The organism is Xanthomonas sp. F4 (assembly GCF_011761895.1).
In genome coordinates this window covers 55,864-171,206 of the sequence record NZ_JAASQX010000003.1, presented here as the reverse complement: position 1 = coordinate 171,206, position 115,343 = coordinate 55,864, and the positions used below count along the sequence as shown (strand labels likewise).

88 protein-coding genes and 1 other RNA gene (2 of these 89 only partly in view) are annotated in these 115,343 nt (G+C 70.2%); 41 read left to right on the top strand and 48 right to left on the bottom strand.

The features are described 5' to 3' along the window. The 5 genes from FHR66_RS13045 to def all read right to left on the bottom strand — a co-directional run. Positions 1–345, bottom strand: partial view of a glycosyltransferase gene (locus FHR66_RS13045; RefSeq protein WP_160965958.1) — the start only. The gene continues 690 nt to the left of window position 1, outside the view; the window shows 345 of its 1,035 coding nt (coding positions 1–345); its start codon is at positions 343–345; its stop codon lies beyond the left edge, outside the window. A gap of 76 nt (positions 346–421) precedes the next feature. Further along, positions 422–2,137, bottom strand: a complete 1,716-nt coding sequence (locus FHR66_RS13040) for an ArnT family glycosyltransferase (RefSeq protein ID WP_160965956.1) — start codon at positions 2,135–2,137, stop codon at positions 422–424. Between the two features lie 25 nt (positions 2,138–2,162). Then, positions 2,163–3,482 (bottom strand): 16S rRNA (cytosine(967)-C(5))-methyltransferase RsmB, encoded by a 1,320-nt coding sequence (gene rsmB / locus FHR66_RS13035; protein WP_160965954.1) that lies wholly within the window; start codon positions 3,480–3,482, stop codon positions 2,163–2,165. Between the two features lie 168 nt (positions 3,483–3,650). Then, positions 3,651–4,574 (bottom strand): methionyl-tRNA formyltransferase, encoded by a 924-nt coding sequence (fmt, locus tag FHR66_RS13030; RefSeq protein ID WP_160965952.1) that lies wholly within the window; start codon positions 4,572–4,574, stop codon positions 3,651–3,653. A 109-nt stretch (positions 4,575–4,683) separates the two neighbouring features. Further along, on the bottom strand, positions 4,684–5,196 hold the full coding sequence (gene def / locus FHR66_RS13025) for a peptide deformylase (protein ID WP_160965950.1): 513 nt from the start codon (positions 5,194–5,196) through the stop codon (positions 4,684–4,686). 138 nt (positions 5,197–5,334) lie between these two features. On the opposite strand from def, the gene FHR66_RS13020 reads away from it, so the two are divergent. The 9 genes from FHR66_RS13020 (at position 5,335) to FHR66_RS12980 (ending at position 15,421) form a co-directional block, all read left to right on the top strand. Continuing rightward, positions 5,335–6,471 (top strand): LysM peptidoglycan-binding domain-containing protein, encoded by a 1,137-nt coding sequence (locus FHR66_RS13020; protein ID WP_160965948.1) that lies wholly within the window; start codon positions 5,335–5,337, stop codon positions 6,469–6,471. A gap of 81 nt (positions 6,472–6,552) precedes the next feature. After that, the gene (gene dprA / locus FHR66_RS13015; protein ID WP_160965946.1) at positions 6,553–7,707 is read left to right on the top strand and encodes a DNA-processing protein DprA; all 1,155 of its coding nucleotides are present in this window, start codon (positions 6,553–6,555) and stop codon (positions 7,705–7,707) included. A gap of 43 nt (positions 7,708–7,750) precedes the next feature. Beyond that, entirely contained in the window at positions 7,751–8,224 is a 474-nt protein-coding gene (locus tag FHR66_RS13010; protein WP_010340686.1) for a DUF494 family protein, read from the top strand. Between the two features lie 21 nt (positions 8,225–8,245). Then, on the top strand, positions 8,246–8,968 hold the full coding sequence (locus FHR66_RS13005; RefSeq protein ID WP_160965944.1) for a pilin: 723 nt from the start codon (positions 8,246–8,248) through the stop codon (positions 8,966–8,968). A 39-nt stretch (positions 8,969–9,007) separates the two neighbouring features. Then, entirely contained in the window at positions 9,008–9,949 is a 942-nt protein-coding gene (locus tag FHR66_RS13000; RefSeq protein ID WP_167087856.1) for an RDD family protein, read from the top strand. 238 nt (positions 9,950–10,187) lie between these two features. Further along, positions 10,188–12,671, top strand: a complete 2,484-nt coding sequence (locus FHR66_RS12995; RefSeq protein ID WP_160965940.1) for a DNA topoisomerase I — start codon at positions 10,188–10,190, stop codon at positions 12,669–12,671. A gap of 289 nt (positions 12,672–12,960) precedes the next feature. Further along, on the top strand, positions 12,961–13,521 hold the full coding sequence (locus FHR66_RS12990) for a Sua5/YciO/YrdC/YwlC family protein (protein ID WP_160965938.1): 561 nt from the start codon (positions 12,961–12,963) through the stop codon (positions 13,519–13,521). A gap of 482 nt (positions 13,522–14,003) precedes the next feature. Continuing rightward, positions 14,004–14,759, top strand: a complete 756-nt coding sequence (locus FHR66_RS12985; protein WP_160965937.1) for a DUF4124 domain-containing protein — start codon at positions 14,004–14,006, stop codon at positions 14,757–14,759. Beyond that, complete coding sequence (locus FHR66_RS12980) at positions 14,759–15,421, top strand: DUF4124 domain-containing protein (RefSeq protein ID WP_160965936.1); 663 nt, start codon at positions 14,759–14,761, stop codon at positions 15,419–15,421. The genes FHR66_RS12985 and FHR66_RS12980 overlap by 1 nt, the downstream gene beginning before the upstream one ends. 606 nt (positions 15,422–16,027) lie before the next feature. Here the strand turns inward: FHR66_RS12980 and FHR66_RS12970 are convergent. Then, entirely contained in the window at positions 16,028–16,801 is a 774-nt protein-coding gene (locus tag FHR66_RS12970) for an SDR family oxidoreductase (protein ID WP_160965935.1), read from the bottom strand. A gap of 66 nt (positions 16,802–16,867) precedes the next feature. Here FHR66_RS12970 and FHR66_RS12965 point away from each other — a divergent pair, with 66 nt between their 5' ends. Then, positions 16,868–17,095, top strand: a complete 228-nt coding sequence (locus FHR66_RS12965) for a hypothetical protein (RefSeq protein WP_237475266.1) — start codon at positions 16,868–16,870, stop codon at positions 17,093–17,095. Between the two features lie 82 nt (positions 17,096–17,177). Here FHR66_RS12965 and sppA read toward each other — a convergent pair whose 3' ends face one another. The 3 genes from sppA to FHR66_RS21105 form a co-directional block, all read right to left on the bottom strand. Next, entirely contained in the window at positions 17,178–19,076 is a 1,899-nt protein-coding gene (gene sppA / locus FHR66_RS12960) for a signal peptide peptidase SppA (RefSeq protein ID WP_160965934.1), read from the bottom strand. Between the two features lie 76 nt (positions 19,077–19,152). After that, positions 19,153–20,523 (bottom strand): MATE family efflux transporter, encoded by a 1,371-nt coding sequence (locus FHR66_RS12955; protein ID WP_160965933.1) that lies wholly within the window; start codon positions 20,521–20,523, stop codon positions 19,153–19,155. A 162-nt stretch (positions 20,524–20,685) separates the two neighbouring features. Next, positions 20,686–22,149, bottom strand: coding sequence for a hypothetical protein (locus tag FHR66_RS21105; RefSeq protein ID WP_237475265.1), 1,464 nt, complete (start codon positions 22,147–22,149; stop codon positions 20,686–20,688). A 430-nt stretch (positions 22,150–22,579) separates the two neighbouring features. Between FHR66_RS21105 and FHR66_RS12945 the strand changes: the two genes are divergently transcribed. Further along, complete coding sequence (locus FHR66_RS12945; RefSeq protein ID WP_167087854.1) at positions 22,580–24,769, top strand: primosomal protein N'; 2,190 nt, start codon at positions 22,580–22,582, stop codon at positions 24,767–24,769. 119 nt (positions 24,770–24,888) lie between these two features. Here the strand turns inward: FHR66_RS12945 and FHR66_RS12940 are convergent, their stop codons facing one another. Then, entirely contained in the window at positions 24,889–26,625 is a 1,737-nt protein-coding gene (locus tag FHR66_RS12940) for a VanW family protein (protein WP_202394599.1), read from the bottom strand. 192 nt (positions 26,626–26,817) lie between these two features. Here FHR66_RS12940 and FHR66_RS12935 point away from each other — a divergent pair, with 192 nt between their 5' ends. Then, positions 26,818–28,122 carry an NAD(P)/FAD-dependent oxidoreductase gene (locus FHR66_RS12935; protein ID WP_160965931.1) on the top strand — a complete coding sequence of 435 codons (1,305 nt, stop codon included), beginning with the start codon at positions 26,818–26,820 and terminating at the stop codon, positions 28,120–28,122. Between the two features lie 58 nt (positions 28,123–28,180). Beyond that, the gene (locus tag FHR66_RS12930; RefSeq protein ID WP_160957604.1) at positions 28,181–28,798 is read left to right on the top strand and encodes a trimeric intracellular cation channel family protein; all 618 of its coding nucleotides are present in this window, start codon (positions 28,181–28,183) and stop codon (positions 28,796–28,798) included. Positions 28,799–28,929: 131 nt separating this feature from the next. Here FHR66_RS12930 and rpoH read toward each other — a convergent pair whose 3' ends face one another. The 6 genes from rpoH to rhlB all read right to left on the bottom strand — a co-directional run bounded on the left by rpoH (position 28,930) and on the right by rhlB (position 35,101). Next, positions 28,930–29,808: an RNA polymerase sigma factor RpoH gene (rpoH, locus tag FHR66_RS12925; protein WP_160965929.1), complete on the bottom strand. Its 879-nt coding sequence runs from the start codon at positions 29,806–29,808 to the stop codon at positions 28,930–28,932. 218 nt (positions 29,809–30,026) lie between these two features. Then, positions 30,027–30,758, bottom strand: a complete 732-nt coding sequence (gene ung, locus FHR66_RS12920; protein ID WP_160965927.1) for a uracil-DNA glycosylase — start codon at positions 30,756–30,758, stop codon at positions 30,027–30,029. Positions 30,759–30,786: 28 nt separating this feature from the next. After that, positions 30,787–31,629, bottom strand: a complete 843-nt coding sequence (locus FHR66_RS12915) for a response regulator (protein WP_160965925.1) — start codon at positions 31,627–31,629, stop codon at positions 30,787–30,789. Positions 31,630–31,636: 7 nt separating this feature from the next. After that, complete coding sequence (ftsX, locus tag FHR66_RS12910) at positions 31,637–32,581, bottom strand: permease-like cell division protein FtsX (protein ID WP_160965923.1); 945 nt, start codon at positions 32,579–32,581, stop codon at positions 31,637–31,639. Continuing rightward, a complete protein-coding gene (ftsE, locus tag FHR66_RS12905) occupies positions 32,578–33,264 on the bottom strand; it encodes a cell division ATP-binding protein FtsE (RefSeq protein ID WP_160945586.1) in 687 nt (228 codons plus the stop codon). The genes ftsX and ftsE overlap by 4 nt, the downstream gene beginning before the upstream one ends. Before the next feature lie 73 nt (positions 33,265–33,337). Further along, positions 33,338–35,101 carry an ATP-dependent RNA helicase RhlB gene (gene rhlB, locus FHR66_RS12900; protein ID WP_167087852.1) on the bottom strand — a complete coding sequence of 588 codons (1,764 nt, stop codon included), beginning with the start codon at positions 35,099–35,101 and terminating at the stop codon, positions 33,338–33,340. Positions 35,102–35,302: 201 nt separating this feature from the next. On the opposite strand from rhlB, the gene trxA reads away from it, so the two are divergent. The 3 genes from trxA to FHR66_RS12885 all read left to right on the top strand — a co-directional run bounded on the left by trxA (position 35,303) and on the right by FHR66_RS12885 (position 38,589). After that, on the top strand, positions 35,303–35,644 hold the full coding sequence (gene trxA / locus FHR66_RS12895) for a thioredoxin TrxA (protein ID WP_010341563.1): 342 nt from the start codon (positions 35,303–35,305) through the stop codon (positions 35,642–35,644). A 240-nt stretch (positions 35,645–35,884) separates the two neighbouring features. After that, positions 35,885–37,660, top strand: coding sequence for a transcription termination factor Rho (rho, locus tag FHR66_RS12890; protein ID WP_160965919.1), 1,776 nt, complete (start codon positions 35,885–35,887; stop codon positions 37,658–37,660). Between the two features lie 128 nt (positions 37,661–37,788). After that, complete coding sequence (locus tag FHR66_RS12885) at positions 37,789–38,589, top strand: COG4705 family protein (RefSeq protein ID WP_160965917.1); 801 nt, start codon at positions 37,789–37,791, stop codon at positions 38,587–38,589. Between the two features lie 67 nt (positions 38,590–38,656). Here FHR66_RS12885 and FHR66_RS12880 read toward each other — a convergent pair whose 3' ends face one another. Together FHR66_RS12880 and aceK are read right to left on the bottom strand one after the other, a co-directional pair. Continuing rightward, positions 38,657–39,559, bottom strand: a complete 903-nt coding sequence (locus tag FHR66_RS12880) for an energy transducer TonB (RefSeq protein ID WP_237475264.1) — start codon at positions 39,557–39,559, stop codon at positions 38,657–38,659. A 60-nt stretch (positions 39,560–39,619) separates the two neighbouring features. Beyond that, positions 39,620–41,368 (bottom strand): bifunctional isocitrate dehydrogenase kinase/phosphatase, encoded by a 1,749-nt coding sequence (gene aceK, locus FHR66_RS12875; RefSeq protein WP_160965915.1) that lies wholly within the window; start codon positions 41,366–41,368, stop codon positions 39,620–39,622. Between the two features lie 214 nt (positions 41,369–41,582). Here aceK and FHR66_RS12870 point away from each other — a divergent pair, with 214 nt between their 5' ends. Next, on the top strand, positions 41,583–43,970 hold the full coding sequence (locus FHR66_RS12870; RefSeq protein ID WP_167087850.1) for a TonB-dependent receptor plug domain-containing protein: 2,388 nt from the start codon (positions 41,583–41,585) through the stop codon (positions 43,968–43,970). Further along, positions 43,945–45,279 carry an aminotransferase class V-fold PLP-dependent enzyme gene (locus FHR66_RS12865; protein WP_160965911.1) on the top strand — a complete coding sequence of 445 codons (1,335 nt, stop codon included), beginning with the start codon at positions 43,945–43,947 and terminating at the stop codon, positions 45,277–45,279. Before FHR66_RS12870 ends, FHR66_RS12865 begins: the two co-directional genes overlap by 26 nt. Before the next feature lie 72 nt (positions 45,280–45,351). On the opposite strand, the gene FHR66_RS12860 is transcribed toward FHR66_RS12865, so the two are convergent. The 5 genes from FHR66_RS12860 to FHR66_RS12840 all read right to left on the bottom strand — a co-directional run bounded on the left by FHR66_RS12860 (position 45,352) and on the right by FHR66_RS12840 (position 51,780). Then, positions 45,352–47,583 carry an NADP-dependent isocitrate dehydrogenase gene (locus tag FHR66_RS12860; protein WP_160965909.1) on the bottom strand — a complete coding sequence of 744 codons (2,232 nt, stop codon included), beginning with the start codon at positions 47,581–47,583 and terminating at the stop codon, positions 45,352–45,354. Positions 47,584–48,084: 501 nt separating this feature from the next. Continuing rightward, on the bottom strand, positions 48,085–48,609 hold the full coding sequence (locus FHR66_RS12855) for a hypothetical protein (RefSeq protein ID WP_160965907.1): 525 nt from the start codon (positions 48,607–48,609) through the stop codon (positions 48,085–48,087). A 48-nt stretch (positions 48,610–48,657) separates the two neighbouring features. Further along, positions 48,658–48,951, bottom strand: coding sequence for a LysM peptidoglycan-binding domain-containing protein (locus FHR66_RS12850; protein WP_160965905.1), 294 nt, complete (start codon positions 48,949–48,951; stop codon positions 48,658–48,660). A gap of 255 nt (positions 48,952–49,206) precedes the next feature. Further along, positions 49,207–50,025, bottom strand: a complete 819-nt coding sequence (gene queF, locus FHR66_RS12845) for an NADPH-dependent 7-cyano-7-deazaguanine reductase QueF (protein ID WP_160965903.1) — start codon at positions 50,023–50,025, stop codon at positions 49,207–49,209. A gap of 450 nt (positions 50,026–50,475) precedes the next feature. Continuing rightward, positions 50,476–51,780: a M20 family metallopeptidase gene (locus tag FHR66_RS12840; protein WP_160969315.1), complete on the bottom strand. Its 1,305-nt coding sequence runs from the start codon at positions 51,778–51,780 to the stop codon at positions 50,476–50,478. Between the two features lie 286 nt (positions 51,781–52,066). Here FHR66_RS12840 and FHR66_RS12835 point away from each other — a divergent pair, with 286 nt between their 5' ends. From FHR66_RS12835 to FHR66_RS12825, 3 genes are all read left to right on the top strand, one after another. After that, positions 52,067–53,311: an efflux RND transporter periplasmic adaptor subunit gene (locus tag FHR66_RS12835; protein WP_160969317.1), complete on the top strand. Its 1,245-nt coding sequence runs from the start codon at positions 52,067–52,069 to the stop codon at positions 53,309–53,311. A 191-nt stretch (positions 53,312–53,502) separates the two neighbouring features. Beyond that, positions 53,503–56,736: an efflux RND transporter permease subunit gene (locus FHR66_RS12830; RefSeq protein ID WP_160969319.1), complete on the top strand. Its 3,234-nt coding sequence runs from the start codon at positions 53,503–53,505 to the stop codon at positions 56,734–56,736. Between the two features lie 148 nt (positions 56,737–56,884). Beyond that, positions 56,885–60,004: an efflux RND transporter permease subunit gene (locus FHR66_RS12825; protein ID WP_160969321.1), complete on the top strand. Its 3,120-nt coding sequence runs from the start codon at positions 56,885–56,887 to the stop codon at positions 60,002–60,004. Between the two features lie 124 nt (positions 60,005–60,128). On the opposite strand, the gene FHR66_RS12820 is transcribed toward FHR66_RS12825, so the two are convergent. Further along, a complete protein-coding gene (locus FHR66_RS12820; RefSeq protein WP_237475413.1) occupies positions 60,129–60,803 on the bottom strand; it encodes a lectin in 675 nt (224 codons plus the stop codon). Between the two features lie 221 nt (positions 60,804–61,024). On the opposite strand from FHR66_RS12820, the gene FHR66_RS12815 reads away from it, so the two are divergent. Continuing rightward, entirely contained in the window at positions 61,025–61,531 is a 507-nt protein-coding gene (locus tag FHR66_RS12815) for a hypothetical protein (RefSeq protein ID WP_167087848.1), read from the top strand. Between the two features lie 78 nt (positions 61,532–61,609). On the opposite strand, the gene hmgA is transcribed toward FHR66_RS12815, so the two are convergent. The 3 genes from hmgA to hppD all read right to left on the bottom strand — a co-directional run bounded on the left by hmgA (position 61,610) and on the right by hppD (position 64,596). Further along, positions 61,610–62,908 carry a homogentisate 1,2-dioxygenase gene (hmgA, locus tag FHR66_RS12810; protein ID WP_160969325.1) on the bottom strand — a complete coding sequence of 433 codons (1,299 nt, stop codon included), beginning with the start codon at positions 62,906–62,908 and terminating at the stop codon, positions 61,610–61,612. A gap of 18 nt (positions 62,909–62,926) precedes the next feature. Then, complete coding sequence (locus FHR66_RS12805; protein WP_160969327.1) at positions 62,927–63,319, bottom strand: endonuclease domain-containing protein; 393 nt, start codon at positions 63,317–63,319, stop codon at positions 62,927–62,929. 164 nt (positions 63,320–63,483) lie between these two features. Continuing rightward, positions 63,484–64,596 (bottom strand): 4-hydroxyphenylpyruvate dioxygenase, encoded by a 1,113-nt coding sequence (gene hppD / locus FHR66_RS12800; RefSeq protein ID WP_456361759.1) that lies wholly within the window; start codon positions 64,594–64,596, stop codon positions 63,484–63,486. 136 nt (positions 64,597–64,732) lie between these two features. On the opposite strand from hppD, the gene FHR66_RS12795 reads away from it, so the two are divergent. Beyond that, the gene (locus FHR66_RS12795; protein ID WP_160969329.1) at positions 64,733–65,215 is read left to right on the top strand and encodes a MarR family winged helix-turn-helix transcriptional regulator; all 483 of its coding nucleotides are present in this window, start codon (positions 64,733–64,735) and stop codon (positions 65,213–65,215) included. Between the two features lie 128 nt (positions 65,216–65,343). On the opposite strand, the gene FHR66_RS12790 is transcribed toward FHR66_RS12795, so the two are convergent. The 3 genes from FHR66_RS12790 to FHR66_RS12780 form a co-directional block, all read right to left on the bottom strand. Then, positions 65,344–65,946: a thioredoxin family protein gene (locus FHR66_RS12790; protein WP_160969331.1), complete on the bottom strand. Its 603-nt coding sequence runs from the start codon at positions 65,944–65,946 to the stop codon at positions 65,344–65,346. 10 nt (positions 65,947–65,956) lie between these two features. Further along, entirely contained in the window at positions 65,957–67,480 is a 1,524-nt protein-coding gene (locus FHR66_RS12785) for a peptide MFS transporter (protein ID WP_160969333.1), read from the bottom strand. A 291-nt stretch (positions 67,481–67,771) separates the two neighbouring features. Beyond that, positions 67,772–68,683 (bottom strand): tryptophan 2,3-dioxygenase, encoded by a 912-nt coding sequence (locus tag FHR66_RS12780; RefSeq protein ID WP_160969335.1) that lies wholly within the window; start codon positions 68,681–68,683, stop codon positions 67,772–67,774. Positions 68,684–68,873: 190 nt separating this feature from the next. Between FHR66_RS12780 and FHR66_RS12775 the strand changes: the two genes are divergently transcribed. The 9 genes from FHR66_RS12775 to FHR66_RS12735 all read left to right on the top strand — a co-directional run bounded on the left by FHR66_RS12775 (position 68,874) and on the right by FHR66_RS12735 (position 83,530). Beyond that, positions 68,874–68,949: non-coding RNA, sX9 sRNA (locus tag FHR66_RS12775), on the top strand. 42 nt (positions 68,950–68,991) lie between these two features. Then, complete coding sequence (locus FHR66_RS12770; protein ID WP_160969337.1) at positions 68,992–72,573, top strand: lamin tail domain-containing protein; 3,582 nt, start codon at positions 68,992–68,994, stop codon at positions 72,571–72,573. A gap of 463 nt (positions 72,574–73,036) precedes the next feature. Continuing rightward, entirely contained in the window at positions 73,037–74,125 is a 1,089-nt protein-coding gene (gene pdhA / locus FHR66_RS12765; protein ID WP_160969339.1) for a pyruvate dehydrogenase (acetyl-transferring) E1 component subunit alpha, read from the top strand. Then, the gene (locus tag FHR66_RS12760) at positions 74,118–75,197 is read left to right on the top strand and encodes an alpha-ketoacid dehydrogenase subunit beta (RefSeq protein WP_043094489.1); all 1,080 of its coding nucleotides are present in this window, start codon (positions 74,118–74,120) and stop codon (positions 75,195–75,197) included. Before pdhA ends, FHR66_RS12760 begins: the two co-directional genes overlap by 8 nt. Position 75,198: 1 nt before the next feature. Continuing rightward, positions 75,199–75,549, top strand: coding sequence for an SH3 domain-containing protein (locus FHR66_RS12755; RefSeq protein ID WP_160969341.1), 351 nt, complete (start codon positions 75,199–75,201; stop codon positions 75,547–75,549). Further along, entirely contained in the window at positions 75,546–76,985 is a 1,440-nt protein-coding gene (locus FHR66_RS12750; RefSeq protein WP_160969343.1) for a dihydrolipoamide acetyltransferase family protein, read from the top strand. The genes FHR66_RS12755 and FHR66_RS12750 overlap by 4 nt, the downstream gene beginning before the upstream one ends. Positions 76,986–77,910: 925 nt before the next feature. Beyond that, a complete protein-coding gene (locus FHR66_RS12745) occupies positions 77,911–79,482 on the top strand; it encodes a M4 family metallopeptidase (RefSeq protein WP_160969345.1) in 1,572 nt (523 codons plus the stop codon). Positions 79,483–80,198: 716 nt separating this feature from the next. Continuing rightward, positions 80,199–82,163: a DUF4034 domain-containing protein gene (locus tag FHR66_RS12740; protein ID WP_160969347.1), complete on the top strand. Its 1,965-nt coding sequence runs from the start codon at positions 80,199–80,201 to the stop codon at positions 82,161–82,163. 80 nt (positions 82,164–82,243) lie between these two features. Next, on the top strand, positions 82,244–83,530 hold the full coding sequence (locus FHR66_RS12735; RefSeq protein WP_160969349.1) for a DEAD/DEAH box helicase: 1,287 nt from the start codon (positions 82,244–82,246) through the stop codon (positions 83,528–83,530). Between the two features lie 45 nt (positions 83,531–83,575). Here FHR66_RS12735 and FHR66_RS12730 read toward each other — a convergent pair whose 3' ends face one another. Then, complete coding sequence (locus FHR66_RS12730) at positions 83,576–83,905, bottom strand: DUF6172 family protein (RefSeq protein ID WP_160969351.1); 330 nt, start codon at positions 83,903–83,905, stop codon at positions 83,576–83,578. Between the two features lie 161 nt (positions 83,906–84,066). Here FHR66_RS12730 and FHR66_RS12725 point away from each other — a divergent pair, with 161 nt between their 5' ends. Continuing rightward, positions 84,067–84,828, top strand: coding sequence for an SDR family NAD(P)-dependent oxidoreductase (locus FHR66_RS12725; RefSeq protein ID WP_160969353.1), 762 nt, complete (start codon positions 84,067–84,069; stop codon positions 84,826–84,828). 212 nt (positions 84,829–85,040) lie between these two features. Here the strand turns inward: FHR66_RS12725 and FHR66_RS12720 are convergent, their stop codons facing one another. Continuing rightward, a complete protein-coding gene (locus FHR66_RS12720; RefSeq protein ID WP_160969355.1) occupies positions 85,041–85,673 on the bottom strand; it encodes a Rossmann-fold NAD(P)-binding domain-containing protein in 633 nt (210 codons plus the stop codon). Between the two features lie 669 nt (positions 85,674–86,342). Here FHR66_RS12720 and FHR66_RS12715 point away from each other — a divergent pair. Both FHR66_RS12715 and FHR66_RS12710 read left to right on the top strand, forming a co-directional pair. Further along, complete coding sequence (locus FHR66_RS12715) at positions 86,343–87,269, top strand: carbohydrate kinase family protein (protein ID WP_160969357.1); 927 nt, start codon at positions 86,343–86,345, stop codon at positions 87,267–87,269. 91 nt (positions 87,270–87,360) lie between these two features. After that, positions 87,361–87,861, top strand: a complete 501-nt coding sequence (locus FHR66_RS12710; protein WP_160969359.1) for an MgtC/SapB family protein — start codon at positions 87,361–87,363, stop codon at positions 87,859–87,861. Here the strand turns inward: FHR66_RS12710 and FHR66_RS12705 are convergent. Next, complete coding sequence (locus FHR66_RS12705) at positions 87,822–88,448, bottom strand: ParB-like protein (RefSeq protein WP_160969361.1); 627 nt, start codon at positions 88,446–88,448, stop codon at positions 87,822–87,824. The two genes, FHR66_RS12710 and FHR66_RS12705, sit on opposite strands and share 40 nt — an antisense overlap. Before the next feature lie 477 nt (positions 88,449–88,925). On the opposite strand from FHR66_RS12705, the gene FHR66_RS12700 reads away from it, so the two are divergent. Further along, positions 88,926–90,542: a GGDEF domain-containing protein gene (locus FHR66_RS12700; RefSeq protein ID WP_167087846.1), complete on the top strand. Its 1,617-nt coding sequence runs from the start codon at positions 88,926–88,928 to the stop codon at positions 90,540–90,542. 95 nt (positions 90,543–90,637) lie between these two features. On the opposite strand, the gene FHR66_RS12695 is transcribed toward FHR66_RS12700, so the two are convergent. Further along, positions 90,638–91,540 (bottom strand): DUF808 domain-containing protein, encoded by a 903-nt coding sequence (locus tag FHR66_RS12695; RefSeq protein ID WP_160969365.1) that lies wholly within the window; start codon positions 91,538–91,540, stop codon positions 90,638–90,640. 129 nt (positions 91,541–91,669) lie between these two features. After that, positions 91,670–92,416 (bottom strand): DUF808 family protein, encoded by a 747-nt coding sequence (locus tag FHR66_RS12690; protein WP_160969367.1) that lies wholly within the window; start codon positions 92,414–92,416, stop codon positions 91,670–91,672. A 122-nt stretch (positions 92,417–92,538) separates the two neighbouring features. On the opposite strand from FHR66_RS12690, the gene FHR66_RS12685 reads away from it, so the two are divergent. Then, the gene (locus FHR66_RS12685) at positions 92,539–94,164 is read left to right on the top strand and encodes a dihydroxyacetone kinase subunit DhaK (RefSeq protein ID WP_160969369.1); all 1,626 of its coding nucleotides are present in this window, start codon (positions 92,539–92,541) and stop codon (positions 94,162–94,164) included. Between the two features lie 366 nt (positions 94,165–94,530). Here FHR66_RS12685 and FHR66_RS12680 read toward each other — a convergent pair whose 3' ends face one another. Together FHR66_RS12680 and FHR66_RS12675 are read right to left on the bottom strand one after the other, a co-directional pair. Further along, positions 94,531–95,679 carry an XAC2610-related protein gene (locus tag FHR66_RS12680; protein WP_160969371.1) on the bottom strand — a complete coding sequence of 383 codons (1,149 nt, stop codon included), beginning with the start codon at positions 95,677–95,679 and terminating at the stop codon, positions 94,531–94,533. An 85-nt stretch (positions 95,680–95,764) separates the two neighbouring features. Next, complete coding sequence (locus FHR66_RS12675; protein WP_167087844.1) at positions 95,765–95,905, bottom strand: hypothetical protein; 141 nt, start codon at positions 95,903–95,905, stop codon at positions 95,765–95,767. A gap of 423 nt (positions 95,906–96,328) precedes the next feature. On the opposite strand from FHR66_RS12675, the gene FHR66_RS12670 reads away from it, so the two are divergent. Further along, positions 96,329–98,020: an ABC1 kinase family protein gene (locus FHR66_RS12670; protein WP_167087842.1), complete on the top strand. Its 1,692-nt coding sequence runs from the start codon at positions 96,329–96,331 to the stop codon at positions 98,018–98,020. A 119-nt stretch (positions 98,021–98,139) separates the two neighbouring features. Here the strand turns inward: FHR66_RS12670 and FHR66_RS12665 are convergent, their stop codons facing one another. The 6 genes from FHR66_RS12665 to FHR66_RS12640 form a co-directional block, all read right to left on the bottom strand. Further along, positions 98,140–100,566 carry a DUF3772 domain-containing protein gene (locus tag FHR66_RS12665; RefSeq protein ID WP_456361758.1) on the bottom strand — a complete coding sequence of 809 codons (2,427 nt, stop codon included), beginning with the start codon at positions 100,564–100,566 and terminating at the stop codon, positions 98,140–98,142. Between the two features lie 285 nt (positions 100,567–100,851). Beyond that, a complete protein-coding gene (locus tag FHR66_RS12660) occupies positions 100,852–101,874 on the bottom strand; it encodes an NAD(P)H-quinone oxidoreductase (RefSeq protein ID WP_160969375.1) in 1,023 nt (340 codons plus the stop codon). Between the two features lie 206 nt (positions 101,875–102,080). Beyond that, positions 102,081–103,391 carry a histidine-type phosphatase gene (locus FHR66_RS12655; protein ID WP_160969377.1) on the bottom strand — a complete coding sequence of 437 codons (1,311 nt, stop codon included), beginning with the start codon at positions 103,389–103,391 and terminating at the stop codon, positions 102,081–102,083. 8 nt (positions 103,392–103,399) lie between these two features. Further along, the gene (locus tag FHR66_RS12650; protein WP_160969379.1) at positions 103,400–105,904 is read right to left on the bottom strand and encodes a TonB-dependent receptor domain-containing protein; all 2,505 of its coding nucleotides are present in this window, start codon (positions 105,902–105,904) and stop codon (positions 103,400–103,402) included. A gap of 113 nt (positions 105,905–106,017) precedes the next feature. Beyond that, on the bottom strand, positions 106,018–107,100 hold the full coding sequence (locus FHR66_RS12645; RefSeq protein WP_160969381.1) for a FecR family protein: 1,083 nt from the start codon (positions 107,098–107,100) through the stop codon (positions 106,018–106,020). Continuing rightward, complete coding sequence (locus tag FHR66_RS12640; protein ID WP_184447340.1) at positions 107,093–107,608, bottom strand: RNA polymerase sigma factor; 516 nt, start codon at positions 107,606–107,608, stop codon at positions 107,093–107,095. Before FHR66_RS12640 ends, FHR66_RS12645 begins: the two co-directional genes overlap by 8 nt. Before the next feature lie 352 nt (positions 107,609–107,960). Here FHR66_RS12640 and FHR66_RS12635 point away from each other — a divergent pair, with 352 nt between their 5' ends. Next, positions 107,961–109,031: a pirin family protein gene (locus FHR66_RS12635; RefSeq protein ID WP_160969383.1), complete on the top strand. Its 1,071-nt coding sequence runs from the start codon at positions 107,961–107,963 to the stop codon at positions 109,029–109,031. A 173-nt stretch (positions 109,032–109,204) separates the two neighbouring features. Here the strand turns inward: FHR66_RS12635 and FHR66_RS12630 are convergent, their stop codons facing one another. The 4 genes from FHR66_RS12630 to FHR66_RS12615 all read right to left on the bottom strand — a co-directional run bounded on the left by FHR66_RS12630 (position 109,205) and on the right by FHR66_RS12615 (position 112,528). Next, complete coding sequence (locus FHR66_RS12630; RefSeq protein WP_208417146.1) at positions 109,205–109,807, bottom strand: hypothetical protein; 603 nt, start codon at positions 109,805–109,807, stop codon at positions 109,205–109,207. Between the two features lie 232 nt (positions 109,808–110,039). After that, positions 110,040–110,255 carry a hypothetical protein gene (locus FHR66_RS12625; protein ID WP_026143700.1) on the bottom strand — a complete coding sequence of 72 codons (216 nt, stop codon included), beginning with the start codon at positions 110,253–110,255 and terminating at the stop codon, positions 110,040–110,042. Positions 110,256–110,258: 3 nt separating this feature from the next. Continuing rightward, positions 110,259–110,819, bottom strand: a complete 561-nt coding sequence (locus FHR66_RS12620; RefSeq protein ID WP_202394959.1) for a peroxiredoxin family protein — start codon at positions 110,817–110,819, stop codon at positions 110,259–110,261. Positions 110,820–111,775: 956 nt separating this feature from the next. Then, entirely contained in the window at positions 111,776–112,528 is a 753-nt protein-coding gene (locus FHR66_RS12615; protein ID WP_160970209.1) for an IclR family transcriptional regulator, read from the bottom strand. A gap of 209 nt (positions 112,529–112,737) precedes the next feature. Here FHR66_RS12615 and fucP point away from each other — a divergent pair, with 209 nt between their 5' ends. After that, positions 112,738–114,045, top strand: a complete 1,308-nt coding sequence (gene fucP / locus FHR66_RS12610; RefSeq protein ID WP_160970208.1) for an L-fucose:H+ symporter permease — start codon at positions 112,738–112,740, stop codon at positions 114,043–114,045. Positions 114,046–114,048: 3 nt separating this feature from the next. Then, a complete protein-coding gene (locus tag FHR66_RS12605) occupies positions 114,049–114,423 on the top strand; it encodes an L-rhamnose mutarotase (protein WP_160970207.1) in 375 nt (124 codons plus the stop codon). A 197-nt stretch (positions 114,424–114,620) separates the two neighbouring features. Here FHR66_RS12605 and FHR66_RS12600 read toward each other — a convergent pair whose 3' ends face one another. Next, on the bottom strand, positions 114,621–115,343 hold the 3' portion of the coding sequence (locus FHR66_RS12600; RefSeq protein ID WP_160970206.1) for an L-fuconate dehydratase. Its footprint extends 597 nt past the window's final position; the window shows 723 of its 1,320 coding nt (coding positions 598–1,320); its start codon lies beyond the right edge, outside the window; it ends in the stop codon at positions 114,621–114,623.

Here is a 115,343-nt window from a genome sequence, read left to right as displayed (position 1 = left end):
GGCCTGGCGGGTCTTGCACAGCACCTGCGCGAAGCGCGGCAGGCAGCGCAGCCACTTGTGCCGGAACCATTCCGGGTTGGGGATCAAGGCATTGCGCAGGCCACTGCCCAGGCAGCGCGGATACACCCGTTCCAGGAAGATCTGCAGGTCGGCGCGCCCGAACAGCAGGCTGCGCAGGAACAGGCGCAGTTCGCGCAGGCGGTTGGCGATGCGCACGGTGCCGAAACCCAACACCTCGACGCGGTAGCGGCCGGTTTCCCGCAGCAGGTCGGCGACCACCTGCAGGTCGCGGCTGAGGCCGCCGCCATTGTCGCGGCTGATGACCCGGATCAGGCGTGGCGGCACGCGTGCCCCCCGGCCCGCGCGGCACGCTGGCCTTCAGCGGCACCCGCGCCACGCAGCCGCAACGCGCGGGCGCGGCTCATTCGAGGCGATCCTTGTCCTGCTCGCGCAGGCGATCGAAGTCTTCCTGCGTGGCCACGCAACGGCCATGCACGGCATTGGCCGGGACCAGCCACCAGTTGCGTCGGTTGGATACGCCGGCCAGGACACTGGCGTGACGGTCGACGCAGCCCAGCATCGCCGCCTCCTGCACCAGCAGCCAGCGCCGCTGCGGCGCTTGCGCCTGCCAGGCGATGCCACGGCGCAGTTGCTCTTCCCACGGCACCACGAAACCGAAGGTCGTCGCGGGGCGGTCGGCCATCAGCAGGTTCTGCTCCTTCCAGGCGACCAGGCCGAGTTCGGCATCCGGGCCGATGCGGCGCCCGACCGACTCCATCACCCCGCGCGCGGAACTGGACATGTTGATCAATGGGTACACCAGCAAGCCGGCCATCGCCCAGACCATGGTCAGGGTCGAGACCGTCGCCAGTTCCGGGCGGCGCCGCGCGAACATGGCCAGGCTGGCCACGCCCCACAGGCCGATCGCCAGCAGGACCCAGGCCAGCACCTGCACCGTGGCCAGGTCGATGCCGCGGTCTTCCATCATCCGCACGCGGAAGCCATGCCCCAGCAAGATCGCCGTACCGACGCCGCCGAGCGCCAGCGTCAGCAGCGCGGTGAACGCCAGCAGCAGGCGCTTGACCCCGGTCTTGCGCAACAGCCCGGGGATCAGCGGCCCCATCGCCAGGCACAGCATCGGCAGCGCCGGCAGCACGTAGACATCGCGCTTGCCGGTCGGGATCGAGAAGAACAGCACCACCAGCGCCCACCAGGCCAGCGGCAGCAGATAGCGCGCATCGCGCCGGCGCAGGCGCCGCGCCCAGGCGGGGATCGCCCACGGCAGCGCCAGCAGCACCGGCAGCCACATGCTCGGCATCACCCCGAAGAAGTACAGCGGCCCGTGCGCGTGGTCCCAGGACTTGGCGTAGCGCCCGGCGGTCTGCCGGAACAGGATGTCGTTGAGGTAGGCGTGGTACTCGGGCGCGTTGCTCGACAGCGCGGTGACCACCATCGGCACCAGCCAGATCGACACCGCCGCCAGGAACGCCAGCGGCCCCAGCCAGAAGCGCGCATCGCGCAGGCCGACCCGCACACCGCGCCAGTGCGCCAGCGACGCCGCCGCGGCCGGCAGCAGCATCAGCAGCGCCAGCACGCCCACGCCCTTGGTGATGGTGCCCAGCCCGGCGGCGAACCAGCCCAGCCCCCACAGCCGCCAGTCCGGCCCGCGCAACAAGTGGCGTAGCAGCGCGTAGTTGGCCAGGGTGATGAAGAACACCACCAGCGGGTCGATCTGCGCCTTCTTCGCCTGGTAGGTGAAGTGGAAGGCGAACAGCAACGCATAGGCCGCGTACATGCCGACGCGACGCGTCCACAGGCGCCGGCCGAGGTCGTAGACGCAGGCCAGCGTACCCAGCCCGGCCAGCAGCGACGGCAGCAGGAACGCCACCCGCCAGTTGCCGAACAGCGTGTAGAAGCTGGCCTGCAGCCACATCAGCATCGGCGGCTTGTCCGAGTACAGCTCGGTGCCGCGGTGCGGGAACAGCCAGTTGCCACTCTCCACCATCTGCTTGGCGACCAGCGCGAAGCGCGGTTCGTCGGCCGGGTGCGGATCGCGCAGGCCCAGGCCGGCGCCGAGCACCAGCACGGCCAGGATGGCCAACAACCAGAACTCTCGGGAGGCGCGGGTCTTCAGCATGGGAAGCGATGATACCGGGGCCGGTTCACGCCGTCTTGCGGAACCGCGCGTAGTAGAAGCCATCGCAGTCCTGCTCGCTGGGGAAGCGCTGGCGGCCGCCACCGGAGGCATGCCCGCAGGCCACGCCCGGGTCCTCCAGCGCCGCGCCGGGTTGCCGCGCCAGCAATGCCTGCACCTGCCGCGCATTCTCGTCCTGCAGCAGCGAACAGGTGGCGTAGACCAGCACCCCGCCCGGCCGCAGCACCTGCCAGGCGGCGTCGAGCAGGCGCGCCTGCAGCGCCTGCAGCGCGATCACGTCCTCGCGTCGGCGATGCAGCAGCACGTCCGGCTGGCGGCGCACGATGCCGGTGGCCGAACACGGCGCGTCGAGCAGCACCGCGTCGAACGGCTCGCCATCCCACCAGTCCTGCGGCTGCGCCGCGTCGGCGACCTGCAGGTGCGCCTGCGCACCGGCACCGGTGCGCGCGAAGGTCTCGCCGACCCGCGCCAGGCGGCGCGCATCCACATCCAGCGCGGTCAGGCGCAGACCGGGATCGCGTTCGAGCAGGTGCGCGGACTTGCCGCCGGGCGCCGCGCAGGCGTCGAGCACGCGCGCGCCCGGCGTCGGCGCCAGCACGTCGGCGACCTGCTGCGCCGCGCCGTCCTGCACCGAGACGCGCCCGTCGGCAAAGCCCGGCAGGGCGCTCACCGCCATCGGCGTGTCCAGGCGGATGGCATCGGCCAGCAGCGGCGACGCCTGTGCGGCGATGCCGGCCGCGGCCAATTCCTGCAGATAGGCGTCGCGGGTGCCGCGTTGGCGGTTGACCCGCAGCCACAGCGGCGCCTGCTGCTGGCTGGCGGCGAAGATCGCCTCGGCCTGCTGCGGCCAGTCGGCGTGCAACGCGTCGCGCAGCCACAGCGGCCAGCCCGCGTCGGCGGCCACCGCCGGCAGCCCGTCGCGCAGCGCGCGCCGCAGCAGCGCGTTGACTAAGCCGGCCTGGCGTGGCCGATCCAGCGCGCGCGTCGCCTCCACCGTCGCCGACAGCGCCGCGTGCGGCGCCAGGCCCAGCGCATCGAGCTGGGCGAAGCCGGCCAGCAGCAGCCCGCGCAGTTCGGCGTCGCGCTGCGGCAACTGCTTCTGCAGCCACATCCGCAGCGCCGCCTCGTAGGCCGGGCGGCGGCGCAGCACGGCAAAGCAGATCGCCTCCACCAGCGCGCGGTCGCGCGAATCCGGCAGGGTCGGCAATGCCGCGGCCAGTTCGGCCTTGAGCGAGCGGCCGCGGTCGATCACCGCCGTCAGCACGCGGGCGGCGACCACCCGCGGGGCCACGCCCGGCGGCCACGCAGCGATGGGCGTCATGGTCATCGGCAGACGCTCCAGGACGCGTCATCCGTTCGCGCGCATGCCGCTTCGTGGTTGCGCGCGGGGATGACGGAGATGCGCGAAGCGGTGGCCCGCCCACACCTCAGCGAGGACGCGGCCAAGGCAGCGCCCGCCTGGCCCAACGCGGCGTACGCAGGCATGGCCGACGCCTCAGGCCAGGACCGGCAGGTCGCGGCGTGCGTTGAGGTAGTCGGCGGCGGTGATCGCCTTGCCGCCGTCGCGCTGCAGCACGCGCAGGCGCAGCGCGCCCTGGCCGCAGGCGATGTCGATGCCCTGCTTGGACGCGGTCAGCACCGTGCCCGGCGGTTGCCCGTGCGCCAGGTCCAGCGCGATCGCGCCGCGCACCCGCACCCGCTCGCCGGCCAGCATCGCCTCGGCGACCGGCCACGGATCGAAGGCGCGCACCTGCCGCGCCAGCTGCGCCGCCGGTTGCTGCCAGTCCAGCCGCGCCTGCGCCTTGTCCAGCTTGTGTGCATAAGTGACGCCGTCCTGCGGCTGCGGCTGCGCCACCGGGCGCAGGCCGGCGCGCAGCAGGCCCAGGCCGTCGGCCAACACCTGCGCGCCGAGCGCGGCCAGGCGGTCGTGTAACTGACCGCCGGTCTCGTCGGCACCGATCGGGGTGCGCTGCGACAGCAGCACCGGGCCGGTGTCCAGCCCCGCTTCCATCTGCATCAGGCATACCCCGGTCTCGCTGTCGCCGGCCTCGATCGCGCGCTGGATCGGCGCGGCACCGCGCCAGCGCGGCAGCAGCGAGGCATGCACGTTCCAGCAGCCATGGGTCGGAATCGCCAGCACCGCCTTGGGCAGGATCAGCCCATAGGCCACCACCACGATCAGGTCCGGCTGCAGCGCGCGCAGCGCCTGCAGCGTCTCCGGCGCGCGCAGCGTCTGCGGCTGCAGCACCGGGATGCCGCGCGCCACGGCTTCAAGCTTGACCGGCGACGGGGTCAGCCCGCGGCCGCGCCCGGCGGGCCGGTCCGGCTGGGTGTAGACCGCGACCACTTCATGGCGCTGCGCAGCCGCGCGCAACGACGGCACGGCGAAGTCCGGCGTACCGGCGAAGACGAGTTTCATGGAGGCAGGGAACCGGGAATGGAGAATAGGGAATGGCAAAGCGCGAACCCGGAAAGGTCACGGGGACCGCGCTTACGATTCCCGTTTCTCCATTCCCGAATCCCGGCTTTCAGGCCACGTGCTTGCGCGCCTTGGCCAGCTTCTTGCGCACCATTTCGCGCTTGAGCGGGGACAGGTAGTCGACGAACAGCTTGCCGTCGAGGTGGTCCATCTCGTGCTGCACGCACACCGCCAGCAGGCCGTCGGTGCTCAGTTCCTGCGGCTGGCCCTGGCGGTCCAGGTAGCGCACGGTGATGGCGTCGGCGCGGGTCACGTCGGCGTAGATGCCGGGGACCGACAGGCAGCCTTCCTGGTACACCTGTTCGCCGTCGCGCTGCACGATCTGCGGATTGATGAACACCTGCGGGTCGTTCTTTTCCTCGCTGACGTCGATGACCATGAAGCGCTTGTGCACGTCCACCTGGCTGGCCGCCAGGCCGATGCCAGGCGCGTCGTACATGGTCTCGAACATGTCGTCGAGCAGGCGTTGGAAGGCTGCGGAGGTGACCTCGGCGGCGTCGACCGGCACCGCCTTGGTACGCAGGCGCGGATCGGGGAATTCGAGAATGGGGAGCAGGGCCATAGCGGTACCCAAGATGGGGGCGCCGGACGATTCGGCAAGACCTGCGGATTCTACCCGTTTCTGCGCCCGACGCTTGCGCCCGCACCAGGGTTCTGCACTATAGTGCGCGAACCTGTTGGGGAATCAGGCTCCGCGCTCATGTTCAATCGACTCCGTACGGTCGTCGCCGTGGCGATGCTCACCGTGGCGACCTACGCTGCTTCCGCCAGCATGGCTGCCGAACACCCCGACACCTACGTGGTGCGCAAGGGCGATACGCTGTGGGACATCGCCGGGCGCTTCCTCGGCAAGCCCTGGCTGTGGCCGGAGATCTGGCAGGCCAATCCGCAGGTGCACAACCCGCACCTGATCTACCCCGGCGACGTGCTCAGCCTGGCCTACCTGGACCGGGTGGCGCACGCCGAGGTCAAGCCGGGCCCGCGCCAGGACGCGCCGATCGACGCGATCCCGCTGGCGCAGGTGGAGCCGTTCCTGAAGAACCTGCGCGTGGTCGACCGCATCGACAACCTGCCGTACGTGGTCGGCACCGAAGACAACCGGCTGCGCGCCACCGACGGGCAACTGGTCTACGCGGTCGGCCTCGGCCAGGCCCAGACGGGGCAGCGCTACGCCGTGGTCCGCCCGACCGTGCGCTACCTGCTGCCCAAGCTCAGCGACGACCTCGACGCCGAAGGCCGCAGCATCCCCGGCAGCGGCAACCTGTGGCAGACCTTCGTGCCGCCGGACAAGCGCCGCGAGTCTCTCGGCTACGAACTGGCCCAGGTCAACATCGGCACCGTCGCCCGCGTGTCCGCCGACGGCCGCCAGGCCACCGGCCTGCTGCTGCAGGACAACGCCCGCGAAGTGCGTGCCGGCGACCGCCTGATCCCGGTCGAGGCGCAGCCCTACGACCTGCAGTTCGTGCCGCATCCGCCGTCCGAGCAGGCGATGGCAGCCGGCCTGCGGGTGCTGGCGGTGGCCGACGCCTTCAGTGCGGCCGGCCCGCGCGACGTGATCGCCATCTCCGGCGGCCGCCGCGAAGGCATCGACAACGGCACCGTGGTGTCGCTGTGGCGCCATGGCACCCGGGTCAACGACCGCGTGCGCCACCCCAACACCTCGCGCGCGGACGACGGCTTCACCGGCGGTAGCGGTTCCACCGTGGCGCTGCCGGACGAGTACGCCGCACACGCGATGGTGTTCCGCACCTTCGACAAGGTCAGCTACGCGCTGGTGATGGACGGCATCAAGCCGACCCGGATCGGCTACGACGTCAAGCACCCGGACGCACGCTGACCCATCGCCGAGGCATCCCCCTACAGCGATTGCAGACGGCGCCCGAGGGCGCCGTCTGCGTGTGCGGCCTAGGCTGGGCGCATGTCCAGTCCGGCCACCGCCCCCGTCCACACACCCACCGATCCGGCGCTGCTGCGCCTGTCGCTGGCCGGCGGCGCCAGCGCCCCACGCCGGCGGCTGCTGGAACAGCACGGCAGCCCGGCCGCGGCGCTGGCCGCCGGTCCTGCCGGCTGGCATGCCGCCGGCCTGGATACAGCGCAGATCGCCGCCCTGCAGCGGCCCGACCGCACCGCGCTGGAAACCGCCGAGCGCTGGCTGGCGCAGCCAGGTCGGCACCTGCTCGGCTGCCACGATGCCGACTACCCCGCCCTGCTGCGGCGTACGCCCAACCCGCCACTGGCGCTGTATGTGGACGGCGACCCCTCGGTGCTGTGGCACCCGGCCGTGGCCGTGGTCGGCAGCCGTGCGCCCAGCGCCGGCGGCCGCGACAACGCCTATGGCTTCGCCCTGGCCCTGGCCGCGGCCGGTTTCGCGGTGACCAGCGGCATGGCCAGCGGCGTGGATGCCGCCGCGCACCGGGCAGCGCTGTCGCGCGCGGACGGGCTGACCGTGGCGGTGGTCGGCACCGGTCCCGACCTGGCCTACCCGCGCCAGCACGCCGCCCTGCGCAGCCAGATCGCCGAACGCGGCGCGGTGGTCAGCGAGCATCCGCCCGGCACGCCGGCGCGGGCGGGCCATTTCCCGGCACGCAACCGGATCATCGCCGGGCTGAGCCTGGCGACCCTGGTGATCGAGGCCGCCACCCGCTCCGGCGCGCTGATCACCGCGCGGCTGGCCGCCGAGGCCGGGCGCGAGGTGTTCGCCCTGCCCGGCTCGATCCACAACCCGCTGGCGCGCGGCTGCCATCGGCTGATCCGCGACGGCGCCGGGCTGGTGGAAAGCGCCGACGAAATACTGGCAGGCGTTGCGGCCCTGGCCGCCGAACTCGCCGACGCCTTGCGCGGGCGCCTGAACGCCCCCACACAGGGAACCAGCATCGCGCGCGCCGCCGCACCGGCCTTTCCCCATCCCGACTACCAGCGCTTGTGGCAGGCGCTGGGCCACGACCCCATCTGTATGGATTCAGTGATCGCACGCAGCGGATTGACGGCCGCAGCGGCGTCCTCCATGCTGCTGGCCATGGAACTGGATGGCTACGTGGCGGTCGAACGCGGTCGTTACACCCGCAAACCCTAGTTTCTTCACCTCCACAGCGTCTCGCGACGCAGGCCGAGGGGCAATGAAAGAGAGCATTCTGGATGTCCTGCTGTACCTGTTCGAACACTATTTCAGCGAAGACGCGGATCCGGTCCGCGACCGCGACTCCCTCCAGAATGGCCTGATACAGGCCGGTTTCAGCCCCACCGAGATCAGCAAGGCGTTCGACTGGCTCGACGCCCTGGCCGACCAGCGCCCGGCCGTGGCGCAGCCGCGCATCGATGGCCCGATCCGCATCTACCACGGTCCGGAGCTGGACAAGCTCGACGTGGAATGCCGTGGCTTCCTGCTGTTCCTGGAGCAACACGGCATCCTCGACAGCGACCAGCGCGAACTGGTGCTGGACCGGGCCATGGCCCTGGACCAGGACGAGCTGGACCTGGACGACCTGAAGTGGGTCGTGCTGATGGTGCTGTTCAACCAGCCCGGTGCCGAGGCGGCGTACGCGTGGATGGAAACGCAGATGTTCGTCGACGAGCCGGAGCCGGTTCACTGAGCCGCTGACGGTCGCGCACGGATGCACGAAGACACCCCCTCCCCGACGCTCTGGTACTACGTCGATGCCGCACGCGAGCGGCACGGCCCGCTGCCGGCGCCCGCCTTGCTGGAACGCCTACACGACGGTCGCCTGCAGCGCGAGACCCTGGTCTGGCGCGAAGGCCTGCCGGAGTGGCGGCCACTGCACGCGGTCGCCGCCGAGTTGGGCCTGCCCGACGCGCCCGCTCCGCCCCCCTTGCCGCCGCCGCTCCAGGCAGCCGCTCCCGCGGGCCCGGCTGCCGTCGCTGCGCCACGCAGCGGCCCGTCCGGCTGCGCGATCATGGTCATCGTCGGCGCGGTCGGCGGCGTGCTGCTGGTCGCGTTCCTGGGCATCGCCGCCGCGATCGCCCTGCCCGCCTACCAGGACTATCTGGCCCGCGCGAAGGTCGCGCAGGCGCTTGGCGACCTGGCGCCGCTGAAGGACCAGATCGCCGCGTTCGCCGCGCAGGAGCACCGCTGCGCGGTGAACGGCGACACCGGCTTCGGCACCCCGCAGAGCTATGCCGGTACGTCCATCGCGCAGGTGCGGATCGGCCGCTTCGACAACGGCCACTGCGGCCTGGAAGCCACGCTGCGCCTGCCCGAGCACAAGCGCCTGGATGGCAAAGCGCTGTGGCTGGACTACGATGAGCGCACGTCCGCCTGGAACTGCAGTTCCGATCTGGACGACCGCGACCTGCCGGTCCACTGCCGCGGCGGCTGACCGGCGCACCGTTTTCGACTGGAATTCCCGGGGAAAAGAATGACTGAGTGGTACTACGCCGATGCGGCGCAGCAGCGCCATGGGCCGCTCGCGGCCGCCGACCTGCAACAGCGCTTCCAACGCGGCGAGATCGGGCTGTCCACCCTGGTCTGGCGCGAAGGCCTGAGCGAATGGCGCACCCTGGCCGAGTTCGTCGACGAACTCGGCCTGACCCAGGCGCCAGCCCCGGCCCCTGCGCCGGTCCTCTCGGAGGCCGGCGCAGAAGTGCCGCCGCCCGCCCCGACCCCGGCCGTGCCCGACGCCTGGACCGCCCCCGCCGCGGCGACATCGCCCTACGCAGCGCCCAGCGCCGTGCTCGACGGCGGTGTGCGGGTGGTCGGCGGCGGCGAGGTGGTGCAGGCCGGTTTCTGGAAGCGCGTGGCCGCCTACCTGATCGACGCGTTCCTGGTCGGCATCGTCGCCAACGTGATCCAGTTCGTGGTGATGTTGGGCTTCTTCGGGATCAGCGGCTTCGGCAAGCAGCCCGACTTCGCCACCGCGGCCGGCATCGTCATGCTGCTCCTGCTGTACCTGCTGCCGATGGCGATCTCGGCGCTGTACTACGGCCTGTTCCACGCCTCCACCAAGCAGGCCACGCTGGGCAAGATGGCGGTCGGCATCAAGGTGGTGCGCACCGACGGCAGTCGCATCACCGTGGCTCGCGGCGTCGGCCGCTATTTCGGCTTCATGCTGAGCAGCCTGACCCTGGGCATCGGCCTGCTGATGGCCGCCTTCACCGAGCGCAAGCAGGCCCTGCACGACATGCTCTGCGACACCCTCGTGGTGGACAAGTGGGCCTACACCGACCACCCGGAATGGCAGCAGCGCAAGCTGGGCACGGTCACCGTGGTCATCCTGTCGCTGTTCGGCCTGCTGATGGCGGGCGTGGTGCTGCTGGTGGCGCTGGCGATCGGCATGGCCGCCAAGGGCGGCTGGCACTGAGTCCGGCAGGCCCCGGGAGCCGCGCTGCCGCCTGCACGGCGGCCCGGCCGGCCCGCACCGGCTTGACAGTGGGCGCCGGACATGCCCACTAATAAATAAGCGCCGTAGCTGAACGCCCGGGGGTTCCGCCCCGGGCGTCGGCTTCTCTGCCAGACCGCAACGCTTCACTAACCGGAGCAATTGCGCCACCCTACCGCCCCCAGGGCGTCCGCCCACGCCCATCGAAGCCCAACCCGCCATGTCCAAGCACCTGCTCATCGTCGAATCGCCCGCCAAGGCCAAGACGATCAACAAATACCTCGGCAAGGATTTCCACGTCCTGGCCTCGTATGGGCACGTGCGCGACCTGATCCCGAAGGAAGGCGCGGTGGATCCGGACGACGGCTTCGCGATGCGCTACGCGCTGATCGACAAGAACGAGAAGCACGTGGAGGCCATCGCCAAGGCGGCCAAGGCGGCCGAAGACATCTACCTGGCGACCGACCCGGACCGCGAGGGCGAGGCGATCAGCTGGCACATCGCCGAGATCCTGCAGGAGCGCGGGCTGCTCAAGGGCAAGCCGCTGCACCGGGTGGTGTTCACCGAGATCACCCCGCGCGCGATCAAGGAAGCGATGGCGCAGCCGCGGCAGATCGCCGGCGATCTGGTCGATGCGCAGCAGGCGCGCCGCGCGCTGGACTACCTGGTCGGCTTCAACCTGTCGCCGGTGCTGTGGCGCAAGGTGCAGCGGGGTCTGTCCGCCGGCCGCGTGCAGTCGCCGGCGCTGCGCATGATCGTCGAGCGCGAGGAGGAGATCGAAGCCTTCATCGCCCGCGAGTACTGGTCCATCGCCGCCGACTGCGCGCATCCCTCGCAGCACTTCAACGCCAAGCTGATCAAGCTCGACGGGCAGAAGTTCGAGCAGTTCACGATCACCGACGGCGACACCGCCGAGTCCGCGCGCCTGCGCATCCAGCAGGCCGCGCAGGGCGCGCTGCACGTCACCGACGTGGCCAGCAAGGAGCGCAAGCGCCGCCCGGCGCCGCCGTTCACCACCTCCACCCTGCAGCAGGAAGCCTCGCGCAAGCTCGGCTTCACCACCCGCAAGACCATGCAGGTCGCGCAGAAGCTGTACGAAGGCGTGGCGATCGGCGACGAAGGCACGGTCGGCCTGATCTCGTACATGCGTACCGACTCGGTCAACCTGTCGCAGGACGCGCTGGCCGAGATCCGCGACGTGATCGCCCGCGACTACGGCATCGCCTCGCTGCCGGACCAGCCCAACGCCTACCAGACCAAGTCCAAGAACGCGCAGGAAGCGCACGAAGCGGTGCGCCCGACCTCGGCGCTGCGCACCCCGTCGCAGGTGGCGCGCTTCCTGACCGACGACGAGCGCAAGCTGTACGAGCTGATCTGGAAGCGTGCGGTGGCCTGCCAGATGATCCCGGCCACGCTCAACACCGTCAGCGTCGACCTGTCGGCCGGCAGCGAACACGTGTTCCGCGCCAGCGGCACCACCGTGGTCGTCGCCGGTTTCCTGGCCGTGTACGAGGAAGGCAAGGACAACAAGAGCGCCGAGGACGAGGACGAGGGCCGCAAGCTGCCGGCGATGAAGCCCGGCGACCGCGTGCCGCTGGAACGCATCCTGGCCGAGCAGCACTTCACCCAGCCGCCGCCGCGCTTCACCGAAGCGGCGCTGGTGAAGGCGCTGGAAGAGTACGGCATCGGCCGTCCCTCGACCTACGCCTCGATCATCCAGACCCTGCTGTTCCGCAAGTACGTGGAGATGGAAGGCCGCAGCTTCCGCCCGTCCGACGTCGGCCGCGCGGTATCCAAGTTCCTGTCCAGCCACTTCACCCAGTACGTGGACTACGACTTCACCGCCAAGCTCGAGGACGAGCTCGACGCGGTCTCGCGTGGCGAGGAAGAATGGATCCCGCTGATGTCGCGCTTCTGGGAGCCGTTCAAGGAACTGGTCGAAGACAAGAAGGAATCGGTCGATCGCGCCGAAGCCAGTGGCGCGCGCGAGCTCGGCACCGACCCCAAGACCGGTAAGCCGGTGAGCGTGCGCCTGGGCCGCTTCGGGCCGTACGCGGCGATCGGCAGCACCGCCGAGGACGCCGAGGACAAGCCCAAGTTCGCCTCGCTGCGTCCGGGCCAGAGCATGCACACCATCACCCTGGAGGAGGCGCTGGAGCTGTTCCTGATGCCGCGCAGCCTCGGCCAGGACAAGGGCGAGGAGGTCAGCGTCGGCATCGGCCGCTTCGGCCCGTTCGCCAAGCGCGGCAGCGTCTACGCCTCGCTGAAGAAGGAAGACGATCCCTACACCATCGATCTGGCCCGTGCGGTGTTCCTGATCGAGGAGAAGGAAGAGATCGCGCGCAACCGCATCATCAAGGAGTTCCCCGGCAGCGACATTCAGGTGCTCAACGGCCGCTTCGGCCCGTACATCAGCGACGGTAAGCTCAACGGCAAGATTCCCAAGGATCGCGAGCCGGCCTCGCTGAGCCTGGACGAAGTGCAGAAGCTGCTGGAGGAAACCGGCAAGCCGGTGCGCAAGGGCTTCGGCGCCAAGAAGGCCGCCGCCAAGAAGGAAGCTGCGCCGAAGAAGAGCGCAGCGAAAAAGGCCGCCGCCGACACTGCAGCCAAGCCGGCAGCGAAGAAGGCAGTCAAGAAAGCCGCGAAAACCGCCAAGAAAGCGGTGAAGAAGGCAGCGAAGAAGACCGTGGTCAAGGGCGGCTGAGCCGCTCTGCGGATGGCCCGCCCAGGGCGGCCCGATGCGCCCCTCGGATAGTACGAGCGCGGTCTCCGAGCCGCCTTCTCGCGGTGCCCAAGGCGTCTCTCAGCGCCTGAAGAACCGCGACACCGCGGTTTTTCCGTGGGGGGCTTCAGCCCCGACGCGTTATAGGTAAGGCGTCGGGGCTGAAGCCCCTCCCACAGAAAAGCGGCGAGCCGGAGACTTGCGAAAATCCCGAGTCCCGCCCAGCCGACCCTCATTGTCCTTAGACGACGACGTGCCGCATGATGCGCGCATGACCGACCTGTCCCTGAGCCATGCCGTCGCCGTCCTGCGCAAGGGCGGCGTGATCGCCTATCCCACCGAAGCCGTGTGGGGCCTGGGCTGCGATCCGCACGACGAGACCGCCGTGACCCGCCTGCTGCGGATCAAGCAGCGGCCCGTGGACAAGGGCTTGATCGTGGTCGCTGCCGAACTGGATCCGCTGCGCCCGCTGCTCGACCTCTCGGCCTTGCCGGCGGACCGGCTGGCCGCGGTGCTGGCCAGCTGGCCGGGACCGCACACCTGGATCCTGCCCGCCGCCGCGCACGCACCGCCCTGGATCACGGGCGCGCACCAGGGCATCGCCGTGCGGATCAGCGCGCATCCGTTGGTGGCCGCCCTGTGCCGCGCCTGGGGCGGCGCCCTGGTGTCGACCAGCGCCAACCGCGGCGGCGAGCCGCCGGCGCGGCAGCGCAGCGAGCTGGATCCGCTGGTGCTGACCGATATCGACGGCCTGATCGATGGCGAGACCGGCGGCCTGGCCCAGCCCACCCCCATCCGCGACGCCGCCAGCGGCGAGATCCTGCGCGCCTGAGGCGCTGGCCTCCGGCGCGGGACGCCGCCGTCCCCTGCATTGACGCCTTGCGGCAATGGCGCGTTCGATCGACCTGAGCGCTTCGCGCACCCGGACCCTCACCCCAACCCCTCTCCCGGTGGGAGAGGGGCTTCGGCTTTTCCCTTCTCCCTCGGGACCATGGCCCCCCTTCTCGGGGGAAGGTGCCCCGCAGGGGCGGATGAGGGTACGGGCGCAGCCTCGGATAGAAAGCTCAGCGTGGCGCTTCGCGCCCGCACCCTCACCCCAACCCCTCTCCCGGCGGGAGAGGGGCTTTGGCTTCTCCCTTCTCCCCTCGGGACCATGGCCCCGTCTCGGGGGAAGGTGCCCCACGGAGCGGATGAGGGTACGGGCGCAGCCTCGGATAGACAGATCAACGCGTCGGCACTTCGCGACGCCATGAGTCCCGAATCCCAACACCCACCACCCTTTCCCTGGCCGCCCAAGGCGCGCAAGATGCGCGCATGCGCCTCCTTCTCCGCCCGTTGCTGCTGCTGAGCCTGTCGCCCTGGATCGGCGCCGGCTGGGCGCAACAGACGCAGACGATCAGCAGCGATGGCAGCAACACGTCGGTGCGTATCTACCGCTGCATCGCCGCCTCCGGCGCGGTCAGCCTGCAAAACGCCCCCTGCGAGAACGCGCGCCAGCAGCAGGTGCTGGACATGCAGCGGCCGCGCGACCCGCCGCCGCGGCCGACCACCACCATCAGCACCGATCCGGCACGCGCGGAGGCCTCCCCGGCGCCGCTGCCGCAGCGCGAACTCCGCATCGTCACCGTGCAGCCGCCGCAGCCGATGTACGAGTGCGTGACCCCGGAAGGCGCGCGTTACACCAGCGACGACAACGCCGGCAATCCGCGCTGGGTGCCACTGTGGGCCTATGGCTACGCCGAAGGCCCGTACGCGCGGCCGTCCGGGCGTGGCCCCGATGGCCGTCCGCCCGGCCCGCCGGGACCGCCTCCGCACGGTGGCCCGCGCCCGCCCGGACCACCGCCGCCGGGGGTGGCCGCCGGCGCCGGCGTGATCGTGCCGGCCGGCAGCACGATGATTCGCGACACCTGCACGGCACTGCCCGAGCAGGAAGTCTGCGCACGCCTGAGCGACCGCCGCTGGGAACTGATCCGTCGCTACAACAGCGCGCTGCAGAGCGAGCGCCGTGCGATGGAAACCGAACAGCGCGGCATCGATGCGCGCCTGGCGCGCGACTGCGGCGGCAGCTGATGCGCCGCGCCCTCTGCCTCGCCGTGGCGCTGAGCTGCGCCGGCGCCGCGTACGCCGAACCGGTGGTGTTCTATCGCTGCACCGACGCGCAGGACAACCTGACCATCCAGAACGCACCCTGCCCCAAGGGCATGCGCCAGCAGAAGAAGGTCATGCAAGGCGTCAGCAGCGCCGCACTGCCGAGCACGCTCGCCGCCAAGCCTGCTTCATCGTCGCCTCCGAGCACCAAGAGTGCCGCCACGCCTGCGGACGCATCGGCCCCGGCCGACACCACGGCTGCTGTACCGCCACCGCCACCAATGCTGCCACCGCCGCCGCTGTACACCTGCACCACGCGCGAGCAGCAGTCCTACATCGGCGAGGTCGCCGAACCGCCGCCGCGTTGCGTCCCACTGAGCACGACCGACCTGGACGGCGGCCCCAACCAAGCCGGTGGCAGCGCCTGCGAAGTGCTGCGCGACCAGTGCCAGCCACTGCCCACCGAGCAGCTGTGCGAGGCCTGGAAGAGTTACGTGGCCGAAGCCGAAACGCACTGGCGCTTCGCCGTGCCCGATCATGCCGAGGCGCTGCACACGGAGTTCGAACGTCGCCAGCACCTGCTCGAGGGCAGCAACTGCGGTGCGCCGGATCAGCCTGGGCCGGAGCGGACGACCTCGCCCTGACGCGGTTCAGTCGCATCCGCCGCGGATGGGCGCGGCGCTCGCCGCCATGGCCGGTCCACCACCATGAGCGCGCACATCTTTGTGGGAGGGACTTCAGTCCCGACGACGCATCGCGGGACGTACCGCGCAGCGCCTTTCGCCTGGTGCCCCGCGCGCGACCGCCATGCAGCGACTGAACCGCTAGAACCCGTAGCGCAAGAAGCCACCGTCCACCGCGATGCATTCACCGGTGCTGTAGCTGGCCACCGGCAGGCACGAAAACCGTTCCACCACGGAGAGCGTGCACGCTTGTGGGAGGGACTTCAGTCCCGACGACGTATCGCCCGAACGAACTGCGCAGCGCCTTTCGCCTCGCGCCCTGCACGCGCGCAACCGCCATGCAGCCGCTGAACCGCTAGAACCCGTAGCGCAAGAAGCCACCGTCCACCGCGATGCACTCACCGGCGCTGTAGCTGGCCGCCGGCAGGCAAAGAACCGGTCCACCACGGTGAGCGCACACACCTTGTGGGAGGGACTTCAGTCACGACGACGTATCGCCCGAACGAACTGCGCAGCGCCTTTCGCCTGGCACACCGCGCACGCAGCCGCCATGCAGCGACTGAACCGCTAGAACCCGTAGCGCAAGAAGCCGCCGTCCACCGCGATGCATTCGCCGGTGATGTAGCTGGCCGCCGGCAGGCACAGGAAGCCGACCGCCGCCGCCACTTCCTCCGGTTCGCCGATGCGGCGCATCGGCGTGCGCTCGATCACCTGATCGTAGTAGTCCGGGTCCGACAGCGGACCGGAGGTACGGCGGGTGCGGATGTACCACGGCGCCACCGCATTGACCCGGATACCGTCCTCGGCCCATTCGGCGGCGAGGTTGCGGGTGAGCTGGTGCAGCGCCGCCTTGGTCATGCCGTAGGGCGCGCCGCTGCGCACATGGGTCAGCCCGGACACGCTGCCGACGTTGACGATCGCCGAGGCCGCATGCTGCGCCAGCAGCGGGTGCGCGTAACGCGACAGTTCGAACGCGGAGAACAGGTTGGTCTCGAAGATGCCGCGCCACTCGTCCTCTGTGTAGTCCACCGCGGCCTTGCTGACGTTGCCGCCGGCGTTGTTGATCAGCAGGTGCAGGCCGTCGGCATGGTCCTCGACCCAGTCCAGGATCTCGCGGCGGTCCTCGTCGTCGGCGACGTCGGCGGCCAGTGCCAGGATCTCGCGCTCGGGAAAGGCCTCGCGCAACTCGTCGCGCGCCGCTTCCAGCGCATCGAGGTCGCGCGCCACCAGCAGCAGGTCGGCGCCGAACCCGAGCAGTTCGCGTGCGATCGCCAGGCCGATGCCGGCGCTGGCGCCAGTGATCAGCGCGGTCTGTCCGTCCAGCCGCCAACGATGCTGCATGCGCGTGCCTGTGTGCTCACATGGGAGGCGTAGGATGATACCTCCACCCTCGAGGAGGTCGCCGCCATGTCCGCACCACTGCGCAGGATGACGTTGGCATTGCCGCTGCTCGCAGTGCTGGCCGCATGCAAGCCGACGCCGCCGCAACCGCCCGATGCACCGCCACCGCCGAAGGCCAGCGCGTTGCGCACCGCCATCGCCCAGCCGCTGGACCGCGCCAAGCAGACCCAGGCCACGCTCGACCGCGCCGCGGCGGCGCAGAACGCCGCGCTCGACGCCGCCACGGCGCAATGAAAAACGCCGGCCACTGGGGCCGGCGTTGCAGGGATCAGGCGACGCGCCCGCGAGGGCGCGCCGCCATCGGCTCAGTGCCGGCTCACAGACCGCAGAAGCAGTAGGCCAGCGCCTTCACCGGCGCGCCCGGACGGGTGTCGGCCGCGTCCTTGACGAAGCGCAGCTGGGTGTCCAGCTCCGGCATGCTGCGCGCCAGCAGGGCATGGCCCAGCGCCGAGTCGCTCAGCATCCACACGCCCAGGCGGCTGCCGGCGAAACCGCCGACGAACTGCGCGAACGGCGTGGCCGGCTTCTCCACATAGCGCACCCGGTACTTGTCCGGGCCGCCCAGCTTGGCGCGCGCAGCGGCATCGGCCACCGCGTCCTTGAAGCCGCCGAACGCGTCCACCAGCCCGCGCTCCTTGGCCTGCGCACCACTCCACACGCGGCCACGCGCGACCTGGTCGATGGCCTCGACCGACTTGCCGCGCGCCTGCGCGACCTTGCCGGTGAAGTCGGCATAGCCCTTGTTGATCACCGACTGGATCAGTTGGCCCACTGCCGGATCCATCGGCCGGGTCACGTCGAACGCGCCGGCGAAGCGGGTGGTGCCCACGCCGTCGGTATGCACGCCGATCTTGTCCAGGGTGCGGGTGATGTTGGGGATCATGCCGAAGATGCCGATCGAGCCGGTGATCGTCGACGGGTCGGCGTAGATGCGATCGGCGTTCATGCTGATCCAGTAGCCGCCGGACGCGGCCAGGTCGCCCATCGACACCACCACCGGCTTGCCGGCGGCCTTCAGCGCCACCACCTCGCGGCGGATCTGCTCGGAGGCGAACACTTCGCCGCCGGGCGAATCCACCCGCAGCACCACCGCCTTGACCTCGTCATCGTCGCGCGCCTGGCGCAGCAGCGCCGCGGTCGACTCGCCGCCGATGCGGCCGGCCGGCTGTTCGCCGCCGCTGATCTCGCCCGCGGCGACCACCACCGCCACCTGCGGCCGCGAATCCACCGGCGAGCGGCGCAAGTCCAACTGCTGCAGGTAGCCGTCCAGGTCGACGTTGCGGTAGCCGGTGTCGGCATCGTCGTCGGCCACGCCGCGCTTGGTCAGCAATTGCTCGACGTCCTCGCGGGTCTTCAGGCCGTCCACCAGCTTCTGCTGCAAGGCGAACTTGGCCAGGTCGCCACCGGCGGCGGCCACGCCCTCGGGCATGGTGTCGATGCCGGCGGTGATCTGCTCGGCGCTGAGCTTGCGCGCCTTGGCGATGTCGGCCACGTAGCGCTGCCACACGTCGTTCATCCAGAACAGGTCGGCTTCCTTGGACGCCGGCGAGGCCGCGTCGAGCACATAGGGCTCGGCGGCGGACTTGTACTCGCCGACCTTGAACAGGTGCACGTCCACGCCGAGCTTGTCCTGCAGGCCCTCGCGGAAGTACTGGCGGTAGCGGCCCAGGCCTTCCAGGGTCATCGAGCCCATCGGGTCCAGGTAGACCTCGTTGGCCTGCGCGGCCAGCAGGTACTGCCACTGGTTCAGATTGTCGCTGTAGGCAACGATCTGCTTGCCGGAGCTGCGCAGGTCCTGCAGCGCGCGCTCCACCTCGCGCATCGAGGCGAAGCCGCTGGGCTGCAGCTTGTCCAGACGCAGCGCCACGCGCTCGATCTTCGGATCGGTCTTGGCCGCCTCGATCGCGCGCACCAGGTCGCGCAACTGGATCTCCTGCGCGCCCTTGTCGTTCATCGCCTTGGCCAGCGCGCGGCTGACCGGGTCGGCGCTGAACTGCTCGACCAGCTTGCCTTCCGGCGCGATCAGCAGCGTGGTGCGGTCGCGCAGCGTCTTGGCGCCGTCGCCGCGCGCCATGGCGAACACCATCACCAGCAGGATCAGCAACAGGAAGCCGAAGAACACCAGGTTGAGGATCAACCGGCGGGTGAAGTTCATCACATCCCACAGGCCGACGAAGAAGTTGGCGACGGGGCTGCGACGCACAGGTTGGTTCATGGAAAACTCCGAAGGGAAGGCGTCTTGCGCCTGCGCAGCATACCGGCTGCGTCAGGCGCCGCACATGCGTCTGAAGTCAGGGGGTCGCCGACGCGGCCAGCAACCGCGCGCTGCTCCAGCGGAAGCGCGCGCCCATCATCACCGCGGCCGCGGTCAGGCCCAGGATCAGGCCGATCCACATGCCCTGCGGTCCCCAGCCCAGCCACAGGCCGAGGCCGGCGCCCAGCGGCATGCCCAGGCCCCAGTAGGAGCACAGGGCCAACAGCATCGGCACGCGGGTATCCTTGAGGCCGCGCAGCGCGCCGGCCGACAGCACCTGCAGGCCATCGGGGAACTGGAACGTGGCCGCATACAGCAGCAGCGTGGAAGCCAGCGCCGCCACCGCCAGGTCGCTGGTGTAGACACCGACGATGGCGTCGTGGCCGAACAGCAGCACCAGCGCCGACAACGCCTGGGTGCCGAGCACGATCGCATAGCCGGCCCAGGCCGCACCGCGCACGCCGACCGCGTCGCCGGCACCGGCGGCGCGGCCGACCCGCACCGTGGTCGCCTCGGCCACGCCCATCGGCACCATGAAGCACAGCTGCGCGACGTTGATCGCGATCTGATGCGCGGCCGCCGGCACCTCGCCGAGCCGCGCGATCAGCAATGCGGTGACGATGAACAGGCCGCCTTCCATCAGGATGGTCACGCCGATCGGCAAGCCGGTCTTCAGCAGCCCGACGATCGCGTGCAGGTCCGGCGCCTCGAACTGCGCGAACAGGCGCAACGGCGCAAAGCGCTTGGAACGCGCCAGGTAGATCGCGAAGCACAGCGCCTGCGCCCACATCATGATCGCCGAAGCCATGCCCAGGCCGCCGGCGCCGTGCTCGCGCAGGCCCCACAGGCCGAAGGTCAGCGAATAGCCGAGCGGCGCCAGCAGCAGCAGGCCGCCGAAGCCGAGCAGCATGGTCGGCAGGGTCCAGTGCATGCCTTCGCTGAGGTAGCGCATGCAGAAGTACAGCACCAGCGCCGGCACGCCCCAGCGGATCGCAAGCAGGAAGTCGCGCGCGCCGGGCACGATCTCCGGGGCGATGCCCAGTTGCGGCAGCGCCATCGGCATCACGCTCAGGAACGCGAACATCAGCAGGCCCAGGCCCAGCGACAGCCACAGCGCCTGGCGGAACAGCGGGCCGATCTGCGCATGGCGCCTGGCTCCGTCGAGCTGCGACACCGAGGCGGTCAGGGCGATCAGGGTGCCGATCGGGATCATCATCGGCAGCCACAGCAGGGCCGTGCCGACCGTCACCGAGGCCAGTGTGCGGGTGCCGTGGTGGCCGGCGATCACATTGTCGACGAAGCTGATCAGGCCGGTGGAGACGTGCCCCAGGACCAGCGGCAGGGCGAGCTGCGCGGTGCTGCGCAGTTCGCGGCCCCGGACCGTGGCCGGGGTGGAAGACGAAAACATTGCAAGACTCTGGCGATCTCGCCACTGCGGCCGCGCAGACAGCGCCGGACACCGGGTGGCGGAGGCCGCGCATTCTACCCGCTGCGGCGGATCACTGCAGAAGAGCCGGGACCCGGGGCCCGGGACCGGGGACCCGGAAAGCCCAAGCGCCGAACCCGCGGCTCAGCGCGCGGCGCGCTGCTTCAACCAGGCCCCGCGGCTGTCGGTGCCCTGCGCCAGCAGGTCGCGGCGCAAGGCCGCGCGGTCCTGCGGCGGGGTGCGTTGCGACAGCAGCGCCAGATGCTCGCGCTGGTCCGCCGGCAGGCTGCGCAGCAGCCCCAGCAGCGCCTGCCGCTGCGCCGCGGGCACGTAGCCCAGCAGCGGCTGCAGCGCCCAGAACTCGGCGCCCAGTTCCGGCCCGAGCAACCAGCCGTGGCGCTCCAGCGCGTCCATCTCGGCAAACTGCGCGTGCAAGCTGTGCTGCTGCTCGATCGGCAGGCCGGCGAAGGCCGTGGCGACCTGACGCAGGCGCGCCTGCGCCGCCGCCGGCAGCGCGTCCCAGGCAGCCTGGCGCGCGCGTAACTGCGCCGGGGTCAGCGCCGGTGGCGTGTTCGCCGCTGCGGCGGGCGCGATGGCCGGGGCCATGGCAGCGGCCGGCGGGTTTTCGGCGGCCTCGGCCAGCTCGGCGGCGCTGGGGGCGCTGCGCTCGATCCGCGGCGGTGGCGCGCCGGCCGCGTACCACGCGTAGAAATCCAGGTCGTAGATCGCCGGCTCCGGCAGCGGCGCCGGCGGTTCGGCCGGCAGCGGCGGCGCGCTGGCGGTGTCCGATTCCGGCGGCAGCACTTCCACCTGCACCGGGCCGGTATCGCCCAGCGCCAGGCTCGCGTCGCTGCCACCGGCCGCGGTGGCGGCACGGGAACGGTGCCACGGCAGGCGGTCCCAGAACACGGTACCGACCAGGGCCAGGACCACGACGGCGATCACCGCTCCGGCCAGGCGCGTGCGCAGGGCCGAGCGCGCCCCGCGGCGGCGCGGACGTGCGGCGGCAGCAGCAGGGGCAGCGGCCTTGGCCGGAGTCGGTGCCGGCGAAGCGATGCTGCCGGCGATCGCCGCATCGCGCAGTTGCGCCAGGGCCTGCAGCCGTGTCGGCGGCAGGTCGCGCAGGCACTGTTGCGCCGCATCGGCCAGCGCACGCCAGCCCGCCGCATCCGGACGCCCACCGGCGTCGCGCGGGCAGGCCCGCGCCAGCGCCTGCTGGTAGTCCTCGGTGGACAACTGCAGCACCTGCGCGGCGAGCGGCTCGTCCAGCCCGGCAACGATGCGCAGCAGCAGCGCCAGGCGGTCGGCCGGCTGCAGGGTACGCAGATGCGCCAACGGCGCCGGCCAGGCGCCCTCGGCGGCATCGGCCTGGCGCAGGGTCGGCACCGCGCCGAGCAGCTTCCAGAATCGCAGCGGCCAGTCGGCCATCGGTAGCGCCGCGGCGTGGCTGCGGAACGCCCGCATCGCCGCCGCCAGGGCCGGCGTGCCGCGTTCGGGCCGGCCGCTCTGCAGGTCGGCCAGGACCGCGGCGCGGCGTTCGATCCCGCGCAGGAACGCGGCCAGGGCGGGCGGTGCGGCCACGCCGTCGGAAGGGGACGTGGCGGTCATCGGAACTCCATCATCGGCGCGATGATAGCGAGACAGCCGCCACACCGCGCGCTTGACAGCTGCGCCCCGATCGGCTCATCCACGGCCACGGCGGCGGCAGGTTGTGCACAGCGCCAGGATTGGCCTGGGACAGGTCTTGTCAAGCCCCCCGGCAAACCATGTTGCATTCGTGTTTCACGGCCAACTTGTTGTTTTATAAAGAACAAATGCGATTGGCGCTTTTTTGTCCAACTCGTTGCAGAGGCTTGTGAGTCCGTCTTCACGGCGTGGAGCATGCCGGTCATGCACAGCTTTATCCACAGCACGTGTGGATAAATTCGATTCTCCAAGCGGGGCAGCTATTTACGACCGGTTTATCAGTTTGCGGGCAGCAATCGCACGCAACTCCTGGCGCCCGGGACGCGCTTGCGGCGACCGCTAGACTAGGTGGATGCCCTCCCCCGCCGCCACGCTCCGCGTCGCCCTGCCCGTGCCGCTGCCGCAGCTGTTCGACTACCTGCCACCGCCCGGCGGCACGGTCGCCGACGGCGATGTCGGCCGCCGCGTGCAGGTGCCGTTCGGCAACCGCGAACTGAGCGGCGTGGTAGCGGCGATCGGCCAGGTCGAGGACACGGAGGGCCTGCGCGCGGCACTGGCCTGGCTGGACCCGGCGCCGCTGCTGCACGGCGAACTGGCCGAGTCGCTGCGCTGGCTGGCGCGCTACAGCCACGCGCCACTGGGCGAGGTGCTGGCCACGGCGCTGCCGGTACCGCTGCGCCGCGGCGAACCGCTGCCCGACACCCACGCCTGGGCCTGGCGCCTGACCGAGGCCGGCGCCAGCCACCGTGCCCGCCCCGGCACCCGCCCGCACCGCTTCGCCGCGCTGCTGGCGGACGGCGCCATGGACGAGGACCGGCTGGACCAGGCGATGGACGACTGGCGCAGCGCCGCGCGGGCGCTGGCCAGGCGCGGCCACGCCGAACGCATCGCCGTGCCGGCCAGCATGGCGGCGCCGCAACCGCAGCCCGGGCCGGTGCCCAACGCCGAACAGCAGGCCGCCATCGACGCGGTGGTCGCCGCCGCCGGGTTCGCCCCGTTCCTGCTCGACGGCGTCACCGGCAGCGGCAAGACTGAGGTCTACCTGCAGGCCATCGCCGCCTGCCTGGCGCGCGGCCGCCAGGCGCTGGTGCTGGTGCCGGAGATCGGCCTGACCCCGCAGACCCTGGCCCGCTTCCGCGCCCGCCTGGGGGTGCCGGTGCATGCGCTGCATTCCGGCCTCAACGACAACGAACGCGCCCGCGTCTGGGCAGCCGCGTGGCGCGGCGAGGCGCAGGTGGTGGTCGGCACCCGCTCGGCGGTGTTCGTGCCGCTGCCGCAGGCCGGGCTGATCGTGGTCGACGAGGAACACGACGGCAGCTACAAGCAGCAGGACGGCATCCGCTACCACGCCCGCGATTTCGCCCTGGTCCGCGGCAAGGCGCTGGACGTGCCGGTACTGCTGGGCAGCGCCACGCCGTCGCTGGAGAGCCTGCACAACGCCGCCGGCGGCCGCTACGCGCACCTGCGCCTGACCCGCCGCGCCGGCGACGCCAAACCGCCGACGGTGCGCGTGCTCGACGTGCGCAAGCGCCCGCTGCAGGACGGGCTGTCGCCGGAGGTGCTGGCCGGCATCGGCACGGCACTGGCCGAGGGCGGCCAGGTGCTGGTGTTCAAGAACCGCCGCGGCTATGCGCCGGTGCTGCTGTGCCACGACTGCGGCTGGACCGCGCCGTGCCAGCGCTGCAGCACCCCGCTGCACGCCACGCCGATGACCGTGCACGCCGGCGGCCGGCGCCTGCAATGCCACCACTGCGGCGCGCGCCAGCCAGCGCCGCTGGCCTGCCCGGACTGCGGCAGCCTGGCCCTGCAGCCGCAGGGCATCGGCACCGAACGCCTCGAAGAACGCCTGGTGCAGGCGTTCCCGGACGTCCCGGTGCTGCGCATCGACCGCGGCACCACCCAGCGCCGCGATGCGCTGGAGACGCAGCTGGCCACGCTCGGCAGCGCCCCCGGCATCCTGGTCGGCACGCAGATCCTGGCCAAGGGCCACGACCTGCCGCAGCTGAGCCGGGTGGTGGTGGTGGGCATCGACGAAGGCCTGTTCTCTGCCGATTTCCGCGCCAGCGAGAAGCTGGCGCAGCAGTTGATCCAGGTCGCCGGGCGCGCCGGCCGCGCCGCGCGCCCGGGCGAGGTCTGGCTGCAGACCCACCACCCCGCGCATCCGTTGCTGCAGACCCTGGTGCACGGCGGCTACCACGCCTTCGCCGCCGCGGAGCTCGAGCAACGCGAGGCCGCGGGTTTCCCGCCGTTCGCGCACCTGGCGCTGCTGCGCGCCGAGGCCATGCAGGTCGAACACGCCAACGCCTTCCTCGCCGCGGTGCGCGCGCTGCTGCCGGTGCAGGACGAGGTGCAGCGCTTCGGCCCGATGCCGGCGCCGATGCCGCGCCGTGCCGGTTTCCAGCGTACCCAGTTGCTGCTCTCGGCGAGCACGCGGCGCGCACTGCACGCATTGCTGGACGCGGCGGTGCCGGCGATCCACGCGCTGCCGCAGGCACGGCGCGTGCGCTGGTCGCTGGATGTGGATCCGCAGGATCTGTACTGAGGCGGCGACGCGTCCTGCAAGACACCACTAGAGCAACGACGCGTCGCCGAGCGATTGATGTGACCGTCGTGCATGGCAGACCCTGGCCTGCAGGCGCCCGCAACGCCCTCGGGTTTCGCTCAACCCGCCAGGCCCAAGGCGTCGACCACCTGCGCACGCAGCGCGGCGCTGTCGCCTGCTTCCACGCAACGCCACGCGCCGTCGTCCGCGGACAGGCCGCAGGCGGCGGTGGCGATCACCGGCTTGCCCAGCGCCATGGCCAGCAACAGGCCGCGCGGCTGCTGTTCGATCCAGGCCGGCAGCAACACCAGCGTGGCCGCGCGTACGCCCTCGGCCATCGAGGCGACCCGCTGCACCGCAATGCCGTTCCAGAAATCCGGCGTCTCCTGCGCGCCGGGCGGCAGCAGCAACAGCACCGGCAAGCCACGCACCGCCTCGCGCAGTTCGTAGGCGCCCTTGCGCGCCAGCGCCGAGGCCGCCAGCAGCACCCGCGGTACGGTGTCCGCGTTGACGGCCGCGTGCTCCGCCGCGGCCGCCGTTAGCGCCGGCCGTCGCCATTCCAGCGCGAGACCGCGGCTGCCGGCCAGCGCCAGCAGTGCGCGGTGCGGCGTGATCCAGTGCCGCGCCTGTGCCAGTGCCGCACGCTCGGCCTCGACCAGCGCCGGATCGGCGCGGAAATCGCGCAGGGTGGGACTGTGCGGATGCCGCTGCGCGGCCACGTCCAGGCGCGCCTGCAGCAGGTGCATCGGCAAGGCGGTCATGCACACGTCCCAGCGCCGCCCCTGCAACTCGCCGGCCATCCACAGCTCCGGCAGCAGACTCTGCGGGACCACCAGATCGACGTCGCGCGCTGCCAACCGGCGCCGCAGCGCCTGCAGACGGATGCGCTGCGCACGCAGGCGCGCCTGCGGCAACGGCATGCCGCGCCACAACCACCAGCGCCGCGCCAGCGCCGCGTGCAAGGTCGCGACGCTGGTACGCGGCAGCGCCAGCACCCGGTCGCCGGGCTGCTGCCGGCGTCGGCGGTCCTCGGCGAACTCCGGCCAGTCTTCGTCGACCAGCCACGTGCTGCGGTGCAGGCCGTCGGGGACCGCCGGCGAGTGGCGATGGCAGGCGCTGCGGCCGCAGCGGGTGCAGTCGTTGGCGGCGTCGATGCCGGCCGGCGCGGTGCGTCGCTGCAGCGGCGGCAACGGCAACGCTGCCGGCATCGCGGCACCGCCGCGGATGCGCACGTGCAACGCCTCGCCGTCCAGCCATACCTCCAGCCGCCACGGCGCGGCGGCGCGCAGGCGCAGGTCCACGTAGTTCCAGAACACCACCGCATCACGATCCCGCTCGGCCAAGGATCCGGCAATCACCTGGGTGTGGCGGTGCCGCTCGACGATCTCCAGGCCCTGCCGCAGCGCGGCGTCGTAGATCGCATTGGACAACTGGCACAGGCCGCCGCCGATCGACGGCACCAGGCAGCCCTCGCGCAGTTCGCGGCCGGCGACGAAGCCGCGGCGGCGGGTGGCGCGGCCGAGCTGGCGCCAGAAGCTGAAGGTCGCACCGGCCGGTACCTCCACGCCATGCAACGCACGCGCGGCCAGCCGCAGGTTGTGGATCTTGCCGGCCACCAGTTGCGGCGCGGTCTCCTCGCTGGCGGGCCACAGCGCGGTGACCGATTCGGCGGAGGTGCCATCGGCGATCGCCAAGCCGCCATCGCGGCGATGCTTGCGTGGTCCGTCGCGCAGATCGCGCAGCGCGCGGCGTCCTTGCAGCGCGCGGGTCTTGGCCCAGAACAACAGGCTGCGCCAGCGCGACGGCAACGGCGCCTGCGGCGACACCGACACACGCGATTTCACTGTCGCTGACATGACCGTGCGTCCTCCGTGTCGCTGACCGCGCTTTGCATCGCGCTACTATACGAGCATGCAGGTCCGGCCCTCGACGATCGCGCAGCGCCCCACTGGCCGCGCGCGTTTCCGCGGATCGGTGCGCCACGCGCGCTTACGACCGCCACGCCGACATCGGACACCTCCGCTCCCCTCCCCCTCCTGGAGTCCTGCATGGACGACACACGCGTGCCGCACCTGATCGTGGTCGGCGGTGGCTTCGCCGGCTTGTGGGCCACCCGCGCCCTGGCCAAGACGCCGCTGCGCATCACCCTGATCGACCGCCGCAACCATCACCTGTTCCAGCCGCTGTTGTACCAGGTCGCCACCGCCGGCCTGTCGGCGCCGGACATCGCCGCGCCGCTGCGGCAGATCCTGCGCCACCAGGACAATGTCGAAGTACGACTGGGCGAAGTCGTCCACATCGACAAGCTGGCGCGGCAGGTGCGCCTGGCCGACGGCCAGGCGCTGGACTACGACTACGTGCTGGTCGCCACCGGCGCCACCCACGCCTATTTCGGCCACGACGACTGGGCGGCGCATGCGCCGGGCCTGAAGACCCTGGACGACGCGCTGCAGTTGCGCCGGCACCTGCTGCTGGCGTTCGAGCGTGCCGAAGCGGAAACCGACCCCGCCGCGCGCGCGGCCTGGCTGAGCTTCGCCATCGTCGGCGGCGGCCCCACCGGCGTCGAGCTGGCCGGCACCCTGGCCGAGATCGCCCGGCACACGCTCAAACACGAGTTCCGCCGCATCGACCCGGCCGAGGCACGGGTGCGGCTGATCGAGGCCGGGCCGCGGGTGCTGTCCTCGTTCCCCGAACACCTGTCGGCCAAGGCGCAGAAGCAGTTGGAAAAGCTCGGCGTGGAAGTGCTGACCGGGGTGCCGGTCGCCGAGATCGACGCCCATGGCTATCGTCTCGGCAGCACCTTCGTGCCGGCGCGCACCGTGGTCTGGGCCGCCGGCGTGGCCGCCTCGCCGCTGGCGAAGACACTGCAGACGCCGCTGGATCGCAGCGGCCGCGTGCAGGTGCAGCCGGACCTGAGCGTGCCCGGCCATCCGGAACTGTTCGTCGCCGGCGACCTGGCCGCGGTGCAGCAGGCCGACGGCCGTCCGGTTCCCGGCGTGGCACCGGCGGCCAAGCAGATGGGCCGGCACGTCGCCGACACCCTGCGCCGACGGCTGCGCGGCGACACCGCCAGCGTGCCGTTCCGCTATGCCGACTACGGCAACCTGGCCACCATCGGGCGCATGGCCGCGATCGTGCACCTGGGCCGGCTGCAGCTCTCCGGCGTGCTGGCCTGGTGGTTCTGGCTGGCCGCGCACGTGTTCTTCCTGATCGGCTTCCGCAACCGCGTGGTGGTGCTGCTCAACTGGGCCTGGGCGTACTGGAGCTACCAGCGCGCCGCGCGGATCATCCTCGGCGATCCGCCGGCAGCGGAGGAAACGCAGGCGCAGGCCGCGCCGCCCGCGGACAGGTGACACTGCACGGTCGGGCTGCGATCCTAGCCGGCCTTTTTGCTGCAGCGCAGTGCCCGTCTTGGCGACCTTCCTGTTCCTGCTCGACCTGCTGGGCACCTTCGTGTTCGCGATCAGCGGCGCCACCGTCGGCGTGCGCCATCGCCTGGACCTGTTCGGCGTACTGGTGCTGTCGTGCGCGGCCGCGGTCTCCGGCGGCATCGCCCGCGACGTGCTGATCGGCGCCACCCCGCCGGCAGCGCTGGCCGACGTGCGCTACCTCGGCGTCGCCTGCCTGGCCGGGTTGCTGGCCTTCTACCGTCACCACACGGTCGAGCGCCTGCGCAATCCGGTGCAGATCTTCGACGCGATGGGCCTGGCGCTGTTCGCGGTGTACGGCACCAGCAAGGCATTGGCGTTCGGCCTGGGCCCGCTCAGCGCGCCACTGCTGGGCATGCTCAGCGGCATCGGCGGCGGCATCGTCCGCGACCTGCTGGTGGCGCGTACGCCGGTGGTGCTGCAGGCCGAGCTGTACGCGGTGGCGGCCCTGCTCGGCGGCGGCGTGGTCGCCGCCGCGCAAGTGCTGCACCTCCCGCAGCCCTGGGGCCTGGCGGTGGGCGCGGTGCTGTGCTTCGGCCTGCGCTTCATGGCGATCCGCTACGGCTGGCACCTGCCGGTGGCGCGTCCGCCGGAGTCCTAGCCCAGCGTCACGCGCGCGCAGTTGCGCTTGCGCACTCGGCAGTCGCCGCTCCACGGTGCCGCCCAGAGACAAAAGAAAAGGCCCGGCAGTGCCGGGCCTTTCGTGCGTTGCTACTGACCGCCGCAGGCGACTCAGGCGACGAACAGCGCCTTCATCTTCTTCAGCGCATTCGCCTCGATCTGGCGGATGCGCTCGGCCGACACGCCGTACTCGTCGGCCAGCTCCTGCAGGGTGATCTTGCTGTCGGCATCCAGCCAGCGGCGCTTGATGATGTCGCGCGAACGCGCATCCAGTTCCGCCAGGCCTTCGCGTAGCAGCTGCAGCTGGTTGTCCTCGCTGTCGGCGCGTTCGTAGGCCTGCGAGGGATCTTCCTCGTTGGCCATCAGATACGCAGCCGGCGACGGCGGCGCGTGGTCGTCGTCCTCGTCGGACGGCGCATCGAAGCCGATATCGCGACCGGACAGGCGCGACTCCATCTCCATCACCTCGCGCTCGGACACGTTGAGGTCCTTGGCCACGGCGGTGACCTCGGCCGCGTTCATCCAGCCCAGGCGGGTCTTGGACTTGCGCAGGTTGAAGAACAGCTTGCGCTGCGCCTTGGTCGTGGCGACCTTGACGATGCGCCAGTTCTTCAGGATGTACTCGTGCATCTCGGCGCGGATCCAGTGCACCGCGAAGCTGACCAGGCGCACGCCCATCTCCGGGTCGAAACGCTTGACCGCCTTCATCAGGCCGATGTTGCCTTCCTGGATCAGGTCGCCCAGCGGCAGGCCGTAGCCGTTGTAGCCGCGGGCCACGTGCACCACGAAGCGCAGGTGGGAATGGACCAGTTCGCGGGCCGCGTCCAGGTCTTCCTGGTCGCGATACCGCACCGCCAGTGCGTGTTCCTCGTCGGACGTCAGCACCGGGATCTGGTGCACGGCGCCGATATAGGCATCCAGCGAACCGAGCGGACTGGGGATCGGGAGGTTGTTGGCAACCAATGCGTTGGAAGTAAGAGTCTGGCTCATAGGGCTCATCTTAGCAGTCTACTAATTGGACTGCTGGGTACAGTAAAAAGTTCCTGTGTTCTGTTTATGCAACATATGAATCAGGAATGACACTGCATCACAAGCCGGTGAAACAATCGGGACGCATCGTCATCCCGTTCTCTGACCGCCAAAGTAGCAGCCGGTTCGCGAAAATGGCGTCCACGCCAGGCGACAGCGGCGTGCCGTCCAACCGGGGTTCAGGCGCCGCGCAGCGCCGCCTCCAGCTCCGCGCGCGGCGGCAGGCTCCAGTCGATCGGGGTCGCGCCGCGCCGCCGCAGGTACTCGTTGGCAGCGGAGAAATGCTTGCAGCCGAGGAAGCCGCGGTGCGCCGAGAGCGGCGAGGGGTGCGGGGCCTTGAGCACACGGTGGCGGCGGGTGTCGATGACCTTGCCCTTGGCCTGGGCGTAGCTGCCCCAGAGCAGGAACACCAGGCCCTCGCGCTCGCGGTTGAGGGTTTCCACGACGTGGTCGGTGAAGCCCTCCCAGCCCTTGCCCTGGTGCGCGCCGGCACGGCCTTCCTCCACCGTCAGCACCGCGTTGAGCAGCAGTACGCCGCGCTGCGCCCACGGCAGCAGACAGCCGTGGTCGGGCCGGCGGATGCCGAGGTCGTCCTCGATCTCCTTGTAGATGTTCAGCAGCGACGGCGGCACCGGCACCCCCGGCAGCACCGAGAAGCACAGCCCGTGCGCCTGGCCGTAGCCGTGGTACGGGTCCTGGCCGAGGATCACCACTTCCACCCGCTCGAACGGGGTCGCATCGAAGGCGGCGAAGATCTGCCGCCCCGGCGGGAACACCCGCGCGCCGGCGGCCTTGCGCTGGCGCAGGAACGCGGCCAGTTCGCGCATCTCCGGGCGCAGCAGCCAGTCGCCGACCTGCGCCTTCCAGGACGGCTCCAGCTGGATCCGGCTTTCGTCTTCGTTGTTGCTCATCGTTTCCAGGCTCGGGACATCACATCGGTCAGAAGGTCACCGCGATCTCGTCGAGCCGGGCCAGGCGCAACTGGAACAGCACCTTGGTGACCAGCAGGCGCTCTTCGATCGGTTTCTGCACCAGGTCGTTGGCGCCGGCGCGCAGCAGCTCGGACTGGGTGTGCGGATTGCTGTCGCCGGTCATCACCAGCACCGGCATGCGCCGCTTGCCGTAGGCGAAGTCGACGCGGATGCGCTGGACCACGTCGCGGCCGTTGAGCTCGCCCTTCAATGTGACGTCGGTCAGCACCAGGTCGATACGGCGGGTGGTGCGGCCCAGCGACTCGGCGGTGAGCAGGGCGAACGCGTCCTCGGCGCTGAGCACGTGCACCACGTGCAGGTGCTGGCGTTCGAGCATGCGCTTGGTCGCCTCGGCCACCACCCGGCTGTCCTCGACGTAGAGGACGGTGGCGCCGGCCACCGGCTGCGGCTGCACGTAGCCGCGGATGAAGGTGGCCAGCGCCTCGTGGCCAAGCGCCTTGTCGAAGTAGTCGGTGACGTACTCGGTGAAGCGGCGTTCGACCAGATGCTGCTGGGCGTCGCCGGAGACCACGATCACCGGCACGTAGGCCTGCCCGGCGGCTTCGCGCACGCTGCGCGCCAGGGTCAGGCCGTCGCCGTCGGGCAGCCCCAGCGAGGTGGTGACCAGATCGACCGGACCGGCCTCCAGCGCGGCGCGCGCCTCGGCGATGCTGGCGCAGCCGACCACGGTCACGTCGGGCAGTTCGCGGTGCAGCACGTCGGCGATCAGCTTGCGCACCAGCTTGGAGCCATCGACCACCATCACCCGGGGGGCGGCGCTGATCAGATGCTTGAGCTCGTGCCCGGCCATGTGCGCCTCAGGTGTCGGTGGGCCGCGTCTGGCGCAGGAAGTGGCCGGTCACCAGCCAGGCGCCGAGCCAGCCCAGCAGCAGGGTGCCGAGCAGGACGAAGCCGGCATGCAGTGCGTCCAGCCCATGCAGCACGAAATGGCTGCCGTAGCTGTCGGCCAGCGCCGCCAGCGGCTGGCCCAGCGCCATCCCCGAGGCGGCGAGCAGGCCCAGCGCCAGCACCCCGGCGCCGAAACCGTACCAGGCGCCCAGGTACAGGAACGGGCGGCGGATGAAGCCGTCGCTGGCGCCGAGCAGCTGCAGCACGCCGATCTCCTCGCGCCGCGACTGGATGTCCAGGCGCACGGTGTTGCCGACCACCAGCACCGCACCGGCGCCGAGCAGCAGCGACAGCACCTGCACCAGGCGTTCGCCGAAATGCAGCCAGCCGTCCAGGCGCTTGCGCCACAGCGCGTCGTGCTGGACCAGATCGGCCTGCGGCAGCGCGGTCAGCGCGGTCGCCAGCGGCGTGTCGTCGGCCGCGGCCGGGGTGACGATCAGCAGCGTCGGCAGCGGGTTGTCCTGCAGCGCGTCCAGCGCCTCGCCGAGGCCGGCGCTGTCGCGCAGCTCGGCCATGCCCTCGGCGGGCGTGCGCAGCGTTACCGCCGCCACGTCGGCGCGGCCGCGCAAGGTCTGCGCCAGCGTCTGCGCCGCGGCGGCGTCGACGTCGGTCTTCAGGAACACGTTGATGTCGCGCGACTGCTGCACGCTGCCGGCGAACTGCTTGAGGTTGTCCAGGGCGATCGACAGGCCCAGCGGCAGGGTCAGCGCCAGCGCCATCACCGCCATGGTCAGCAGCGTCGCCCACGGCTTGCGCATGGCGCGGCCAAGGCTGTAGACGATGCTGTGCAGGTGGTGGTCCCACCACACGCCCAGCCGCGAGGGCGCTGCGGCGCCGGCGTTGCGTGCGCTCATTCGGCCAGGTCCTGCGGGGAGATGTCGTCGATAAGGCGGCCGTGGTCCAGGATCAGCACGCGCTTGCGCATCTGCTTGAGCAGCGCCAGGTCGTGGCTGACCACCAGCACGCTGGTGCCGCGCGCCGGCAGTTCGGCGAACAGTTGCATGATTTCCGCGGCCAGGGTCGGATCGAGGTTGCCGGTGGGCTCGTCGGCGACCAGCAGCCGCGGTTCGCCGACCATCGCCCGGGCGATGCCGACGCGCTGCTGCTCGCCGGCCGACAGCTGCGACGGCAGCGCCTTCTCGCGGTGGCCCAGGCCCATGCGCTCGAGCACCGAGCGCACGCGCTTGCCGATCTCGGCACGGCGGGTGCCGCGCAGGATCAGCGGCAGCGCCACGTTCTCGGCGATGCTGCGGTCGGTGAGCAGGCGGTGGTCCTGGTAGACCACGCCGACCTCGCGCCGGTGCAGCGGCACGCGGCGGCCGCGCACCTTCAGCAGGTTGCGCTCGCCGAACAGGACGGCGCCGCGCGAGGGCCGCTCGCTCAGGTGGATCAGCTTGAGCAGGGTGCTCTTGCCCGCACCGGAATGGCCGGTGACGAACAGCATCTCGCCCTCCTCGACCTCGAAGCTGACGTCCACCAGCGCCGCGTGGCCGCCGGCGTACTGTTTGCTGACATTGTCGAACCGCAGAACGCTCATCCGGCGATTATGCCGGAGCGGCCCGGGTGTTCGTCCACCGCGCGCGTCGCACGCGGCGGACGGCCGGTCCGGATCAGGAGCTGGAGACCAGCGAGCGCAGCTTGCGGCCCAGGCGGGTCAGGAACGAATCGTTCTTCGCCGCCGCACTGCGATCGGCCTGGCGCGCGGCCTTGACCGGGGTGGCCACGACCTGCACCGGCTTGGCCGGGGCGGCGGTCGCCGGCGCGGTGCTGCCGTTGCCGGCCGGTGCGCCCTCGGCGCCTTCCAGCGGACGTCCGCCGCGACGGCGGCGGCGCTTGCGCGGCGCACGCTCGCCCTCGACCGCCGGCACAGCACCCTCGGCCGGCGCAGCACGCGGCGGCTTGGGAGCGGGCGCCGGCGCGGCGGCGGCCGGCGCGCTGCCGTCCGCGGCGGCGGTGCCGGCGTCGGCCGGACGCGGCGTGCGCGGACGCCGCGGCTTGCCGTCGGCGCTGCGCGAGGACTCGCCACGGCCGCCCGGGCCGCTGCGGCTGCCGCCGGGCTTGCCGCGACCGCCGCCACGACGCTGTTCGTCGGCCTCGCGCTGGGCACGGGCCTCACGGAAGATCTCGCCGATGCTCTGGTCGTCGTCATCGGCCTCGGCGGCCTCGCCCTCCACCACCGCACGCGGGGTGCGCGGCAGCGCCACCAGCAGCTCGGCGGTGACCGGCTCGACCGGGATCTTCTGCTCGATGTAGGCCTCGATGTCCGGCAGGCTCATCGCGTAGCGCTCGCAGGCGAAGCTGATCGCGTCGCCCTCCTCGCCCAGCCGCGCGGTGCGGCCGATGCGGTGCACGTAGTCCTCGGCGTCGAACGGCAGGTCGTAGTTGTAGACGTACTTGACCCCGTCGATGTGCAGGCCGCGCGCGGCCACGTCGGTGGCCACCAGGATCTCCAACTGGCCCTTCTGGAAGCGGTTGAGCAGGGTCTCGCGCTTCTTCTGCGGCACGTCGCCGGACAGCACGCCGACCCGGTAGCCATTGCGCTCCAGCGAACGCGCCACCCGCTCGACGAACGCCTTGGTGTTAACGAACACCATGGTGCGCGCGCCCTCGCTGCGCGACAGCAGGCCCAGCAGCAGGGTCAGCTTCTCCTCGTCGGAGGGGAAGTAGATGCGCTGGCGCACCCGCGCGGCGGTGATGCTCTCGGTCTCGACCACGAGCTTTTCCGGCTCGTTCATGTGCTCGTAGGCCAGCTCCAGCACGCGGTGGCTGAGGGTGGCCGAGAACAGCAGGGTCTGCCGGGTGCCGCGCTCGGGCATGCGCCGCAGCAGGAAGCGGATGTCCTTGATGAAGCCAAGGTCGAACATGCGGTCGGCTTCGTCGAGCACGCAGATCTCGCAGGCGTGCAGCGACACCACCTTGTGCTGCTTGACGTAGTCGATCAGGCGGCCGGGGGTGGCGATGATCACGTCCACGCCCTGCTGCAGCAGTTCGCGCTGCTTGTCGTAGTCCACGCCGCCGTACACCAGGGCGAAGCGCAGGCCCAGCTCGGAGCCGAACTTCACCGCATCCTTGTGGATCTGGATGGCCAGTTCGCGGGTCGGGGCCAGGATCAGCGCGCGCGGATCCTCCGGTTTGCGGTCGGCCAGCGCCGGGCGGCTGAGCAGGCGGTTCATCACCGCCACCAGGAACGCCAGGGTCTTGCCGGTGCCGGTCTGGGCCTGGCCGGCCACGTCGCGGCCGGGAAGGGCCACCGGCAAGGTCAGCGCCTGGATCGGGGTACAGCGGGTGAAGCCGGCGCTTTCGAGGCCTGCGAGCAGCGCGGGCTGCAGTTCGAACGCGGAAAAAGTCACATCGGTCAGCGGTTTGTCGCTCATCATTCCATCTTCGTGAGGCCACCCCGCCCGAAGCGTAAGGTCGCGGCTTGCATCGGTCCCGGCAGCGTCGCACACTGGCGTCTTCCATGCCGGGTCGCGCGACAGGGGGAATCCCTTGAGTTCGCCGCGCAATGCCCCAGTTTACCGCAATGCGGCGGCCACCCGGTCCGGCCAGTCGCATTGGCCCAGGAGATACCCCAAGTGAGCGACAAGGTCCTTTACGTCGGCGACGCCGATTTCGATGCCACGGTGCTGCAGTCCGACGAGCCGGTCCTGGTGGACTTCTGGGCCGAGTGGTGTGGCCCGTGCAAGATGATCGCGCCGGTGCTTGACGACCTCGCCGACGCCTACGACGGCCGTCTCAAGGTCGCCAAGGTCAACGTGGACGAGAACCGCGCCACCGCGATCAAGTACCACGTGCGCTCGATCCCGATGCTGCTGCTGTTCAAGAACGGCCAGATCCAGGCCACCCAGATCGGCGCCGTCGGCAAGGGCCAGCTGACCCAGATGATCGACAAGACCCTGGGCAGCAGCGCCGCCTGACGCCCGCAGCCGGCACCGCTCCGCAACCGGAGCGGCGCCGCGGCAGTCCCGTCGGCGTTCATCGCCGGCGGCTGAATCGCCCACAAACGCCTGCTTGCCGTGCTTGCGTGGCGGTGATAGTGTCGATGCATCCGGTGGCATTCGCACACCGCACCCCCTCTGGAAGATTCTCTCCCAGACCTCCTCCCAACCCCGTATGCCCCCACGCTGGGCGCTCGCACTCTTAGCGAGGAACACCACTTGTCCGATCACACCATGTCCGAACCCGGGAGCGCCGACGCCCCCGCCGAGAAGCGCGTGCGCAAGCCGCGCGTCAGCAAGGCCGCAAGCGGCGCGGAAGGCGCCGCCGAGCACGGCGCGCCGGCGCAGCCGAACTTGCCGCTGAACCCCGCGCCCGTCCAGGCCGAAGCACCGCGTCCCGCAGCGCCGGAGTCGGCCCCGGCCGCGAGCGGCGGCCAGAGCCACGGCGGCGGCGACGCGCCGGCCCATCAGGGCGGCGGCCAGGCGTCCGAAGGCGGCGAACCGCGCGAAGGCCGTGAGCCGCGCGACGGCGGCGGCAACCGCTTCAACAACCAGAATCAGAACCAGAACAACCAGCAGGGCAACCGCCGCGATCGCTTCCGCAATCGCCGCGACCGCGACCGCAACCAGCGCGGCGGCGACCGCTTCCAGGACAACGGCCTGCCCAGCGACAACGGTGCCAACGAGCCGTTCGTGCCGCGCCCGCACGCCAACGTGCCGGAAGGCTTCCCGATCTACTCGCTGAGCGACCTGAAGAAGATGCCGGCGCAGAAGCTGCTGGACATCGCCGAGCAGCTCAACATCCAGGACGGCGTGGCGCGCGCGCGCAAGCAGGACGTGATCTTCGCCCTGCTGAAGGTGCTGACCCGCCACGGCGAAGGCGTCGCCGCCGACGGCGTGCTGGAAATCCTGCCGGACGGTTTCGGCTTCCTGCGCGCGGCCGAGGCCAGCTACCTGGCCGGTCCCGACGATACCTACATCTCGCCCAGCCAGATCCGCCGCTTCAACCTGCGCACCGGCGACCACCTGTCCGGCCGCATCCGCTTCCCGAAGGACGGCGAGCGCTATTTCGCGCTGTCGATCGTCGACACCATCAACGGCGAGCCGCTGGAAGCGAGCAAGAACAAGGTCCTGTTCGAGAACCTGACCGCGCTGTTCCCGCGCAAGCGCTTCACCCTGGAGCGCGGCAACGGCTCCTCGGAAGACATCTCCGGCCGCATCCTCGACCTGATGGCGCCGCAGGGCAAGGGCCAGCGTGCGCTGATCGTGTCCCCGCCCAAGGCCGGCAAGACCATGCTGATGCAGCAGGTGGCCACGGCGATCACCACCAACCATCCGGACGTGCACCTGATCGTGCTGCTGATCGACGAGCGCCCGGAAGAAGTGACCGAAATGCAGCGCACCGTGCGCGGCGAGGTCATCTCCTCGACCTTCGACGAGCCGGCCGCGCGCCACGTGCAGGTCGCCGAAATGGTGATCGAGCGTGCCAAGCGCCTGGTCGAACACAAGAAGGACGTGGTGATCCTGCTCGACTCGATCACCCGCCTGGCCCGCGCCTACAACAACGTGGTGCCGTCCTCCGGCAAGGTGCTCAGCGGCGGCGTCGACGCCAACGCCCTGCACCGCCCGAAGCGCTTCTTCGGCGCGGCGCGCAACGTCGAGGAAGGCGGCTCGCTGACCATCATCGCCACCGCGCTGGTGGAAACCGGCAGCAAGATGGACGAGGTGATCTACGAAGAGTTCAAGGGCACCGGCAACAGCGAAGTGCACCTGAACCGCCGTATCGCCGAGAAGCGCGTGTACCCGGCCATCGACATCAACCGCTCCGGCACCCGCCGCGAGGACCTGCTGATCGAGCCGGAACTGCTGCAGAAGATCTGGATCCTGCGCAAGCTGCTGCATCCGATGGACGAGATCGCGGCGATGGAGTTCCTGCTGGACAAGATGAAGAACACCAAGTCCAACGACGAGTTCTTCGGTTCGATGAAGCGCTGAGTCCAGGCGCCGGTTCGACCGCAACGCCCCGCTTCGGCGGGGCGTTCGCGTTTGTGGCGCCGGCACTGCGCCGCCCCGCGCCTGACGGGCGCGGGGTCCGACGGTCTTTCGACGTGGGCGCGGGTGAGATGGGCGCCAGTCGCCCCGCCGCGTCCGCCACCATGCCCACTGCCGCCGATACCGCCATCAGCAAGGTCGCCCCGGTCACCCTCGGCTTCTGGGTGATGAAGAGTTGCGCCACCACCCTGGGCGAGACCGGCGGCGACCTGCTGTCGATGACCCTGGACATCGGCTATGCGCTGAGCAGCGTGCTGCTGCTGGCGGTGTTCCTGGTCTCGCTGTGGGCGCAGCTGCGCGCACGCCGGTTCCAGCCGTGGCGGTACTGGTGGGTGATCCTGACCACCAGCACCGCCGGCACCACGCTGTCGGATTACATGGACCGCAGCCTGGGCCTGGGCTACGCGCAGGGCGCGCTGCTGCTGGTCAGCCTGCTGGTCGCGGTACTGGCGAGCTGGTGGCTGTGCGAACGCAGCCTGTCGGTCGAGCGGATCGGCAGCGGCCGCGCCGAGGTCTTCTACTGGCTGGCGATCCTGGTCTCCAACACGCTGGGCACCGCGCTGGGTGACTACCTGGCCGACAGCTCGGGGCTGGGCTTCGCCGGCGGCGCATCGCTGATCGCCGCGCTGTTGGCGGCGATCGCCCTCGCCTATGCGTTCACCCGCGTCTCGCGCACGGCGTTGTTCTGGGCGGCGTTCGTGCTGACCCGTCCGTTCGGCGCCACCCTCGGCGACTTGCTGAGCAAGCCGGCCGGCAAGGGCGGTCTGGATCTGGGCACGATCGGCGCGTCGGTGCTGCTGGCCGCACTGTTGCTGGCGGTGCTGGTCGTGTCGACCCGGCGCCGCGGCGGCGATCGCCGCGCGGCGCGCTAGCGTCGGCCGGTCGTTGCCAACGCGGCCAGCTTGGCCGTGCCTGCGTCCAGGCGCACCTGGCCGCCGCTCAGCCGCCCTGCAGCGGCTGCAGCGGCGTCAGCAGGCGCGGGCCGGTGCCGTCGGCCATGTACACGCCGCCGGCCGGCAGCAGGTCCGGCGAGAAGCCGGCCGCATCCTGGCTGGTGATCCACGGCGCACGCTGGCGCGGGCCGGGCACGTAGCTCGTCCAGCGGCCGTAGGACGACGACGCGTCGCGGCGAGTATCGCTCAGCGCGTAGTTGACCGGCACGCGCACGGTCCAATAGGGCGCATCCACGTCCTTGCCTTCGCTCGGCGGCCGGAAGGTCCATTTGCGGGCCGCGCCCAGCGCGCTCTTGCCCAGCACGTCGCGCAGTTGCTGCATTTGCTGTTCGGACGCCACCACACGCAGGTTGACCTGCTCCACCGCGGCATCGGCGACGCGGCCATCGCGGCCCACCTTGAGCACCAGGTACGCCGAACCCGCGGCACCGACGCTGTAGGCCGCTTGCGGATAGGCCGGCGGCTTCATCTGAATCGAGGTCACCACGCTGCGATCGCTGGGATCGTAGTGGCTGAAATCGGCGCCACGGATCTCGACCTGGTAGTCATCGCCCTGCAGGCGCTTGGCGATCAGCCGCAGGGTCATCGGCGTGCGCGCCGGCACTGGCTTGCCATCGCGCAGGCCCGGCGCGAACGTCCACTGCATCACGGTGCTGCGGACGAAGCCGACCACGCCCTTGGGCAAGCGCTCCTGCTGGTCCAACGCCAGCGCCGACACCTTGCCGCTGGGCTCGATGTCGATCGTGCCGCTCACCAGCATGCTGCTTTCGATCTGCTTGCGTACCGCGCCGGGCCCGACCCCGTCGGCGGCGACGGCGGCGAACGCCAGCAGCAGCAGCGAGACCATGGCGCTCCAGCGCCACCACGAACGGAGGGATCGACGGTGCATCGTGCATTCCTTGCTTGAGATGAGGCGCCGATTACAGCGCACTGGCGGCTGGGCGGCAACTCAGGCCAGGCGCAGCGCGTCCGGGTAGGGCGGCGCGTCCGGATAGTCGTCCTCGCGCAGCCGCGTCTGCAGGTCACGCCACCACTGCGGATCGAACAGTTCGCCGTGGGCGTGGCGCACCGCCTCCAGCGAGGCCGCGGGCAGGCCCATGAACATCGCAAAGCGCTCCGGGAACACGTCGCGCGGGGCGACATGGAACCAGGGTTCGGCGGCCATCGCCTCTTCCTCGTTGCGCGGCTGCGGCCAGTCGCGGAAGTTGCAGTCGGTGACCAGGCACAGCTCGTCGTAGTCGTAGAACACCGCGCGGCCCTGCCGCGACACGCCGAAGTTCTTCAGCAGCATGTCGCCGGGGAAGATGTTGTTGCGGGCCATATCCTTGATCGCCTGGGCATAGTCCAGCGCGGCCTCGCGCGCGGCCTCGGTGCCCTGCTCGCGCAGGTACAGGTTCAGCGGGCGCAGGCGCCGCTGCACGTAGCACAGCGCGACGATCAGGTCGTCGCCGTCCTCGCGCAGGCTGCGTGCGCAACCCTCCATCAGTTCCTGCAGCAGCGCCGGCGCGAAGCGCGCACGCGGGAAGCGCAGCGAGCGGTACGGCTGCGCGTCGAGCAGGCGGCCGACGCGATCGAGGTTGAACACCAGCGCGTATTTCTCTTCGACCTCTTCGCGGCTCATCGTCTTCGGATAGGCGAAGCGGTCGCGGATCAGCTTGAACACCAGCGGATAGCTGGGCAGGGTGAACACCGCCATGACCATGCCCGGCGTGCCCTCGGCATGCACCAGCTGTTCGTTGGGATGCGCCTGGAAGTGCCGGAAGAAGGTGCGGAAGCGTTCGGTCTTGCCCTGCTTGGCGCGGCCGAGCATGGTGTACAGCTCGTCGATCGGCTTGTGCGGCAGCAGGCTGCGCAGGAACACCACCGCATCGCCGACGGTGGACAGATCGGCCTGGAAATAGCTGCGCGAGATGCCGAACAGCTGCGCCACGTCGTTGCGCTTGGTCAGCACCGCTTCGGCGCGGAGGCCCTGCGCGTCGTTGACCAGGGCGATCACGCACGGCGAGAAGCGGTGTTCGCCGAACACGCGGCCGATCAGGTAGGCGCGGCGTTCGCGGTAGAACACGGTCTCCAGCAGTTCGATGCCGCGCACCGGGTTCTCGCCCCAATGCGCCAGATCGTCCTGTAGCCGCACCGCGATGGCCGCCGCGCAGCGCGTGCGGTGCGCGTACGGCACATCGAACCGGTAGTCGCCGAGCACGCGCACGAACGCGTCCACGGGCCGCGCCTCGGACACCACGTAGTTGTGCCGCGCCACCGGGTGGGTGATGGCGTCGGTGGGCTCGATGTCCAACGCCACGAACTCGATCTGCGCATCCACGCCCTGGGTACGGAAGAAGCGCCGGGTCAGGGTGTTGTAGAAGGTCTTGTACAGCTCCTGGTCGATCAACCCATGCAGTTGCGCGGCGAAGCTGTCGCGAACCTGCGCCCACAGCGTGCGGTCATGGGCCTGGCCGAGCAGCAGCGCGCGCAGGCGCAGCATGCACTCGCCGATGCACTGGTCGTACAGGGCGATGCGTTCGACCGCATCGTTGCGCGCAGCGTTCCAGTCGCGCGTCTCGAAGCGGCGCCGCGCGCGCCGGGTGATCTCGGCGAAACGCGCATGGTAGTCCTCGAATGCGTCGTGGATGCCGCGTGCCACCGCGATAGCGGCGGGTTGGGGGCATGGGGAGACGGGCGCGTCGTGGGTCTCGGTCATGGGCCGCAGTCTACCCGCAGCGCCCCACCGTGCCCCGGCGCGCACGGCGCTACCGCGCCCGCGGTGCCAGCACGATCTGTCGCACGAACCGTCATCGGCACGCAACACACGCGTCAATGGCACGTCGTCATCGGCCGCCAGACTATGCCGATTTCGTCATCCCGGCCGCTCGCCGACCCGGCTCCCATCGCCCCCTCTTTCGTCCGGAGTTCCTTTGAATCGCCTCACTCACCGCCACCTGGCGACCGCCATTCTGGCCCTTTGCGCCGGCGATGCCGCCGCCGCGACGTCCATGCCGGCGGAACCTGCCGACACCCCCAGCACAACCCTGGACAGCGTGGTGGTGACCGGCACCCGCGGCGCCAACCGTACCCAGTTCGGCACGCTGGCGCCGGTGGACGTGATCGACGCGCAGGAGATCCGCGCGGTCGGCAGCGCCGACCTCAACACCGTGCTGGCGGCGCTGGTTCCGTCCTTCGTGGTGCAGCGCCTGCCGCTGGCCGACGGGCAGATCTTCGTGCGTCCTGCCACATTGCGCGGGCTCTCGCCGGACCAGACCCTGGTGCTGGTCAACGGCCACCGTTTCCACCGTTCGGCCCTGCTCGGCGCACGCGGCGCGCAGGCGCCGGACCTGGCGCAGATTCCGGTCACGGCGATCAAGCGCATCGAAGTGCTGCGCGACGGCGCCGCCGCACAATACGGCTCGGACGCCATCGCCGGCGTCATCAACATCATCCTCGACGATCGCATCGGCACCGAGATGGGCGCGGACATCTCCAGGTACAGCGCAGGCGATGGCCTCGCCCGCACCTATTCGCTCAAACGCGGCTGGGATCTCCGCGATGGCAGCCTGGTTGCGTTCGCCGAACACAGCGCCTCCGATCCCACCGACCGCGGCGTGCAGCGCGCCGACGCGATCGCGTTCCAGGCCGCGCACCCCGGCGTTGCCGTCCCCGACCCGGTGCAGCGCTGGGGCAAGCCGGAACAGCACAGCACGCATCTGGGGATGAACCTGGATGTGGCGCTCGACGACAGCGTCAACCTCTACGGCTATGCGTTGTTCAACGACGGCAGCGGCGTTTCCGACTTCAACTGGCGCAACCCCGATACCAACGCCTCCATCTACAAGACCACCCCGGCGTTTCCCGGTTTCGACCTGCGCCGCGTGTACCCGGCCGGCTTCACCCCGCGTTACGGCAGCGACTACCGCGACGCGCAGACGCTGGGCGGCCTCAAGGGCGCCTTCAACGAGCGTTTCAGCTGGGACGTCAGTGCCGCCTACGGCATGAACCGGATCGCCTATTCGCTGGGCGATTCGATCAACGCCTCGATGGGACCGGGCAGCCCGACCGCCTTCCACCTGGGCTCTCTGCAGCAGCGCGAGGTCAACCTCAACGCCGACTTCGTCTACGCGCTGCCGCTGGCGATGCTGCAGGACCCGGTGAACATCGCCTTCGGCGCCGAGCGCCGCAACGAAGCCTATTCCATCGGTGCCGGCGATCCCGCCTCCTACGCCATCGGCGCCGGCGCGCGCTACGGGCTGGCGCCGAACGCCAATGGCGCCCCCGGCTTCAGCCCCCAGCAATCGGGCAGCTGGGACCAGACCAGCTACGCCGCCTACGTGGACGTGGAAGCGCCGCTGACCGCGCGCCTGAGCGTCGGTGGCGCGGTGCGCTATGAAGACTTCTCCAGCTTCGGCAGCACCCTCAACGGCAAACTGTCCGCACGCATGGAACTCACCTCGTGGCTGGCGCTGCGCGGCGCCTGGTCCAATGGTTTCCGCGCGCCCACGCCGGCGCAGTTGTACAGCACCCAGATCACCCAGGGCCTGGACACGGTGAGCCTGCAGGTCTTCAATGCGGGCCGGCTGTCGCCGCAGGACCCGATCGCCGTGGCGCTGGGCGCCAAGCCGCTGAAGCCCGAGGAATCCGATTCGCTGAGCCTGGGGCTGGCCTGGCAGGCGCCGATCGGGCTGTACGGATCGCTGGATCTCTACCGGATCGCGGTCAACGACCGCTTCAGCACCTCGGCCAGCTTCGCGGTGCCGGCCAATCTGCCCAACCCGATGCACTACACGTCGGTCAACTATTTCACCAACGACTTCGACACCACCACCGAAGGCGCGGACCTGGTGTTCGGCTACCAGCATGCACTCGGGCCCGGTCGCCTCGGCGCCACCGTGGCCTACAACTACAACCGCACCAAGGTCGACGGCGGCAACACCGCCGTGGCGGCCAATCCGACTCAGCGCATCCTGTTCGAGCAGCTGTTGCCGCAGCACAAGGGCAGCGTCGGCCTGACCTGGGACCAGGGACCGCTGCAAGGCCTGTTGCGGGTTCGCTACTACGGCGCCTGGACCGACAGCAGCGGCAACAGCACCGGCGACATCTTCCAGCGCTTCGGCGCGATCGCCCTGCTCGACCTCTCGGCCACCTATGCGCTGAGCGAACGTCTGTCGCTGCGGATCGGTGCGGACAACGTGCTCGACACGTATCCGGACAAGGCCACCTTCCAGGCCAGCCGCGGCCTGGTGTATTCGCGCAACGCGCCCTACGACACCGACGGACGCAACGTCTATGCACAACTCCGCCTGCGCTTCTGATCGGCCCGACCCGCGGCGGCGCGCCCTGCTCGCCGCCGCGCCGATGCTGCCGCTGCAGGACATGCTGCGCCAGGTCGGCAGCCAGGCGCTCGCTGCGCCGGGCGCGATACCGGCAGCACCGACAGGCATCGCGCCGCGGCGCCTGGCGCAGGACGAGGGCTACTGGGCGCAGGTCGCCGCCGCCTACGACGTGGACCGGAACGTCGTCGCGCTGGAGAACGGCTATTGGGGCGCGATGTCGCAACCGGTGCTGCGCACCTACCTGCAGCGCGTGCAACAGGTGAACCGCGACAACGCGCATTACGCGCGCCTGCAGTTCCCCGACGACTACCGAGCCTTGCGCGCGCGCGCCGCCACGGTGCTGGGGGTGGCGCCGGGCGAGCTGGCGCTGACCCGCAACGCCACCGAATCGCTGCAACTGCTGATCGGCGGCTACAACCGCCTGCGGCAGGGCGATGCGGTGCTGTTCGCCGACCTGGACTACGACGCGATGATTGCGGCGATGAAGTGGCTGCGGCAGCGCCGCGGCGTCGAGGCGATCGGCATCGACCTGCCGGAACCGGCCACCCGCCAGAACCTGATCGACGCCTATGCGCAGGCGCTGCAACGCCATCCGCAGGTGCGGTTGATGCTCGTCACCTGCATCAGCCATCGCACCGGCCTGGCGCTGCCGGTCGCCGAGATCGTCGCCATGGCACGGCAGCGCGGCGTGGACTGCATCGTCGATGCCACCCAGGCAGTCGGCCAACGCGATCTGCGCCTGCCGGACCTCGGCGCGGACTTCGTCGGCTTCAATTTCCACAAGTGGATCGGCGCGCCGCTCGGCGTCGGCGGGTTCTACATTCGCCACGACCGCATCCCCGACATCGACCCGCAGATGGGCCAGGAGGGCCCGGCCGACAGCATCGACACCCGGGTGCATACCGGCACCGTGGATTTCGCGGCCCTGCTCGCCCTGCCGGCAGCGCTGGATGTGCACGAGCGCATTGGCGCGGCCAACAAGCAGGCACGGCTGCAATTCCTGCGCGACCGCTGGGTGCATCGCGTGGCCGACCTTCCCGGCCTGCAGATCCTCACCCCCGAGGATCCGCAGCTGTACGGGGCGATGACCTCGTTTCGCCTGCGCGGGCAGAACAGCGAACAGCAGAACGCCGCCCTCGCACAGCGCCTGCTGCAGCAGTTCGGGATCATGACCACGATGCGCAGCGGCGCGGCCAGTGGTGCCTGCGTGCGGGCCACGCCGGCCCTGTTCACCCGTGTGGAGGAACTGGACCGCTTCGCGCAAGCCCTGCGCCGCATCGCCGGCTGAAGCGGCCGCGCCGCGACCCGGCGCCATGCACCCGCCACCGCGCGCGGCGGTGGCGGGTGCGATCCGGGCGCGTCAGGCCGTCAACGTCGCCAGCGCGTCGTTGAGCGTCTTGCTCGGCCGCATCGCCTTGCCGACCAGCTCCAGGTTCGGGCGGTAATAACCCTGGATGTCGACCGGCTGGCCCTGCACGCCGTTGAGCTCGGCGACGATGGTCGCTTCCTGCTCGGCCAGCTGCTTGGCCAGCGGGGCGAAGCGCGCCTTCAGCGTGGCGTCCTCGTCCTGCGCAGCCAGCGCCTGCGCCCAGTACAGGGCCAGGTAGAAGTGGCTGCCGCGGTTGTCCAGCCCGCCGACCTTGCGCGAGGGCGACTTGTCGTTGTCCAGGAACTGGCCGTTGGCCTGGTCCAGAGTGCGCGCCAGCACGCCGATGGCGGCGTTGTGGTGGCGCTGGCCCAGGTGCTCCAGCGAGGCGGCCAGGGCCAGGAACTCGCCCAGCGAATCCCAGCGCAGGTAGTTCTCTTCGACGAACTGCTGCACGTGCTTGGGCGCCGAGCCGCCGGCGCCGGTCTCGAACAGGCCGCCGCCGGCCATCAGCGGCACGATCGACAGCATCTTGGCGCTGGTGCCCAGCTCCATGATCGGGAACAGGTCGGTGAGGTAGTCGCGCAGCACGTTGCCGGTGACCGAGATGGTGTCCTCGCCCTTGCGGATGCGCTGCAGCGAGAACGCGGTGGCTTCCACCGGCGGCAGGATGCGGATGTCCAGGCCGTTGAGGTCGTGGTCCTGCAGGTAGCGCTCCACCTTCTGGATCATCAGCGCATCGTGGGCGCGCTGCGGATCCAGCCAGAACACCGCCGGGGTGCTGCTCAGGCGCGCGCGCTCGACCGCCAGCTTGACCCAATCCTGGATCGGCGCGTCCTTGGTCTGGCACATGCGCCAGATGTCGCCGGCTTCCACCGCATGCTCCAGCAGCACCGCGCCGCCGGCATCGGTGACGCGCACGGTGCCGTCGGCGGCGATCTGGAAGGTCTTGTCGTGGGAACCGTACTCCTCGGCCTTCTGCGCCATCAGGCCGACGTTGGGCACGCTGCCCATGGTGGCCGGGTCGAACGCGCCGTGCCGCTTGCAGTCCTCGATCACCGCCTGGTACACGCCGGCGTAGCAGCGGTCCGGGATCACCGCCTTGGTGTCCTGCAGCTTGCCCTCGGCGTTCCACATCTTGCCGGAGTCGCGGATCATCGCCGGCATGGACGCATCGACGATCACGTCGCTGGGCACGTGCAGGTTGGTGATGCCCTTGTCGGAATTGACCATCGCCAGCGCCGGGCGCTGCGCGTACAGCGCCTGCAGGTCGGCCTCGATCGGCGCGCGCTGCGCCTCCGGCAGGCTGGCGATGCGCGCGTACAGGTCGCCGATGCCGTTGTTGGCATCGAAGCCCACCTGCTTGAGCGTGGCGGCATGCTTGTCCAGCACGTCGCGGTAGAACGCCTCGACCACCACGCCGAACATGATGGGGTCGGACACCTTCATCATCGTCGCCTTCAGGTGCAGCGAGAACAGTACGCCCTGCTGCTTGGCATCGGCGATCTGCGCCTGCACGAAGGCGGCCAGCGCGCGCTTGCTCATCACCGCCGCGTCGATCAGCTCACCGGCCTGCACTGCGGTCTTTTCCTTCAGCACCGTCACCGTGCCGTCCTTGCCGACCAGCTCGATCTTGACGTTGCCCGCCTGCGCGATCAGCGCCGAGCGCTCGCTGCCGTAGAAATCGCCGGCGTCCATGTGCGCCACGTGCGACTTGGAGTCGGCGCTCCACGCGCCCATGCGGTGCGGGTGCTTGCGTGCGTAGTTCTTCACCGAGGCCGGCGCGCGGCGATCGGAATTGCCCTCGCGCAGCACCGGATTGACCGCGCTGCCCTTGACCTTGTCGTAGCGCGCCTTGGCGTCCTTCTCTTTCTCGTCCTTCGGTTCGTCCACGTAGTCCGGCAGCGCGTACCCCTGCTGCTGCAGTTCCTTGATCGCGGCCTTGAGCTGCGGCACCGAGGCGCTGATGTTGGGCAGCTTGATGATGTTGGCTTCCGGCGTGGTCGCCAGCTGGCCCAGTTCGGCCAGGTCGTCGGCGATGCGCTGGTCCTCGCGCAGGTAGTCGGGGAACTGCGAGATCAGGCGGCCGGCCAGCGAAATGTCGCGGGTCTCCACGGCGATGCCAGCGGTGCCGGCGAACGCGGAAACGATCGGCAGCAGCGACTGCGTCGCCAGGTACGGGGCTTCATCGGTGAGCGTGTACAGGATCTTGGGCGTATTCGACATGACGCGACGGATGACCTCTGGCAGGGGGGAATAGGCAGCACCGACAGTACGGCGGCGTATGTTTTCTTGTAGGTTTCGCGATGCCGCCAAACGCGGACATCGGCCGTCCATTGTCGCGTGTCTGCCGGCTGCGGGCAAAGCGCGGGGTGTGATGTGCTGTCGGCAAGCGCTACGCAACTCGGCATCCGTCGGGCGACCGATCTGGCGCCGAATCCGCGGGGGCGTGCATGCTCGATGGCTGTCCTGCGCGACAGCACAGGACATCGCGCAACACACCGTGCTGTACACGACATCAGCCAAGCCGCTATGCAGCGGTCACGCACCCCCTCTCCGCACGGGATGCGTGTCTTCCAGCGTGGCACGCCGATGTGGGCGGCCTGCGCTGGGACGCTCCCATCGCACCATGCATAAAAAAGGCGCAGCCTCGCGGCTGCGCCAGCGTGCCGCACGTGCCGGGAGAGAGGCGGCGCGTGCGACGCGTGACCGGGACTCAGCCCAGGATCACTTCACCTGGAACGTCTGCGGCGTTCCCGCCGCCTGGCCGTTCACGGTGACCTCGGCCTTGTACTGGCCGGCCGGCCAGCCCTTGGGATTGGTGAACTCGAAGTTGGTGGTGTCCGCACCGCTGGTATTGAGCGTTTCGGTGCGCTCGCCGGCGGTCTGGCCGTCCTGGAACACCAGCTTGGCGCCGACGTTGGCATTGGTGGCCGAGCCCTCGGTCTTCACCGAGACGATGATCTTGTCCTTGCTGGCGAGCGTGGTCAGCGGCGCGACCGACTTGTCCGCGGCGGCGGTGTTGCCGACCGCGACGGCAGCGACATTCACCGCATTGGCACCCGCAGCGGCCGGCGCCGGCTGTTCCGCCGGGGCCGCGGCCGGACCCGGCATCTGCTCGGTGGGGGCGGACGAGGTGGGATCGGACGACACGTGCTGTTCCTGCTCCTGCTTCTTGCAGCCGGCCAGCGCCAGTGCACCCACCAGGGCGATCAGCAGCGGCGAGAACGAGGACATCGAACGGGTTTTCATAGGGACGGGACTCCTGTCGGAAGAGCGGGAATTGGCAATGAGGGCGGGTCAGGCGCCGGCGGGCAGCTTGAGCGTCTGACCGGGATAGATCTTGTCGGGGTCGACGAGCACGTCGCGGTTGGCCTCGAAGATGCGCGTCCAGGCATTGCCGTCGCCGTAATGCAATTTGGCGATCTTGGACAGCGAATCGCCGGGCTTGACCACATACACCTGCTGCACCTGCTCGGCCGTGCTGTCCACCTTGCTCTGCACGTCGGAGAAATCCGCCTTCTGCACGACGTCGGCGGTGGTATCCACCTTGGCGGTGACTGCCGAGAAGTCGGCGCGCTTGTCGCTGTTCATCGCGTGGCTCCCTGCGTGATAGGACGCTGCCACGGTGTCACAGGATTTGTTAAAAAAAGATAGCGCGGCCGTGAACCGCGCGGACGCGGTTCAGGCGCGTAGCGCGCAGCGCATGTGGCGACACGTATTGTCATTCGAGCGATTCGGGACACATGCGCGGGGCGCGCGTCGCAGGCACGCTCAGCAATCCGATCGCATGCGGACCGCAGGCACAGCATGAGCCGTGCCATGCGGCGAGTACGTCGCCGCGCCTGCCTACTGGCGCAGATCGCGCAGGAAGCTCAGCGGTTCGGCCACATCCGGAGTGGCGCGCCAGGGATTGATGTCCAGGCCGCCGCGGCGGGTATAGCGCGCCTCCACCTGCAGCGACTGCGGGCGGCAGCGCGTCATCAGGTCGTGGAAGATGCGCTCGACGCACTGCTCGTGGAAACCGGCATGCTCGCGGAAACTGATCAGGTAGCGCAGCAGGCCTTCGCGATCGATGCGGCCGCCGCGATAGCGCAGATGCAGCGAAGCCCAGTCCGGCTGGCCGGTGACCGGGCAATTGGACTTGAGCAAGGCGCTGGTGAGGGTTTCCTCGACCACGTCGCCGGCGGTAGCGGACAGGAAGTCCGGACGCGGCGGGCCGTAGCAATCGATGGCGATGTCCAGCGCGTCCAGCGACTCGCCCTCGCCCAGCGTGTCCATCGGCGGCAGGCCGAACTCCATCGCCACGTCGGCGCCGGCGCGCGCCGACAGGTCGGTGACGATGCAACTGCGCAGCGCTTCGGCGCTGTTGAAGCGCATCGCGTTGAGCGAGTTGAGATAGAGCTTGAGCGACTTGGATTCGATCAGGTTCGGCGAGGCGCACGGCACCTGCAGGGTCGCGGTGGCGACACAGGGCTTGCCCTGCGCATCGAGCCAGCTCAGTTCGTAGGCATGCCAGCGGTCCACGCCGAAAAACGGCAGCGCCGCGGGGTCGAGACCGATCTCGCTGCGTGCCGCGGCACGCGGGATGGGAAACAGCAACGCGGGATCGTACTGCGACGGGTAGGCGACCTCGCGGCCGAGGCTGGAATCCTGGGGGGTGTTCATGCGCTGCAGTGTAGCGGGGGCGTTCTGGCTGGGAGGTGTATGGGGCGGGGATTTGGGAGTGGGGATTCGGGGTTGGCAGAAGCGAAATCGCGCCTACTGGTATCGAGGTGCTTGCGTCGATTCGGTGCTTCGCGCGTCGCGGCGGAAGCCGCTCCTACAGCTGCAGGGCTCGCAGCAGGCGCGATGAGCGTTGTGGGAGGGACTTCAGTCCCGACTGCTGCCGAAGCAGCACCTCGGTTCAGGCTTCATGCGTCGCGACTGAAGTCGCTCCTACGGGGAGCGATCGAGCACGGCTCTTGTAGGAGCGGCTTCAGCCGCGACAGCCTTCCCGGTAAAGCCTGTCGCGGCTGAAGCCGCTCCTACGGGTGTCCATCCATGCCGGACATGTGAGCGATTCCGCCTACGCCGCTGCACCCACGCCCTTGCGAATCCCCACTCCCCACTCCCCAATCACTGCTTCAAGTAATCCAACGTCACCTGCAGCATGGCGCGCAGGCCGACGTCCAGGGCGGTCTCGTCGAGCAGGAACTGCGGCGAGTGGTTGCTGGGCGCGGTCGCCGGGTCGATGCCGGGGGCGGTGGCGCCGACGAAGAAGAACATCGACGGCACCTGCTGCGCGTAGTACGAGAAATCCTCCGCGCCCATCTGCAGCGGCGGTTCGTAGACGTTGCCGGCGCCCACCACCGCCTGCAGGCTGGGCAGCATGCGCGCGGTCAGTGCCGGGTCGTTGACCGTGGCCGGGTTGCCGTCCTGGTCGGGCACGTGCGCTTCGGCCTTGGCGCCGTGCGCGGCGGCGGTGTGCTCGGCCACGGTCTTCAGGTCGGCGAAGATCTGCTGGCGCATGCCCTCGTCGAAGGTACGGATGGTGCCGACCATCTCCACGTCGTCGGGAATGATGTTGTAGCGGATGCCGCCCTTGATCGCGCCGAAGCTGAGCACCGCCGGTTGCTTGGACAGGTTGGCGCGGCGGCTGATCACCGTCTGCGCGGCGCCGATCAGGTCGGCGCTGGTCACGATCGGGTCGATGCCGTTCCACGGCGCCGAGCCGTGGGTCTGGCGGCCGATCACCTTGATGCTGAAGCGATCCGAGGCGGCCATCAGCGGGCCGCCGCGCACCGCGATCTTGCCGGCCTGGACGCTGGAGAACACGTGCAGGCCGAACATCGCCTGCGGCTTGAAGTCGCGGAACAGGCCTTCCTTGAGCATCAGCGAGGCGCCGCCCTCCTCGTTGCCCGGCGCGCCCTCCTCCGAGGGCTGGAACACCAGCATGACCTCGCCCGGCAGCTGCGCGCGCATCGCCACCAGCGCCTCGGCGACGCCGAGCAGGATCGCGGTATGCGCGTCGTGGCCGCAGGCGTGCATCACCCCCACGGTCTCGCCGCGGTACTCGCCAGTGGCCTTGGAGGCGAACGGCAGGCCGGTCTGCTCGGTCACCGGCAGCGCGTCCATGTCAGCGCGCAGGGCGATCCTCGGCCCCGGCAGCGCGCCTTTGACGATCGCCACCACGCCGTGGTGGGCGATGCCGGTCTGCGGCTTCAGGCCGAGCGCGCGCAGCCGCTCGGCGACCTTGGCGGCGGTGCGCTCCTCGCGGTTGGACAGCTCCGGGTGCTGGTGGAAGTCGCGCCGCCACTCCACCACCTTGGCCTGCAGCTTGGCCGCGGCGGCCGTCACCTCCGGGCGCTCGGCGCTCTGCGCCCAGGCCAGGGCGGGGACGGCGAACAGCATCGCGGACAGCAGGCGGGACAGGCGCGGCATGGCAGGGCTCCAGGTCGGGACGCAACGGGCGTTCAGTCAATGTAGTGCATCGGCGGCCGGCCGGGGGCGGCCGTGGATCCCGCCGCGGGGAAAAAACCCTTGCGAATCCGTGTCAACCGATGCGCCGCCGGTGCGTTGCGAGAGCGGACGACCAGCCTTGCCCACCCGCGGGGCCTGTCCCTTCAGTCATGGTCCAATCGCAACGCGCCGGCGATATGCTTCCTCGCTCGTCACCAGCCACTGCGGGAGGGCCCTCCACCCCGCCTCGCCACAGGAGTTTCCCCGGATGTCGCGTTTCTGGAAGATTGCGCTGCTGATCCTCGCAGCGGTGGCCCTGGTGGTGGTGAGCACGCGCTTCATGCGCGGCGGTGGGCATCACAAGGGCGGCGGCGCCGGCGACGGCATGGGCGACGACAGCGATGCCACGCCGGTTCCGGTAACGGTGGTCGCCGCGACCAGCCAGACGGTGCCGATCTACGCCACCGCCACCGGCACCGTGACCGCGCTGAGCACCGTCACCGTCAACCCGCAGGTCAGCGGCCAGCTGATGAGCCTGAATTTCCGCGAAGGCCAGGAAGTGAAGAAGGGCGAGCTGCTCGCGCAGATCGACCCGCGCTCGCTGCAGGCCAGCTACGACCAGGCCGCGGCGAGCAAGCGCCAGAACCAGGCGCTGCTGGCCACCGCGCGTTCCACCTTCCAGCGCTCCGACTCGCCGGCCTACCGCCAGTACGTGGCCAAGACCGACCTGGACACCCAGCGCAACCAGGTGGCGCAGTACGAAGCGGCGGTCGCCGCCAACGACGCGCAGATGCGCGCGGCGCAGGTGGAGCTGCAGTACACCCGCATCCTCGCCCCCAGCGACGGCATCGCCGGCATCCGCGGGGTGGACGTGGGCAACATCGTCAGCACCAGCAGCAGCATCGTCACCATCACCCAGGTGCATCCGATCTACGTGATCTTCAACCTGCCGGAGATCCAGCTGCAGGACGTGCGCCAGGCGCAGGCGGCGGCGCCGCTGCCGGTGGCCGCGCTGGACCGCACCGACGCGCATCCGATCGCCAGCGACGGCCAGGTCGACGTGATCGACAACCAGATCAGCGCCGACACCGGCACCTTCAAGGTCCGCGCGGTGTTCCCGAACGACGACCGCGCGCTGTGGCCGGGCCAGTTCGTCAACGTGCGCCTGACCCTGCGCACCGTGGCCGACGGCGTGGTGGTGCCGACCCAGGCGGTGCAGCGCGGCCCCAACGGCGACTACGTGTACGTGGTGCAGGCCGACAACACGGTCAAGATGCAGACGGTCAAGCAGGGCGCGGAAGTGGGAGACAGCCAGGTGCAGCTCACCGAAGGCCTGAAGGCCGGCGAGCGGGTGGTCACCGAGGGCCAGTTCCGGCTCAAGCCCGGCACCAAGGTGACCGCGCTGAAGCCGGGCGAGGCGCCGCCGGAGCCGACCGAGGCCGAGCTGAAGGCCGCCGAAGGCAAGCAGCAGCAGCGCGGCGGCGGACGCCGCGGCGGCGGCGGGCCGCGCTGAGCGCGCTGCGCCAGCAGGCGACGGTAGCCGTGCCGAGCCCGCGTGGCCGGCACGCGCCGGGTCGCCCGCTGGCGGCGGCGTTTCCGTCCCACGTCGCGATCGCGGCACGGGGTCACGGCCGCCGCTGATTCCGCCGTCTTTCCCGGCGCCGGCACGGCCGCGCCGGACTCTCACCAGCAAGGATCTTCCCCGTGGGCTTTTCGACGATCTTCATCCGCCGCCCGATCGCCACCACCTTGCTGATGGCAGGCGTGCTGCTGCTCGGCATCCTCGGCTACCGGCAGCTGCCGGTGTCGGCGCTGCCGGAAATCGACGCGCCCAGCCTGGTGGTGACCACGCAGTACCCCGGCGCCAACGCCAGCACCATGGCCTCGCTGGTGACCACGCCGCTGGAGCGGCAGCTCGGGCAGATCTCCGGGCTGCAGATGATGACCTCCGACTCGTCGGCCGGGCTGTCCACGATCGTGCTGCAGTTCGCCATGGACCGCGACATCGATATCGCCGCGCAGGACGTGCAGGCGGCGATCCGCCAGTCCACCCTGCCCTCCTCGCTGCCCTACCAGCCGGTCTACAACCGGGTGAACCCGGCCGACGCCGCGATCCTCACCCTCAAGCTCAGCTCCGACACGCTGCCGCTGCGCGACGTCAACAACTACGCCGACTCGATCCTGGCCCAGCGCCTGTCGCAGGTACCGGGCGTGGGCCTGGTCTCGATCGCCGGCAACGTGCGCCCGGCGGTGCGCATCCAGGTCAATCCGGCGCAGTTGTCGAACATGGGCCTGACCATGGAGGCGCTGCGCAGCGCGCTGACCCAGACCAACGTCAACGCGCCGAAGGGCTCGCTCAACGGCAAGACCCAGTCCTACAGCATCGGCACCAACGACCAGCTGTCCAGCGCCGCCGAGTACCGCGACACCGTCATCAGCTACAAGAACGGCGCACCGGTGCGGCTGTCGGACGTGGCCAAGGTGGTGGACGGGGTGGAGAACGACCAGCTCGCCGCCTGGGCCGACGGCAAGCCGGCGGTGCTGCTGGAAGTGCGCCGCCAGCCCGGCGCCAACATCGTGCAGACGGTCGAGCAGATCCGCGCGATCCTGCCGCAGCTACAAGGCGTGTTGCCGGCCGGCGTGCACCTGGACGTGTTCTCCGACCGCACCGAGACCATCCGCGCCTCGGTGCACGAGGTCAAGTTCACCCTGATCCTGACCATCGGCCTGGTGGTGGCGGTGATCTTCGTGTTCCTGCGCCGGCTGTGGGCCACGGTGATCCCGTCGGTGGCCGTGCCGCTGTCGCTGGCCGGCACCTTCGCGGTGATGGCCTTCGCCGGCATGTCGCTGGACAACCTGTCGCTGATGGCGCTGGTGGTGGCCACCGGCTTCGTGGTCGACGATGCGATCGTGATGATCGAGAACATCGTGCGCTACATCGAACAGGGCAAGAGCGGCCGCGAGGCCGCGGAGATCGGCGCACGCCAGATCGGCTTCACCGTGCTGTCGCTGACCGTGTCGCTGGTGGCGGTGTTCCTGCCGCTGATCCTGATGCCAGGCGTCACCGGCCGCCTGTTCCACGAGTTCGCCTGGGTGCTGAGCATCGCGGTGGTGATCTCGATGCTGGTGTCGCTGACGCTCACGCCGATGATGTGCGCCTACCTGCTCAAGCCCGACGCTCTGCCCGAGGGCGAGGACGCGCACGAGCGGGCGGCGGCGGCCGGCAAGACCACGCTGTGGTCGCGCACCGTGGCGCTGTACGAGCGCAGCCTGGACTGGGTGCTGGGCCACCAGAAGCTGACCCTGCTGGTGGCGCTGGCGACCATGGTGCTGACCGTGCTGCTGTACGTGGTGATCCCCAAGGGCCTGCTGCCCGAGCAGGACACCGGGCTGATCACCGGCGTGGTCCAGGCCGACCAGAACGTGGCGTTCCCGCAGATGGAGCAGCGCACCCAGGCGGTGGCCGAGGCGCTGCGCCGCGACCCGGCGGTGACCGGCGTGGCCGCCTTCATCGGCGCCGGCTCGATGAACCCCACCCTCAACCAGGGCCAGCTCAGCATCGTGCTGAAGCCGCGCAGCGACCGCGACAGCCTGGAAGACGTGATGCCGCGGCTGCAGAAGGCGGTGGCCGGACTGCCCGGCGTGGCGCTGTACCTGAAGCCGGTACAGGACGTGACCCTGGACACCCGCGTGGCCGCCACCGAGTACCAGTACTCACTCTCCGACGTGGACAGCGCCGAACTGGCGACCCAGGCCACGCGCCTGACCGAGGCGCTGCGCAAGCGCCCGGAACTGGCCGACGTGGACAACAATCTGGCCAACCAGGGCCGCGCGCTGGAACTGCGCGTGGACCGCGACAAGGCCAGCGCCCTCGGCGTGCCGATGCAGACCATCGACGACACGCTGTACGACGCCTTCGGCCAGCGCCAGATCTCCACCATCTTCACCCAGCTCAACCAGTACCGCGTGGTGCTGGAAGTGGCGCCGGAATTCCGCACCAGCACCGCGCTGCTGAACCAACTGGCGGTGGCCAGCAACGGCAGCGGCGCGCTGACCGCCAGCAACGCCACCAGCTTCGGCCAGACCACCTCCAGCAACTCCTCCACCGCCACCGGCATCGGCGCGCAGAACACCGGCATCACCGTCGGCAGCGGCGGCACGGTACCGCTGGCGGCGGTGGCCGAGGCCAAGCAGTCGACCACGCCGCTGGTGGTCAGCCACCAGCAGCAGCTGCCGGCGGTGACGGTGTCGTTCAACCTGGCGCCGGGCTACTCGCTGTCGCAGGCGGTGTCGGCGATCGAGGAGACCCGCGCGCAGCTGCAACTGCCGCCGCAGTTGCATGCAGAGTTCATCGGCAAGGCCGCCGAGTTCACCGGCAGCCAGACCGACGTGGTGTGGCTGCTGCTGGCCTCGGTGGTGCTGATCTACATCGTGCTGGGCGTGCTCTACGAGAGCTACATCCACCCGCTGACCATCATCTCCACGTTGCCGCCGGCCGGCGTCGGCGCGCTGCTGGCGCTGATGCTGTGCGGACTGAGCCTGTCGGTGGACGGCATCGTCGGCATCGTGCTGCTGATCGGCATCGTCAAGAAGAACGCGATCATGATGATCGACTTCGCGATCGACGCGCGCCGCGAGGGCGCCAGCGCCCACGACGCGATCCGCCGCGCCTGCCTGCTGCGCTTCCGCCCGATCATGATGACCACCGCCGCGGCCATGCTCGGCGCGCTGCCACTGGCGCTGGGCGACGGCATCGGCTCGGAACTGCGCCGCCCGCTGGGCATCTCCATCGTCGGCGGCCTGCTGCTGTCGCAGTTGGTCACCCTGTACACCACGCCGGTGATCTACCTGTACATGGAACGCGCCTCCGAGCGCGTGCGCGCCTGGCGCGAGCGCCGCGCGGCGCGGCATGCGACGGCGGCGGAGGGGCGGGCGTGAAAAGCCGGGAATGGGGAATGGGGAGTGGGGAATCGTGGCGCGCGTGCAGCGTCGGGTTTCAGGACATCCCGCATGGCGTAAATAAGCCGGCAGCGCGCGGACATGCCGCTTTCCGATTCCCGATTCCCCGTTCCCGAGTCCCGGCAAAGTGAACATCTCCGCGCCCTTCATCCGCCGCCCCATCGGCACCGCGCTGCTGGCCATCGGCCTGTTCGTGATCGGCATGATGTGCTACCTGCGCCTGGGCGTGGCGGCGCTGCCGAACATCTCGATCCCGGTGATCTTCGTACAGGCCAGCCAGGCCGGCGCCGACGCCGCGACCATGGCGTCCACGGTCACCGCGCCGCTGGAACGGCACCTGGGCCAGGTGCCCGGCATCGACACCATGCGTTCCTCCAGTTCGGAGGGGAACAGCCAGGTGTTCATGGTGTTCCAGAGCAGCCGCAACATCGATTCGGCGGCGCAGGACGTGCAGACCGCGATCAACGCCGCGCAGGCCGACCTGCCCTCCGGCCTGGCCACGCCGCGCTACCAGAAGGCCAATCCCAACGACGATCCGGTCATCGCCATCGCCCTGACCTCCGAGACGCAATCGGCCGACGAGCTGTACAACGTCGCCGATTCGCTGCTGGCGCAGCGCCTGCGGCAGATCAGCGGCGTGGCCTCGGTGGACATCGGCGGCGCCTCCACGCCGGCGGTGCGGGTGGACGTGAACCTGCGCGCGCTCAACGCCATGGGCCTGACCCCGGACGACCTGCGCAATGCGGTGCGCGCGGCCAACGTCACCTCGCCCACCGGCTTCCTCAGCGACGGCGCCACCACCACCGCCATCGTCGCCAACGATGCGGTGGCCAAGGCCGCCGACTTCGGCCAGGTGGTGATCAGCCAGCAGCAGGGCCGCACGGTGCGTCTGCGCGACATCGCCAACGTCTACGACGGCCAGCAGGACGCCTACCAGGCGGCCTGGTTCGGCGGCAAGCCGGCGGTGGTGATGTACGTGTTCACCCGTGCCGGCGCCAACATCGTGGAGACGGTGGACCGGGTCAAGGCCGAGATCCCGATGCTGCGCACCTATCTGCAGCCCGGCACCAAGATGACGGCGTACTTCGACCGCACCCCGACCATCCGCGCCTCGCTCAACGAGGTGCAGGCCACGCTGATGATCAGCCTGGCGATGGTGGTGCTGACCATGGCGCTGTTCCTGCGCCGCCTGGCGCCCACGCTGATCGCCGCGGCCACCGTGCCGCTGTCGCTGGCCGGCGCGGCGCTGGCGATGCACGTGATGGGCTTCACCCTCAACAACCTGAGCCTGCTGGCGCTGGTGATCGCGATCGGCTTCGTCGTCGACGATGCGATCGTGGTCATCGAGAACATCATGCGCCACCTCGACGAGGGCATGTCGCGGCTGGATGCGGCGCTGGCCGGCGCGCGCGAGATCGGCTTCACCATCGTCTCGATCACCGCCTCGCTGGTGGCGGTGTTCATTCCGATCCTGTTCGCCAGCGGCATGATCGGGGTGTTCTTCCGCGAATTCACCGTCACCCTGGTCGCGGCGATCTGCGTCTCGGCGGTGGTCTCGCTCACACTGACCCCGGCGTTGTGCAGCCGCTTCCTGTCCGCGCACGCCGAGCCGGAACAACCGGGCCGCTTCGGCGCCTGGCTGGAGCGCATGCACGAGCGCATGCTGCGCGTGTACACCGTGGCCCTTGACTTCTCGCTGCGCCACGCGCTGCTGCTGGCGCTGACCCCGCTGCTGCTGATCGTGGCCACGGTGTTCCTGGCCGGCGCAGTCAAGAAGGGCTCGTTCCCGGCGCAGGACACCGGCCTGATCTGGGGCCGCGCCACCTCCAGCGCCACCGTGTCCTTCGCCGACATGGTCAGCCGCCAGCGCCGCATCACCGACATGCTGATGTCCGACCCGGCAGTGAAGATCGTCGGCGCGCGCCTGGGCAGCAGCCGCCAGGGCTCCAGCGCCAGCTTCAACATCGAACTCAAGCGCCGCGACGAAGGCCGGACCGAGACCACCGCCGAGGTCCTGGCGCGGCTCAGCGCCAAGGCCGACCGCTACCCGGACCTGCAGCTGCGCCTGCGCGCGATCCAGGACCTGCCCAGCGACGGCGGCGGCGGCACCAGCCAGGGCGCGCAGTACCGCGTCTCGCTGCAGGGCAACGACAACGCGCAGTTGCAGGAGTGGCTGCCCAAGCTGCAGGCCGCGCTGAAGCAGAACCCGAAGCTGCGCGATGTCGGCACCGACGTGGACAACGCCGGCCTGCGCCAGAACATCGTCATCGACCGCGCTCTGGCCGCACGCCTGGGCGTATCGGTCGGCGCCATCGACGGCGCGCTGTACGGTGCGTTCGGCCAGCGCCAGATCTCCACCATCTACTCCGATCTCAACCAGTACAGCGTGGTGGTCAACGCGCTGCCGGACCAGACCGCCACGCCGGCGGCGCTGGACCGCATCTATGTGCCCACCCGCAACGGCACGATGATCCCGCTGACCGCGGTGGCGCACCAGGTGCCGGGCCTGGCGCCGTCGCAGATCACGCACATGAACCAATACACGACGATGGATCTGAGCTACAACCTGGCGCCGGGCGTGAGCACCGGCGAGGGCGATGCGATCATCAAGGCCACCGTCGACGGGCTGCGCATGCCCGGCGACATCCGCATCGCCGACGGCGGCGGCTTCGGTGTGCAACTGCAGCCGAACTCGATGCTGGTACTGGTGCTGGCTGCGATCGTGGTGGTCTACATCGTGCTGGGCATGCTCTACGAGAGCCTGGTGCACCCGGTGACCATCCTGTCCACGCTACCGGCGGCGGGCATGGGCGCGTTGCTGGCGCTGTGGGTCACCGGCACCGAGCTGTCGGTGATCTCGATGATCGCGCTGGTGCTGCTGATCGGCATCGTCAAGAAGAACGCGATCATGATGATCGACTTCGCCCTGGTCGCCGAGCGCGAGCACGGCAAGACCCCGCTGGAGGCTGCGCGCGAAGCCTGCATCGTGCGCTTCCGCCCGATCATGATGACCACCATGGTGGCGATCCTGGCCGCGGTCCCGCTGGCGGTGGGCCTGGGCGAAGGCTCGGAACTGCGCCGCCCGCTCGGCATCGCGATGATCGGCGGCCTGCTGATCTCGCAAAGCCTGACCCTGCTCAGCACCCCGGCGCTGTACGTGATCTTCTCCTGCCTGCGCGAACGCTGGTACGCCCGCCGTGCGCGCCGGCGCGAGCGCCGGCAGCTTGCTGCGGGGATTCGGAATTAGGGATTTGGGATTCGCAAAAGCGGGTGTCCGTACGGCGTTAGGGCTGGCGTGATCCGCTGTGCCTCAAGCGCTCGATAGAGCCGCCTTTACGAATCCCCAATCCCGACTCCCCAATCCCCGCACCTCAGCCACACCCCTCCACGTAATCCACCTGCGGCGGCAGGCCCACGCGCCAGGCGACGGCCTTGCCGGCCGCGTCGGTCTCGAACACCAGCACACCGGGCTGGCTGGCCTCGCCGCGCACGCGCAGCACCTTGGCGCCCTCCACGTACTTGTGCGGCTGCTCCTCCAGGCGGCCGGCGTACAGCGCGCGCAGTTGCGCCAGGTCCATGCCGACCTTGCCGCCACCCGGTGCGGTTTCCTTGGCGGTGCGCACGTCGTAGCGCACCAGCTTGTCGCCTTCGACCATCAGGCCGAACTGGTTGTTGCCCTTGGCCCAGCGCGGACGCAGCACGTAGCAACTGCTGCCGGCACTGGGCTGGCCATCGAGTTCGCCGCCCCAGGCGGCGCGCGCCTGCGCCACAGGCATGCCCAGGCGCAGATCGCCGTAGCCGTCGATGCGCGCCAGTTGCCGGTCGCCCGCGGCCAGGTCCGGCGGAAGCGCCGAGGCCGGCGCCTGCGCCGGCGGCACGTCGCCGTCGGGCTGGTCGATGTCCGGCGGCGGCAAGGCGCCATCGTCGGCCGCGGCGGGCGCCGGCGCGGATGGTGCAGGAGGCGTGGCCGGCGGCGCGGGCGGCTGCCGGTCGCAGGCCACGAGCGCGAGCAGCAACACCGCCACGCCTGGTTGAATCGGCTTCATCGCACTTCCTCGCTGGACCAGCGCATAGGCTAGCGTGCATGCCATCGCGCTGCACGGCATCACTGCCGCGATGCGCTACCGCGCAGGCGCAGCATCCCGGAAAAAGCGTTCGATCAAGTCGATGGCAAGGCGGCTACCGGGACCGACACGCCAGCGCATCGCACCTGTCATCGGCATTTCACCGCCGCGAGCCAAACTGCGCGCCTACCGACCCCGCCGCCATGCATCCGCGCAAGACCGCCCTCGCCCTTGCGGCACTGCAATCGCACGATGCGCCGCTGGACATGCGCCAGCGACGCGTACTGATCCTGGCCGACGGCCAGCGCAGCATCGAGGAACTGGCCACGCTGGGCGGACGCGGTGCCGATGCGATCGTGCAATCGCTGCTGCAGCAGGGCTACCTGGACGACGGCCGCAGCGTCGCCGCCGCGCCGGTGGCGGCAAGCGCGCCGCCCCCACCCGCCGACCCTCGCCGCGCGCTGCTCAATGCGCGCATGTATCTGCTGGACCTGCTGCAACTGCAGCGCCATCCGGCCTCGCCTGCCCTGCAGGCGCAGTTGCGCGCCGCGCGCGAGGAACACGACACCCTGCGCGCGATCGCGCTGGTGCTGCGCACGATGCCGGAGATGACCTCCGAGCGCTACGCGCAGCGCATCCGCGAGCGCGTGCTGGAGATCCTGCCGGCATCGCTGCACGGCGCGCTGACGGCCGCGGCAGAGGCCGCTTGAGCGCAGCGCCGCCGTCCATGGCGGTGCCAGCGTCGGCAACGGCAACAGCCTGAGCGGCGCGGCCGCGCCGGCGCGTGCTCAGGGCGCGCGGAAGTGCCGGCGCAGGCCCTGCCAGCACTGCTGGTAGTCGCGCTGGCGGTGCGCGGCGTCCAGCGCCTGCGCGGTCGGGCGCAGCACCGCGCGCGTCTCGAACATGAATGCCATGGTGTCGGCGATGACGTCCGGCCGCGACAGGTCGGCCTGCGAGGCCTTGTCGAAGGTGGCCGCGTCCGGCCCGTGCCCGCTCATGCAGTTATGCAGCGACGCGCCGCCCGGGGCGAAGCCGTCGGCCTTGGCATCGTAGACGCCGTGCACCAGGCCCATGAACTCGCTGGCCACGTTGCGGTGGAACCACGGCGGCCGGAAGGTGTGCTGCGCCACCAGCCAGCGCGGCGGGAAGATCGCGAAATCCATGTTGGCGGTCCCGGGCGTATCGCTGGGCGCGGTCAGCACGGTGAAGATGCTCGGATCGGGATGGTCGAAACTGATCGAGCCGATGGTGTTGAAGCGGCGCAGGTCGTACTTGTACGGGGCGTAGTTGCCGTGCCAGGCGACCACGTCCAGCGGCGAATGCCCGATCGGCGCGCGCCACAGGTGGCCCTGGAACTTGGCGATCATTTCGAATTCGCCCTCGTCTTCCTCGTAGGCGGCCACCGGGGTCAGGAAGTCGCGCGGGTTGGCCAGGCCGTTGGCGCCGATCGGCCCCAGGTCCGGCAGCCGCAGCAGGCCACCGAAGTTCTCGCACACGTAGCCGCGCGCGTTGCCGTCGGGCAGCTCCACGCGGAAGCGCACGCCGCGCGGGATCACCGCGATCTCCTGCGGCGCGACCTCCAGCGTGCCCAGTTCGGTGCACAGGCGCAGTTGGCCGAGCTGCGGCACCAACAGCATTTCCGCGTCGGCGTTGTAAAAGAAACGTCCCTGCATCGAGGCGTTGGCCGCATACAGGTGCACCGCCACGCCGTGCTGCGCTTCGGCCGAGCCGTTGCCGGCCATGGCGTACAGACCATCGACGAAGTCCACCGGCGTTTCCGGCAGCGGCAACGGGCTCCAGCGCAACTGGTCCGGCGGCACCGGCCCGCGCTGGAAATCGTTGTGGAACGCGCCGGCGCGCTCGTAGGCGACGAAGCCGCCATGCAGTACCGCCGGGCGGATGCGATACAGCCAGCTGCGGCGGTTGACCCCGCGCGGCGCGGTGAACGCAGTGCCCGACAACTGCTCGGCGTACAGGCCGTGGGCCACGCGCTGCGGCGAGTTCTGCCCGACCGGCAACGCGCCGGGCACCGCTTCGGTGGCGAATTCGTTGCCGAAGCCGGACATGTAGCGATGATGGTCATGCATATGCTTGAGCCTTGGGTATCAAGCCCCTCTCCCACCGGGAGAGGGGTTGGGGTGAGGGTACGGCGCCCCGGTCGCGTCACAAATCGCCTGGATCACGGCATCTTTCGAAAGCAGCACATCGTTGTTCCAGAAGCGAACGATCCGCCAGCCTCGCGATTCGAGCCAACGCGTTCTTGTGACATCGCGTGGTTCGGTGTGTTGCGCACCATCGATTTCGACAATCAGCTTTGCTGACACACAGCAGAAATCAGCGATGTAGGGAGGGATCGGGTACTGCCGCCGGAACTTGAAACCTTGCAACTGCCCACTTCTCAGAGACCTCCACAGTGCGCGCTCGGCATCGGTCATGGTGCGACGTAGCTGGCGTGCGTGTGTCAGCGTGGCTGTGGGTAAAGGCGGCTTGATCGTCATGATCTTTACCGTACCCTCACCCCAACCCCTCTCCCGGTGGGAGAGGGGCTACACCGGCTGTCGGAAGTCTCCGCGATGCGCTGTCAGCGTCTCCTAGCTTTGAGTATCCACTGGCCTTGAGCATCCGCTAGCTGCAGCCTCCACCCGCTGCCAGCATTCCGCCGTCAAAGCACGCCGCGCTTCATCTGGTCGCGCTCGATGCTCTCGAACAGCGCCTTGAAGTTGCCTTCGCCGAAGCCTTCGTTGCCCTTGCGCTGGATGATCTCGAAGAAGATCGGGCCGATGCAGTTCTGGGTGAAGATCTGCAGCAGCTTGCGCTGCTTGGTCTCCGCGTCGGCGTCGATCAGGATCTTGTTGCGCGCCAGCCGCGCCACGTCCTCGCCGTGGTTGGGAATGCGCTGGTCGATCACCTCGAAATAGGTGTCCGGCGTATCCAGGAACGCGACGCCGGCCGCGCGCATGCGCTCGACCGTTTCGTAGATGTCGTCGGTGAAGCAGGCGATGTGCTGGATGCCTTCACCGCGATAGGCGTCCAGGTACTCGTTGATCTGGCTCTTCGGATCCGACGATTCGTTGAGCGGGATGCGTACCACGCCGTCCGGCGCGGTCATCGCCTTGGACACCAGCCCGGTCTTGGCGCCCTTGATGTCGAAGTAGCGGATCTCGCGGAAGTTGAACAGGCGCTCGTAGTAATCCGACCAGCGCTGCATGTTGCCGAAGTACAGGTTGTGGGTCAGGTGGTCGATGAAGGTCAGGCCGAAGCCGGCCGGGTGCTGGTCGGCGCCGGGCACCGGCTCGAACTCGGTATACACCGAGCCCTTCTCGCCGTACTGGTCGACCAGGTACAGCATGCAGTCGCCGATGCCCTTGACCACCGGTGCCGGCACCGCGCGGGTGTCGGCCTTGTCGGCGATGGCTTCGCCACCGTTCTCCAGCACCTTGGCGAACACTTCGTCGGCCGGGTGTTGGAAGCGGATCGCGAAGCCGCAGGCACAGGGGCCATGCGCGGCGGCGAAATTGGCAGCGAACGAATCCGGGTCCTCGTTGACCAGGAAGTTGACCCCGCCCTGGCGGTACACGGTGATCGCGCGCTGGCGATGACGCAGCACCGCGGTGAAGCCCATGCTGCGGAAGTACGCGTGCAACTGCTCGCCCTGCCCGGCCGGCGCGGCGAATTCCACGAACTCGAAACCGTCGATGCCCATCGGGTTCTCGAAGGTGGTGACCTGCATGCCGAGGTTGGCGGGCTGCGACGGATGTTGCGGTTGTGCACTCATGACGCGTCTCCTGGAGGACGGGGGTCGCGGCGGCCGGCCGAAATTTCGGGTGCGGACGGACGCCAGACTCGCGAGAATGGCCGTAGTATCCTCCGTTGTAGTTACAAGTGAAACCACCAGCAAGGTGCAATGCAGCATGACGATCGCCACGCCCGCTCCCACGCCCGACTCGCCCTCCCTGGATCTGGAACGGTTCCTGCCGTACCGGATCAGCGTGCTGTCCAACCGGATCAGCAGCAACATCGCCCGCGTCTACGGCGAGCGCTACGGCATGGCGGTGACCGAGTGGCGGGTGATGGCGGTGCTGGCGCTGTACCCGGGGCTGTCGGCCGGTGAGGTCTCCGAGCGCACCGCGATGGACAAGGTGGCGGTGAGCCGGGCGGTGGCGCGGCAACTGGAGCGCGGTTTCATCCAGCGCGAGACCCATGGCGACGACCGCCGCCGCTCGGTGCTGCACCTGACCCCGGCCGGGGTGGAGGTGTACCAGGTGGTGGCGCCGATGGTGCTGGAGTGCGAACGGCGCCTGCTGGCGCCCTTCAGCGAGGACGAGCAGCGGCTGCTGAACCGGCTGATCGACCGCCTGGCGGCCGAGGGCCTGCCGAGCATGACCGGGCGCTGAGGCGCCGGGGCGCGCGGACTGCGCGCCTTTAAACGCTGTAGGAGCGGCTTCTAGCCGCGACTTGGCATTACTGGGAAAGCCCGGTCGCGGCTGAAGCCGCTCCTACGAAAAGCGCGCGCCGCCGCCGCTCAGGGCTTCGGCGGCGCCCACTGCTTGAGGAAGTCCGAGAACTTCTTGCGGTCGTAGCCCTTGTCCTTCTGCAGGTCGCCGACCACCTGCGAATGCAGCAGCTTGCCGTCGGCATCGAGCACCAACAGGTGCGGGAAGTCGACGATCTTCGGGTACTGCGCCATGAACGCCTCGTTCTTGTTGGCGTCGCTGACGTTGACCTTGACCCAGACGAAGTTGGCGTCGCGGAAGCTGCGCAGTTCCGCATCGCCCTCGATGAAGGTGTCCAGGGTGTGGCACCAGTCGCAGGCCTCGTTGCCCACGTCGAGCAGGATGCGCTTGCCGCCGCGCTTGGCCTCGACCATGGCGGTGTCCAGGTCGTCGGCCGGGTTGCGCTGCGGATCGAACTGCGCGCCCAGCGCCTTGGCCGCGGCGATGTCGGCGGCGGCCGGCGTATTGCCCGAGGCCACCGGCTGGTTGGGATCGGCCACCGGCGGCTTCTGCACCGAGGTATCCAGCGGCTTGGCCGGCGCCGGCGCATCGGGCGGTGCCGCCGTCTGGCCACAACCGCTCAGCGCCAGCACCGCCACCAGGGCAGCGCACATCGTCTTGTTCATCAGCATTGCCACGTCCTCACTTCACACCATGCATCAGCTTGCTGATCAACGGCGCGATCAGGAACAGCACCACGCCGGCGCCCAGCAGCGCCCAGAATCCGAAGGTATACCCGCCCAGCGCGGAAGACACGGTCATGCCGCCTTCGCCGCTGACATGGCTGGCGAAGATGCCGGACAGGTTGTTGCCGATGCCGGTGGACAGGAACCAGCCGCCCATGCCGAAGCCGACCAGCCGCAGCGGCGCCAGCTTGGTCACCATCGACAGCCCGATCGGCGACAGGCACAGCTCGCCCACCGACTGGATGACGTAGACCATGAACAGCGTCCAGAACGGGATCTTGCCGGCGTCGTTGACCAGGCTCGACAGCGCGAACATCAGCAACAGGAAGGCCAGGCCGTTGAACATCAGGCCGAGCGCGAACTTGCGCGAGATCGACGGATTGAAGCGGCCGGCCTTGACCCAGATCCAGGCGATGAGCGGCGCCAGGGTGATGATCGCCAGCGAGTTGACCGATTGGAACCACGCAGTCGGGAAGGTCCAGTCGCCGAACTGGCGGTTGACGATCTCGTCGGCGAGGAAGGTGAAGGAGCTGCCGGCCTGCTCGAAGAACATCCAGAACAGCACGTTGAAGGCGAAGATGATCAGCATCGCGATGACCTTGTCGCGCGCCACCTTGCCGTTGCGGATGCCCTCCACCAGCAGCATGACCGCCAGCGCCACGAACATGGTGCTGAGGATCCACTGCAGCACTTCGGCGCCGGCGGCCAGCGCCAGGTACACCGCCGGGATCGCCACCAGCATGCCCAGCAGCACGTAGACCACGCGCATGCCGCCGGCACCGCCCGGCAACGGCGCGCCGATGCCCTTGAGCTGGCGGCGGCCGAACCAGAACCACACCAGGCTGATCAGCATGCCGATGCCCGAGGCGATGAACACCATCTTGTAGGACGGCATCGCTTCGGTGCCGAACACCTTCTCGGCCAGCTGCTGGGTCAGCCACGGCGCGATCATCGCGCCCAGGTTGATGCCCATGTAGAAGATGGTGAACCCGCTGTCGCGGCGCGGATCGGCGACGCTGTACAGCTTGCCGACCATGGTCGAGATATTGGGTTTGAACAGGCCGTTGCCGACCACCACGGTGGCCAGGCCCAGTTCGAAGATCTGCGGGTTGGGCACGGAGATCAGGAACAGGCCGGCGGCCATGACCGCGGCGCCGACCAGGATCGAGCGCTGGTAGCCGAGCACCCGGTCGGCGATGTAGCCGCCGAAGATCGCCGCCGCGTACACCAGCGCCAGGTAGGCGCCGTAGGTGGCGCTGGCCGAGGCCTGGCCCGTTCCCTGGCCGCCATGGAACTGCGCCACGATGTACAGCACCAGCGCCCAGCGAATGCCGTAGAACGCGAAGCGCTCCCAGAACTCGGTCATGAACAGCATCCACAGGGGACGCGGATGACCCAGCAGGGTCTTGAATTCGGGCGGTTGCGCTGACGGCGGCTGCGGTGAGGCGGGGTGGTTCGACGCGACGACGTCAACGCTCATGCGGTGTTCCCTTGCGTATTCAGGATGGGCTGGGGCGGTGCGTCCGGCCAGGCCGGGCAACGCGCGAGGATCACCGAGCGACGCCGTGGCGTCAAATGCGTGGAGAAGCCGGGACTCGGGACCCGGGGCCCGGGACCCGGAAAAGCGGGACCTCGACGACCAGGGATTCCGGGCGAGAAGGCGATGTCCGCATGCGGTAAGCCAACGTCCACGCGGCACGCCACACGGAAAGACGAAAGCCTCCGACGACGCAGCGCAGCAGGGTCGAGCGGCGTCTGATAGCGCGCTCCATTACGGAGCTTGCGACGCCCCACCCGGGTCCCGGGTCCCGAGTCCCGCGTCCCGGCTCTCCAGCCCCACCGAGGTGCGCACCTCGAACAGTTCCGGGAAGAAGGTCAGCGCCAGCGCCTGTTGCAGGAAGCCGACGCCGCTGGAGCCGCCGGTGCCGCGCTTGAAGCCGATCACCCGCATCACCGTGCGCATGTGGCGGAAGCGCCACAGCTGGAACTGGGTTTCCAGATCCACCAGGTCCTCGCACAGCGCGTACTCGCGCCAGTAGCGGTCGGTGTTCTCGTAGATGCGTTCGAACACCGGGCGCAGCAGCGGGTCGCTGACATGCGGCTGGCGCCAGTCGCGGGCATGGTACGGCGCCGGCACCGCATGGCCGAAGCGGGCCAGGTAGCGCAGGAACTCCTCGTACAGGCTGGGCGCTTCCAGCACCGCCTGCAGCGCCGCCTGGCCCTGCGGGTCGTGGTCGAACACCGGCAGCATCTGCACGTTCTTGTTGCCGAGCATGAATTCGATGGTGCGGTACTGCAGCGACTGGAACCCGGAGGACGGGCCGAGCACGTCGCGAAAGCCCATGTACTCGGACGGGGTCAGGGTCTCCAGCACCGACCACTGCTCGGTCAGCAGGCGCAGCACCTGCTTGCTGCGCGCCAGCACCTTGCGGCACTGCCAGACCTGATCGCGCTGCAGGTGCGCGATCGCCGCGCCCAGCTCGTGCGCCAGCAGCTTCAGCCACAGCTCGGAGGTCTGGTGCTGGACGATGAACAGCAGTTCGTCGTGGTGCGGCGGGTTCGACAGCGGCTGCTGCGCCGACAGCAGCCGGTCCAGGCGCAGGTAGCCGCCGTAGGTGAGCCGGCCTTCCAGGTCGGTATGGATGCCGGCTTCGAGCGGGCGCTGGTTCTGTTCGACGGGCATGGGCGGCAGGGGCGTTCCGGGCCGGCAAGGGTACCGCAGCGACGAATGTCACACATTGGTCAGCACCCTTTGTCAAACTCCGGCACAATCGTCGGCGGCGCTGGGGGCGCCGTCGGTTCATCTGCGTAAGAGCGGCTGACAAAAGGACTGCGCAGCCACCAGGCAGGCGCGGACGGTGCTCGGAATCCTCATGTGCCACTTGCACACTGCGGTTCCTCCGCACCGTCCGCACCCACCTGGCGACTGCTCGCGACGTTTCGTTAGCCACTCTTGAGTCCACGTCTTCAAGGATTGGGGAGATCTTGTTCATGCGAACCATGCTGCTTCGAGCTGCAGTGTTGTCGTGCGCGTTGGGGTGTGCCGGGTACGCCCAGGCGCAGGTGGTCATCAGCCAGGTCTATGGCGGTGGCGGCAACAGCGGCGCCACCTACAAGAGCGATTTCGTCGAATTGCACAACAACGGCAGCGAGGCGGTGAGCCTGGCCGGCTGGTCGGTGCAGTACGCCTCGGCCGCCGGCAGCAGCTGGCAGGTCACTACGCTGAGCGGCAGCATTGCGCCGGGCGGCTACTACCTGGTCAAGCAGGCCGACGGCAGCGGCGGCAGCGCCGCGCTGCCCACGCCCGATGCCACCGGCACCATCGCCATGAGCGGCACCGCCGGCAAGATCGCGCTGAGCAAGAGCAGCGCCGCACTGAGCGGCGCCTGTCCGGCCGGCAACGCCGACTTCGTCGGCTACGGCAGCAGCGCCAGCTGCGCCGAAGGCAGCGCTCCGACCGCCGCGCCCAGCAACACCCTGGCGGTGCTGCGCGGCAACGGCGGCTGCAGCGACAGCGACAACAACAACGCCGACTTCGCCACCGGCGCGCCGACCCCGCGCAACAGCGCCGCGCCGGTCAGTCTATGCGGCGGCGGCAACCAGCCGGTGGCCAGCGTGGCCAACGTCAGCCGCGCCGAGGGCGACAGCGGCAGCAGCGCGTTCGTGTTCACGGTGACGCTGAGCCAGCCGGCCGGCAGCGCCGGCGTCACCTTCACCGTCGCCACCCGCGACGGCACCGCCACCGCCGGCAGCGACTACCAGGCGCTGGCCGCGACCCAGGTGACCATCCCGGCCGGCGAGAGCAGCGCCGAGGTGCGCGTGCTGGTCAACGGCGACAGCAGCAACGAACCCGACGAGACCTTCTACCTGGACATCAGCGGGATCAGCGGCGCGCTGCCGTCCACGCTGACCGCCAGCGGGGTGATCCTCAACGACGACTTCAACCTGGTGCCGATCCACAGCATCCAGGGCAGCGGCGCGCGCTCGCCGCTGGTCGGCCAGGTGGTCGCCACCAGCGGCATCGTCACCGCGCGGCGCAGCGCCGGCTTCTTCCTGCAGACGCCCGACGCCCAGGCCGACGCCGACCCGCTGACCTCCGAAGGCATCTACGTCTACACCGGCAGCGCGCCGCCGGCCGAGGCCGCGGTGGGCAACGCGGTGCGGGTGCAGGCCACGGTGGTCGAATACGTGCCCAGCACCGACCCCAGCCAGCCGCCGCTGACCGAACTGAGCGCGCCGACGGTGCTGCTGCAGTCCACCGGCAATCCGCTGCCGGCCGCGGTCGAGCTGACCACCCGCTTCCCCGACCCGAACGGCGCCTACGACCAGCTCGAGCGCCTGGAAGGCATGCGCGTCAGCGTGCCCAGCCTGACCGTCAACACCCCGACCCTGGGCAACGTCAACGAGACCAACGCCAGCGCGACCAGCAACGGCGTGTTCCATGCCGTGGTCACCGGCCTGCCGCGCGCCTGGCGCACCGCCGGCGTGCAGCAGCCCGACGCACTGCCGGCCGGCTCGCCGGCGGACGTGCCGCGCTGGAACACCAGCCCGCAGGTGATCGCGGTCGGCAGCGCCGGCCTCGGCGGCGAGCGCATCGACGTGGCCGCCGGCTGCACCGTGCTCGGCGTCAGCGGCCCGCTGGACTACAGCTTCCGCCGCTACACGATCTACCCGGAAACCGCGCCCAGCGTGCAGTGCGACGGCGCCGACCAGCCTAAGCCGGCCCCGGCGCCGCAGGCCGACGACGTCAACATCGCCACCTACAACATGGAGCGCTTCTTCGACGACCAGAACGATCCGGCGATCGGCGAACCGGTGCTGACCGCGGCCGCCTACCAGGCGCGCCTCAACAAGGCCTCGCTGGCGATCCGCAACTACCTCAACACGCCCGACATCCTCGGCACCGTGGAGATCGAGAACCTGAGCGTGCTGCAGACCCTGGCCGAGCGCGTCAACCGCGACGCGGTAGCCGCCGGCCAGCCCGATCCGCAGTACGTGGCCTACCTGCAGGAAGGCAACGACGTGGGCGGCATCGACGTCGGCTTCCTGGTCAAGACCGCGCAGGTCGGCGCCGGCATCGCCCGCGTCGAGGTGGTCTCGGTGAGCCAGGAAGGCAAGGCCGCCACCTGGACCGAGCCCGGCGGCACGGTCAGCCTGCTCAACGACCGTCCGCCGCTGCTGCTGAAGGCGGTGGTGCATTTCGCCGACGGCCGCGCGCTGCCGCTGACCGTGGTCGAGGTGCACCAGCGTTCGCTCAACGGTGCCGAGACCGACGACGCCAGCGGCCAGCGCATCCGCGCCAAGCGCCAGGCGCAGGCGGTGTTCCTGGCCAACCTGCTGCAGGCGCGCCAGGCCGCCGATCCCACCGAGCAGTTGCTGGTGATGGGCGACTTCAACGCCTTCGAGTTCAACGACGGCTACGTCGATGCGATGGGCACCGTCACCGGCCTGCCGGCGCCCGACGCGCAGACCGTGGTCGCCGGCGACGGCGCCACCCTGGTCGATCCGGCGCTGTACAACCTCACCCTGCTGTCGACGCCGGACCAGAGCTACTCCTACGCCTACGACGGCAATGTGCAGTCGCTGGATCACATCCTGGCCAACCGCGCGCTGATGCGCTCGGCGCAGATCGCCGGCCTCAGCGAGGCGCATGCGCGGCTCAACGCCGACTTCCCGGCCGTGGCCCGTAACGACGCCAACTCGCCGGCGCGGCTGTCCGACCACGACCCGGCGGTGGTGCTGATCAAGCTCAAGCCGCTTGAGCGCGCCGACCTGAGCCTGCGCGTGAGCGCCGCCAACGCCTCGGTCTACGCCGGCGACACCATCCGCTACAGCATCACCCTGGCCAATGCCGGTCCGGACGCGGCGCGCGCCGCCGCGGTCGCCTTCGCCCTGGATGCAGCAGTGGTCCCGAGCGTCACCGCCGCCCCGGGTTGGGACTGCGCCGCACCGGAGGTGGCCGCGCAGACCGTGGTGACCTGCAGCACCGCGCAGTTCGCTGCCGGCACCACGCCGCGCTTCGACGTGGCGGTGCCGGCCGGTGCCGCCCTGGTCGGGCGCAGCCTGAGCCTGGCCGCGTCGGTGGCCTCGCAGACCGAGGACCCCAACCCCGGCGACAACGGCGGCAGCGCCACGGTGGCGGTGCAGGCGCGTCCGGCCGGCGACCTGGCGGTGTCGATCGACGGCCCGGCCACCCTGCCGTTCCTGGCCTTCTTCGCCGACTACCGCATCGACGTGCGCAACCACGGCAACGCGCCGGTGCAGGGCGCCAGCCTGGAGATCGACGGCAGCACCCTGTCCGCCCTGACCGCGCTGGTGCCGCCGCGCGGCTGGCAGTGCGTGCGGCAGAACCACGGCCTGCGCAGCGCGCGCTTCCAGTGCCGCAGCGGCGCCGACCTGGCGCCGGGCGCCAGCGCCGCGTTCCGCCTGAGCCTGGCGACGCGGCCGCTGCCGGCCGACCGCCAGATTGTGATCGGCGCCAGCGCCGGCTCGACCTCGGCCGATGCCGACCCCAGCGACAACAGCGCGCGCTTCAGCACGCGCGTGGAGGGGCTGCGCCTGTTCGGCCGCTGATCGCGGCGACGGGTGTGCGCCAAGAAGGGCGTGGTCTCGCGGCCACGCCCTTTTTTGTTTTTGTTGTAGGAGCGGCTTCAGCCGCGACGGCGTTCCCGGTAAAGCCCGTCGCGGCTAAAGCCGCTCCTATGAGATGACGGCGTAAAGCGATGGGAGGCGCCTCGCGCCGCGCGTACACGTGTGCGCTTTCCGTGCTTGCCCGATGGTCTCCTCGCCGACACGCGCAGCGCACCGCGGGCATTGACCACCGCCACCGGTGGACACCCACGCGCACATGAACGGCATGCATCGCAGTGCAACATCCTCGATACCCAACGCCATCAATCCGCAACGCGGCGCGACCACGCTTTTCTTGTGCGGTACGGCATTGCCACGTGCTGCGGTGCACGACGGCTTTTGTGCACGGCTTCCTTAACATGCCGACTCATATCATTTGAAACTTGTTGTCGAGAGCGCCATCGCCATGAGCATCGCCGCCCAGTTCGAAATTGAGTTCCTGCAGTACCTCGACGCGGGCGGCCAGCCGGTCCGCGACGCGCTTCCGGCCGATTCGGCCAACCCGCAGACGCTGCTGGCGCTGTTCAAGCAGATGCTCTACGTGCGCACCTTCGACAGCAAGGCGGTGGCCCTGCAGCGCACCGGCAAGCTGGGCACCTACGCCTCCTGCCTGGGCCACGAGGCCACCCACATCGGCATCGGTGCGTCGATGCGCCGCGGCGACGTGCTGGCGCCCAGCTACCGCGAGTACGGCGCCATGTTCATGCGCGGCGTGCGCCCGCGCGAGATCCTGCTTTACTGGGGCGGCGACGAGCGCGGCAGCGACTTCCAGCGCGATTCCGACGCCGCCCGCGACTTCCCGATCTGCGTGCCGATCTCCACCCAGTGCCTGCACGCCGCCGGCGCCGCGCTGGCGTTCAAGCTGCGCGGCGAGGCGCAGGTGGCGGTGGCCACCTGCGGCGACGGCGGCTCGTCCAAGACCGATTTCTATGCCGCGCTGAACTCCGCCGGTGCCTACCAACTGCCGCTGATCCTGTGCGTGATCAACAACGGCTGGGCGATCTCGGTGCCGCGCAACGCGCAGACCGGCGCGCAGACCCTGGCGCAGAAGGGCCTGGCCGGCGGCCTGCACTGCCTGCAGGTGGACGGCAACGACCTGATCGCGGTGCTGGAGGCGATGCGCCAGGCGCGCGAGCGCGCGCTGGCCGGCCAGGGCGGCACGGTGATCGAGTTCATGACCTACCGCCTGTCCGACCACACCACCGCCGACGACGCGCGCCGCTACCGCGACGACGCCGAGGTCAAGCAGGCCTGGGAACGCGAACCGCTGCTGCGCCTGCGCGCCTGGCTGAGCGCGCAGGGCCTGTGGAGCGAGGAAGAAGAAGCAGCGTGGAAGCAGGAATGCGCGCGCCTGGCCGACATCGAACTCAACGCCTACCTGGAGACCCCGGTGCAGCCGGTGGAAGCCATGTTCGACTACCTGTACGCCGACCCGCCACCGGACCTGCTCGCACAGCGCGCCGAGGCCATCGCCCTGGAGCAGCGCCATGGATGAGCTGAGCCCCCGCCTCGCCGACCACACCGCCGCGCCTGCGGCCGGCACCGCCCACAGCGCCGCCACCGCGCGCGGAGACAGCCCGATGACCAGCACGCCCATTACCTTGATCGAAGCGGTGACCCAGGCGCTGGCCTGGGAACTGCAGCACGACCCGTCGGTGCTGGTGCTGGGCGAGGACGTGGGCGTCAACGGCGGCGTGTTCCGCGCCACCGCCGGCCTGCAGCAGCGCTTCGGCGCGCAGCGCGTGCTCGACACCCCGCTGGACGAGACCACCATCGCCGGGCTCAGCGTCGGCCTCGCCGCGCAGGGCATGAAGCCGGTGGCCGAGGCGCAGTTCGACGGCTTCGTCTACCCGATGGTCGATCACCTGATCTGCCACGCCGCGCGCCTGCGCACCCGCACCCGCGGCCGCCTGCACTGCCCGATGGTGCTGCGCGTGCCGTGGGGCGGCGGCATCCGCGCGCCGGAACACCACAGCGAAGCCAACGAATCCATCTTCACTAATGTGCCGGGCCTGCGCGTGGTGCTGCCGTCCTCGCCGCAGCGCGCCTACGGCCTGCTGCTGGCGGCGATCCGCGAACCGGATCCGGTGATCTACATGGAGCCCAAGCGCATCTACCGGCAGTACAAGGAAGTGGTCGCCGACGACGGCGAGGCGCTGCCGCTGGACGTGTGCTTCGTGCTGCGCGACGGCACCGACGTGACCCTCGTCGCCTGGGGCGCGCAGGTCAAGGAAGCGCTGGAAGCCGCCGACCGCCTTGCCGCCGACGGCATCAGCGCCGAAGTGATCGACGTGGCCACGCTGCGTCCGCTGGACTTCGACACCATCGCCGAATCGGTGGCGCGCACCGGCCGCTGCGTGATCGTGCAGGAAGCCCCGCGCAGCGCCGGCTTCGGCGCCGAGATCGCCGCGCGCCTGGCCGAGCAGTCGATGTACGACCTGGTCGCGCCGGTGCAGCGCGTCACCGGCTACGACACCCACATCCCGCTGTTCCGGCTGGAGATGAAGTACCTGCCGAGCACCGACAAGATCGTCGCCGCGGCCAAGCGGGCGATGGCCGCGGGTTGATATGCAGGCACGTCTGATCAGCGATTACCGCGCCGCCTATCCGCATCCGATCCGCATCGCCGCCGGCGAGCGGGTCGCGCTGGGCGTGCGCGACGAGGAGTGGCCGGCGTTCGTCTGGATCACCGGCGCCGCCGGCACGGCCGGCTGGGCACCGCTGGCCTGGCTGCAGCCGACCGGCGACGGCCATGCCGTGGCGCTGCGCGACTACGACGCACGCGAACTCGATGCCGCGCAGGGCGACACCGTCGTCCTGCATCACGAATACGGCGACTGGTGGTGGGCCGAGCGCGCCGACGGCGCGCAGGGCTGGCTGCCGGCCCGCGACCTGGAACTGCTGGAAGAGACCACATGAGCCAAACCAAGAATTTCAATCTGCCCGACCTGGGCGAAGGCCTGCCGGACGCCACCATCGTCGAGTGGTTCGTCAAGGAAGGCGACACCATCCGGCTGGACGAGCCGCTGGTGTCGATGGAAACCGCCAAGGCGGTGGTCGAAGTGCCCTCGCCGGTGTCCGGCAAGGTGCTGAAGCTGGCCGGCGCGCCGGGCGACATCGTCGTCACCGGCAGCATGCTGGCGCAGTTCGCGCCCGACCCCAACCTGCCGCAGCGCGCCGAAGGCCAGGACACCGGCCATCACCACGGCGGCGCGGCGCCGGCCGCATCCGGCAAGGGTGCCGGCGCGGACACCGCCGCAGCCGACGATCGCGTGGTCGCCTCCGACGACGGCGGCGAACTGCACGACGCCGACAACGCACAGGCCACCGGCGAGCGCGACGATGCCGGCACCGTGGTCGGCGCGATGCAAAGCTCCAACACCGTGCACAGCGAGCGCACCGTGTCGGTCGGCGGCGTGCGCGCGATGCCGGCGGTGCGCGCCCTGGCCAAGAAGCTGGGCGTGGACCTGGGCCGCGTACGCGCCAGCGGCGCCGACGGCGCGGTCACCCTGGCCGACGTCAAGGAGGCCGCGACCGATGGGTCGGCCAAGGCGGATGCGAAGGCGGGGGCGGCTATCGCCGCGACTACACGGCGTCCTGCCGTCGCGGCTGAAGCCGCTCCTACGAACGCCCACACGTCACCCGCCCCCTCCGCGCGCACCCCGCTCTCCGCCGCCGGCAAGCCGATGCGCACGCAGCCGCCGGGCGTGGCCGTGCAAGGCCAGCCCGAGCCGCTGAAGGGCGTGCGCCGCAACATGGCGCGGGTGATGGCCGAGGCGCAGCGCCAGGTGGTGCTGACCACGCTCAACGACGATGCCGACCTGCACGCGTGGACGCCGGGCAACGACACCACCGGGCGCCTGGTGCGCGCGATCGTCGCCGCCTGCCAGGCGGTGCCGGCGCTCAATGCCTGGTTCGACGGCGAGGCGTTGACCCGCACCCTGCACGCGCACGTGGACATCGGCATCGCCGTGGACACCGACGATGGCCTGTTCGTGCCCGCCCTGCGCAACGCCGACATGCTCGATGCGCGCGGCGTGCGCGAAGGCATCAACCGCCTGCGCCAGCAGGTGGAGGCACGCAGCATCCCGGCCTCGGAACTGAGCGGCTACACCATCTCGCTGTCCAACTTCGGCATGTTCGCCGGCCGCTACGCCACGCCGATCGTGGTGCCGCCGTGCGTGGCCATCGTTGCCGCCGGCCGCGCCCGCCATCAGCTGGTGCCGGTGATGGGCGGCGTGGAAACGCACAAGATCCTGCCGCTATCGCTGAGCTTCGACCACCGCGCCTGCACCGGCGGCGAAGCCGCACGCTTCCTGCGCGCGATGATCGACGACCTGGCGCTGTCGGCCTGAGCGCGACGGCCACCTTGCATAGCAACCGTCTTGCCTGACGCGAGACGGTGCATCTGCTGCGCCCGGAGCAGCAGATGCACCACCAGTCTGGGAGGGACTTCAGTCCCGACGCGATCAACAAAACAGCGTCGCGGCTTAAGCCTTTCTGCAGGGGATGGCTCGGACGCCACGTGGAGGCGCGCGTATTTCCTGCGGGCTTCTACACATCGCGAGGTGATAGCCGATGAGCAACTCCAGCACAGCGCGTCGGGGCTGAAGCCCCTCCCACAGTGCAATGACCGGGTGCTACGTGAGTGGCATTGCGTTGCCGATCGCTTCGGCGTGCATTCGGTGCATATCAGGCGACCTGCCTGACACCAGGTAATGCGCATACTGCACATGGAGCAGCAGATGCACCACCAGTGTGGGAGGGACTTCAGTCCCGACGCGACGCACGAAAAGATGTCGGGGTTCAAGCTTTTCTAGCGTGGATGGCTCGGGGCCGCCTAAACCCATCCCTGTATTGCTACGGTCTCCGACAATCGCTGTCCGATCCATCGAGCGATTCGTGCACCGCACGTCGCGGCCGACACCGCTCTCCCAGCACGCGTTCGGACGTACCGCGACGGGCTCGCTGCACGGAGCGGCATCGCATCGCACGCAGGTCGACGTCCGGGTTTCAGGCGGCATGCTGTGATGGCGCGCTGGTCTGCCGCAACGGCGCATCACGCGCCACGCCAGTGTGCAGAGCGCATTCGGTAGTCTTGGAAGACTGAACGAAACCTGTCTACCACGCGACGCAGCGGCGCCGTTATGGTCGTTGCACAGGGGGAGGCACTGCGCCGATCGGCCGCATTGCCCCAGTCGTCATGCCACGTCACAGCGCTACGGCCGCTCCGCTGCCGCGTCGACGTGTCCTTCCTTCTCGCGTTCGAGGATTCCGCTCATGTCCCTGTCGCTTCGTCATCGTCCGTCGGCACTGGTCTCGTCCCTGCTGCTCGCGCTCGCCGCCACCTCCGCCAGCGCCGCGCAGCGCGTGGACCTGCACGCCAAGAACCCGGATACGCTCAGCACCCAGTACCGCAGCGCCGCAGCGCGCGTCGGTGGCATTCCGGCCGCGGCCGCGGTGCGCCATGCCGAACTGATCGGGCTGGATGCCGAATCCGCGCTCACCCTGCTCGGCAGCAGCGAAGATGCCGACGGCACCGTGCACCGCCGCTACCAGCAGACCTTCCGCGGCATTCCGGTGTGGGGCGAACAGGTGATCGTCAGCGAGCGCGCCGACGGCAGCGTGCGCAGCCTGTTCGGCCGCTCGGTGGCCGGGCTGGCCAGCGAACTGCCGGCCACCGCCGCCAATGCCGCCAGCGCGTCGCTGAGCGCCGATGCCGCGCTGACGCTGGCCCGGCGCGTCGCGCTGGGCGCGGCCCAGGCCGAGCGTCGCATCGAACGCGCGCAGGCGCCGCAGATGATCTATCTCGACGACAGCGACCGCGCACACCTGGCCTACGTGGTGTCGTTCTTCGCCGATGCGCCGCAGGGCGGCGCGCCGAGCCGGCCGTTCGTGATCGTGGATGCGCGCAGCGGCGCCATCCTGAAACAGTGGGACGCCCTGACCACGCGTGACGCCACCGGCCCCGGCGGCAACGCCAAGACCGGCCAGTACGAGTACGGCAGCGACAGCATCCACGGTTTCCTGGAGGTGGACGACAGCTGCCGCATGCAGAACAGCAACGTCAAGTCGGTGAACCTCAACGGCGGCAGCTCCGGCACCACCGCGTACCAGTTCACCTGCCCACGCAACACCTACAAGGCCATCAACGGCGCCTACTCGCCGATCAACGACGCGCACTACTTCGGCGGCGTCATCGAGAAGATGTACCGCAGCTACGTCGGCGTGGCGCCGCTGACCTTCCAACTGGTGATGCGCGTGCATTACGGCACGCGCTACGAGAACGCGTTCTGGAACGGCTCGACGATGAACTTCGGCGACGGCAACACGCGGTTCTATCCGCTGGTCAGCGCGGATGTCGCCGGCCACGAGGTCTCGCACGGCTTCACCGAGCAGCATTCCAACCTCACCTACTCCGGCCAGTCCGGCGGTATCAACGAGGCGTTCTCGGACATGGCCGGCGAGGCCACCGAGTACTACCTCAAGGGCACGAACGACTTCAAGGTCGGCACCGAGATCTTCAAGGCCAACGGTGCGCTGCGCTACATGGCCAACCCGACGCAGGACGGCAGCTCGATCGACAACGCCGCCAACTACCGCAGCGGCCTGGACGTGCACTACTCCTCGGGCGTGTACAACAAGGCGTTCTACAACCTGGCTACCACCTCGGGCTGGAACACGCGCTTGGCGTTCGAGGTGTTCGCCCGCGCCAACCAGTTGTACTGGACGCCCAGCACCACCTTCAACAGCGGCGCCTGCGGCGTGCGCACCGCCGCCAGCGACCTCGGCCGCTCGGTGACCGCGGTCAACAACGCCTTCGCCGCCGTCGGCGTGAGCTGCACGCAGTAGTCCCAGCAACCCTGCGGACCCGGCCATCGACAGCGATGGCCGGGCTCGCGGCGATGGAGATCCACAAGGCCGTGCGTTGCGCCGACCCGCGCTGCCGACGGCACGGTGTCGGTGATGATCACGCGAGTGCCGCGCGCAGCACCGACACGGGGCACGCACGTTCGCAACTGTTGTCCGCACGGCGCGGCATGCACCCGCGGAAGCGGCAGCGATAGGCGCATGGGCCGCGCCCGCATGACCACGGCGGTGACGCCATGCCCACGACGGTGCGCTAACGGCGCTGCCCTATACTGCGCACCCAACTCGACGCCCCATGTCCGCATGCCGGCCGTCTGCATTGCGACGCCGCGCGTGCGATCCGCGACGGCAGACGGCGAGGCCCGCCTGTTCCGTGCCCGTTTTCGTCTTCCCTTCCCTGCGCCCAATGCCGCATTCACCGACCGCCACCACCGCGGACGGCGCGGCGCCTGCGTGCAAGCGGATCCTCGGCGCGCAACGACGGCGCCGTCTGCGAGCGCATAGCGCTCCGCACCTGTGCCGCCACGCGCGCGGGGACCGGACCGGACCTTGCCGCCATCGGCGCGCGCTGCCGACGCGATCCGCCGTGGCGATACGGCATGCCTGCGTCACCCGCGTGGGCAGCCCGTTTGCGCCGCGACGGCAGCGCATCCGCTTATCACTTCCCTTCCGATCCGAGACGTCCCATGCATCCCGCCATGTCCGTCGCGCAAGCCGCGCGCGCCGATCTGACCCCGTTCCAACACGACCTGCTCGCCCAGCGATTCGACGCGGTGGACGCGCAGTTGCGGACGCTGCTCGCCGCCGCTGACGCAGCCGGCGAGGCGAGGCTGTACGCGCGGGTCGTGGATGAGACCGGTGCACTGGCGGCCACCCGTCCCGCTGCGCTGGCAGCCCTGCTGGACGCATGGCAGCGACAGGCTCCGGACAGCCTGGCACCGCGGCTCCTGCGCTGCGCCTTCTGGGAGCGACGGGCGCTGCAGGCGCGCGGCACCGGTTGGGCCGACGGCGTCGACGAAACGCAGTGGCGGGGGGTGCGCCTCGCGCAATGGCGCTTGTTTGCAGACGCGCTGCAGTTGATGGTGCGGTTTCCGCTGCCGTGGATCCTCGGCACGCTGCTCACCCGCAGCGTGCAGGCCTTCGGCGAACCGGACTGGTTGACGCACTGGCGGTGCGAGGGCGTGCATCCCAACGACAACGCCACGTTCGATGCGGCGGACGCGCGGGACATCGCGTCCTTGGGCCTGCCCTCCGTGCTGCCCGCGCCACTGCACGCGCCGGACGGGAGGCCAGACACCAGCGACCCCGTGCCGCCGGCGTGGTTCTGGCTGTCGCTGACCCTGGGCCACAGCGGCCATGGACTGGCAGCCTTGCTGTCCTACGCCACGCTGCAGACCCCACGCTGGGGCGGCAGCCGCGAAGAGATCCTGGCGCTGGCCGAAGGGCCCCTGGCCGCCCGCCTCGACCAAGGCGAACGCCACCGTCTGCGCCTGGTCGCCTGGCTCGACGCGATCGACGTGGACAGCATCGAGACCGACGACGCCGAGGCGGTCGCGCAGGCGGTGCAACAAGGGCATGCCTTGTTGCACCGCACGCACGACGACGGTGACCGTGCGCAGGTGCATCTGCAGTTGGCGGAGCTGTACAGCTTCGCCGAACGGCCGGACCAGGCCGTTCCCCATCTGGCGGCCGTCGCCGCGTTGCCGGCGCCGTTGCGCCTGGACGATCACCAACTGCTGCGGGCGTTGCATGCCGCGGTGCAGAGCGGACAGCTGCAGGCCGACTGGTTGGGCACGCTGGCCGCGCGCGGCTGCGCGCAGACGGCGCATGCGGCCGTGCTCTACGGCCTGCTGTGCGATACCGGCTGGGGAGGCGTGCAGCGCGATCCGGCCATCGCCGAGGCGTGGTACCGGCACGCAGCCACGCTTGCACCGTTGCCCGCGCCGGAAGAGGTGTGCCCGTTCAACGACGTCTACTACGCCTTCGACGAACAAGTGCAGCACGGTCCACTGCAACACATGGCCCGCTGCGGCGCCGAGCTCGGCTATCCGGAAATGCAGTTCGCCCTGGGCTATCGCTATTTCGAGGATGAGGACAGCTACGACCCGACGCTGGCGATCCACTGGTACCGGCGTGCGGCCGAACACGGATTTCCGCGGGCCGCGTACAACCTCAGCGTGGTGTACGACCGCGGCATCGAACAAGGCGGTATCGCCGGGCTGGCACCGGATGAACTGGTGCGCCTCTCCAACGACTGCGAGATCGCCTGCCTGGAAGCCACCGCGGCGCTGCCGACGCTGTCAGAACGCGCGAGCCGCCGCGCCAACGCCTGTCTGCGCGGCCTGCGCCACTTCCTCGCCCACCAAGACGACGACCCGGCGCGGATCGAGCGCGTCCTGGGCGTGCTCACCCGGTTCGCGCACGCCGGCTGGGTGGAGGCAATGCGCGGCCTCGGCCACTTCCACGGCACGACCTCCAATCCAGCCTGGCAGGACTTCGACCGTGCGGTGCGCTGGTGCGAGGCGGCCTGCCGGCTGGTGCCGGACGATGCCGACACCCTGGCGCTACGGCAGACCCTGCAGGGCGACGGCTGGCTGGCGAAGCGGCGCTATGCGCGGGCGGCGGCGCGTGCCGCCGAGCGGGCGACCGACCTGCCGCACTGAGCGCGCCTTCGCCAGTCCGCGCGCGGTCGGCGATACTGCACGCCCGCCGTGACCCGCATGGCCTCGCTGCCCGTCTCCCGATGCCGTTCGCTTCCCTCGGTCTGTCGCCCGCGCTGTTTCCCGCCTTCGCCGCCGCGCTCGCGCGCGCCGGCTGGCAGACGCCCACGCCGATCCAGCAACAGGCGGTGCCGCTGGTCATCGCCGGCCACGACCTGCTGACCATGGCGCAGACCGGCTCCGGCAAGACCGCGGCGTTCGCCCTGCCGCTGCTGCAGGCCTGCGCGCAGGCGGCCAGGCCGGCGCGTTCCACCCGCGTACTGGTGCTGGTACCGACCCGCGAACTGGCGGTCCAGGTCGCCGACACCTTCGTCGCACTGGGCCTGGAACTGCCGCGGCGGCCGCGGGTGGTGGTGGCGGTCGGCGGCGTCTCGATCAATCCGCAGATGCTGGCGCTGCGCGGCGGCGCCGACGTGGTGGTGGCCACGCCCGGGCGCCTGCTGGACCTGCTGGAGCAGCGCGCGCTGCAACTGGACGCGGTGGCGCACCTGGTGCTGGACGAGGCCGATCGCCTGCTCGACCTGGGCTTCGGCGCCGAACTGGAGCGGCTGCTGCAGCGGCTGCCGCCGACGCGGCAGACCCTGCTGTTCTCCGCCACCATGCCCGCACCGATCGCCGCGCTGGCCACGCGCCTGCTGCGCGCGCCGCGGCGGATTGGCGAAAACGCCGACGCCGCGCCGATTCCGGCGACGCTGCGCCAGCGCGCGATCGAGGTCGACGACGGCCGTCGCCTGGCGTTGCTGCAGCATCTCCTGGAACAGGAAGCGTGGCCGCGGGCGCTGGTGTTCGTGGCCAGCCGGCGCGATGCCGAACGCGTTGCCACGGCGCTGGCCAAGGCCGGCATCGCCGCGCAGCCGCTGCATGGCGAGCTGGCGCAGGGCCGGCGCCAGCGCACCCTGGACGCGTTCCGCCAGCAGCAGCTAAGGGTGCTGGTGACCACGGACCTGGCCGCGCGCGGCATCGACATCGTCGCGCTGCCGGTGGTGGTGAACTACGACCTGCCACGTTCCACCGCGGACTACACCCACCGCATCGGCCGCAGCGCGCGCGCCGGCGCCGAGGGCCAGGCGCTCAGCTTCGTCGACGCTGCCAGCGCGGCGCATCTGCGCCTGATCGAGAAACGCCAGGGCGTGCGCGTGCTGCGCGAACGCATTCCCGGTTTCGAGCCGACGCAGGCGCCGACCCCGGCCGCCACGCCGGCCGCCGAGGCGGCCGCCTCCACCGGTGGCATCAAGGGCAAGCGACCGAGCAAGAAGGACAGACTGCGCGCGGCGCGTGCGCAGGACGGGGAGCCGCCCGCGAGCGGCTGAGCTGCACCGCGTGGGTCCCGACGCCGCGGGCGCGCCGAGTCGCGCTCAGTCCTCGAACGGATCGTGCTCGCGCTCGTCCTGGCCGTCCGTGGCCCGCGGCGGCCGCGTGCACGCGCGGCTGCGGATTTCCACGTAGAACTGATCGCCGCCGGCGGCGACCAGCGCGTCGACCGCACGCAGCAGCTCGGCCGGCGGCAGCACCGCAGCGGTGGCTTCCTCGGTGCCGAACAGGGTGTCGAAATCCCAGTAGTCGGCGCCGGCCGGCAGGGTCTTGCGGCGCTCGCGGCGGATGTACTTGCGGATGTCGTGCTTGGCGGCGTCGAGCAGGCGGTCGGGATGCTTGCCTTCGATGCGGAGCCGGTAGGTCTTCTTCACTGCGGGAAATCCTGGAAAGGGAATGCGGCCATCGCAAGGCGGCGGCGCGGCGGGCGCACCATGGCGGCGCGTGCGACGGCCGCCATGGTGCCAGAAGCGGCCGCGTGCTGCGGATTGCGCGGATAATCGGCACACGCCCCACGGCCACGCAGGAGCCACCGATGACCGATCCATCCGCCTTCGCGGGATACCGCGTGCTCGTCGCTGGCGCCAGCCGCGGCATCGGCCTTGCCATCGCCGACGCCTTCGCCCGGCACGGCGCGGCGGTGGCGATCTGCGCACGCAGTTCCGCGCCGCTGGCCGACGCCGCCGCGCAGTTGCAGCGCCACGGCCACCCGGTCGCGTCACAGTGCTGCGACCTGGCCGACGCCGCGCAGATCGAGGGCTGGGTGGCGCAGGCCGCCGACGCGCTCGGCGGCATCGACGTGATGGTCAACAATGCCTCCGGCTACGGCCATGGCGACGACGATGCGAGCTGGCAGGCCGGCTTCGACATCGACCTGATGGCCGCGGTGCGCTGCAACCGCGCCGCGCTGCCGCATCTGCGCGGCAGCGGCCGTGGCTGCATCCTCAACATCAGCTCGATCAACGGCCTGCGGCCGACGCCGCGGGTGCCGGCGTACTCGGCGGCGAAGGCGGCACTGAACTACTACACGATGACACTGGCAACGCAGCTGGCGCGCGAACGGATCCGGGTCAATGCGATCGCGCCCGGGTCCATCGAGTTTCCCGGCGGGCTGTGGGAGCAACGCCGCCAGCAGCAGCCCGAGCTGTACCGGCAGATCCGCGCCAGCATTCCGTTCGGCGCCTTCGGCGCGATCGACGACGTCGCCAACGCAGCGCTGTTCCTGGCCTCGCCGCAGGCGCGCTGGATCACCGGCCAGGTGCTGGCGGTGGACGGCGGGCAGTCGCTGGGCGCCTGAGGCAGGTCGCGTGTGCGGCCACGGCCAGTGCGCGCGAGCGCGTGGCGACGAGCGTGGGCTGCACGCGATGCAGTAGTGATGCGACCTGGCGCCGGCGTCGCGCCGCAGACGACCGCTCCTAGGCGGGGCTGCCGCTATTTGCATCGCACACGCAATGCTGCGACCTCGCGCGCCCTCTCCAATCCCGAATCCCCACTCCCCAATCCCGGCTCCTAAACCAACTGCGCCGCATCGATCACCTGCACACCCGGTCGCGGCTGCAGCGCGGCCGCGACCAGCGCCGCGGCGATGCGTTCGGCCGGATTGATCCGGTAGCGCCGCGGCAGCAGCGGCCCGAGCGCCCACAGCACCACGCTGGCCGCGTGTTCACCGCGGCGCCGTTGCACACGCTCGCCGCCGATCAGCCCGGGACGTACCAGGGTCAACGATGGATAGTCGAGCGCGCGCAGGTCGTTTTCCAGATCGCCCTTGACCCGGTTGTAGAACGCCCAGGACTGCGGATCCGCTCCCAGCGCCGAGTTGAGCGCGAACGCCTCGGCGCCGTGCTGGCGGAGCAGCCGCGCGATCGCCAGCGGGTAGTCGTGATCGACCCGACGGAACGCCTCACGGGAACCGGCCTGGCGCATCGTGGTGCCGAGCGCGCAGATCGCCGCCTGCACCTGCCACCACGACGCCTGCGCCGGCAGCGCGTCGAAGTCGAGCACCGGGTTGTGCAGCTTGGGATGGTCCAGCTCCAGCGCGCGCCGGGTCGGTGCGATCACTGCGCTGCAGGCCGGGTCGGCCAGCAACTGGGTCAGCGCGTGGCCGCCGACCAGGCCGGTGGCGCCGGCGAGCAGGATCTTCATGGGGATGTCCTTGGAGACAGGTGGGGGAAGTTCCGACTATCGCAGGCGGAGCGGGAAGGTACTGTCGGGGTGCTTGCGTGGCGGGCATGGGTCCACGAGGCGCTGCGCGCCCTACCCTCACCCCAACCCCTCTCCCGAAGGGAGAGGGGCTATGGCCGCGCGGCTGTTCCCTTCTCCCCTCGGGAGAAGGTGCCCCGAAGGGGCGGATGAGGGTGCGTGCGCCAGCCAGGCATCCACCTTGGATGAGCATACGAGCGCCAGCCCAGGCATCCGTCCTATACGCCAGCGCGCAGCCACACGCACCAGCACAATGCCGTACGGCTGGCGTCCAGGATCCACGAAGCGCTTGCGCGCTCCTACCCTCACCCCAACCCCTCTCCCGGGGGGAGAGGGGCTATGGGCGCGCGGCTGTTCCTTCTTCCCTCGGGAGAAGGTGCCCCGAAGGGGCGGATGAGGGTACGGCCGCAAGCCAGGCATCCTCCCTAGATAAGGGTACGGCCGCCAGCCAGGCCTCCTCCCTAAATGACGGTACGAGCGCCATCCAGGCGCCCACCCCACACGGCAGCCCAGCAGCCCGCTCCCGCACGGTCGCCGCGCCGCAGCAGGTACGCCACAATAGCCGCCCCATCGCGCCGGCCGGCGCGCTGCAACCTGACGAGGAGCGGTTCGATGTTCGTGGTGTGCGGAGAGGCCTTGTACGACATCTTCATCGACGGCTACGCCGGCACCTCGGTCGGGATGACCGCACGCCAGGGCGGTTCGCCGTTCAACGTGGCGATCGGCCTGGCCCGCCTGGGTGCGCCGTCGGCGCTGTTCACCGGCCTGTCCACCGACCCGCTCGGCCGCCAGTTGCGCACCACCCTCGAACGCGAAGGCGTGGCCCTGGACTACTGCATCGACAAACGCGAGGCGACCACCCTGGTGATGGTCGCGCTCGACGGCGACGGCGTCCCCAATTACGCGTTCTACGGCACCGGCTGCGCCGACCGCGCACTGACCGAGTCCGACCTGCCGACGCTGGACGCGCGCGTCGGCGGCCTGCATTTCGGCTCCTACACGCTGGTCGCCGAGACCACCGCCAGCACCTTCCAGGCGCTGGCCGAGCGCGAGCGCGGGCAGCGGCTGATCTCGCTGGACCCGAACGTGCGGCCGACGGTGGAACCGGACATGGCGGTATGGCGCGCGCGGCTGGCGCGCTGGATCGCGCTGGCGCACGTGGTCAAGGTCAGCCAGGAAGACATCGAGTTGCTGTATCCGCAGCAGGATCCGTTCGCCATCGCCCGCAGCTGGCTGCAGCAGGGGCCGTCGCTGGTGGTGATGACCCTGGGCGGCGACGGCGCGGTGGCCTGGCGCGGCGACAGCGAGGCGCGCGTGCGCGGCCGCGTGGTGCAGGTGGCCGATACTGTCGGCGCCGGCGACAGCTTCCAGGCGGCGCTGCTGCAGCAGTTGCCCGACCCGGCCGCGCTGGCGGCGCTGGGCAGCGAGCCGGCTGCGCTGGAGCGCCTGCTGCAGTTCTGCGTGGCCGCCGCGGCCATCAACTGCACCCGCGCCGGCGCCAACCCACCGAGCCTGGACGAGGTCCGCGCCGCGCTCTGAAGCCGACCCACGGCACACACGACATGCGCGCGGCCGGGTTTCCTATGATGGGCCGGCCGCCCACGGCGCCACATCCACCAGGAGACCTGCCTTGATCGAGCTGTCCGACATCGCCGTGCGCCTGGGAATCGCCGCCCTCGCCGGCGCGGCGATCGGGTTGAACCGCGACCTGCACGGCAAACCGATCGGGATCCGCACGCTGGGGCTGGTCGGCCTGGCCACCGCGATGGTGGTGCTGCTGGCCGACCCGCTCGGCAAGGGCGGCTTTACCGACGCCGGCAGCCGCGTCATCCAGGGCATCCTGACCGGCATCGGCTTCCTCGGTGCCGGCGTCATCTATCACACCCAGAAACACGTCCGGGTGCATGGCCTGACCAGCGCCGCCTGCGTCTGGCTCACCGCCTGCATCGGCATCATGTGCGGCGCCGGCCAATGGCAGATCGTGGCCGTGTCCCTGGCCATCGCCTTCGTCATCCTGTTGGTCGGCGGCCGCGTCGAACGCGCCTTGCACGGGCTCCTGGGCGGCAAGCCGCACCATGCCGCGGCCACCGATCAGTCGTCGGACGACGGCCCGCACCAGCCGGGCAAGTAGCTCGCCTCCCTGCTCTTGGCGAGCGCGAGCGCGGTCTCCATGGCGCGTGCGAAGTCGTCCTTGATGTCGCGGCGCCGCAGCCGGCGGCGGAACAGGTCGGCCCACAGGAATTCGCTGAACGGGGTGGTGTCCTTGGCATAGCCGCCCGCACGGCGCACCTCGCCGGCGAGGCTGCGGTAGGGATCGTCCTTCAGGTCGGCGATCGACGTCGGCATGTCCTTGAACGGGCGGCGCTCGCCCTTGGCGTCATAGGGATAGGCCCAGCGGCGATGATCCAGCACGCTCCACAGCGCGGCCTTGTCGACGACGCTGAGGTCGGCGATCACCGTGACCAGGATGTCCTTCACCCCTTCGTCGTGCAGTGCCCGCGCCAGGTGGTGATGGTCCACCACGTAGTACTTGCCGTCCGGCCCCAGCACCACCGGGATCATGTGCTTGCCGAGCAGCTCGGCCTGCTTGTGCCTGGAGGCGTGCGCGCGCCAGCGCTTGCGCTTCTCCTTCACCTCGCGCATGCCCACGGTCATCTGCGTCGGGCGCAAGGACAGGATCGGGACAGGGTGCAGCAGCGGTTCGCGGGAATCGGCCATGCTCGGTCTCGGTGGAGGTGGGGGGCGTGTAGCGCTGTCGACGCTGCGGTAGGCACAACCGCCAGAGTGCCAGTGCCGTGCGCGTCTTGCACGACGTCCGGACACGCGGCGATCTTTCGGCAAGCCAGGCTTGCTCCCCTCTCCCTCCGGGACCACGGCCCCCTTTTCGGGGGAGGGGCCGGGGGTGAGGGTGCGACAGCCAGGGAACCTATTCCCCAGACGCCTCCCTAGCCACCCGACCCTCATCCGCCCCTTCGGGGCACCTTCTCCCGAAGGGAGAAGGGACGGGCGACCACGCCGCCTGAGCACATACTCCCCTCTCCCCCCGGGAGAGGGGCTGGGGGTGAGGGTACGACCGCAATGGAGTCTTCTTCACAGACCCACCACCCGCCCGCTCAAGCGCACGCCGCCGGCGCCGATATCCAGAGCCTGAGCGCCAGCATGGGCGGCGCATTGACTGGGGAGGAGCCGGCCGGCATGTCGGACCAACGCGACGAGCCGCCCATCAGCGGACTGCGCAAACTGCTGTCGCCACGTCGGCGCGAGCCGGCGACGACGGCGGCCGCGACGCTGCCGGCGCGCGCGCATGGACATGGACATGGTCATGGGCACGCGCCCGGCCAAGCGGCGGCGCCTGTGGCGGGCGCAACCGACCCGGCCGCCGCCACCGCCGCGCTGATCCGCCTGTTCCAGCAGGCGCACGAGCCGCAAGGCCTGCTCGGCGCCTTCGCCGATGGCATGGCCTCGTTGCATGGCGAACTGGGCGACATGGGCCGGCGCCTGCAATCGGCAGCGAGCAGCGGCGACTGGCCCAGCTATGGCCGCGCGCTGCGCCAGCTGATCGACAAGTACATTCGCACCATCGACATCGAAGACCCGCTGGCCGGGCCCAGCGACAGCGAGCGCCTGCGCGACCTGCTGCGGCAGACCGTGGCCGGCGCGCTGGCGGCGCTGCTGCACACCCTGCCCGAGCTGGCCGGCGAGGCCGAGGCCAGCGGCGAGGCGCTGCGCCAGTGGCGCCCCGGGCAACCGCTGGAACCGGTGGCGCAGCAGGTACGCGAGTTGTGCCACCAGATCGCGTTGCGCGCCAACGACGGCCAGGAGCAACAGGCGCTGTTGCTGAGCCTGTTCGACCTGCTGCTGGAGAATGTCGGCGAACTGCTCGAAGACACCAGTTGGCTGCAGGGCCAGATCGCGGTGGTGCGCGACCTGATCGCCGGGCCGCTGGACCGCTACTCGATCGAGGAGGCACGCGGCAGCCTGCGCGAGGTGATCTACAAGCAGGGGCTGCTCAAGCAGGGCATCGCCGAGTCCAAGAACGCCATGAAGGAGCTGATGCTGACCTTCGTCGCGGACCTGGACGGCATGGCCGCCAGCACCGGCGAATTCCACGACCGCATCGCCGACTACTCGCAGACCATCCGCGACGCGCGCAGCATCGCCGACCTCAACCGCCTGCTGCAGGAAGTGCTGCAGGACACCGGCCACGTGCAGGAGCAGGCGCTGCGCGCGCGCGACCACCTGATCGCCGCGCGCCAGGAAGTGGACGCGGCCGAACAGCGCATCCTGCGCCTGGAGCAGGAACTGCAGGACGTCAGCGGCCTGGTGCGCGTCGACCAGCTCACCGGCGCGCTCAACCGGCGCGGCCTGGAGGACCTGTTCGCGCGCGAACTGGTGCGCACCGAGCGCAGCGCGCAACCGTTGTGCGTGGCGATGCTGGACCTGGACGATTTCCGCCAGCTCAACGCGACCTACGGCCACCCCGGCGGCGACAGCGCGCTGCGCCACGTGGTGGAAGTGGCACGCACCACGTTGCGCGCCAGCGACGCCATCGCTCGCTTCGGCGGTGAGGAATTCCTGCTGCTGATGCCGGACTGCACGATCTTCGAGGCCAGCGCGGCGGTGACCCGGGTGCAGCGCGCCCTGGCCCAGCGCGCGGTAGTGCACGAGGACCAGCGCGTGTTCGTCAGCTTCAGCGCCGGCGTCGCCCTGCGCCAGCCCGGCGAAGCGCAGGACGCGCTGATCCGCCGCGCCGACCGTGCGCTGTACGAGGCCAAGAAGGCCGGCAAGAACCGGGTGGTTTCGGCCGATTAGCGCCGGCGGTGCCGGCGCGGGATTCGGGAGTCGGGATTGGGGATTCGCAAAGGCAGCAATGCGCGCCGCTGTTGCGAATCCCGAATCTCCAATCCCTAATCCCTACCCCGTACCTTCTTGATGCCCAACACCACGGCCAGCACCACGGCGCCGGCCACGATTCCCACCACGGCATTGCCCAACGCAAGCACCAGGCTGCCCAGGCCGCCGCTCGGGGCGATGCCCTCGATGGCGTGATGCAGCGGGCCGATGCTGTGCACCAGGATGCCGCCGCCGACCAGGAACATCGCCGCCGTGCCGGCGACCGACAGGGTGCGCATCAACCACGGCGCCAGCCACAGGATGCCGCGGCCGATGGTCGCGGCGGCGGCGCCCTTGCGGCTCAGGTACAGGCCCAGGTCGTCGAGCTTGACGATGCCGGCAACCAGGCCGTAGACGCCGGCGGTCATCGCCAGCGCGATCGCCACCAGCACCGCGAGCTGCTGCACGAACGGCACGCCGGCGACCACGCCCAGCGACAGCACGATGATCTCCGCCGAGAGGATGAAGTCGGTGCGGATCGCGCCCTTGACCTTGTCCTTCTCCAGCGCCACCACGTCCACCTGCTGGTCGGCCAGCGCCTGCACCTGCTGCGCATGCCGCTCCGCGTCCTCTTTCTTCGAATGCAGGAAGCGGTGCGCCAGCTTCTCCACGCCCTCGAAGCACAGGAACGCGCCGCCGATCATCATCAGCGGGGTGATCGCCCACGGCAGCCACGCGCTGATCGCCAGCGCCGCCGGCACCAGGATCGCCTTGTTGAGCAGCGAACCCTTGGCCACCGCCCACACCACCGGCAGTTCGCGGTCGGCGTTCACCCCGGTGACCTGCTGCGCGTTCAGCGCCAGGTCGTCGCCGAGCACACCGGCGGTCTTCTTGGCCGCGACCTTGGTCAGCAGCGACACGTCGTCGAGCAGGGTGGCGATGTCGTCGAGCAGGGTGAACAGGCTGGCGCCGGCCATGCGGGGATTCCATTCGGGATGAGCGGCGATTCTCGCCGATTCCGGCATGCGGTGGGCTGCCGGCCGCATCGGTCTCCGCCCGGGTGTATCCCATTACCGGCCCCGCGCGCTGCACAACCTGACGTAACGCTACTTGATGAGGCCTTCCGGCGAGGACGGGAAGATCAATGCGTATGTCGCACCGATCGCCGACGCCGCGCCGAGCACGAGCGACACAACCAACGCGAGCAGCGACAGGCCACGCAACAGCCGCGGCGCCAGCGCCAACAGGACGCGCCCGAGCGCCGCGATGCGACCGCCCGCACCGTGCACGCGCAGGCCCAGGTCGGCGAGCAGGACGAGCGCGGCGACCGGTATGTACATGGCCAGTGCCAGCGCAACGGCCATCAGCGCCACGCCGAGCGCGGAAAACGCGAACGGCAGCATGGACAGCACCAGGCTGGTCACGACGATGCACTGGATCGACACGACGACATCGGTCCGCATCGCGCCCTTGAGCAGCCCGGCGATCCGGGCGTCGTCTTCGGCACCAGGATCGGCCGCCGGGCGGCGCCAGGAGCGTGCCAGCCACTCCAGGCTTTCGTAGCTCTGGTACAGCCCGCACAAGCACAACAGCCCCAGCGTCAGCCGATCCGTGACGTTGTCGTGCGTCCCGAACACCGAGGGCGGCGGCAGCATGGCGTAGAGCGCCAGCAACGCCGGCACCAGCGCCAGCTTGCCCAACAGCGCGCGCCCGAACGCCTTGCCCAGTAGCCACCAGGCGCGGCCGATCGGCGCCGCGGCCACCGCCCGCGCTTGTGCCGGGGCCCGGCGCGCAGTCTCGTCCAGCGCGGACGCCAGCGCACCAAGCAAGGTGAACAGGCTGGTGCGAGCCATGCGCGTTCCTGTTGGAAAGGTCGGCGCCATTCTCACCGAGATCGCGGGCCGGCGCCGCGCGCCACGGCATCACCCGCACTCGGCTACCCTGCGGCCCAGCCCCGCACCGCCAAGGAGACGCCATGGACCAGTTCCTCACCGCGCCCCGCGCCATCGTCGACGACGTGCTCGCGGCCGCCGCCATGCTGCAACCGCTGCTGCTCTCCGAGGCCGACAGCGGCACCCGCATCGTGCTGCAGGCGGAGCGCGATCCGCGCCAGGTCGCGGTGCTGTCCGGCGGCGGTGCCGGGCACGAGCCGGCGCATGCCGGCTTCGTCGGCCCGGGCATGCTCAGCGGCGCCATCGCCGGCGACCTGTTCGCCTCGCCCGGCGTGGAGGCGGTGCTGGCGGCGATCCGCGCCTGCGCCGACGCGCCCGGCGTGCTGCTGGTGATCAAGAACTACACCGGCGACCGGCTCAACTTCGGCCTGGCCGCCGAGCGCGCCCGCGCCGAGGGCATCGACGTGGCCAGCGTGCTGGTCGCCGACGACATCGCCCTGCCCGACGCCGCGCAGCCGCGCGGCATCGCCGGCACGGTGCTGGTGCACAAGTACGTGGGCCATCTGGCGCGCGAGGGCATGCCGCTGGCCGAACTGGCGCAGCGCGGCCAGGCCTTCGCCGACCGCCTGCTGTCGCTGGGCATGGCGTTGTCCAGTTGCAGCGTGCCCGGCCAGCACGTGGGCCGTCGCGCACCGGAACTGGGGCTGGGCATCCACAACGAGCCGGGTGCGCGGCCGGTACAGCCGGGCGCGGTGGAAGAGGCGCTGGCGCTGGTCCTGGACCCGCTGCTGGCACAGGCCGATGCCCGCCTCGGTGCCGACGCGCCGCTGGTGCTGATGCTCAACGACCTCGGCGGCTGCTCGACGCAGGAACTGGGCGTGCTGACGCGGCTGGCGCTGCAGCGCATCGGCGTCGACCGCATCGCGCTGATGCCGCTGCCGGCGGCGCTGATGACCTCGATGGACATGCACGGTTTCTCGATCACTCTGGCGCCGGCCGATGCCGACGTGCTGGCCGCGCTGCAGGCGCCGGTGCAGACCCTGGGCTGGCCCGGCGTGCGCGTGCCGCACGCGGCGCAGACCTTTGCTCCGGTGCTGAAGCGCGACGACAGCCACCGCCATGGCGCGCGCGACGCGCAGTGCGCCGCAGCACTGGCCCGCGTGGCGCAGGCGCTGATCGCCGCGCAGGCGGAGCTGGACGCGCTGGACGCGCGCAGCGGCGATGGCGACGCCGGCAGCACCTTCGCCGCCGGCGCGCGCGCCCTGCAGCAGGCATTGGACACCGATGCGCTGGCGACCGGCGATGACGCCGCACTGGCGCGCGGCCTGGCGGCGACGATCGAACACAGCATGGGCGGTTCCAGCGGCGTGCTGCTGTCGATCCTGTTCACCACCGCCGCCGGCGCACTGGCGGACGGCCGCGACTGGGTGCAGGCCCTGCAGGCCGGCGTGGCACGAATGCAGCACTACGGCGGCGCGCAACGCGGCGACCGCACCCTGCTAGACGCGCTGCTGCCGGCGCTGGACGCCCTGGCGCAGGGCGCCGGCGTGGGCGCCGCCGCGCGCGCCGCACGTGCTGGCGCCGATGCCACCGCACACCTCACGCGCGCTGGCGCCGGCCGCGCTGCCGCGGTGCCCGCGGACGCACTGCGTGGCGTGATCGACCCCGGCGCCGAAGCGGTGGCGCGGGCGTTCGCGGCGTGGGGGTGAAGCGACCGGTCGGGTCGGCCAACGCGGCGCAAGGCAGGTATGGGTAACGAGGGCAGCAGGCATCGTCGGGAACGGCTTTCGCGGCTGAAGCCGCTCCTACGACGAACCCCACATGCGTGGCGTCATCACCGCACACGCACGCAGATTCGCATGCAGTTCAAGGACCATCGCCGGCTGCAGCCTTTGTAGGAGCGGCTTCAGCCGCGACGTGCGTTCCCGGTGAAGCCTGTCGCGGCTGAAGCCGCTCCTACAGATGGCGCCATCGGGGCTGCAATGGGCTGACCGGGTGCACTGTGGGAGGGACTTCAGTCCCGACCCGTGTAGCCCGGATCGCCAGCGCCCTTCGGCACCACGACCCGCGGCCCGCTACTCCGCCGACGCAGCCTCCAGCACCTGCGCCACCGCCTGCAGCGAGCCGCGCACCGAGCCGGGCTGAAGCGTCAGCGGCTGCACCTTGCCGCGCACCACCACCTCCATGCGCTGCGGCACCCCCTGCGCATTGCCGACGATGCGGTAGGTGGTGTCGCCGCGCTCGAAGCTGAGCACGTGCCGGTCCGCGTCGTAGTCCATCGCCTCGCGTTCGGCATCCGGATACAGCAGGTCCACCCGCTGCTGTGCGCCGATCGCCGCATAGAACGGCTTGCTGCTGGCCCCGTCGCCGACATTGGCGAACACCACGATGCGCTTTCCGGCCGGCGCCAGGCGGAACTCGAGCAGGATCTTGCGCTGGCCCACCGCAGTCTCGCCTTCCTCGTCCCACACGTAGTGCATGTCGGGCACGCGCTTGCCGCCACGGTCGCGATACACCGTCTCCTGCTCCAGTCCCGGCCCGTCGCCGCGCGCGTCAAAGACCGTTTCGCTCTCCAGCAGCGGCGCGCCATCGCGGATCGAGTACGTCGCGTACTGGTGCCAGCAGCAGCCGTCCTTGGTCATGGTGTGGATCTCACGCGCCTCGGCATCCACCTGGAACAGGCCACAGTTGCTCTGCGCCAGCTCGGTGAAGCCGGGACTGGCCTCGAAGCCATCGGCGGTCCCCAGATACACCTGGTAGGACGGGCCGTGATAGCAGCTGTTCTGGCCGTCCATCACCGCCAGGTCCTTGATGCCGTCGAAGTTGAAATCGTCGTAGATCAGCACGCTCTGCTCGCCGTACGGCAACTGGTGCACGTTGGCCTTGACCTTGGTGCCCTTGGCATCGGTGTCCACCACCAACTCTGGCGAAGCCACTTCGAGCAGCGGCGTGGCGTTGCCGCGGGCGAATACGCGCACGATCCCGGGCCGGAACACCCCGTCGTTGTCCTCGACCTCCAGCGTCGCGCGGTAGCGGTCGGAAAAGTCCTGCAGCTCGTAGCTGCGGCGCTTGCTGGCAGCAAAGGCCCTGGCGTCGAAATCCTCGCCGGCATAGCGCTGGGGCGCGGCCGCGGCGGTCGCGTTCGCCGACAGGAGCACGGCCAGCAGCGCGCACGCGACAAGGACCGCGGCACGGCAGACGGCAGGGAAAACGACGACGGGCATGGCAGCGCTCCTGGCAGGTGACAGCGAGCTCCCAGAGTAAGCCCGACCGTGGCACTGGAACAGAGGCGGCCGACCGCCTGTGACGTCAGAACAAGGCACGCGCGAAGGCGCGCAGGGCGCTGCGCACCTCGGTGGCGACGCCGGCACCGTCGTCGCCCAGCAAGACCATGACCAGCAGCGCCAGGACCACCGCCGCCACCAGCAGCGCGAGCCGACGTCGGCTCATCGGGCGGCAGCCATGCCGACACCGCGTGCCTGTGCGCGCATCGCGCCGTCGGGCGGTGCGGTCTCCGGCGCATCGCACCGCTGGCCGCGCCGCAAGCGGGAGCACCGACGCGCTCCGCGCGATATCGCCTGTTCACTCCACCGCATTCCGCTTCCGATCCTCGCTATCGCAACGCGGCAGGATACGACGCATCACCATGACGAGGACGCCATCGCAAGCGCCGGGGATAGCGCCGACGGCGGCAGACCATGCGCAAGGCCGGGATCGCGCCTGTCGTATGACAGCGACCATCGCCCCCTTCCCGGCAGCGAATGCAGGCACCTCCCGGCAGCGGCGCCCAGCCGATGCGCGCGGCGGGATTCACCGCGCAACGACCCGGCCATCGCCACACTCGACCGCGCCTACCCTTGCCCGGAGCCCACCTTGAGCGCGACGCCCGACGCGGCCGACACCCCGCACGTGATCGGCGGCCTCAGCCGCCGTACCCAGATCCTGCGCCTGCTGCTGCGCTACCGCAGCTCCGGGGTATTTTCCGGCATGGACATGGAGACCGCCCAGGGCGAGCACGAGCTGCCGCCGGAAGGCACGCCGGAACAGTTCGTCACCGACCTGGAAGCGCTGGGCCCGACCTTCGTCAAGCTCGGGCAGATGCTGTCCACGCGCCCGGACGTGGTGCCGCCGGAGTTCGCCACCGCCCTGGAGCGGATGCAGGAGAACACCGCGCCGATTCCGAGCGAGCGCATCCGCGAGATCGTCGAGGCCGAACTCGGCGTCGGCATCAACAAGGCCTTCTCCGCCTTCGACGACACCCCCCTGGGCAGCGCCTCGCTGGCGCAGGTGCACCGCGCCGCGCTGCGCGACGGCACCCCGGTGGCGATCAAGGTGCAGAAGCCCGAGGTCGCCGCGCAGGTGCGCTCGGACCTTGAGGTGCTGCGCAGCTTCGCCAACGCCGCCGACAAGCTCACCGGGCTGGGCCGGCGCATCCGCTTCGCCGACTGGCTGGCCGAGTTCGGCAAGGCGCTGCTCGCGGAACTGAACTACGAAGCCGAGGCCGAGAACCTGGCGCGTTTCGGCGAGCACCTGCGGCCGTTCCCGCAGCTGTGGGTGCCGCAGCCGGTGTGGGACCTGTGCAGCCGCCGCGTGCTGACCATGCAGCTGGCCGAAGGCGTGCGCGTGGACAAGATTTCCGGGCTGCGCCGCACCGAGCAGCCGATGGACGATCTGGCCGCGGCGCTGGTGCGCGGCTACCTGGACCAGATGTTCGTGCATGGCGAGATCCATGCCGACCCGCATCCGGGCAACCTGCGCGTGCTCGCCGACGGGCGCCTGGCGATCTTCGACCTGGGCATGGTCGCGCACGTGCCGCCGAAGCTGCGCGAGCGCCTGCTCAAACTGCTGTTCGCCGCAGTCGACGGCCGCGGCGAGGAAGTGGCCGAGGAGACCATCGCGCTGAGCACGCGCCTGGAGGACTTCGACGAGGAGCGCTACCAGCGCGAGACCGGGCAGATGATCGCCCGCTACGCGGCGCACGACGCCATGTCCGAAGGCCGGGTGGTGCTGGACCTGGTGCGCATCGCCACCACCTACGGGCTGCGCACGCCGCCCGAGCTGAGCCTGCTCGGCAAGACCCTGCTGAACCTGGAAGCGGTATGCCGCGCGCTGTCGCCGCACCTGGACACCCGCGTGGTGGTCGAGGACCAGTTGCAGCACGTGATGCGCGCGCGGTTGAAGAAATCGCTGTCGGCGGCCAACCTGGCCAGCGAGGCGATGGAACTGCAGGCGCTGCTGCGCGAAGGCCCGCGCCGGCTCTCGGACATCCTCACCCTGGCCGCGGAGAACCGCCTGCAGGTACGCGTGGCCGGCCTGGAGGAATCGCGGCTGATGGAGAGCCTGCAGAAGATCGCCAACCGCGTCGCCGCCGGCATCGTCACCGCCGCGCTGATCCTGGCCTCCACGCAGATGATGCGCATCGACACCGGCACCAAGCTGTTCGGCTACCCGGCGATCGCGATGGTGCTGTTCCTGCTCGGCGTGGTGCTGGGCCTGGGCATCGTGGTCAGCGCGGTGCTGTTCGACCGGCGCATCCGCGCCCGCGAGGAGCGCGGCAGGCGCTAAAGGCCTGGATTGGGGAATCGGGATTGGGGATTCGTAGGAGCGGCTCAGCCGCGACCTGCAGCGCCGGCAGCTGGCGGCCAAAGCCGCTTCGCGCTTTACCAATCCCCAATCCCCAATCCCTAATCCCGGCTCTCCCGCGGCTCACGCAACAGCTTCACTTCCTGCGGCGACTCCAGGGCGATGCCTTCCTCGGCCAGGCGCTCCAGCAGGGCGAAGAACAGTTCGCTGCGGGTGCCGTAGGTGAGCCGCGGCGAGGCCACGTAGGCGAAGCTGTTGAGGGTGACGTGGCCGTTGGCGATGGAGTCGATGAACACCGACGGCGCCGGGTCGTCCAGCACGCCCGGATGCGCCGCGTACAGCTCCAGCAGCAGCGCGCGCAGCTTGGTCACGTCGGTGCCCAGCGACACTGCGAACTGGATCTGCACCCGGCCCAGCGGCCCGGCCAGGGTCATGTTGCGCAGGGTCTTGGTGATCAGTTCGGAGTTCGGCACGATCAGGGTGGAGCGATCGCCGACCTGGATCTCGGTGGCGCGCACGCTGATCCGGCGCACGTCGCCCTCCTGGTCACCGATCTTGATCCAGTCGCCGATCTTGACCGGGCGCTCGGCGAGCAGGATCAGGCCGGACACGAAGTTCTGGGTGATCGACTGCAGGCCGAAACCGATACCGACCGACAGCGCGCTGACCACCAGCGCGATCCGCTCCAGGCCGATGCCCAGCGCGGCCAGCGCCCACAACGCCGCCAGGATGATGCCGACATAGCGCGCCACCGTGCTGATCGAGTTGCGCGAGCCGTCGTCCAGTTCGGTCTTGGGCAGATAGGTCTGGGTCAGCCAGCGATGCAGGTACTGCATGACGCCCAGGCCGAGCAGCAACACCAGCACCGAGCGGACGATCGCGCCCGGGTACAGCACCACCTTGTCGCTGACGCGGATGCCGTCGGACAGCAGCGAGAACCAGTCCGAAACGATCGAGACGTTGGTGCCGAACGGCATCAGCAGCGCGCCGATGCCGATCAGCAGCAGCACCACCCGCAGCAGCGCCGAGGTCAGCACCCCGGCCTGCTCCAGCCTGCTCGAGCGCACTCCGAAGGCACCATTGGCGGCGCGGCCGATGCGGCCTTCGCTGGCGAACAGCCACAGCGCGAAGTCGTCGGCGAAGGTCATCAGCAGCCGCACCGCGCCGACGATCATGGTGATCCAGATGATCTGCCGAGTGATGAACAGGCCCAGGTGCAGATAGCCCAGCAGCGCCGCGAGCAGCGCCACCACCACCGCGACCTTGACCAGCACGCCGATCAGCGCCAGGGCGCCGCCGTGCTGGCCGGGCGGCGGCGGTTGCGCGTTGGCCAGGGCCTGCTCCGCCGCTTCGGCGTACTGGCGCCGGCGCAGCCGCGACAGACTGGTCAGGGTGGCCAGGATGAGCACGCCGTAGACCAGCGCGATCACCCCATCGGCGGCGACGGTGGCCGAATCGCTGGTGCGCGCGGCCTGGTTGATCACCAGCAGCATGCTGCTGAGCCAGGCCAGCGCGGCGGTGGCCCAGGTGTACTTGCGCAGGCGCCGTGCGGTGGCGTCGTCGATCGGGAACAGCCGCCAGCTCGGCTGGTTCGGCAGCAGCACGCTGGCGCCGAGCGAACCCATGAACGCCGCGGCGAAGCTGACCACCACGAAGCCGTTGAGCACTGCGTCCAGGCGCTCCGGCACCGCATCGATGCTGCGCAGCGCTTCGGCCAGGGCCAGCGCGGCCAGGCCCGGGGTCAACGTGCCCAGCAGCAGGAACCAGATCGCCAGGCCCGACCGGCGCAGGCGGCTGCCCGGCGCGCGCGACACCGCATAGCGCTTGCCCAGCCAGCGCAGCAGGTAGCGCAGCGGGAACAGCAGGATCACCGCGATGGCGATGCCGAAACCGAGCGCGCCGCTGCCATGCTCGGCGATCGCGTCCTGCAGCGACTGCATGCCGAGGGTGTACAGCGCCAGCAGCTTGGCCTGGTCGTCGGGAAAGTCGTCGGCGATCTGCTTCCACAGCGCCGGCGACAGCGGCGACGGCGAGCGCAGCGACAGCTCCTGGCTGAAATGCTCGGCGCGCACGCGTTCGATCTCGTCGGCCAGTTGTCGTGCTTCCACCACCATCAGCTTGCCGCGCTTGACCCCCGAGTCCAGGCTGTCGCGCTGCTTGGTCAGCGCCTTGCGTTGCGCGGTGATGTCGGGCGAGTCGCCGGTGGCGGCCGGGCCGAGTTGTTGCAGGCGTGCCTCCACCTGCACCAGCTGCGGCGCAAGGGCGTCCACCGCGGTCTGCGCATCGCTGGCGGCGTCGGAGACCTGCGCGACCAGGTCCTGGAAGGCGGTCTGGTTGCCCGCATCCACTTCCTTGCCGCGCGCATCCTTCAGCGACTTGGCGGCGTTGTCCAGCAGGGTCTGCGGATCCGGCGGCGCATCGTCGGTGTCCTGCGGCTGGGCCGAAGCCACCGTCGCGCACAACCACAACAGCAGCAGGACCCAACGCAACAGGGACGACGAGGACGCGGAACGGGGCAGCAGGCGCACGCAGGGACCGGCACAGGCAAGCGCGGACCACCGCGCGTGCGGCGCACTATACGGCGCGGTGGTTGAACCGGGCCAGGGGTGGGCGCGGCGACTGGTGCGGGCACGCGTGTCGCCTGGGCGCACGGGTGCCTGCCGGCCGCCTGTCGCAACCGAAGCGCGCCGCTCATCACGACGGAAGCCTGGCGTAGGAGCGGCTTCAGCCGCGACGGGCGTTACCGGGAACGTTCATCGCGGCTGAAGCCGCTCCTACGGCGGCAGGCGGGTCGTCGCGACCTGTGCCCGGGCTCACCGCGCGTCCGTCGTCAGCACGATCTTGCCGATATGCGCGCTGGACTCCATCAGCGCATGCGCCTGCGCCGCCTCCTGCAGCGGGAAGCAGCGGTCCACCTGCGGCTTGATCCGGCCCTGCGCCAGCAGCGGCCACACCTGCTGCTCCAGCTCGCGCGCGATCGCCGCCTTTTCCATCACCGAACGCGGGCGCAGGGTCGAGCCGGTGTGGGTCAGCCGCTTGGCCAGCAGCGGCATCAGGTCCAGCTCGCGCACCTTGCCCTGCTGGACGCCGATCTGCACGATGCGCCCGTCCAGCGCCGCGGCCTGGTAGTTGCGCGCCAGGTAGTCGCCGCCGATCAGGTCCACGATCACGTCGGCGCCGCGGCCCTCGGTCAGGCGCATCGTCTCGGCGACGAAGTCCTCCTCGCGGTACAGGATCGCCGCCTCCGCGCCCAGCGCCAGACTGGCCGCGCGCTTGTCGGCCGAGCCGACGGTGCTGATCACCCGTGCGCCGAAGGCCCGCCCCAGCAGCGTGGCGACGCTGCCGATACCGGAGGTGCCGCCGTGCACCAGCAGGGTCTCGCCGGACTGCAGGCGGCCGCGCTGGAACACGTTGGTCCACACGGTGAAGAAGGTTTCCGGCACCGCCGCGGCCTCGGTCAGGCTCAGCGCCGCCGGCACCGGCAGGGCATTGCGCTCGTGCACCACCGCGTACTCGGCATAGCCGCCGCCGGCGACCAGCGCGCAGACCTGATCGCCCAGCCGGTAGCGCTCCACGCCCTCGCCCAGGCCGACCACCTCGCCGGCGAACTCCAGCCCCGGCAACGGCGAGGCACCCGGCGGCGGCGGATAGCTGCCCTGGCGCTGCATCACGTCGGGGCGGTTGACGCCGGCCGCGGCCACCCGCACCAGCAGTTCGCCGCGCCCCGGATGCGGCAACGGCACGCGCACCGGCACCAAGACCTCGGGCGCACCGGGCTGGCGGATCTCGATTGCGGTCATGGTGTCGGGCAGCGCGGCGGCGTGGGTCGGGGACATGGCGGGGTCCTGGCAAGGAGCGCGGCGCACGCAGGCGCAGGCGCGTGGAGGAACCGCGATGATCGACCTTCCGCGCTGAGTGGTCCGTGACGGCGGGCGGCATTCACCCCGGACCCGGTGGCACGCGTAGGAGCGGCTTCAGCCGCGACAGGCACGACGTAGGAACGTCCGGTCGCGGCTGAAGCCGCTCCTACGGTGCCGCCAAGCTAATCGCCCACCTGCACCGCCTGTGCCGGCCACTCGGTCATCGGTGGCACTGCCGCCTCGACCCGCTGCGGATCCAGCCGCGCCCGCAATGCCGGCAAGGCGATCGCCAGCGGGCAGCGCAGGCGGCCGCCGCAGCCGGGCAACGGCCAGCGCCGCTCGCGCAGGCCGCGGCCATCGAAGCGGTTGGCACGCAGCGCCTGCAACGTCGGCACCACGCTGCGCAGTTGCAGGAAGTCGTGGCCGTCCTGCCGCACCAGTTCCAGCAGCAGCGCGCCGCCGGGCGGATACGCGTCCGGCTGACCGTGCACCAGCGGATCGATGCCGAACAAGCCGGCCAGATGCGCCAAATTGGTGTCGTGCCCCAGCAGCACCAGCGCACGCGTGTCCGCCGGCGCCAGCGCCGCCACCGCCGGCGCTTGCCCGGCCGCCGCCTGCAGCGTCGCCAGCAGGTGCGCGAGCAGGTTGGAGCCGCCGGCGCGTGCCGCCGGCAGCGCACGCTTGCTGTAGCCGAAGGAGGCATTGTGCAGACCGATCAGCCGCTGCAGCGCCGCGGCATCGGCACGCCCCCACGCTACCTGCGGCAGCGGCAGGCCCTGCGCATACTCCAGCATCAGGTTCTCGGCCAGGCTACCGGCGGTCTTCAACGCCTTGGCCGCCTGCGCCGGATCCTGCAGCCGCTGCGGATCGTCCAGGCGCTGCGTCCCCTGCGCGGCGCAGGCCGGGGCGGCGCAGCCGGACAGCACCCGCTGCAACGCGCGCAGGCGCCCGCGGGTGGCCGCGTCCAGGTGCAGCGGTGCCGCGGGCGCCGCGTCGTCCTTGTCCTCGTCCTTGCCGAAATGGAACAGCGGGTTGTTCTGCGTCGTCGGCAACGCCAGGTAGCGCGCCCGACACCCCGGCAGCAACCCCTCGGTAAACGCGGCCGCGCTGTCGTGGTTGCGCGGCGTGCTGTCGGCGATCACCACCGCGCCGGACGTGGCGCAGTCCGGCGCCAGCGCCGCCGTGGTCAGCCAGCGCTGCCGGTAGCGCGCGCCCAGCGCCTGCATGCCGGCGGCGCCGTGCGCCGTGAGTTGGCCCGGTGCCACCGGCCAGTGTGGCCAGGGCTGTGCGGCGTACTTGGCCAGGTCCTGTGGCGATTGCGTCGGTGCGCGCACGCCGTGGCGCATCACCGCGATGGTCAGGCGCACCTCCGAGGCGGTCGATGCCGCGTCCGCCTTGGGCGATGCGGCCGCCGGCCAGGCGACGCTGGCGACGCATAGCAACGCGGCCAGGCGCCATCCGCTGCGCACGCGTGCGAATCGGGAAGCGGACATGGCGGGCCTCAGAACTTCAGCGACAGGTCGAGGAACACGCCGCGCCCGGCCAGGCCGAAGTACAGCGGCTGGTTGTCGGAGGACCGGGTGCCGGCGTAGCCGATCAGCGCATGCCGGTTCAGCAGGTTGTTGACGTCCATGCTGATCGAGTATCCATTGAGACCGTAGGGCCCGTGCGTGCTGCGGTAACCCAGCGCCGCGTCGAGGCTGGCGTAGCCGCCCAGGCGCTGGTCGTTGCCGAACACGGTGGCACCGCTGGGCATGGTGGTGTTGTCCACGCCGTACTGCGCGCCCACCACCTTTTCCATCAGCGAGCCGAAGTAGCCGGTGCCGCTGTTGTACAGCAGGCCCATCGCTGCGGTCACCCGCGGCGTGCCGGCCACCTGGGTGCTGCTGTGCTTGTAGGTGGCCTCGTTGTAGCTGGCGTTGGCGTACAGGCTCAGCATCGGCGTGAGCGCGTAGGTGGCCTCGGCCTCGGCGCCGCGGTACACCGCACCGCCACCATTGACGAAGGCGCTCTCGGTGCCGTTGTCGGTCGTGACCAGGGTCTGGCTGATGTAGTTGCTGAAGTCGATGTAGTAGACGTCGGCGCCGAAGGTCAGGCCGCGCGCGGCATAGCTGGTGCCGAGCTGATAGTTGCTGGTCAGTTCCGGACGCAGGCCACGGGTGCCGTTGAGTTCGATCACGTCGATCGGCGGCGCCAGGAAGCCGCGTGCAGCCTGCACGTAGCCGCTCCAGTGCTCGTTGAAGGCCTGGTGCAGGCTCAGCGACGGCAGCGTGGCGTCGTAGCTGGCCGCGCTGTGCGCAGGCGCCGGCGGCGTGCTCTTGTTGACCTCGGCATCGAGCTGACGCTGCACCCGCGCGTAGCGCAGGCCCGGACTGAGGGTGAGGCTGTCGCTGAGTTTCCAGTCGTACTGCAGGTAAGGCTGCAAGGTGTCGGTGCGGTCGTGCAGGTTGTAGTTGTACAGCGGCCCGTACTTGGTGCCGCTGGCCGCGCCGGTGCTCATGTCCACCGGCAACTGCAGGCGCTCGTCGAGGTTGCGCTCCACCCACACGCCGGTCTGCAACTGGCCCGGGCCGAGATCGCGCGCCAGCCGCAGCACGTCGCCGAAGGCGCGGAAGTCGTTGTCCGAGAGCTTGCCCGGCACGTCCTTGGCGGCCTTGGACAGCTTCTTGCCGGTCGCGCCGTAGAAGGTCACGCCGTTGTCGGCGGCGCTCTCGCTGGTGGGGATGCTGGTCTTGGACGCGGTGTGGTCGAAGCTGTTGTAGTAGACCTTGTTGTCCAGGTCCCAGTCGCCCAGGCGCGTGCTCAGGCCCAGGTAGGTGAAGCTGGAGTAGTAGGCGGCGGCGTTGTAGCCGGTGTAGTTCTGCAGGGTCGGATCGTTGCCCAGGCCGTAGCGCCAGCCGTGCTGCGCGATCTGCGCGCGGGTGGCGCCCTGCACGGTGTTCTGGTGCTCCTGGTTGTAGCTGCTGACGAAGGTCAGCGTGGTGGCCTCGCCGAGGTCGCTGACGGTCTTGAGGAAGGCGTGCTCGCGGCGGTCGTCGGTGCCTTTGAGGTAGGTATCGCTGGCCTCCTTGGACAGGTCGGCGAACAGGCGCGTATTGCCGATGTGCTCGTCGGCGCTGACGCCGCCGGCCCAGGTGTTCCAGCTGCCGCCGGTGCCGTACACGGTGACGCCGTCCACCTCGCTGGGGTTGCGCGTGCGCAGCGCCAGGGTGCCGCCGAAGGTGGCGTTGCCGATGGTGGCGCCGCCGCCGGGGCCGCGGTCGATCTCGGCCTGGCCGAGCACGTGGTTGTTGAAGTAGGCCGAGGTGGTGTGGTGCAGATCGCTGGCATCGCCGAACGGGATGCCGTCGAAGGTGATGTTGAACTGGCCGTCCTGAAAGCCGCGAATGCTGATGCCTTCGTTCTTGCCCAGGCCCGGGCCTTCCGGCGAGGTGGTGACCACGCTGGGCGCGTACTTGATGATGTCGTCGTAGTTCGAATTCAGGCGCAGGCCGTCGCGGATGAAGCGCTCGTCGATCACCGAGGTTGGCTGGCTCGCCTCCAGCGGCGCGGCGCTGGGCGCCAGTGTGTCGACACTGTTGGCGGTGACGTTGATCGGCGCCAGTTCACGCGGGCCTTCGTGCTCGCCGTCGGCTTCGGCGCGCGCCGGGGCAGCGCTGCGCGGCGCCCGCGGCGCGGCGGCCGGCGCGGCGGCGGCGACGCTGCTGCGCACGATGGCGACCGAGCCCGGGGTGAGCATGCGGTAATCCAGGCCGGTGCCGGCGAGCAGCGCATGCAGTTGCTGCGGCGGCGCCAGGCCGGCCGGTGCACCGCTGCTGCGCAGGCCGTCGGCCAGCGCCGGGTCGTACATCAATTGCAGGCCGCTGCTGCGCGCGAACTGGTCCAGCGCCTGCGCCAACGGCATGGGCGCGATGGCCGACGCGGTGACGGCGGGCGCCGACCAGGCCGGCAGCGAGGACGCACTGCCGAGCAGCAGGGCGATGGAGACGACGAGAGGCTTGCGCATGACGATCACACCGGAGGGGAGGAAGGGCGGCCCGCGCGTGCTGCGCGACAGCCATGCTTCCTAGGAGTGCCCCGGTGCGCCGTGCGGCTACCGTCGATTTCGTGAATTTTTTCTTACAGCGGTGCCGGCGCGCGGCGGATGGTCACCGCGTGCGCATCGCGCTGTACCTGTACGTCCGGCAGGCTGCCCAGATACGCGACGAAGGCCTCCGGATCGCGCAGGTGGAACACGCCGCTGACCCGCCGCGCCGCCAGCGCCGGGTCGGCGATGTGCAGCGGCTGCGTGGTGTAGGCGTTGAACAGCCGCGCCACCTCGCCCAGGCTGCGATCCTGCACGCCGACCTGCGCCGGCAGCCAGGCGGTGGCGTCGGCGATGTCGGCATGGTCGCGCAGCGCTAGCACGCGGCCCTGCGCATCCACCCGCGCCTGCTGGCCGCCGCCCAGGTCCGCCAGCGTCGGTCCTTCCGACGGCAGGTCGCTGCGATGCCACCACGCCGGGGTATCGCGCGACACCTGCACCCGTCCCTGCAACACGGTGACCCGCGCACCGCCGGCCTGCGGGTCGACCCCGAACACGGTGCCGACATCGCGCAGCACCAGCGTCCCGACGCTGACCCGCAGCGGCCGCGCCGGATCGTGGCCGAGATCGAACACCGCCTTGCCGCGCAGCAGGGCGATGTCGCGGCGCTGCGTGCCGTAGCGCACCGCGATCGCGCCACCGCGGTCCAGGTGCACCACGCTGCCGTCGTCCAGGGCGACGTTGCGCGACGCGTCTGCCGGCGCTTGGTACACCGTCGCTTGCATCGGGTCCGGCGCGCTCAGGCGCAGCGCCAGGCCCGCAGCGGCCAGCGCCAGCGCGGCCGCCACCGCCAACGTCCAGCGTTTGCGCCGGGGCGCCATCCGCTGCGGATGCGGCGTCGCCACAGGTGAGTCCACGTCCGGGCGCAGCGGCACCACCACCGCCCCGCTGCGCAAGGCATGCGCGCGTAGCTGCGCACTGCTGGCCTGCTGCGCCTGCGCCGCGGACGGCAGGTCGCCGTGCATCCGCGCGATGTCGAGATACGCGGCCACATGCGCCGGCGAGTGCCGCAGCCAGGCCAGGAACTCGGCCTGCCGCGCCGGCGACAACGTGGTCTCGCGCTGCGCCAGGTACCAGTCCGCGGCCGCTTCGGCGACGCGCTGCGACTCCTCACGCATAGCGCGCCATGCCCTGCCGGCACACCGCCAGGCCCTTGATGATGTACTTCTTGACCATGTGGCTGGAGATCTGCAGTTGCTCGGCGATCTCCTGGTAGCCCAGTTCGTCGCGATAGCGCAGCACCATCGCCGCGCGGCACTTGGGCGGCAGCCGCGCCATCAGCTCGGCCAGGCGCTGCCGGCGCTGCGCGCGGTGCACCTGCGCATCGGCCTCGCACGGCACCGCCAGCCGGTCCAGCACGTCGTCCAGGCAGGTGTCGCGCTGGCTGCTGCGCTGGTGCAGCAGCGCGTGCTCGCGCATCAGGTTGGCGGCGATGGTGAACAGGTAGGCTTCGGGATTGGCGATCTCCGGCGCGTGCGCCTCGCTGCGCTGCAGGCGCAGCCACACTTCCTGCAACAGGTCGTCGGCATCCCAGGCCTCGGCGCGGCGCTTGCGGAAGTAGCGGCTCAGCGACGGCCGCCATTGCAGGAACAGCCGCGACAACGCCGGCAGGGGTTCGGAACGCACCAGCCACTCGCAGTGCCGGCGCCATCGGCAGCCGGCGATTCGGAAAGGCGCGATGCTGGTCGCCGGCGATGACAGTCCGATGACGCATGGGTCGTGCGGGCACAGAGGAGCGGTTGCGCCCCAGCAAGCATTCAGTTCACGCACCGACTGCCGGGTTCGCTGGATCGGCGCATGCGACGCGGCCGGTCACCGCGCCTGCGCCATCGCCATGGACGCGGCGGCGGCGCATCCCAGCGTTTCCCGTGCGGGACAGGATGTCCTTCGGACCGGCCTTCCGTTCCCTCGGCACCGCCCCATATCGTGAAGATTGCCGCACCCATCCTCGGGCGGCGTTCGCACGAAGGATCTCTCCATGACCGACCCCATCGTCCAGATCAAGCCGCTTGGCTTCCCGTGGGACACGATCGACCCGTTCCTGTTCTGCGTCTACCACGACGATGCCTACCCCGCCGGCAACGGCGCGATGGGGCCGGCGGCGTCCCTGCACGGCCGCGCCATCGGCCAGGACTTCAGCCGCAAGGACGGCTGGAGCATGTATCACGGCGAGGAGATTCCCGGCTTTCCCGGTCATCCGCACCGCGGCTTCGAGACCGTGACCATCGTGCGCAAGGGCCTGATCGACCATGCCGACTCGCTCGGTGCGGCGGCGCGCTTCGGCGCTGGCGACGTGCAATGGGTGACGGCCGGCGCGGGCATCGTCCATTCGGAGATGTTCCCGCTGCTGGACACGGCGGCGCCCAACCCGCTGGAACTGTTCCAGATCTGGCTCAACCTGCCGGCGCGCAACAAGCTGGCCGCGCCGCACTTCACCATGTTCTGGTCGGAAGACCTGCCGCGCTTCACTGCCACCGACGACGCCGGCCGCACCACCGAGGTGGCCTGCGTGGCCGGTCGCATCGGTCCGGTCGACGCCGCGCCCGGCAGCGCCGGCGGCCCGCTCGCGCCGCCACCGGATTCGTGGGCCGCGCAGGACGATGCCGATGTGGCCATCTGGACGATCCGCATGGCACCCGGCGCACGCTGGACCCTGCCCGCCGCGCAAGGCCGCGGCACGCGCCGCAGCCTGTACTTCTTCAAGGGCGCAGCGGTGACGGTGGGCGGACGCCCGGTGACGGGCCACGCGGCGATCGAGTTGCGCGCCGATCAGGCGGTCGAGTTGGTCAGTGGCGACGGCGAGGCGAGCGAGTTCCTGGTGCTGCAAGGCCGACCGATCGCCGAACCGGTGGCGCAACACGGTCCGTTCGTGATGAATACCCAGGCCGAGATCGCCCAGGCCATGGCCGACTATCGCCGCACCCAGTTCGGCGGCTGGCCATGGCAGGACGAGGCGCCGGTGCACGGCAGCGACCCGACCCGCTTCGCGCGACATCCGGATGGGCGTGAGGAGTGGCCGGCGCCGCACGCGGTCGCCGCCAACGGCTAGGGCGTGTCACCGATTCCCGAGGCCCCAACGCTGCGCGTCGCTTCGCGCCGTACCCTCACCCCAACCCCCGCCCCGCGCCCCGGCCCGCGCTTGCGGCGCGGGCGCTCCAGGGTGCGCGCGCCAGTGGCGCGCAGGCCGCACCCTGTCGCCCCAACGGGAGAGGGGCGACGCGCTCAGTAGCGGGCCGAGGCCAGCGCCTGCGCGCGCTCCAGTTGCTCGGCGATGCGCTTGCGCGCCTGCTGCAGTTCCTGGCGGGTGGCGTCTTCCTTGGCCGCCGGCACCAGTTCGGCGTCGATCACCGACAGCGCGTCGGAGTACTGCCGCACCACGGCCGCCGCGTAGGCATTCATGTAGGCGGAGTTGTCCTTCTCGTCGCCCAGCGCCTGCAGCTGCGCGCGGCCCTTGGCCACCTGCGCGGCGATCTTCTCGGCATCGCCGGGGCCGCCCTTGCCGGCCGTGGCCGGGTCGGCGTCGTGGTGCACGGCGATGGTCTCGCGGGCGAAGTCGGCCACGGTCTTGCTGACGTTGCGCGCCAGCGCCTGCTTCGACAGCGCCACCACGTTGCCCTCCAGCACCTGCAGCATCGCCTTGGCCGAGGCGTCGCCGCCGATCGGCGCGCGCCCGCTTTCGCCGCCGACCGGCGCAGCGGTGGGTTCCGGCGACGTGGCCGGTGCGGTGCGCGAGGCCTGGTCGCCGGGCTTGCCGCAACCGCTCAGCGCGATGGCGGTGAGGGCCGCGAGCAGTGACAGGCGGACGGGGTGAAAAGGTGAGGTCATGGAACGCTCCTGGTTGGTCTGCGTTCCACCATGCCCAGCCGCCGCGCAAACCTGCGTGAATCGTCGGCAGCTGGCGGTGACGCAGGGTGCGATCGCACGCACCAGGCGTGCCATGCACGTTGGCAGGGTGATGACGGCGTCGCAACGCGGCCTACGCTCACTGCGATCCATGATCGCCGCCATCGCATCCCCGATTCCGGAGCCGGCCGGACGCGACCGGCTCCGGCACTGCTCAGCCGCAGCAGTAGCAGACCAACGGCTTTCCGGGGCCGCCCGGCCCCAGTTCGCCACCGAACGGCGCGCACTCCTGCTGGCAGGCCCAGGCGCTGCAGGCCGCCTCCTTCTCGATGCCGTCGCCGGCGGTTGCCTGCACCGCGCCGAAGCCCATGCTGGCCAGGAACACGGCCGCAAGCATCCCGTTGCGTAACGCTGTCCAACGCTGTTTCATGGCTTACTCCTCGATGGTTGCCAAGGCCGGCGGCACATCCGTGCTGCGCACTGCGGCCATCAGGTCCTGCATCCGTTCCGTGGTATCGAAGACGCCGACACGCGCGTAGCGCACGCGTCCCTCGCGGTCCAGCGCCAGCATCGTCGGCACGTTGCGCGCGCGGAACAGCATCAGCGCGCGGCGATCGGTCAACGTGGTCACCGGAAACGTGAAACCGTGCTCGGCGGCGTAGCGCCGCGCCTGCTCAGGGCTGCAGTGGCACACGCCCAGTACCTGCACGCCCGGCTGCTGCGTGGCCAGACGCTGCGCCGCCTGCACCACGTGCGGCGCCGAGCGCTTGCAGTACGGGCAGGTGGTGGTGAAAAAGAACAGGACCTGACGCTCTGCGGTCGGCACGCCGAGCGTCAGCGGCGTGCCATCGACCGCGGCGACATCGATACGCGGCACGTACATGCCCAGATACGGCTCGGTGGTGCGGGTGACGAACCAGCGCCGTTCCTCGCGCAAGCCGCGGTTCTGCCAAGCCAGCACCAGCACCAACGCGCAGGCCGCCAGCAGCGCCAACCAACTCCAGGGAAACCGCCGTGCCATGCCATTTGTCCGTGTCGCCGTGTTCCCTGCAGGCTGCGCAGCGGTCGCGCGATGGTCAACGCTTTGCGCCCGCGAGCGGCGAGTGCGTGATCAGGCTGGGGATCGCGTCACGCGCACCATGGGCGCGCATTCCAGCGGAGTGCTGCACATGCGGGCGTGCAGCGCAGCCTTGGGCTTTGCCAGGCACGCGCGGCACGAAAACAGCGGCATGAGCACGCATCGCATGGTCAACACACGGGTGGCGATACGTCAGTCAGAACGCTTCCTGCGCGCCGCACGTCGCAGACAGCTCAGCGGTCGAGAGCAGGATCATCCCGGACGTCCACATCAGAAGCACTCGCCAACACGGCGCAAGGTACGCACGTCCACTTTGAACGAATTGCTAGAGATTGTGCGCTCGACGCCAGCGTCTAGCCAGTGCGAATGCTCGATGGCGAACACTTTGCGAGAAGGGTCTCTTGACTGTGGCATCGAGCACCTGAGCTATTTCACTGTCGATTGGCGCCCCTTGTTCAAGCCAACCTATAGCGAGTCCTGCCCAGTAATCAGAAGGCCAGATTGTACTCAAGCCAGCAAGAACGACATCTCGCGGTGGTGCGAGAGTCGCGTCATACGCAGCAAACGGAGCCTCAAGGTATAAAACGAGCTTCCGTTGATCCATGTTGATGTCTAACGCTTGAATCGAGCGGCCTCATCAACGGGTCCGCTTGGATGAACTGTTAGGCGCCAGTGCTGCCAGCGCCGCTGATGACCAAGATGCCGTAGTGCCCACAGTAACCCCTTGCTTCAAAATACTCACCGGCAACGCGAGTGGTACAGACAAGATCGCAGGCCGTGGTTTGCCCCCAAAGTGGGGCATTTCAAAGCCCGCCATTTCAGTGTCAATACGCTTGCCGTCGGAGGTGGATAGATCGCAAGGAGCGCGACGCCTACGCCAACGCCGCACTGATCTGCGCCGCGGCATCGCACACCGCGCGCATCGCCGCCTGCGCATCGATCGGTTGCGGGCGGCGTTCGATGAAGGGCACGGTCAGGGTGTAGCGGGCGATGCCGTGTTGCAGGATCGGTGCGGTCAGGTCGATCACGCCGACCACCGCCTCGCTGGGATGGATGCTGTAGCCCAGGGCGCGCACCTCCTGCGCCGCGGCCAGGAACGCGGCGCGGTCGTACGCCACCTCGCTGGCGTCCAGGCGCTGCAGTAACTGCGCCTGCGCATCGGCCGGCTGGAACGCGAACAGCACCAGGCCGGAGGTGGAGTGCGCGAACGGACGGCGGTGGCCGGGACGCACCACCAATCCCAGGTCGCTGGGCACGTCCATCTGCGCGATGACCACGATCTGGTCGTCCGACGGCGCCACCAGGTGGCAGGGCTGGCGGATCGCGTCGGCCAGCGCGCGCATCACCGGCAGCGCCACTTCGGTGACGTTCTGCACCCGCGGCTGCTGCATGCCGAGCATGAACAGGCGGTTGGTCAGCGTGTAGCCGCCCTCGCCCGCAGCCCGGGTCAGGTAGCCGCGCTCTTCCAGCACCTGCAGCATGCGGAAGATCTCGCCGCGCGAACGGCCGATGCCCTGCGAGATCTCGCCCATGCTCATCGGCCGCGCATCGCGCGCCAGCAGCTCCAGGATGTCCAGTCCCTTGTCCAGGGCGGGCGCACGGTACTTGGGCAAAGGGGTGGTCATTCCGTCGAGGACCCGGTAGCTGGTGAAGAGGACTAGGGTACAGGGACGCCGCACCGGCTCGCACCGCTGGCGCCGCGCTGCGTGGTCGGCGGCTGCACCTCCATGCAAATATGAACTCAAATTTTATATTTGCATGGCACTCGCCGGCGCAGTACGCTCCGCCGACAATCCGAACGCGACGCGGCACACCTTGGGAGGGGTAGGCGGCAATGCACTACAGCAGCGAACGCGCCACGCCGGCGCCCGCCAGTCTCACCCGGACCGCGCTCGCGCCGTTGGTCCTGATCGTCAGCCTGTTCTTTCTGTGGGGCATGGCGAACAACCTCAACGACATCCTGATCAAGCAGTTCAAGAAGGCGTTCGAACTGACCGACCTGCAGGCCGGCTTGGTGCAGAGCGCGTTCTACCTGGGCTACTTCGTGTTCGCGATCCCGGCGGCGATGTTCATGCGCCGCTACAGCTACAAGGCCGCGGTGGTGTTGGGCCTGCTGCTGTACGCGGTGGGCGCGTTCCTGTTCTACCCCGCCGCGCAGGTGCACACCTACTGGCTGTTCCTGCTGGCGCTGTTCGTCATCGCCAGCGGCCTGGCGTTCCTGGAAACCACCGCCAATCCGCTGGTCACCGTGCTCGGCCCCGCCGAGGGCGCGGCGCGGCGGCTCAACCTGGCGCAGGCGTTCAATCCGCTGGGCTCGATCACCGGCATCCTGGTCGGCCAGCACTTCATCCTGTCCGGCGTGGAGCACACCCCGCGGGAACTGGCAGCGATGGCGCCGGCCGCGCGCGAGGCCTTTTTCTCTGCCGAGTCGCTGGCGGTACAGACGCCGTATCTGATCATCGGCGCGGTGGTGCTGCTGTGGGCGCTGCTGATCGGGCTGACCCGCTTCCCGGCCGCCCGCGCCGGTGGCGACGGCGCCCACGCCGGCGGCTTCGGCCAGTTGCGGCGCAACCGCCGTTTCGTGTTCGCGGTGATCGCGCAGTTCTTCTACGTCGGCGCCCAGGTCGGCATCTGGAGCTACCTGATCCGCTATCTGCAGGACGGCGTGCCCGGCACCCCGGAGAAGACCGCCGCCGATTTCCTCACCGTCTCGCTGGTGCTGTTCATGGCCGGCCGCTTCATCGGCACCGCGCTGCTGCGCTTCCTGGCGCCAGCGCGGCTGCTCGGCGTGTTCGCCCTGCTCAACCTGCTGCTGTGCGCGGTGGCGGTGGCGCTGCCGGGCTGGATCGGCCTGTATGCGCTGGTCGCCAGCAGCCTGTTCATGTCGGTGATGTTCCCGACCATCTTCGCCCTGGGCCTGGACGGGCTGGACGACGACGCGCGCAAGCTGGGTGCCTCGCTGATCGTCATGGCGATCATCGGTGGCGCCGCGCTGACCGCGGTGATGGGCGCGGTGTCCGACCATGCCGGCATCCACTGGGCGATCACGGTGCCGGCGCTCGGCTTCGCGGTGATCCTCGGCTTCGCGCTGCACGCGGCGCGCAGCGGCGTGGCGCCCCTTCCCTCTGCCCGCGGAGCCTGAGCCATGCCGCGCCATTGCTACCTGCTCGACCTGCACGACGACCCGGCGCTGATCGCCGAGTACGAACGCTGGCACCGTCCCGACACCGTCTGGCCGGAGATCGTCGCCTCGCTGCGTGCCGCCGGCATCCGCGAGCTGGACATCCACCGCTGCGGCGACCGCCTGGTGATGCTGATGGAGGTGGACGAGGACTATTCGCCCGCGGCCAAGGCCGCCGCCGACGCGGCCGACCCGCGCGTGCAAGCCTGGGAAGCGCTGATGTGGCGCTTCCAGAAACCCTTGCCTGGGTCGGCGCCCGGCGAGAAATGGCGCGAGGCGCTGCAGATCTTTTCGCTGCAGGCGGCGCTGGCGGAACAGGAGCGCAAGAGCACGGGCTGAGGCGTTTGTGAGAGGGACATCCGTCCCGACGGCTGCTGCGGCCGGCGGGTTGATCGGCTTCGCTCGTCGCGGCTGAAGCCGCTCCTACGAGAGCGCCGGCGCAGCGCGGATCGCACACGTAGGAGCGGCTTCAGCCGCGACCGCTTCAACGCAGCCGGTGCGCTTCCGTCAGCGGAAACGCACCTACCCCGCAAAACTCAGGCGCCCTGCGCCGCGAGGTCCGCACTCCAGAACGGGCCATCCGGATACAGGAACTCGCTGACCGAGGTGGCATGCATCTCGGCCGAAAAGCCCGGCGCCGTCGGCGCCAGGTAGCGGCCGTGCACGATCCGCACCGGATCGACGAAGTGCTGGTGCAGGTGATCGACGAACTCGATCGCGCGGTCTTCCATCTTGCCGGTGATGGCGACGAAATCGGCCATCGCCAGGTGCTGCACCAGTTCGCACAGGCCCACGCCGCCGGCATGCGGGAACACGCGCACGCCGAACTTGGCCGCCAGCAGCAGGATCGCCAGGTTCTCGTTGACGCCACCCACGCGCGCGGCATCGATCTGGATCAGGTCCACCGCGCCGGCCTGCAGCAACTGCTTGAACACCACCCGGTTCTGGGTGTGCTCGCCGGTGGAGACCGGCACCGGCGCGATGCCGTGGCGGATCGCGGCGTGGCCGAGCACGTCGTCGGGGCTGGTCGGCTCCTCGATCCAGGCGATGTCGAACTCGGCCAGCCGGCGCATCCAGGCGATCGCCGGGCCCACGTCCCAGCGCTGGTTGGCGTCCACCGCCATGGCGATGTCCGGGCCGATCGCTGCGCGCGCCAGGCGGCAACGGCGGATGTCGTCCTCCACGTTGGCGCCGACCTTGAGCTTGATCGTGCGAAAGCCGTCGGCCACCGCTTCCTTGGCCAGGCGCACCAGCTTCTC

What these genes read in the sequence shown, in the direction of transcription:
- queF (WP_160965903.1), bottom strand. Translation starts at nt 50,025, where the DNA reads ATGAACACCCCCCAGGATTCCAGCCTCGGCCGCGAGGTCGCCTACCCG.
- FHR66_RS12945 (WP_167087854.1), top strand. Translation starts at nt 22,580, where the DNA reads ATGCCCTCCCCCGCCGCCACGCTCCGCGTCGCCCTGCCCGTGCCGCTG.
- FHR66_RS12940 (WP_202394599.1), bottom strand. Translation starts at nt 26,625, where the DNA reads ATGTCAGCGACAGTGAAATCGCGTGTGTCGGTGTCGCCGCAGGCGCCG.
- FHR66_RS12760 (WP_043094489.1), top strand. Translation starts at nt 74,118, where the DNA reads ATGGATGAGCTGAGCCCCCGCCTCGCCGACCACACCGCCGCGCCTGCG.
- FHR66_RS13020 (WP_160965948.1), top strand. Translation starts at nt 5,335, where the DNA reads ATGTTCAATCGACTCCGTACGGTCGTCGCCGTGGCGATGCTCACCGTG.
- FHR66_RS12785 (WP_160969333.1), bottom strand. Translation starts at nt 67,480, where the DNA reads ATGAGCGTTGACGTCGTCGCGTCGAACCACCCCGCCTCACCGCAGCCG.
- FHR66_RS12980 (WP_160965936.1), top strand. Translation starts at nt 14,759, where the DNA reads ATGCGCCGCGCCCTCTGCCTCGCCGTGGCGCTGAGCTGCGCCGGCGCC.
- fmt (WP_160965952.1), bottom strand. Translation starts at nt 4,574, where the DNA reads ATGAAACTCGTCTTCGCCGGTACGCCGGACTTCGCCGTGCCGTCGTTG.
- FHR66_RS12650 (WP_160969379.1), bottom strand. Translation starts at nt 105,904, where the DNA reads ATGCGCAAGCCTCTCGTCGTCTCCATCGCCCTGCTGCTCGGCAGTGCG.
- FHR66_RS12635 (WP_160969383.1), top strand. Translation starts at nt 107,961, where the DNA reads ATGACCGACCCCATCGTCCAGATCAAGCCGCTTGGCTTCCCGTGGGAC.
- FHR66_RS13005 (WP_160965944.1), top strand. Translation starts at nt 8,246, where the DNA reads ATGCACGAAGACACCCCCTCCCCGACGCTCTGGTACTACGTCGATGCC.
- FHR66_RS12700 (WP_167087846.1), top strand. Translation starts at nt 88,926, where the DNA reads ATGTCGGACCAACGCGACGAGCCGCCCATCAGCGGACTGCGCAAACTG.
- FHR66_RS12805 (WP_160969327.1), bottom strand. Translation starts at nt 63,319, where the DNA reads ATGACGATCAAGCCGCCTTTACCCACAGCCACGCTGACACACGCACGC.
- hppD (WP_456361759.1), bottom strand. Translation starts at nt 64,596, where the DNA reads ATGAGTGCACAACCGCAACATCCGTCGCAGCCCGCCAACCTCGGCATG.
- FHR66_RS12965 (WP_237475266.1), top strand. Translation starts at nt 16,868, where the DNA reads ATGTCCGCACCACTGCGCAGGATGACGTTGGCATTGCCGCTGCTCGCA.
- FHR66_RS12855 (WP_160965907.1), bottom strand. Translation starts at nt 48,609, where the DNA reads ATGAAAACCCGTTCGATGTCCTCGTTCTCGCCGCTGCTGATCGCCCTG.
- FHR66_RS12735 (WP_160969349.1), top strand. Translation starts at nt 82,244, where the DNA reads ATGCCGTTCGCTTCCCTCGGTCTGTCGCCCGCGCTGTTTCCCGCCTTC.
- FHR66_RS12995 (WP_160965940.1), top strand. Translation starts at nt 10,188, where the DNA reads ATGTCCAAGCACCTGCTCATCGTCGAATCGCCCGCCAAGGCCAAGACG.
- FHR66_RS12770 (WP_160969337.1), top strand. Translation starts at nt 68,992, where the DNA reads ATGCGAACCATGCTGCTTCGAGCTGCAGTGTTGTCGTGCGCGTTGGGG.
- FHR66_RS12680 (WP_160969371.1), bottom strand. Translation starts at nt 95,679, where the DNA reads ATGCCCGTCGTCGTTTTCCCTGCCGTCTGCCGTGCCGCGGTCCTTGTC.
- FHR66_RS12705 (WP_160969361.1), bottom strand. Translation starts at nt 88,448, where the DNA reads ATGGCCGATTCCCGCGAACCGCTGCTGCACCCTGTCCCGATCCTGTCC.
- FHR66_RS12685 (WP_160969369.1), top strand. Translation starts at nt 92,539, where the DNA reads ATGGACCAGTTCCTCACCGCGCCCCGCGCCATCGTCGACGACGTGCTC.
- FHR66_RS12885 (WP_160965917.1), top strand. Translation starts at nt 37,789, where the DNA reads ATGGGCGCCAGTCGCCCCGCCGCGTCCGCCACCATGCCCACTGCCGCC.
- FHR66_RS12865 (WP_160965911.1), top strand. Translation starts at nt 43,945, where the DNA reads ATGCACAACTCCGCCTGCGCTTCTGATCGGCCCGACCCGCGGCGGCGC.
- pdhA (WP_160969339.1), top strand. Translation starts at nt 73,037, where the DNA reads ATGAGCATCGCCGCCCAGTTCGAAATTGAGTTCCTGCAGTACCTCGAC.
- FHR66_RS12720 (WP_160969355.1), bottom strand. Translation starts at nt 85,673, where the DNA reads ATGAAGATCCTGCTCGCCGGCGCCACCGGCCTGGTCGGCGGCCACGCG.
- rhlB (WP_167087852.1), bottom strand. Translation starts at nt 35,101, where the DNA reads ATGAGCGACAAACCGCTGACCGATGTGACTTTTTCCGCGTTCGAACTG.
- FHR66_RS12815 (WP_167087848.1), top strand. Translation starts at nt 61,025, where the DNA reads ATGCATCCGCGCAAGACCGCCCTCGCCCTTGCGGCACTGCAATCGCAC.
- FHR66_RS12660 (WP_160969375.1), bottom strand. Translation starts at nt 101,874, where the DNA reads ATGTCCCCGACCCACGCCGCCGCGCTGCCCGACACCATGACCGCAATC.
- FHR66_RS12985 (WP_160965937.1), top strand. Translation starts at nt 14,004, where the DNA reads ATGCGCCTCCTTCTCCGCCCGTTGCTGCTGCTGAGCCTGTCGCCCTGG.
- FHR66_RS12630 (WP_208417146.1), bottom strand. Translation starts at nt 109,807, where the DNA reads ATGACCTCACCTTTTCACCCCGTCCGCCTGTCACTGCTCGCGGCCCTC.
- fucP (WP_160970208.1), top strand. Translation starts at nt 112,738, where the DNA reads ATGCACTACAGCAGCGAACGCGCCACGCCGGCGCCCGCCAGTCTCACC.
- rsmB (WP_160965954.1), bottom strand. Translation starts at nt 3,482, where the DNA reads ATGACCATGACGCCCATCGCTGCGTGGCCGCCGGGCGTGGCCCCGCGG.
- FHR66_RS13000 (WP_167087856.1), top strand. Translation starts at nt 9,008, where the DNA reads ATGACTGAGTGGTACTACGCCGATGCGGCGCAGCAGCGCCATGGGCCG.
- dprA (WP_160965946.1), top strand. Translation starts at nt 6,553, where the DNA reads ATGTCCAGTCCGGCCACCGCCCCCGTCCACACACCCACCGATCCGGCG.
- FHR66_RS21105 (WP_237475265.1), bottom strand. Translation starts at nt 22,149, where the DNA reads ATGACCGCCACGTCCCCTTCCGACGGCGTGGCCGCACCGCCCGCCCTG.
- aceK (WP_160965915.1), bottom strand. Translation starts at nt 41,368, where the DNA reads ATGACCGAGACCCACGACGCGCCCGTCTCCCCATGCCCCCAACCCGCC.
- ftsX (WP_160965923.1), bottom strand. Translation starts at nt 32,581, where the DNA reads ATGAGCGCACGCAACGCCGGCGCCGCAGCGCCCTCGCGGCTGGGCGTG.
- FHR66_RS12655 (WP_160969377.1), bottom strand. Translation starts at nt 103,391, where the DNA reads ATGTCCGCTTCCCGATTCGCACGCGTGCGCAGCGGATGGCGCCTGGCC.
- sppA (WP_160965934.1), bottom strand. Translation starts at nt 19,076, where the DNA reads ATGAACCAACCTGTGCGTCGCAGCCCCGTCGCCAACTTCTTCGTCGGC.
- FHR66_RS12695 (WP_160969365.1), bottom strand. Translation starts at nt 91,540, where the DNA reads ATGGCCGGCGCCAGCCTGTTCACCCTGCTCGACGACATCGCCACCCTG.
- FHR66_RS12860 (WP_160965909.1), bottom strand. Translation starts at nt 47,583, where the DNA reads ATGTCGAATACGCCCAAGATCCTGTACACGCTCACCGATGAAGCCCCG.
- ftsE (WP_160945586.1), bottom strand. Translation starts at nt 33,264, where the DNA reads ATGAGCGTTCTGCGGTTCGACAATGTCAGCAAACAGTACGCCGGCGGC.
- FHR66_RS12780 (WP_160969335.1), bottom strand. Translation starts at nt 68,683, where the DNA reads ATGCCCGTCGAACAGAACCAGCGCCCGCTCGAAGCCGGCATCCATACC.
- FHR66_RS12605 (WP_160970207.1), top strand. Translation starts at nt 114,049, where the DNA reads ATGCCGCGCCATTGCTACCTGCTCGACCTGCACGACGACCCGGCGCTG.
- FHR66_RS12615 (WP_160970209.1), bottom strand. Translation starts at nt 112,528, where the DNA reads ATGACCACCCCTTTGCCCAAGTACCGTGCGCCCGCCCTGGACAAGGGA.
- FHR66_RS12745 (WP_160969345.1), top strand. Translation starts at nt 77,911, where the DNA reads ATGTCCCTGTCGCTTCGTCATCGTCCGTCGGCACTGGTCTCGTCCCTG.
- FHR66_RS12750 (WP_160969343.1), top strand. Translation starts at nt 75,546, where the DNA reads ATGAGCCAAACCAAGAATTTCAATCTGCCCGACCTGGGCGAAGGCCTG.
- FHR66_RS12935 (WP_160965931.1), top strand. Translation starts at nt 26,818, where the DNA reads ATGGACGACACACGCGTGCCGCACCTGATCGTGGTCGGCGGTGGCTTC.
- FHR66_RS13040 (WP_160965956.1), bottom strand. Translation starts at nt 2,137, where the DNA reads ATGCTGAAGACCCGCGCCTCCCGAGAGTTCTGGTTGTTGGCCATCCTG.
- FHR66_RS12715 (WP_160969357.1), top strand. Translation starts at nt 86,343, where the DNA reads ATGTTCGTGGTGTGCGGAGAGGCCTTGTACGACATCTTCATCGACGGC.
- rpoH (WP_160965929.1), bottom strand. Translation starts at nt 29,808, where the DNA reads ATGAGCCAGACTCTTACTTCCAACGCATTGGTTGCCAACAACCTCCCG.
- FHR66_RS12790 (WP_160969331.1), bottom strand. Translation starts at nt 65,946, where the DNA reads ATGCTGATGAACAAGACGATGTGCGCTGCCCTGGTGGCGGTGCTGGCG.
- FHR66_RS12820 (WP_237475413.1), bottom strand. Translation starts at nt 60,803, where the DNA reads ATGAAGCCGATTCAACCAGGCGTGGCGGTGTTGCTGCTCGCGCTCGTG.
- FHR66_RS12755 (WP_160969341.1), top strand. Translation starts at nt 75,199, where the DNA reads ATGCAGGCACGTCTGATCAGCGATTACCGCGCCGCCTATCCGCATCCG.
- def (WP_160965950.1), bottom strand. Translation starts at nt 5,196, where the DNA reads ATGGCCCTGCTCCCCATTCTCGAATTCCCCGATCCGCGCCTGCGTACC.
- FHR66_RS12645 (WP_160969381.1), bottom strand. Translation starts at nt 107,100, where the DNA reads ATGCGTGAGGAGTCGCAGCGCGTCGCCGAAGCGGCCGCGGACTGGTAC.
- FHR66_RS12795 (WP_160969329.1), top strand. Translation starts at nt 64,733, where the DNA reads ATGACGATCGCCACGCCCGCTCCCACGCCCGACTCGCCCTCCCTGGAT.
- FHR66_RS12835 (WP_160969317.1), top strand. Translation starts at nt 52,067, where the DNA reads ATGTCGCGTTTCTGGAAGATTGCGCTGCTGATCCTCGCAGCGGTGGCC.
- FHR66_RS12990 (WP_160965938.1), top strand. Translation starts at nt 12,961, where the DNA reads ATGACCGACCTGTCCCTGAGCCATGCCGTCGCCGTCCTGCGCAAGGGC.
- FHR66_RS12725 (WP_160969353.1), top strand. Translation starts at nt 84,067, where the DNA reads ATGACCGATCCATCCGCCTTCGCGGGATACCGCGTGCTCGTCGCTGGC.
- FHR66_RS12955 (WP_160965933.1), bottom strand. Translation starts at nt 20,523, where the DNA reads ATGTTTTCGTCTTCCACCCCGGCCACGGTCCGGGGCCGCGAACTGCGC.
- FHR66_RS12690 (WP_160969367.1), bottom strand. Translation starts at nt 92,416, where the DNA reads ATGGCTCGCACCAGCCTGTTCACCTTGCTTGGTGCGCTGGCGTCCGCG.
- hmgA (WP_160969325.1), bottom strand. Translation starts at nt 62,908, where the DNA reads ATGCATGACCATCATCGCTACATGTCCGGCTTCGGCAACGAATTCGCC.
- FHR66_RS12880 (WP_237475264.1), bottom strand. Translation starts at nt 39,559, where the DNA reads ATGCACCGTCGATCCCTCCGTTCGTGGTGGCGCTGGAGCGCCATGGTC.
- FHR66_RS12850 (WP_160965905.1), bottom strand. Translation starts at nt 48,951, where the DNA reads ATGAACAGCGACAAGCGCGCCGACTTCTCGGCAGTCACCGCCAAGGTG.
- FHR66_RS12840 (WP_160969315.1), bottom strand. Translation starts at nt 51,780, where the DNA reads ATGCCGCGCCTGTCCCGCCTGCTGTCCGCGATGCTGTTCGCCGTCCCC.
- FHR66_RS12625 (WP_026143700.1), bottom strand. Translation starts at nt 110,255, where the DNA reads ATGAAACAGCGTTGGACAGCGTTACGCAACGGGATGCTTGCGGCCGTG.
- FHR66_RS12675 (WP_167087844.1), bottom strand. Translation starts at nt 95,905, where the DNA reads ATGAGCCGACGTCGGCTCGCGCTGCTGGTGGCGGCGGTGGTCCTGGCG.
- FHR66_RS13010 (WP_010340686.1), top strand. Translation starts at nt 7,751, where the DNA reads ATGAAAGAGAGCATTCTGGATGTCCTGCTGTACCTGTTCGAACACTAT.
- FHR66_RS12970 (WP_160965935.1), bottom strand. Translation starts at nt 16,801, where the DNA reads ATGCAGCATCGTTGGCGGCTGGACGGACAGACCGCGCTGATCACTGGC.
- ung (WP_160965927.1), bottom strand. Translation starts at nt 30,758, where the DNA reads ATGAGCAACAACGAAGACGAAAGCCGGATCCAGCTGGAGCCGTCCTGG.
- FHR66_RS12740 (WP_160969347.1), top strand. Translation starts at nt 80,199, where the DNA reads ATGTCCGTCGCGCAAGCCGCGCGCGCCGATCTGACCCCGTTCCAACAC.
- FHR66_RS12915 (WP_160965925.1), bottom strand. Translation starts at nt 31,629, where the DNA reads ATGGCCGGGCACGAGCTCAAGCATCTGATCAGCGCCGCCCCCCGGGTG.